This is a genomic window from Klebsiella sp. CN_Kp097 (assembly GCF_040064495.1).
Classification (GTDB): Bacteria; Pseudomonadota; Gammaproteobacteria; order Enterobacterales; family Enterobacteriaceae; genus Klebsiella; species Klebsiella aerogenes.
On sequence record NZ_JBEAIL010000005.1, the window covers coordinates 1 to 112,227 of the forward strand.

A 112,227-nucleotide genomic window follows, 5' to 3' on the forward strand; every position below is an offset into this window, starting at 1 on the left:
CAGTTGACTTTTAATCAATTGGTCGCAGGTTCGAATCCTGCACGACCCACCAATCTTTAACGGTGGTTTCTGGTAGAACGTGAAGGATAACGTTGCGATAGCAACGGCCCGTAGGGCGAGGCAAAGCCGAGTCATCCTGCACGACCCACCATCCTGAATGATTACAGCAGTAAAATCCCGCAAGGGGTCGTTAGCTCAGTTGGTAGAGCAGTTGACTTTTAATCAATTGGTCGCAGGTTCGAATCCTGCACGACCCACCATTCAACATTGAACTTTGATGTTGAACGTGAAGGATAACGTTGCGTCAGCAACGGCCCGTAGGGCGAGGCGAAGCTGAATCATCCTGCACGACTCACCAATGTAAAAAGGCGCCCTAAAGGCGCCTTTTTGCTATGCGTCATTCTCCACAATCATCTCCATGTTCGCACTACGCTTACCGTGACTCCATAGCGCACGAACCGGTAGCCCGGGAAGATGCGAGCATCGTCCCCGGGGAATACAAAATTCATCACGACATTTCGCTTGCGATCGGCTATCTTGTTTAGCATATAAAACATAGTGACCGTATTAAGGCGATACAAAGCGATATTTACGGTTTCAAAGTTAAGCCAGTAAAACGAGATTGCATGATGAGCGTAATGTTTGATCCTGAAACGGCGATTTATCCTTTCCCGCCAAAACCACAACCGTTGAACCGTGACGAAAAAGTGTTTTACCGCGAGAAAATTAAACGCCTGCTGCGTGAACGCGACGCCGTGATGGTGGCGCATTACTACACCGATCCTGAAATTCAGCAACTGGCCGAAGAGACCGGCGGCTGTATTGCCGACTCGCTGGAAATGGCGCGTTTTGGCGCGCGTCACCCGGCCTCCACGCTGCTGGTTGCCGGAGTGCGTTTTATGGGCGAAACGGCCAAAATTCTTAGTCCGGAAAAGACCATTCTGATGCCAACGCTGAATGCGGAGTGTTCTCTGGATCTCGGCTGTCCCATTGATGACTTTAACGCGTTTTGCGATGCTCATCCGGATCGCACCGTGGTGGTCTATGCCAATACGTCAGCGGCGGTAAAAGCGCGCGCCGACTGGGTAGTGACTTCCAGCATCGCCGTGGAATTGATTGAACATCTCGATAGCCTCGGACAAAAGATACTTTGGGCGCCGGACCGCCATCTTGGCCGCTATGTACAGCGCCAGACCGGGGCCGACGTGCTGTGCTGGCAGGGCGCCTGCATCGTCCATGATGAATTTAAAACCCAGGCGCTGGCGCGCATGAAGGGGCTCTACCCCGACGCGGCGATCCTGGTGCATCCGGAATCACCGCAGGCGATTGTCGACATGGCGGATGCGGTAGGATCAACCAGCCAATTAATTGCTGCGGCGAAAAGCCTGCCGCAGCGCCAGCTTATCGTGGCCACCGATCGCGGGATCTTCTATAAAATGCAGCAGGCGGTACCGGAAAAAGATCTGCTGGAAGCGCCTACGGCAGGTGAGGGCGCAACCTGTCGTAGCTGCGCCCATTGTCCGTGGATGGCGATGAACGGCCTGAAAGCGATAGCGGAAGGGTTAGAGCAGGGCGGCGTTGAACACGAAATTCACGTTGACGCCAAACTGCGTGCCGGGGCATTAATTCCGCTTAACCGTATGCTGGAATTTGCGGCTACACTACGGGGATAACTCATTACCGCGTCGCGTTACGCTTAGGGGATAAAATGGATTTTTTCAGTACGCAGAATATTTTAGTGCATATACCGATCGGCGCCGGCGGCTACGATCTGTCGTGGATTGAGGCGGTGGGGACCATCGCCGGCCTGTTATGCATCTGGCTTGCGAGCCTGGAAAAGATCAGCAACTATGCCTTCGGCCTGGTGAACGTGACGCTTTTTGCGATCATCTTCTTCCAGATCCAACTGTACGCCAGCCTGCTGCTGCAGCTGTTTTTCTTCGCGGCGAACGTTTACGGCTGGTACGCGTGGTCAAGGCAGACCAGCGATAACGAAGTGGAACTGAAAATTCGCTGGCTGCCGCTGCCAAAAGCGCTGGCCTGGCTGGCGGGCTGCGTGGTGGCTATCGGCCTGATGACGGTGTTTATTAACCCGGTGTTTGCCTTCCTGACCCGTATCGCCGTCAACCTGATGCAAATGCTCGGGCTGCAGGTGGCGATGCCGACGCTGGAACCGGATGCTTTCCCATTCTGGGATTCCTGCATGATGGTGCTGTCGATTGCCGCGATGGTATTGATGACGCGTAAATATGTTGAGAACTGGCTGCTGTGGGTGATCATCAACGTCATTAGCGTGGTGATATTCGCTCTTCAAGGAGTGTATGCGATGTCGCTGGAATATTTGCTGCTGACGTTCATTGCCCTGAACGGCAGCCGGATGTGGATAAATAGCGCGCGTGAGCGGGGTTCTCACGCGCTTTCACGTTAATGGTGATGATGATGCTCATGTCCGGAATGCGCCAGATTCAGGTGGCATTCCGGGCCGCTGCAGGGGCGGTACTCCATCTGTACCGTCACATGCTCAATTTCATATTTATGCTCAATAAAATGCTGGATGCTATCAAGTAGCGCATCGTGATCGTGTGGCGGCACGACCTGTACGTGCAGCGTCATCACCGGTTTTTCCCCCACCAGCCAGACGTGAACGTGGTGAACGTCGCGGACTTCAGGTATCGAGCGGCGTAGATCGCGGCCTAATGCTTCGACATCCAGCGAGCGCGGCGCGCCCTCCAACAACTCATTCATACTCTCCTGCAGCAGTCGCCAGGCGCTGCGCAGTACTAAACACGACACCAGCACCGAGAGGATCGGGTCAATCGGCGTCCAGCCGGTCATCAGAATGACGATAGCGGCCACGATGGCGCCGACGGAACCCAATAGATCTCCCAGCACATGCAGTGCCGCCGCGCGGACGTTAAGATTACTTTCGGCGCTGCCGCGGTGCAGGATCCAGAAGGCGAGGATATTGGCCAGCAGTCCGGCGACGGCGATAACCATCATGGTTTTTCCCGCCACCGGCTGCGGATGGTTAAAACGCTGTACCGCTTCCCAGAAGATGAAAATGGTAATGACCACCAGGGCGATGGCGTTGACGAAGGCGGCGAGAGTAGTTAAACGCAGCCAGCCAAAGGTGTGGCGGCTATTTGGCGGCCGGCTGGCGAAGCGCACCGCCAGCAGAGCGAACAGGAGGGCGGCGGAATCGGTGAGCATATGTCCGGCATCGGCGAGCAGGGCCAGGGAACCGGAAATGACGCCGCCGATGGCCTCAATAATCATAAAACCGGCGGTTACGATAAAAGCCCAAAGCAGCCGGTTGGCGTTACTGTTTTCGCCAGCAGGGGTCGGTGAATGTGCATGCGCCATGATGTCATCCCTTAATAGTTATCATTATTACACTATGACATCTTACCGAAATTCAGCGAACAAAGGGATCAAGGTGAGCATTGCCACCTCGATCCCTTATCTCACCCGTTTCAATTACTGCGAAGTGCCATCCGTTTTGCTGGCATCGTTGTTCATGCCATTGCCGCTTTCCATTTTTTTATCCGTATCCGGACAGCGTCCATCTTTGCACATGCTGTTTTTATGGACCTCGTCGCTCGACATCCCGTCATGATTCATCGTCGAACCATCAGGATGAAGCATGGTGCCGCCGGAGTTTATTTTGTCGTTATCGACATTATTTGGCGCCACGTTTTCACGGGCATCGGGCGCAACCTGTCCGGCATCAGCGGCGGAATTGGCCTGACCGTTGTTCGATTGCGCGCCGCTATCGGCGGCCAGCGCGGCGCCGCTGGCTAAGCTTAAGGTGGCGGTGAGAAGTAGGGCTGTGAGTTTATTCATATTCATCGGATACTCCTGCTTAGTCGATTTGTTAGCTAAACGCGCCAACATAGATGTGCCAGGGATCTGCGGTGCTATGGTTTAACACTCCGCCTTAGCGTGAGGATTTAAAATATAATACTGAAAATAAACATTTAATTGGATGTTGCAGTTAAAAATTGTAGTTGGCTGGCAGGATTTCGCTACTTTATGGCGTATTTTTCCCTAATTCCAGGATTATTCCATCGTCAGTGTAAAATCACGTTTACACTTTTTGACCGAAGAGATAGATTGGAAGGATTGCATTTCATTGTATAAGTATGGCAACGCCTGGAAAGAAGATGAATTATCAGAACGACGATTTACGCATTAAAGAGATCAACGAATTATTACCTCCCGTTGCGCTCCTGGAAAAATTCCCCGCTACCGAAAATGCTGCTAATACCGTTGCACATGCTCGCAAAGCGATTCACAACATCCTCAAAGGCAACGACGATCGTCTGCTGGTGGTAATTGGTCCGTGCTCTATTCACGACCCTGCCGCGGCGAAAGAGTATGCCAGCCGCCTGCTGACACTGCGTGAAGCGCTCAAAGGCGAGCTGGAAATCGTTATGCGCGTCTATTTTGAAAAACCGCGCACCACCGTCGGTTGGAAGGGGCTAATTAACGATCCGCACATGGATAACAGCTTCCGCATTAACGACGGGCTGCGTATCGCGCGTAAGCTGCTGCTGGAAATCAACGACAGCGGTTTGCCAGCGGCGGGCGAGTTCCTTGACATGATCACCCCGCAATATGTGGCGGACCTGATGAGCTGGGGGGCAATCGGCGCGCGTACCACTGAATCCCAGGTGCATCGTGAACTCTCTTCCGGCCTCTCATGCCCGGTTGGCTTCAAAAATGGCACCGATGGCACCATCAAGGTCGCTATCGATGCGATCAACGCTGCTGGCGCGCCGCACTGTTTCTTATCGGTAACGAAGTGGGGCCATTCCGCTATTGTGAACACCAGCGGCAACAGCGATTGCCATATCATTCTGCGTGGCGGTAAAGAGCCGAACTATAGCGCTCAGCACGTTGCCGAAGTGAAAGTGGGTCTGGCAAAAGCCGGTCTGCCGGCGCAAATCATGATCGACTTCAGCCACGCTAACTCCAGCAAGCAGTTTAAAAAGCAGATGGAAGTCGGCGCCGATGTGTGCCAGCAGATTGCCAGCGGTGAAAACGCGATTATGGGCGTGATGATTGAAAGCCACCTGGTGGAAGGCAATCAGAGCCTGGAAAGCGGCGAACCGCTGACCTACGGCAAGAGCGTGACCGACGCCTGCATCGGCTGGGAAGATACCGAGACCATCCTGCGCCAGCTGGCGGATGCGGTTAAAGCGCGCCGCGGCTAGCCTGTGCTTTGCCATCGCTGGCTGCCTTCGCGTTGCGCCAGCGATAGCTAAAAATAAAAAAGCGTGGAAAATTCCACGCTTTTTTGTTGTCGAAATAATTCAGTTGCTTATTACTTCGCTTTACCCTGGTTAGCGACAGCCGCGGCCTTCGCAGCGATTTCGTCAGCATTGCCCAGGTAGTAGTGTTTGATCGGCTTGAAGTTTTCATCGAACTCATACACCAGCGGTACGCCGGTCGGGATGTTCAGTTCGAGGATCTCGTCTTCGCCCATGTTGTCGAGGTATTTCACCAGCGCACGCAGGGAGTTACCGTGAGCGGCGATAATGACGCGCTCGCCGCTTTTCAGGCGCGGCAGAATGGTTTCGTTCCAGTAAGGTACGACGCGGTCAATGGTCAGCGCCAGGCTCTCGGTGGTCGGCAGTTCCGCATCGGTCAGCTTCGCGTAACGCGGATCGTGGCCCGGATAACGTTCGTCATCTTTGGTCAGTTCCGGCGGGGTGACGGCAAAGCCGCGACGCCACTGTTTAACCTGCTCGTCGCCATACTTTTCAGCGGTTTCGGCTTTGTTCAGGCCCTGCAGCGCGCCGTAGTGACGTTCGTTCAGTTTCCAGGATTTCTCAACCGGCAGCCAGGCCTGATCCAGTTCGTCCAGCACGTTCCACAGGGTGTGGATGGCACGTTTCAGCACGGAGGTATAAGCAAAATCAAAGCTGAAGCCTTCTTCCTTCAGCAGTTTACCCGCCGCTTTCGCTTCGCTAACGCCTTTTTCAGACAGGTCAACGTCGTACCAACCGGTGAAACGGTTTTCGTTGTTCCATTGGCTCTCGCCGTGACGAACTAGTACCAGCTTAGTTACAGCCATTCTCTTACTCCTCCTACACGCAACCCGACTACTGTGGTGTATGTGTTTATTGATTGATAACTATTCTCATTATATTGCCGTGATTTGCCTCACGGCAATGCTTATCCCTAACCATAGCGAAAATAGTGACGCAGTGTAAGATGCTTGTAAAACACCGGTTAGTTTTTTGTCTTTTAGCGGTGCAAATTACAGCAAAAAGGCGAAAAAAAACCCTCCGTAGGGAGGGTTATGACGTTATCCGGCGATAAACTGATATTCCGTCAGGCTAACGTATTCGGCGCCGGGCCGTAATACGCAATCTGGCTGCGGCCAGTGCGGATGATTGGGGGAGTCCGGCAGGAACTCGCTTTCCAGCGCCAGCCCTTGCCAGTCGCCGTAAGGTTGACTGCCGCGCGATGGCGTGCCGCCGAGATAGTTACCGGAATAAAACTGCAGCGCCGGGGCCGAGGTGTACACCGTCAGCTGTAGCTTTTCATCCTGCGACCAGACATGCGCCGCCGGCTGGCGGGCGTCGCCTTTGGCCTGCAGCAGAAAGGCGTGATCGTAACCTTTCACTTTTTGCTGGTCAGCATCGGCAAGAAACTCTCCAGCAAGCACCTTCGGCGCGCGGAAATCAAAGCTGGTGTACTCCACGTCGCGCAAATCGCCATACGGAATACCGTCGCTCTCCACCGGCAGATACTGGTCGGCCAGGATCTGCAGGCGGTGGTGGCGCACGTCGCCCTGCGCGCCGTCGAGGTTAAAATAGACATGGTTAGTCATATTGACCGGGCAGGGCTTATCAACGGTGGCGCGGTACTCAATGGCGATACGATTATCGTCAGTCAGGCGATAGCGCGCGGTTGCCTGAAGATGACCCGGGAAGCCCTGATCGCCATCGGCGGAGTCGAGCGCAAACAGCACCTGGCTGTCGTCGTGGCTGACAATTTGCCAGCGACGTTTGTCGAAGCCGTCCGGCCCGCCGTGGAGCTGGTGGCCGGCCTCGTTCGACGGGGTTAAGTTCACGACTTCGCCATCGAGCGTGAAGCGGCTGTTGGCGATACGGTTAGCGTAGCGGCCGACGGATGCGCCCAGAAATGCCGCCTGCTGGCGATATTGCTGCGGCGTGGCGCAGCCAAGCAACGCTTCGCGCAGGCTGCCATCGGCAAGAGGCACTTGCGCGGAGAGTAGCGTCGCGCCCCAGTCCATCACCGTTACGCTCATCCCGGCGTCATTACGCAGCGTTATCACGTTCCACGGCTGTCCGTCGGGCGCGAGTTCGTGGGTTGGCGTTAGCATTGGCCGGCTCCCTGGGATGGTTTGCAGACGTAAAACGTCTCTTTAATGCCGGTTTTCGCTTCATACTGAGCGGCTACCGCCTGCTGTACTTTTTCAACCAGTGCTTCCGGTATCAGGGCAACGATGCAGCCGCCAAAGCCGCCGCCGGTCATACGCACGCCGCCCTGGTCGCCGATAACCGCTTTGACAATCTCAACCAGCGTATCAATTTGCGGTACGGTGATTTCAAAATCATCGCGCATGGAGGCGTGAGACTCTGCCATCAGTTGGCCCATGCGCTGCAGGTCGCCGTTTGCCAGCGCGCTCGCCGCTTCGACGGTACGGGCGTTTTCGGTTAACACATGGCGCACGCGTTTTGCCACAATCGGGTCCAGCTCGTGGGCCACGGCATTAAATTGCGCAAGCTCAACGTCACGCAGAGCGGGCTGCTGGAAGAAACGCGCGCCGGTTTCACACTGTTCGCGGCGGGTGTTGTATTCGCTGCCGACCAGCGTGCGTTTAAAGTTGCTGTTGATAATCACCACCGCGACGCCTTTCGGCATTGACACCGCTTTGGTGCCAAGGGTGCGGCAGTCAATCAGCAGCGCATGATCTTTTTTACCCAGCGCCGAAATAAGCTGGTCCATAATGCCGCAATTACAGCCGACGAACTGGTTTTCCGCTTCCTGGCCGTTAAGGGCGATTTGCGCGCCGTCGAGCGGCAGATGATATAGCTGCTGGAACACGGTGCCGACGGCGACTTCCAGCGAAGCCGAGGAGCTTAAACCCGCGCCCTGCGGTACGTTGCCGCTGATGACCAGATCGGCGCCGCCGAAGTGGTTATTGCGCTTCTGCAGGTGTTTGACCACGCCGCGTACGTAGTTTGACCACTGTTGGGTATCGTGGCTAACGATAGGCGCATCGAGGGAAAACTCGTCGCGCTGATTATCGTAATCGGCGGCAATGACCCGCACGATACGGTCGGAACGCGGCGCGCAGCTGACAACGGTTTGATAGTCAATGGCGCACGGCAGCACGAAACCATCGTTGTAATCGGTATGTTCGCCAATCAGGTTGACGCGGCCCGGCGCCTGAATGACGTGACTGGCAGGGTAGCCAAACTGTTCAGCAAACAGCGCCTGGGTGTTCTCTTTCAGACTCATTATTCAACTCCTGATTCACGAAAATGGATATCGCTAACGGCACGTAACTTTTCGGCGGCTTGCTCCGCCGTGAGATCGCGCTGGGTTTCGGCTAGCATTTCGTAGCCGACCATAAATTTGCGCACCGTGGCGGAGCGCAACAGCGGCGGGTAAAAGTGAGCGTGCAGCTGCCAGTGTTGATTATCTTCATTATTAAACGGCGCGCCGTGCCAGCCCATGGAGTAGGGGAAGGAGGTCTGGAACAGGTTGTCGTAACGGCTGGTCAGCTTTTTCAGCGCCAGCGCCAGGTCGTGGCGCTGGGCTGCGGTTAAATCGGTCAGACGCTGGATGTGCGTTTTTGGCAGCAGCAGCGTCTCAAATGGCCAGGCCGCCCAATACGGGACCACGGCCAGCCAGTGTTCGGTTTCTACAACGGTACGGCTGCCGTCGGCCAGTTCGCGTTGCACATAATCCACCAGCATCGGTGAACCCTGCTCAGCGAAATATTTCTTTTGCAGACGGTCTTCACGTTCCGCCTCATTGGGCAGGAAACTGTTGGCCCATACCTGGCCGTGAGGATGCGGGTTGGAGCAGCCCATCGCCGCGCCTTTATTTTCGAAGACCTGGACCCAGGGATAACTTTTCCCAAGGTCCGCGGTCTGCTCTTGCCACGTTTTAACCACGCCTTCCAGTGCTTCAATGCTCAGTTCCGGCAGCGTTTTGCTGTGGTCTGGCGAGAAGCAGATAACCCGACTGGTGCCGCGGGCGCTTTGGCAGCGCATCAGCGGATCGTCGCTCTCCGGAGCGTCCGGCGTATCGGTCATCAATGCGGCAAAGTCGTTGGTAAACACGTAGGTGCCGGTGTAATTCGGGTTAGTGTCGCCGGTGACGCGGGTATTGCCCGGGCACAAGAAACAATCCGCATCGTGCGCGGGCAACGTTTGTTTTGCCGGCGTCTCCTGCGCCCCTTGCCAGGGGCGCTTGGCGCGATGCGGTGAAACCAGAATCCACTGCCCGGTTAACGGGTTATAACGACGGTGCGGATGGTCGACGGGGTTAAATTGCGTCATGGTATTTCCTTAGAGCCTTACCTTTAGGCTATTAGTCCGGATAACCCTGCGGATGACGGGACTGCCAGTGCCAGGTGTCCTGCGCCATTTCGTCAAGGTTGCGCGTCACGCGCCAGTTCAGCTCGCGGTCGGCTTTGGCGGCATCAGCCCAGTAGGCCGGGAGATCGCCATCGCGGCGCGGCGCGAAGTGATAATTAATCGGTTTACCGCAGGCTTTGCTGAAGGCGTTGACCACGTCCAGCACGCTGCTGCCGACGCCTGCGCCGAGGTTGTAGATATGTACGCCAGCTTTGTTCGCCAGTTTTTCCATGGCGGCGACGTGACCGTCGGCGAGGTCCATCACGTGGATGTAGTCGCGCACGCCGGTGCCGTCTTCGGTCGGATAGTCGTTACCGAATACCGCCAGTGATTCGCGACGGCCAACGGCAACCTGCGCGATATACGGCATCAGGTTGTTTGGAATGCCCTGCGGATCTTCGCCCATATCGCCTGATGGATGCGCGCCGACCGGGTTGAAGTAGCGCAGCAGCGCGATGCTCCAGTCTGGCTGGGCTTTCTGCAGGTCGGCGAGGATCTGCTCAACCATCAGTTTGCTTTTACCGTAGGGGCTTTGCGGGGTACCGGTCGGGAAGCTTTCAACATAAGGGATCTTCGGCTGGTCGCCGTAGACGGTCGCGGAGGAGCTGAAAATAAAGTTTTTAACGCCGGCTGCGCGCATAGCGGAAACTAATTTAAGTGTACCGGTGACGTTATTGTCGTAATATTCCAGCGGCTTGGCGACGGACTCGCCGACGGCTTTCAGGCCGGCAAAATGGATCACGGCTTCGATAGCGTGATCGTGCAGAATTTCCGTCATCAGCGCTTCATTACGAATATCGCCTTCGACAAAGGTGGCTTTCTTGCCGCCGAGACGTTCAATGACCGGCAATACGCTGCGTTTACTGTTGCAGAGATTGTCGAGAATAATCACATCATGTCCCTGCAGCAGCAGCTGTACGCAAGTATGACTTCCAATGTAACCGCTACCACCTGTGACCAGTACTTTCATGATTCGCTCCAATAGGCTTATCGTGTGAGAAGAAGATAGCATACCAAAGAAGGGAAAAGTGTGACACAGGCCAAAATGGTGGAATCGTTTACACTTGATGTGATATTAAGACTGATTTTAGTTAATTCTTTATAAAACAGATAATTGTGGTGATTATTGGTTATTTCTCTGAAAAAATACAGGGATCCGCAGACCCCTGTATAGCGCTATTCTGCCAGCGGACCGAGGCGGTAAGTGTAACCGTCTCCACTGCGAATGAACTCCAGACGGTGGGTAATGCAGTCAGGGGCATCTTCGGCATGATGCGATACAAACAGCAGCTGCGTGGCCCCTTCGCCAATTAAAACATCAACAAAACGACGTACCAGTTGACGATTCAGCGGATCCAGTCCCTGTAACGGTTCATCGAGTATCAGCAGGGTCGGGTGTTTGACCAGCGCGCGAACGATCAGCGCCAACCGCTGCTGCCCCCACGACAGACTATGGAACGGCGCGTCGGCGGTGCGTTTATCAATGCCGAGAATATCCAGCCAGCGCTGGACCAGCTTGTGCTGCTTATCAGAGACCGCCTGATAAATGCCTATCGAATCAAAGTAGCCGGAAAGGATCACGTTACGCACGTTAGTGCTGACACGGTATTCCAGATGCAGGCTGCTGCTGACATAGCCAATATGTTTTTTGATATCCCAGATGGTCTCGCCGCTGCCGCGACGGCGGCCAAACAACGTCAGGTCGTTGCTGTAACCCTGTGGATGGTCGCCGGTGATCAGGCTCAGCAATGTGGATTTGCCCGCGCCGTTGGGGCCGACAATCTGCCAGTGTTCGCCGGGGTTCACCGTCCAGCTTAGCTGGTTAATGATCGCTTTATCGTTATACGACACCGTGCCGTCGTTAAGGACGATAAGCGGAGCGTTCGCCGCTAAGTCGTGCCGGGCGGCGGGGGCATCCGGTTCTGGTAGCGTCATACCGGCAAGTTTTTCGCTATGCGCCAGTTGGGCAACCAGCGCCTGTTGTAATAACGCCTGTTTCTCGCCGGTTTCGCTCAGCGTGCAATCCGCCAGCACGCCGGCATATTCAATGAATTCTGGAATCTCATCGAAGCGGTTGAGTACCAGTACCAGGGTGATGCCTGCCTGATGCAGGCTGGCCAGTAGGTCGGCCAACTGTTGGCGCGAAGCGACATCCAGGCCATCAAACGGCTCGTCGAGAATCAGCAGGTCAGGGTCGCTCATCAGCGCCTGGCAGAGGAGCGTTTTGCGGGTTTCGCCCGTCGACAGATATTTAAAGCGCCGCGTCAGCAGGTGGCTAATACCAAACTGCTCCGCCAGCCGGGCACAGCGTTCCGGGTCGCGTCTTTCATCTTCGATGATTTCCGCGGTGGTGCGACCGGTATCTTCTTCGCCGGGACTGAGCATATCGGTGTTGTTACGTTGCCACTCGTCGCTGACCAGTTTCTGCAGCTGTTCGAAGGAGAGGCGAGTAGTACGCTGAAATGCGCTTTCGCGCTGCCCGTTTAACAGAGTCAGTTCACCGGCCAGCGCTCTGGCCAGCGCCGATTTACCGCTACCGTTACTGCCGACGAAAGCCCAGCTTTCGCCAGCGCGCAGCGTGAGGCGATCGATATGTAAGGTTTTTATATCGCTAAGGCGAAACGTGCCTTGCGAAATTTGCAATGATGACATTGTGTATCCCACTTTTTGCAGCGTTGTGCTTCAGGGATACGTCTTCACGGCAATAAAGTCAATGCCATTAGCATAAGGTTGCCAGAATGATGCGATCGGCATTGAAGTAGGCGATCGCCTGCGCGCCTTCCTGCAAGCCGTCGGTTTGCGCCGTTGACAGCGTGGCGCACAGGTTTTGCCCATCCGGCAACGCCATGATGACTTCGCACCGCTCCGGCCCGCGTTCAATGTGGCTGATGCGCCCGGTAAGCTGGTTGTCTGCCTGCTGCGCCACGGCGTGGTCAAGCGTGATGCCGACCCACGGCGCTTTCAGTAACACCAGCACTTCCTGGCCTTCAGTGAGCCCGAGGCGGTCGGCACTTTGAGCGGTAATGGCGACTTTAAAACGGGTCTGGCCGTCCGCCAGCAGCACGTCGACATGTTGCTGTACCTGCTGGTGGTCGCGACCGGTGATGGTGCCGAACCACTGGTTGCGGGCGCTGGTTTGTAACGAGAAGCGGGAAATCGCCGCCAGCAAGCTGTCGAGGGGCAGGGCGTCATCGTCGCTTAGTACGTCGAAGGCTTTTTGTTGAATCTGCGCCAACAGATCGTATAACTGAATCAACCGCTGTCCATAGCGGGTCAGCACCGCGCCGCCGCCGCCTTTACCGCCAGTGGCGCGGTCGACCAGCGATTGTTCGCTAAGCTGGTTCATTTCGTTGATCGCATCCCATGCGCTTTTATAGCTGATACCGGCGTTCTTCGCCCCCTGGCTAATTGAGCCAGTCCGATCAATCTGCTTGAGTAAGGCTATCCGGCGGGGATCGGCGAACAGGCGCTGTTGAAGCTTAAGCGTAAGAAGGATTTCGGCCTGCATAATCAATTCCTGACGTAAAAAGCGTATTGTGAACGATAGCGTCCATCTTGCAACAGCCATCTGCCGCAGCGGCGGTGAGGCACCGCACAAATGGGGCGTGTTTTTCCGGCTGAAATGGTTACAATGAAGTATTCGTACTATCTGGAGCCAACCATGTTAGAGCTGTTGAAAAGTCTGGTATTTGCTGTCGTCATGGTACCTGTGGTGATGGCGGTCATCCTCGGTCTGATTTACGGTCTCGGCGAAGTGTTCAACATTTTCTCCGGCGTCGGTCATAAAGACAGCAGCCAGCAAAATCACTGATTCCCCAACGCCCGGCTCGCCGGGCGTTTTCTTTTGTACCTATCCTGATTACCCCTAAATCGCGCTGGGAAATCCTGAGCATAGTCGTTATATTATTCGCTACATAACGAACACACAGGAGTTTCCAATGGCAGGTCAATGGTCGCGTTTTCTAACCGGAGCGGCTTTAACGCTCTGCGTTTCTGGTCATGCGCTGGCGCAGGACGGCAAAATTACCGTTTTTGCCGCGGCGTCGTTAACCAACGCTATGCAGGATATCGCGCAAGCCTATAAAAAAGCGCACCGTGTTGAAGTAGTCTCTTCCTTTGCTTCTTCCTCCACGCTGGCGCGCCAGATTGAAGCCGGCGCCCCCGCCGATCTGTTTATTTCTGCGGACCAGAAATGGATGGACTATGCCGTAGACAAAAAATCAATCGATACGGCTTCCCGCACCACGCTGCTGGGCAATAGCCTGGTGGTGGTGGCGCCGAAAGCCAGCGATCGCGGCGATATCGCCATTAATGATAAAACCGACTGGGTCAGCCTGCTGCAAGGCGGGCGTCTGGCGGTCGGCGATCCGGATCACGTGCCGGCGGGGATCTACGCCAAAGAAGCGCTGCAGAAACTGGGGGCCTGGGAGACGTTGTCGCCGAAGCTCGCGCCGGCAGAAGACGTGCGCGGCGCGCTGGCGCTGGTGGAGCGCAACGAAGCGTCGCTGGGCATCGTCTACGGCTCTGATGCCGTCGCCAGCAAGGGGGTTAAAGTGGTGGGCACCTTCCCGGAGGATTCGCACAAAAAAGTCGAGTATCCGCTGGCTATCGTTGATGGGCATAAAAATGCTACCGTAACCGCGTTTTACGACTACCTCAAAGGCCCGGAAGCCTCGGCTATCTTTAAACGTTACGGATTCACCACACAGCAATGATTTTAAGCGATCCCGAATGGCAGGCGGTACTGCTGAGCCTGAAAGTTTCATCCCTGGCGGTGGTTTGCAGCTTACCTTTTGGGATCTTTTTTGCCTGGCTGCTGGTGCGCCGCCATTTTCCCGGCAAAGCGTTACTCGATAGTATTATACATCTACCGCTGGTGCTGCCGCCGGTGGTAGTCGGCTATCTGCTGCTGATTTCCATGGGGCGGCGCGGCTTTATTGGCAGTTGGTTATACGACTGGTTTGGTCTGACTTTCGCCTTCAGCTGGCGGGGGGCGGTACTGGCGGCGGCGGTGATGTCATTTCCGCTGATGGTGCGGGCGATACGCCTCGCGCTTGAAGGGGTGGACGTGAAGCTTGAACAGGCGGCGCGCACCCTCGGGGCTAATCGCTGGCGGGTATTTTTCACCATCACGCTGCCGTTGACCCTGCCGGGCATTATTGTCGGTACGGTGCTGGCTTTCGCCCGTTCGCTGGGAGAGTTTGGCGCGACGATCACCTTTGTCTCAAACATTCCTGGCGAAACGCGCACCATTCCTTCCGCGATGTATACCCTGATTCAAACGCCCGGCAGCGAAGGCGCCGCCGCGCGGTTATGCATCATCTCTATTGTCCTGGCGCTGGTATCGCTGCTGGTGTCTGAATGGCTGGCGCGCCTTAGCCGTAAGCGGATGGGAAAATAACTATGCTGGAGCTCGATTTTAGCCAGACGTTGGGCAACCACTGCCTCGAAGTGCATGAAACCCTGCCCGCCAGCGGCATTACCGCTATTTTCGGCGTCTCGGGCGCGGGCAAAACCTCGCTGATTAATGCGATCAGCGGGCTGACGCAGCCGCAGCAGGGGCGAATTGTGCTCAATGGCCGGGTGCTCAATGACGCGCGACAGCGCATCTGCCTGGCGCCGGAGAAGCGGCGTATCGGTTATGTGTTTCAGGACGCGCGGCTGTTTCCGCACTATAAAGTGCGCGGCAACCTGAAATATGGGATGGCCAAAAGCATGGCCGCGCAATTTGATAAGCTGGTGGCGTTATTGGGCATTGAGCACCTGCTGGAACGGCTGCCCGGTAGTTTGTCCGGCGGGGAAAAACAGCGGGTGGCGATTGGCCGCGCCCTGTTGACCGTGCCGGAATTGCTGCTGCTGGATGAGCCGCTGGCCTCGCTGGATATTCCGCGAAAGCGCGAATTACTCCCCTATTTACAGCGGCTGGCGCGCGAGATCCATATCCCGATGCTGTATGTCAGCCACTCGCTGGATGAAATTCAGCACCTGGCCGATAACGTGCTGGTGCTGGAAGCGGGAAAAGTGAAGGCGTTTGGCGATCTCGAAACGGTGTGGAGCAGCAGCGTGATGCATCCGTGGCTGCCGCAGGAGCAGCAGAGCACGATTCTTAACGTCTCGGTGATCGCGCAGCATCCGCAATATGCAATGACCGCGCTGGCGCTGGGCGATCAGCAACTATGGGTTAATCAGCTGGCGCGGGAGCCGGGCGAAGCGGCGCGTATTCGTATTCAGGCGTCGGATGTGTCGCTGGTGCTGGAGCATCCGCGACAAACCAGTATCCGGAATATTCTGCGCGCGCAGGTCGTTAGCTGTGTGGAAACCAACGGCCAGATCGAGGTACAGCTTACGGTCAGCGGCAGAACTCTATGGGCGCGAATTAGCCCGTGGGCGCGGGATGACCTGGGTGTCAGCCCAGGCCAGTGGCTATATGCGCAAATTAAGAGCGTATCGATCGCAGCCTGATTACAGCAAGTTACGATTGATAAAGTCGGCGATGCTGGTGGTTTCGTTTTCGCCGATCACCACCTTCGCCCGCGCTTTGACTTCTTCAACCGCGTTACCCATCGCCACGCCGGTCCCGACGGCTTCCAGCATGCTGAGGTCGTTGTAGTTATCGCCAAAGGCGATAACGTCCTGCATGGATAATCCTTGCGCGGCGACCCACTGCGCCAGGCGCTTGCCTTTGCTATTGCCGGCGCGGGCAATATCCACCTGATCGTGCCACGACCATTCACATTCCAGGCCCAGCTTCTGGCCGACGGTCTGCGCGAAGGCCTGCAGTTTCGGGATATTTTCGTCGGTAAGGGCGAATTTCCAAACCGCTTGTACTTCACGCGCCGCCTGTGCCAGAGAATCCACCTGGGTGAAAACCGGGCGCTGTTCAACCGGCAGCGACTGCGCCCAGTTAGTGGTGCGGATCACATGGCCGGTCGGACGTTCATAAAGCATGGCGTCATCGACGTACATCAGACCGTGAATATCGTGTTCGGCGAGCATGTTGGTGAGGCTGAGGGCCTTATCTACCGGCATCGGATCGGCTTCGAGAACCTTTTTTGCATGATAATCATACAAATAGGTACCATTACAACAAATTGCAGGTGTATCGAGAGCCAGTGCCTGATAAAAAGGATGGATAGCGACGTGATGTCGGCCGGTTACGACGATCACCTGATATCCAGCCTCCCGGGCGCGAGCCAGCGCATCGAGCGACGCCGGAAGAATCGTTTTTTTCGAGGTCAGTAGGGTGCCGTCTAAATCGAGGGCGATCACGCGTGAGGTCATGTGTTGGTTCCGGTAAATGGTGAAAAAGGGTCTGCCATGATGGTACACGGCTTCGTCTCAGGGGCAAATTTTTCAGCATCTACCGTTAAAAGCGTCTATACCATTCATCGTTGCGCCGCGCGCCGGATGAAATGTATAACGATGTCCACGAGCAGTTTCACGAGCAGTGAGGAAAGGAGTAGTCATGAAACAAACCGTATATACCGCCAGCCCGGAGAGCCATCAGATTCACGTCTGGAGCCTCAATGCTGAGGGAAATCTGACATTGGTTCAGGTTGTTGATGCCCCGGGCCAGGTGCAGCCGATGGTGGTAAGTCCGAACAAAGAGTATCTCTATGTCGGCGTTCGTCCGGAGTTTCGCGTCCTGGCTTACCGCATTGCGCCAGATAATGGCGCGCTGACTTTCGCCGGTGAAGCTGCGCTGCCGGGGAGCCCGACGCATATCTCCACCGACCATCAGGGCCGTTTTGTTTTTAGCGCTTCCTACAATCAGGGTTGCGTGAGCGTGACGCCATTGATTGACGGCCTGCCGGGCGAAACGGTCACCGTCGTCGAGGGGCTGGAAGGCTGTCACTCGGCCAATATTTCACCGGACAACCGCACGCTATGGGTACCGGCGCTGAAGCAGGATCGTATTTGCCTGTTTAACCTGAGCGACGACGGCTATCTGGCCGCACAGGAGCCGGCGGAAGTCACTACCGTTGAAGGCGCCGGTCCGCGGCATATGGTGTTCCATCCGAACCAGCAGTATGGCTACTGTGTGAATGAACTGAACAGCTCCGTTGACGTGTGGGAGCTTAAAGATCCGCACGGGAAAATTGAGTGCGTGCAGACGCTGGATATGATGCCGCCAGATTTCACCGGCGTGCGCTGGGCTGCGGATATTCATATTACGCCGGATGGCCGTCATCTTTATGCCTGCGATCGTACCGCCAGCATTATCACCATCTTCAGCGTTTCTGAAGACGGTAGCGTACTGTCTATTGAAGGCTACCAGCCGACCGAAGCGCAGCCGCGCGGCTTTAATCTCGATCACAGCGGTAAGTATTTGATTGCCGCCGGGCAGAAATCGCATCATATCGCAGTATATGAAATTGCCGGCGAGCAGGGGCTGTTAAAAGAGAAAGGGCGTTATGCTGTTGGTCAGGGCCCTATGTGGGTAGTGGTTAACGCGCATTAATGTGCTACTGATGGAATAAAAAAACCTCGCGCCGCGAGGTTTTTTTATTCGGACTGACAGGCTTAAATATCATCCATTGTATAGCCGACGACAATTTCCAGCGTCTTGCGAATCACATCCGCGGTGACCACGTTATCGGTGGTTTCCAGGGCATTGATCAACCATAAAATCAGCGCCTTATTGCTCAGATGCCCATCTGAGCTGAGGATACTGTCGATTGCCAGCGACATTACCGCAGATTCATCGACTAATTTATCTCCGGCGCTGCGGAAATATTCTGAGAGCGCTGTATCCTGCAGTCCTGCGTAAATATCTGATTGCTGATGCATAGTCTGTCTCATCATATTCTCACTTGTTTATTAAACTTGTTCGGGGATCAGTGTATTTTTTTGCCCGTCGGTTCGACGTTACTATCCACAACAACGGCTCTGTTTTCCCACTGGCCGTTAATCTTTTTAATGACCGGCGCGTGATTACCGCGCGTCGTGAGTCTGACGCTAATTTCATCGATAACGGCAATAATTGCATTCCTTCGCTGGCGGTTCGTTTCCGCTGCCTGCATTAACCGAAGTTTGACTAGCAGCGTCGGAATATTAATTGGCCGGTTTGTTTTAAGAAGAGATAAAACTGCCTCGCCAATAATCTCATCGCTAACCCGATCTGATTGACTGCTTTTCATCATCGTCCCTCTGCATGCCTCGTTGTTCCTGTAAGCCAGGTCAGGTGCAGGCCGACAGTCAGCGTTTACTCCTGACGCTCAAACAGCAGGCCAATCAACGTTTGATAATGATTTTCTTCTTCCGGGGCTCGTGCGACGTCAAGACGGCTCAGTAACTTGGTGCAAAGCGCTTTGCGGTTTAAATGCCGCCCTTCGGTGAGAATGTCCATCACGATTTCGCCCAGCGTCTCCTGCTGAGAAGGTAACGATGCTTTGTTGAAATACTGGGCTATCGCGTTCGCTGTATCTGGAATGTAACCATTCTGCTGCATATGCGCTCCTTTAATTTCACTCATCTGTTAACTGTGAGTAAACTTATACAATAATTTCTAACTTGTACATAGCGTATTGCGCAATAAATCGTGCCTGGAGTATAGTTGATTGAAAATTATTGATAAATTTGTTGTTTTTTTATTTTGTGTAAAATTGCAATGAGGGTTTTAAGCGTGACGGATTGTACAAGATTATGCGGCATGGCGGCGTTGTGTGTTCAATTTTTGTTAATATAAATACTTGTTTCGCAAGACGTATCGAACAGTAACTGCTACTGTGAATGCTTATACCTCTCATCTGGAACCGCTATGCTCACCACCATCATTTATCGCAGCCATATCTGCGACGATGTCTCATTCAAATCGCTCGAGTCGATGGTTGCTGCGGCTAACGAGAGAAATGGTCAGGCGGATGTCACCGGTATTTTACTTTTTAACGGTACGCATTTTTTCCAACTCATTGAGGGACCGGAAGAAAACGTACAGCAAATCTATCGACATATTTGCGCCGACCCGCGTCATTACAATCTGGTGGAGCTTTTGTGCGATTACGCGCCGGCTCGCCGCTTTGGTAAGGTCGGCATGGAGCTGTTTGATTTAAGGGAACACGATCGCGACGCGGTACTACAGAACGTGCTGGATAAGGGGACGACAAAATATCAGCTGACTTACGACGACCGGGCGCTGCATTTTTTCCGTACCTTTGTCGAAGCGACGGAAAAAGAGAATTATTATGAAATTCCGGCAGCTGATAGCTGGGATTTTACTGCTGATGAGAGCACGTTTTATCCGGCCGCACCCTGTATCGACGGCGCTGAATCATGCTGTTTTGCTTTTCAGCCGGTGGTTGACCCCTTTGCCTGCGAAATAATCTCCTGGGAAGCGCTGCTGCGTACCGTTGACGGAGAACCGCCCGCAGCCTATTTTGCCGGTTTGTCAGGCGATGAGATTTACGTCGCGGATCTGCAAAGTAAACGGGTTGCGCTGGCCATTGCCGGTAAGTTAGGCCTGCGTGAACGTACGCTGACCATCAATCTACTGCCGATGACGCTGGTGAAAGTGGCGGATGCGGTGCCATTCCTGCTAACGGAAATTCAGCGCAACGATTTGATTCCGGAACAAATTATTGTTGAATTCACCGAGCGTGAAGTGATTTCGCGAATGGATGAGTTTACCGATGCCGTACGCAAATTGAAGGGGGCGGGAATACGCGTCGCTATCGATCACTTTGGTGCCGGTTTTGCCGGGCTATCGCTGCTGGCGCAATATCAACCGGATCGAATTAAAATTGACCAACAGCTGATCCGCAACATCCATCGTGACGGGCCGCGTCAGGCTATCGTGCAGGCGATTATTAAATGCTGTCACTCGCTGGAAATTGCCGTATCGGTGGTTGGCGTTGAGCAGGCGGAGGAGTGGATGTGGCTGGAGGCGGCGGGTATTTCTCATTTCCAGGGAAATCTGTTTGCCAGCCCGCGACTGGGTGGTCTGCCGGCTATCGCCTGGCCGGGGAAAATATGATCCCTCCTGGGATAGCGTAAACATACTTTCATCCTTTTTCCCGCACGCTGTGAGCTGCAACCTGATATCTTTATCTGTACAAGAAAAGAGAGTTGTACAGTATGCCTAAATTCGTTAGTTTAGGCGCTAAAGTATCAGGTTGAGATAAGGCGGCTTATGGCTTTTTACAGTATCGGTGAAGTAGCCGAGCGTTGCGGAATCAATCCGGTCACCCTTCGAGCCTGGCAGCGGCGTTACGGTTTGCTGAAACCGCAGCGTAGCGAAGGCGGGCACCGTCAGTTTGATGAAGAAGATATTCAGCGAATCGAAGAAATTAAGCGCTGGATAGAACGTGGCGTTTCAGTGGGCAAGGTGAAAGCGCTGCTGGAAGGCCAGCTACCTGCCGCCCGTGACGAATCCGCACAGTTGCAGGAAGAGATGATGAGTATCCTGCGCTATATGCAGCCGGCCAAAATCCGCGCCAAAATCACCGCATTAAGTCATCAGCATCCCGTCGACACCCTGCTTGATAGCCTGTTCGCGCCGGTGCGCCAGCGGCTGAAACTCGATCAAAACACCTCGATGGTCATCAGCAGCATGTTGGATGGCATATTGATTGATTGCGTGGCGCTGTTTTTAGCGGAATCGCGTAAAAAAAATGGCAAGGAGACGCTGCTGGTGGGGTGGGGGAATGAAGACCGCACCGGCCTATGGCTGGAAGCCTGGCGTCTTTCGCAACGCGGTTGGCATGTTAACGTGCTGGCGGAACCGTTAGAATCTCCCCGCCCGGAGCTGTTTCCTGGACAACATATTTTCGTCTGGACCGGGCGCCCCGCCTCGCCGCTGCAACTGGAGCTGCTGGGCCACTGGCAGGAACAGGGCTTTAGTATTCACTTCCACGGTAACGAATAAAAAAACCTGCCTTGCAAGTGAGGCAGGTTGCTGTTTGCTTACGTCGCGCGTGCTCACAGATGGATTTGACTCCAGGACTTAAATGTTTCGCTACGGCTGATATTAAAGAAATCGGTCCTGCCGCTGCAGCCCAGTTTTTTTATCAGATTCAAACGGATTTGATAAATTGTCTTAATATGCAAGTTTAGCGAGCGACCAATACTGGCAATGGCTTCGCCATTACTGATGAGCTGAATGACCTTCTTTTCTCGCTCGGTAAACTGTATCAGTTCGCCAGGAGAAGTATGCGATTTATAATAACGGGTCGGTTGATTGAGAAATGTTTTTAATTCAGCAGGGGTCGATCTGGCGGGGATGCGTAACATTGGCAGTTCGCTAAGGAAATTAAGATCGTTGCCTTCGGTTAATAAAATAAAAATCGTTTCCCGACGATTATATTTGTGTTGCAACACCGAGAAATAGCTATCGCTGGTGAAGAAAACATGCTTTTTGCGAAAGCAACTTTCTGGCAGCGTGCGCAGAATAAGGCTGATACCACTCATCAGAAAGTGGTTGTCAATCCACAGGTCATAGCGTTCGGAACAAATGTGCGTGTGTTTACTGAACATTTTGGTCTCCACGAAGCGGATGGACGAATTAATGACGAATACCACAGCGCAGAATATCCAGCGCCTGTAAATAGATATCAGCAAGTATTTCATTACTTTCTATTTGTAACCGTTGATTAATCTCACTAATTAATTGAAGATCGTCAACGGTTTTATTTTCCTGTAATAAGCTATTTTCTATGTTTTTCAGCAATGCGCAGTTAGCTATAAACTGCACAGGGATCGTATTTTTGATATGCATAAGCCTGAATCTCCCACGCGATAAATAAAAGCCGCTGGCGTAAACGATTTGCACATCGTTTACGCCAAAACATTGCGGACAGGCAACGGTAAAACAGGAACCACCTCAAAATAACCGCGGCGTTGGCGCAGACTGCTGACCCGAGCGCGCGCGTAAAATCGAGCTACCCGTCAACTATAGACGCTCAGAGGAAAGTTGTACAAATTTCTATGGAATAATTTGTACAAATTAGCGGTTAGTGAATGTGTTTTTAATTATGTTATTGATATATATGTTTTTTATTCTCATGTTTCTTGTACAGACAAGGCGGTAAATCTCTCTGAAAAACGACTAATGCTCTCTGCGCGGGGTTATACTTGTCTGCCAGGAAAGAGAAAAAGGAGGATATGCGATGAAACTATGGCCAATTCTGACCGGGGTTGCGGTATCGCTGGCGTTGGTCGCCTGTAAAACCCCAACGCCACCTCAAGGGGTAAAACCGATAAACCATTTTGACGCCAGCCGTTATCTGGGGCGCTGGTATGAAGTCGCGCGTCTGGAAAACCGTTTTGAACGAGGTCTGGAGCAGGTGACGGCAACCTACAGTATGCGTGACGACGGCGGCATTCGCGTACTCAATCGAGGATTTGACCCGCGCAACAAACGCTGGCGCGAGAGCGAGGGCAAAGCCTATTTTACCGGCGCTTCCACCACGGCAGCGCTGAAAGTCTCTTTCTTCGGCCCCTTCTATGGCGGGTATAACGTGATCGCGCTCGACGAGGACTACCAGTACGCGCTGGTAAGCGGTCCAAACCGCGACTATTTATGGCTGCTTTCGCGCGCCCCTGATATTCCGTCCCACATTCGACAGCAGTACCTTGCCCTGGCCGCTGAGCTCGGTTTTGCGGTTAACAAACTGGTGTGGGTGCCGCAGGCGAAGGCTTAAACTATCGCCTGCCGCAGGGTGTGCGCCGCATCGTTGAGCACGGGCGCCGGCATACGGCCGATCAGCGCAAACTGGTAGCCGCCGTGGCGCCACCAGCGCAGGTTCATGCCCTGACGCTGCTCATTTTGCGGCGGTGAGGCGGATTGCCGGGCGGCGGGTGAAATACAAAGCGCGACCGGGCCGTAACCGGTATGCAGCCAGAGGATTTGCGTGATCGAGGTACTTTCGTAGCGCAGCATACGGACCATTTTCAGCTCCGCCTCAGGCAAGGCGAGCTGGCGTCGTTCTAGCAACAGTCCTGTATCCTGCGCCGAACGACGCAGGCCACGGTCGAGCATCGCGGGTGAATTATCAACATCGGCCACGGTTTCCGCGCTATATAGCGACATGTACTGGGCTTCAAGACGGCGAATATTCTCGTCATCGTCTTCCTGCGGCTCAGGCCGCCAGAAATAACTTGCTGCGCTACCGATAACCAACAGGCCCAATGAGGCGGCAATCAGCGCGCGACGGCTGAAGCGCGCCTGATTTTGCGCTTTACTTTTCGGCCCGGTGAGGTAGGGCGCCAGTTTCGCCTGCATCCGCGCCACGGGCGCTTCATCAATCAGGGCGGCGAAAGCATGTTGATAAGGCTGATGATTATTCATTAACCTGGCGGTGCGGCTGGCGAGCTGCGGGTCGCGGGCAAAGGTTTCGCTAAAACGGCGGGCGTCCTCCGCGCACATTTCGCCATCAAGCCAGGCGACAATGGCCTCGTCCTGCCAGGGTGGGGAAAAGCGAATAGGGTTCATGAGCGTTTCTCCTGCGCCGGGGGCGAAATCGCCGGCGTTTTGGCCAGTGTTTCCCGCGCGGCAGCCAGCCGACTCATAATGGTGCCAATAGGTACCGATAGCGTCTCGGCGGCTTCCTGATAACTAAACCCCTCGACATACACCAAAAAGACGGCATTACGCTGCGCCTCGGGCAGTTGATTAACCCGCAGCATAAGTTGCCGATAGCGCCACCGCGTATCGTCCTGTTCGCCAGGCTCGGGGGCGGCCAGCTCCTCACACTCGACAAACCCCTGGCCGAGGCGAACCTGGCGGGCGCGCAGCTCTGAAATCCAGATTGAGTGCAAAATGGCGAATAGCCACCTGTCGATGCGGGTGCCGGGGGTAAACTGCGCGCTCTTTTCGAGCGCGCGAAGGCAGGTGGCCTGCACCAGCTCCTCGGCGACGTCGCGGTTGTGCGAGAGTACGAGGCCGTAGCGCCACAGGCGAGAAAGATGGGCGGCAAGTTGGCTATCAACGATACGGTTAGCGATGTTCTTATCCTTATTGATTCTGGCGAATCACGACTATCAGGATTCCGGATGTCCGTTTATTGCCGACTGAAGATCGCGGTACTCTTCGCAGCTTTGGCCGCAAATGCCGGCGATGGCCGCCAGCTGCTGTTTGGCCAAATCGGGGCGTCCTTTGACCATCCACGCCTCGCCAAGGTATTCGCGGGCTTTCGCGTAGTCCGGTTTCAGCGCCAGCGCCCGCTGATAATAGCCAATTCCTTCATCGGTTCTGCCGAGCTTACGGGTGGCGTAGCCGCGATAGTTCCACGCCTCAGGCGTATTGGCGTTGTGCAGCGTATCCAGCAGGTTAAGTGCGGCCTGATATTCGCCTTTTTTCGCCAGATGCCAGGCATAATTGGTTTTATCCTCATCGCTAAGGCTACTGGTTTTCTGTGGGACGCATTTTTGGCTCACGCTGTCGTAGGCCTGACCGCTCGGGCAATCCGGGGTTTGTTTGCTCGGGCTGTTATCGCCCATGGCCAACGCCGCCGGGGTATATAACAAAAATAGCAGCGCCGGAACGACTAAGCGCCTGATGGGAGAAATTCGTGCGTTCATGGTGGCCTCCAGGTGAGTGAGAGACGCGATAAGGCATCGCGTTGCCGGTACTGAAGAGTAAACGCGCGAGCGGGAGGATTTATTCGCCGTTGGCGAAAATTATTAATTGGCGTTGTGGCAGGAGTACACGCGGATAAGAAAAGCCCGCGCTCGGGGAGAGCGCGGGCCGATAATATTACTGTTTCGGAGCGGCAACCACAAAACTGCCTACGCCGCGGTTGTTATATTCCCACATGCGGTTGAAGCCGTTGTCGTTAAGGTTACGCTGCGGGTTGCCTTTGTCATCCTGCGCGCCAACATTACCGCTGAAGGCGCGATTAGAACCGACCGCCGCCGCCCACGGTTGAGCAATGTTGAAGCCTTCATTGATGACGCTATCGCGAATCACCACCTGGCCATTGCTGTTGCCGTCGACGTCCAGCGCGCGGCCCAGCTGCGCGACGTTATCGCCGGACGCGGTGAAGCGGCTATTGGTCGCCAGGAAGCCGTAGGTTACGCTTTTCAGCGTTGCCGGGGCGAAAACGTAGGCTTCTTTCTGCGTACGCGAGTTCACGACGCGGAAATCGGTATTATCGAATACCACCGCGCCGCGACCGGAAACGATATCCACATCGCCTTCAATATAGCTATTAGTTACCAGCGTACGGGTCTGACGGTTATCCTGCAGACGGTTCTGCACGCCGCTATTGGTCACAAAGAAGGTGTTCTGGCGGCCAAGAATGTTGACCTTGTTGATCTGCACCTGGTCGCCATCGCTGCGCAAGGCCACTGCCTGATGGGTACCGGCATCGACGCTGTCGCCGAGATTGTTGGCGATGGTCAGGTTCTGCAGCTGCAGGCCATTATTCTGCGACCAGAAGACCGCGGAACACATCACGCCGACGGTGGCGGCGGATTTGCTCTGGCAGCTGTCGAACATATACCACGCGGGCTTGCCTGGCATGTATTTGCCGCCCGGATTGACCAGATGACGCCAGCTATTGCGGTCCATTTCGGAATCAATCGCTTCGCTGATTTTGACGTCGGCAGGGTTTTCACCGGTACCATAAATCGTCAGCGCGCCCGGCGCGGCAGGCACGTAGACAGTACCCGCATATTCGCCTGGCATAACAGCGATGAACAGGCGACGGGCAGAGTGACGGGCAATCGCCGCATCGACCGCGGCCTGAATAGTCGTGTGGGTCACGCCCTGGGCACCCGCCGGGCCGACGATGAAATCAGGCTGCGCCGGCAGGCTGATAGCGGATGGCGTCCACGCGGCGGCATTCGGCGTCAGCGACTGAAAATAGGCCGCTTGAGTGAAGTTTTTCGCTTCATCGGCGCTAAGAATCGGCCGTGCGGTATTGCCCGGTGCAGTCTGCGTTGAGGGCTTTTGATCGGCAGGCGTCGAGCTACAGGCGGACAGCGTCACGCCGAAGGCCAGCGCCAGCGCCAGACGGGAAACGGAATATGTGTTCATGTTGCTCCGGGCGATAATATGCAAAGTTACATACCCTTTGTGCGTGACAGGGTATAAGTCCTTTAAAACCTGCTGTTTTATACTAACTTGAACGAAACGGGAAGATGCCAGTTCAAAAACTTCACTTCTTTACGCAACGCGAAGCGCTGATGGAACGTCTTTAGTCACAAAAAAATAACATTTACCCGCGCTTTTATTGACATTACCGGCGTTATGAAAATAAATGTCTATACAACCCATGACAAGTTGAATGCTATGACTGAAGCCACCGCTGAACTCGTTATCTGGCGAAACGTGCGTCTCGCCACTTTGAATCCTGATTCTTCTCAACCATACGGCCTGCTGGAGCGCCATGCGCTGCTGGTGCGTAACGGCCGTATCGAGGCGATCGTCGACGACGCTGACGCCCCGGTGGGGCGTCGTATCGACCTCGAAGGCCGGCTGCTGACGCCGGGTCTCATTGACTGCCACACGCACCTGATTTTTGGTGGCAGCCGGGCGCAGGAGTGGGAGCAGCGGCTGAACGGCGTGTCGTATCAAACCATCAGCGCCAACGGCGGCGGCATTAACTCCACCGTGCGCGCCACGCGCGAAAGCAGCGAAGCTGAACTACTGGCGCTGGCGCAGCCACGTCTGGAGCGCCTGCTGCGTGAAGGGGTGACAACGCTGGAGATTAAATCAGGCTACGGTCTCGATCTGCAAAACGAACGCAAAATGTTGCGGGTCGCCCGACAACTGGCTGACGACAATGGCGTGGAACTGTCGGCGACGCTGCTCTCCGCCCACGCCACGCCGCCGGAATATCATGGCGACGCCGATAGCTATATCTCGCTGGTCTGCGAGACCATACTGCCGACGCTGTGGCAAGAGGGGCTGTTTGAAAGCGTTGACGTCTTCTGTGAAAACGTCGGCTTTAGTCCACAGCAAACCGAGCGCGTATTTCAGGCCGCGCAGGCGCTGGGCATTCCGGTAAAAGGCCACGTTGAGCAGCTCTCGTCGCTGGGCGGCGCTCAACTGGTGAGCCGCTATCATGGGCTTTCCGCCGACCATATCGAGTATCTGACGGAAGAGGGCGTGGCGGCGATGCGCGAAAGCGGCACCGTGGCAGCCCTGCTCCCCGGCGCGTTCTACTTCCTTAATGAAACCCGCAAACCGCCGGTGGAACTGTTACGCAAGTACCAGGTGCCGATGGCAGTGGCGACCGATTTCAACCCGGGCACCAGCCCCTTCGCTAGCCTGCATTTGGCGATGAACATGGCCTGCGTCAAGTTTGGTTTAACCCCGGAAGAGGCCTGGGCCGGGGTAACTCGCCATGCCGCGCGGGCGCTGGGGCGACAGGAGAGTCACGGTCAGCTGGCAGCGGGATTTGTCGCAAACTTCGCTATCTGGGATGCCGAGCACCCGGTCGAGATGGTGTATGAGCCGGGGCGCGCGCCGCTCTGGGGGCGCGTGGTACGAGGAGAACTGCAATGATGCTGTGGCAAGCTACCCCCGCGAACCTTTGGCAGGGGCGTGATGATAGCGCGGAGGCGCCCAATGCGCTGCGCCTGTTCCAGACCATCGCCCGCGCGGAACGCTTCGCGCCGCAGGAGATGCCTGGCGATATCGCGCTGCTCGGCTTCGCCTGCGACGAAGGCGTACGGCGTAATAAAGGGCGCACCGGCGCCGGAGATGGCCCGGAAACGTTACGCCGGGCCTTAGCCAATATGGCCAGTCATCAGGGCCATGACCGCTGCGTGGATATGGGCACGATTAGCGTCGATGGCGAACAGTTAGAAGCCGCGCACCAGGTGCTACGCGAGGCGGTGGCCGTCTGTCAACGAGCCGGCAAACGCACTCTGGTGCTGGGCGGCGGCCACGAGACGGCCTTCGGCCACGGCGCTGGGGTACTGGACGCCTTCCCGGGCGAAAAAGTGGGCATTATTAATCTCGATGCGCATCTGGATTTACGCTTTGCCGAATGCGCCAGTTCCGGGACGCCGTTCCGCCAGCTGGCGCTGGAGTGTGAAGCGCAGCAGCGAGGTTTTCACTATACCTGCATCGGGGTTAGCCGGGCGGCGAACACCCAGGCGCTATGGGATGAAGCAGCGCGCCGCCAGGTGGCTATCGTTGAGGATCTGGAGGTGCTGGCAGCCTTCGAAACACGCGTGTTGCCGGAGCTTGAGCGCAATATCGCGCAATTCGACCGTCTGTATCTGACTATCGATCTCGACGTGCTGCCAGCGCGCGAAATGCCGGCGGTTTCCGCGCCGGCGGCGCTGGGCGTGCCGCTGGCGACCCTGCTGCGGATCGTTGAGCCGTTGTGCCGCAGCGGTAAGCTTCAGGCGGTGGATTTGGTCGAGTTTAATCCGCAATTTGACATCGACGGACAGGGCGCCCGCGCGGCGGCCCGTCTGGCATGGCAAATCGCCCATTGGTGGCGCTAGCGATCCGCGCTATTATTTTCGTTTCGCCGCTCCGCCTATTACGCATAAGGAAAGCCAGGCCATGTTTGCACAACAACCTCGTTCCGCGCCCGCGCCTTTCTATGAAAAGGTGAAGCAGGCGATCAGCGAAAAGATCCACCGCGGCGAGTGGCGCCCGCACGACCGAATTCCCTCGGAGGCTGAACTGGTCGCCCAGTTCGGCTTCAGCCGAATGACCATCAACCGCGCGCTGCGAGAGCTGACGGATGAAGGCTTGCTGGTGAGGCTACAGGGCGTCGGTACCTTCGTCGCTGAGCCGAAAGGGCAGTCGGCGCTATTTGAAGTGCGCAGCATTGCCGATGAGATTGCCTCCCGCCGTCACCAGCACCGCTGTGAGGTGCTGCTTTTAGAGGAGACCGAAGCGGATGTTATCCAGGCGGAGGCGCTCAACGTCGCCGAAGGCACGCGTATCTTTCATTCGCTGATGGTGCATTTTGAAAATGATGTCCCGGTACAAATTGAAGATCGCTGCGTCAATGCCGCGGTGGTGCCAGACTATCTATTACAGGATTACACCGCCACCACGCCGCATGATTATCTGTCGCTGATTGCGCCGTTAACCGAAGGCGAACATATCGTCGAGGCGGTGCAGGCGACGTCAGAAGAGTGCGCGCTGCTGCGCATCCTGCCGCACGATCCCTGCCTGCTTATTCGCCGCCGCACCTGGTCGACGACGCATATTGTCTCACACGCTCGCCTGCTGTTCCCCGGCGCGCGCTACCGTCTGCAGGGCCATTTCAGCTCGTAATTCTCCCTGGCGCGCGCTACCGTCTGCAGGGCCATTTCAGCTCGTAATTCTCCCTGGCGTCAGCAAAACGTGATTGCTGACGCAATATAACAAAATTGTATCATTTCTGTTAAATCCTGGCTTGCGTAGAGTTGTATAGACAAGTATATGTATCTAGGTACACAACGTTAATTGTCAGGAGAAACCCCGATGTCGCAAAGCAAATATCGCCAGCTGGACGTACGTGCCCCGAGAGGCACGACGCTGACCGCCAAGAGCTGGTTGACCGAAGCGCCGCTGCGTATGTTAATGAACAACCTCGATCCCGATGTCGCCGAAAACCCGCATGAGCTGGTGGTCTATGGCGGTATCGGTCGCGCTGCGCGCAACTGGGAATGCTATGACGCTATCGTGAAGGCGCTGAAAAACCTGGAAAGCGATGAGACCCTGCTGGTGCAGTCCGGCAAACCGGTCGGCGTATTTAAAACGCATGAAAACTCGCCGCGCGTGCTGATCGCTAACTCCAACCTGGTCCCGCACTGGGCCACCTGGGAACACTTCAACGAACTGGATGCCAAAGGGCTGGCGATGTACGGCCAGATGACTGCCGGCAGCTGGATCTACATCGGTAGCCAGGGCATCGTACAGGGCACCTACGAAACCTTCGTCGAAGCCGGTCGCCAGCACTATCAGGGCAGCCTGAAAGGTCGCTGGGTGTTAACCGCCGGTCTGGGCGGCATGGGCGGCGCACAGCCGCTGGCTGCGACGCTGGCAGGCGCCTGCTCGCTGAACATTGAATGCCAGCAGAGCCGCATCGATTTCCGTCTGCGTACCCGCTACGTGGATGAACAGGCCACTTCTCTGGATGACGCCCTGGCGCGCATCAAAAAATACACCGCCGAAGGCCGCGCTATCTCCATCGCGCTGTGCGGCAACGCCGCGGATATCGTTCCGGAACTGGTGAAACGCGGTGTACGCCCGGATATGGTCACCGATCAGACCAGCGCCCACGACCCGCTGCACGGCTATCTGCCGAAAGGCTGGAGCTGGGAGGAGTATCAGCAGAAAGCCGAATCCGATCCGCAAGGCACTATCCTGGCGGCGAAACGCTCGATGGCCGACCACGTTCAGGCGATGCTGGCCTTTAATGACATGGGCGTACCGACCTTCGACTACGGCAACAACATCCGCCAGATGGCGCAGGAAATGGGCGTCAGCAACGCCTTCGATTTCCCGGGCTTCGTGCCGGCGTATATCCGTCCGCTGTTCTGCCGCGGTATCGGCCCGTTCCGTTGGGTAGCGCTGTCCGGCGATCCGCAGGATATCTACAAAACCGACGCGAAGGTGAAAGAGATCATTAAAGATGATAAGCATCTGCACCACTGGCTGGATATGGCGCGCGAGCGCATCAGCTTCCAGGGACTGCCGGCGCGTATCTGCTGGGTAGGTCTGGAGTGGCGGCAGAAGCTGGGGCTGGCCTTTAACGAAATGGTACGTAGCGGCGAAGTCTCCGCGCCGATCGTGATTGGCCGCGATCACCTTGATTCCGGCTCCGTCTCCAGCCCGAACCGCGAAACCGAAGCCATGCGCGACGGCTCGGATGCGGTATCTGACTGGCCGTTGCTCAACGCACTGCTTAACACCGCCAGCGGCGCGACCTGGGTGTCGCTGCACCACGGCGGCGGCGTAGGCATGGGCTTCTCGCAGCACTCCGGGATGGTTATCGTCTGTGATGGTACCGATGAAGCGGCGGCGCGTATCGCTCGCGTCCTGCATAACGACCCGGCGACCGGCGTAATGCGTCATGCCGACGCGGGTTACGATATCGCCATTGAATGCGCGGTGGAACAGGGTCTGAATCTTCCGATGGTTGCGGCAACGCAGGGGAACGCTAAATGAAATCTTTAACGCTAATTCCGGGGCAACTGAGCCTGTCGCAGCTCCGCGACGTTTACAGCCACCCGCTGAACATTACCCTTGATAGCAGCGCGTTTGCGGCAATTGATGAGAGCGTGGCCTGCGTTAACGCCATCCTCGCCGAAGGGCGGACCGCCTACGGTATCAACACCGGTTTTGGCCTGCTGGCGCAGACCCGTATCTCGACGGAAGATCTGGAGAACCTGCAGCGTTCGCTGGTGCTATCCCATGCGGCAGGCGTTGGCGAGCCGCTGGACGATGACCTGGCGCGCCTGATTATGGTGCTGAAGATTAACAGCCTGTCCCGCGGTTTCTCCGGGATCCGCCTGAGCGTGATCCAGGCGCTGATTGGTCTGGTCAATGCCGGCGTGACGCCGTGGATCCCGGCGAAAGGTTCCGTCGGCGCCTCCGGCGACCTCGCGCCGCTGGCGCATATGTCGCTGACGCTGCTTGGCGAAGGCAAAGCGCGGGTACGCGGCGGCGAATGGCTGCCGGCGACGGAAGCGTTACGTCAGGCGGGGCTGGAGCCGATTACCCTGGCGGCGAAAGAAGGTCTGGCGCTGCTGAACGGCACCCAGGCGTCGACGGCCTTTGCGCTGCGCGGTCTGTTCGAAGCCGAAGATCTGTTCGCCTCCGCGGTCGTTTGCGGGGCGTTAACCACCGAAGCGGCGCTGGGTTCGCGTCGTCCGTTCGATGCGCGTATTCACGAGGTGCGCGGCCAGCGTGGTCAGATTGATGCGGCGGCGCTGTATCGCCACCTGTTGACCGATGACAGCGCGATTTCGCAGTCGCATCATAACTGCGCCAAGGTGCAGGATCCGTACTCTCTGCGCTGTCAGCCGCAGGTGATGGGCGCCTGCCTGACGCAGATCCGCCAGGCGGCGGAAGTATTGTTAGCCGAAGCGAACGCGGTCTCCGATAACCCGCTGGTCTTTGCCGCCGAAAATGACGTCATCTCCGGCGGTAACTTCCATGCCGAACCGGTAGCGATGGCGGCGGATAATATCGCACTGGCGATCGCGGAAATCGGCTCGCTCTCCGAGCGCCGCATCGCGCTGATGATGGACAGCCATATGTCGCAGCTGCCGCCGTTCCTCGTGAAAAATGGCGGCGTCAACTCCGGCTTTATGATAGCCCAGGTCACGGCGGCGGCTTTAGCCAGTGAAAACAAAGCGCTGTCGCACCCGCATAGCGTTGACAGCCTGCCCACCTCCGCGAACCAGGAAGACCACGTCTCGATGGCGCCGGCTGCCGGTCGTCGCCTGTGGGCGATGGCGGAAAACACCCGCGGGGTGCTGGCCGTTGAGTGGCTGGCGGCGGCGCAGGGGCTGGATATGCGCGAAGGGCTGACCACCAGTCCGCTGCTGGAAGAGGCGCGTCATCTGCTGCGCGAACGCGTGCCGCATTATACCCAAGACCGTTTCTTCGCTCCTGATATTGAAAATGCCACCGAGCTTTTGGCCGCACGTCACCTGACGCGTCTGCTGCCTGCCGTATTGCCTGGCCTGAATTAATCACCGTTGTTCTCTGTACCCGCGTCGGGGGGATGTCATCCCCCCGGCCGTCCTACATCGCATATTTGTCGTCATATAAAAAAACCAGGACACCTGTATATGCAACAACAACACAAACCGCATCTGCTGCGCGGGCTGAATGCCCGACACATTCGTTTTATTGCGCTCGGTTCCGCTATCGGCACCGGGCTGTTCTACGGTTCGGCCTCCGCCATTAAGGCGGCGGGTCCGGCGGTGCTGCTGGCCTATCTGATCGGCGGCGCGGCGGTCTTTATGGTCATGCGCGCGCTGGGTGAAATGGCGGTGCGCAATCCGGTTTCCGGCTCCTTCGGCAGCTACGCTCGCCAGTATCTCGGGCCGCTGGCCGGATTTATTACCGGCTGGACCTACACCTTTGAAATGGTGATCGTGGCGCTGGCCGACGTCACCGCATTCGGTATCTATATGGGGTTGTGGTACCCCGATGTGCCGCGCTGGATCTGGATCCTCAGCATCATCTTCTTTATTGGCGCGATGAACCTGTGCAACGTGCGGGTGTTCGGCGAGATGGAGTTCTGGCTGTCGCTGATTAAAGTGGTAGCGATTATCGCCATGATGGCGGCGGGCGCGGGGATTATTTTCTTTGGCTTTGGCCATAGTTTCCCGGCCACCGGGCTGGAAAATCTGTGGAGCCACGGCGGCTTTGCGCCAAATGGCTGGCAGGGGATCATCGCCTCGCTTGGCATCGTGATGTTCGCTTTCGGCGGTGTAGAGATTATCGGCGTCACGGCGGCGGAAGCGCAGAATCCGAAGAAGGTCATCCCGCAGGCCATCAACACCATTCCGCTGCGTATTATTCTGTTTTACGTCTGCACCCTGGCGGTGCTGATGGCGATCTTCCCGTGGAATAGTTTTGGCGAGCAGGGCAGTCCGTTTGTGCTGATCTTTGATGGCCTCGGGATCCCGGCGGCGGCGACTGTACTGAATATCATCGTGATTAGCGCCAGTATCTCGGCGATTAACAGCGATATTTTTGGCGCCGGGCGCATGATGTACGGTATGTCGAAAGAGGGGCTTGCGCCGAAGTGCTTCCAGCGGATCGCCAGCAACGGCGTACCCTGGATGACGGTTGTGGTGATGGGCGTGGCGCTGCTGGTGGCGGTGGTGCTTAACTATCTGATGCCGGAACAGGTCTTTGTCCTGATTGCCTCGCTGGCGGCGTTCGCCACCGTCTGGGTGTGGCTGATGATCCTGCTCTCTCATTTCTCGATGCGCCGCGGTTTGTCGGCCGAAGAGCGCAGTAAGATCGAATTCCCGATCCCCTTCTGGCCGGTTGGCCCGCTGTTGACGCTACTGTTTATGGGGCTGGTGATCGCCGTGCTGGGAATGGTGGAAGAGACGCGCGTGGCGCTGTTAGCCGGGCTGGTCTGGCTGGGGCTGCTGACGGTGGTGTGGTACGCGCGCGTGCGTAAAACCGCGCTGCAGGTGGCCACGGAACAGTAAGGTCAATCTCCCCGGTGGCGCTGCGCTTACCGGGGCTACGTTTGGACCGTAGATACTGTTATCGGTTTGCAACGGTTTTGGTCGGGGAAAACATGTGCTTTGTGTTAATTCCGACACATTGCGCTCCCGATATTTCTTCTGCGTTATGTCCTCATGGCGCAGGGAGCGCACAGGGGGCGGCCAGTCGCCGCCCCCTGTACCCCCGGGCTCTGGCCGCCAACAACGGCAGTTTCAGCAAGCATGGTGAATAAATTAAAGGCAGGCCGCACGGACCGTAGGTCGGGTAAGCGCAGCGCCACCCGACAATATACCGGTGCCGCGGGTTGCCCGGATAAGGCGCAAGCCGCTATCCGGGGGGATAATTAACTGAACAGGGCGGTGATGGAAGCGCTGGCGAGCGAATGGAAATGGACATTAAAGCCGACCATCGCGCCGCTCGCCTCGGCGTCGATATCAATCTTATCGATATCCAACGCGTGTACGGTAAAAATGTAGCGGTGGGTTTCCCCCTTCGGCGGCGCCGCGCCGCCGTAGCCGGCCTTACCAAAATCGGTGCGGGTCTGAATGGCCTCTTCTGGTAGCTCCGCCTGACCGGAACCGGCCCCCTGCGGTAAAACCCGGGTATCGGCAGGCAGGTTGGCTACCACCCAGTGCCACCAGCCGGAACCGGTCGGCGCATCCGGGTCGTAGCAGGTGACGACAAAGCTTTTGGTTCCTGCGGGAACGTCGTCCCACATCAGATGCGGCGAAAGATTATCGCCATCGTACCCCATACCGTTGAATACGTGACGATTAGGCAGCTTGCCGCCGTCTTGCAGATCGTGGCTGGTCAGTTTCATGCTTCATCCTCATTGATAATGCGCTGATTAACAAAGAAGTGTAGCTTTCCCGACGGCGCAATTCCGCTGTTTATTCGCTAAAAAATGTTTCTTCTTGTACCGCCATATTGACCGCACGGGTCAGGCGAGTCAGCTGTTGTGGGCTGATGATGTACGGTGGCATCAGATAAATCAGCCGGCCAAACGGGCGGATCCATACCCCTTGCTCAACGAAAAAGCGCTGCAGAGCGGCCATGTTCACCGGATGACGGGTTTCAACCACGCCAATCGCGCCGAGTACGCGCACGTCGGCGACCCATTCTGACTCTCGTGCCGGAGCCAGCTCGGCCTTCAGCTGGGCTTCAATCGCCGCTACCTGCTGTTGCCATTCGCCGCTCTCCAGCAGGCGCAGGCTTTCGCTTGCCACCGCGCAGGCCAGCGGATTACCCATAAAGGTGGGGCCGTGCATAAAGCAGCCGGCTTCGCCATTGCTGATGGTTTCAGCTACCGTTCGGGTAGTGATAGCGGCAGAAAGGGTCATGGTACCGCCGGTCAGCGCTTTACCCAGACACAGAATATCGGCGGAGATACCGGCATGCTCGCAGGCGAACAGTTTGCCGGTACGGCCAAAGCCGGTGGCAATCTCATCGGCGATCAGCAAAATCCCTTCCCGGTCGCACATTTTACGCACTCGCTTTAGCCACTCTGGATGGTACATGCGCATCCCGCCGGCGCCCTGGACTACCGGTTCGAGGATCACCGCGGCGATTTCGTGGCGATGCGCGGCCATCAGGCGGGCAAACGGCGCCATATCCATCTCGTCCCACTCGCCGTCGAAGCGGCTTTGCGGCGCGGGGGCAAACAGGTTATCCGGCAGGTAGCCCTGCCACAGGCTGTGCATCGAATTCTGCGGATCGCAGACCGACATCGCGCCGAAGGTGTCGCCGTGATAGCCGTTGCGGAAGGTCAGGAAACGACGGCGCGGCTGGCCTTTAGCCTGCCAATACTGCAGGGCCATTTTCATCGCCACTTCTACCGCCACCGAACCGGAATCGGCGAGGAAAACGCACTCCAGCGATTCCGGCGTCATCGCCACCAGTTGGCGACAGAGCGCCACCGCCGACGGATGGGTGATCCCGCCGAACATCACGTGCGACATCTGGTCGATCTGCGCTTTCATCGCCGCATTCAGGCGCGGGTGATTGTAGCCGTGGATCGCCGCCCACCAGGAGGACATGCCGTCAACCAGCTGTTCGCCGCCGGCGAGGGACAGCTCGCAACCGTGGGCGGAAACCACCGGGTAGACCGGCAGGGGGGAAGTCATAGAGGTGTAGGGGTGCCAGATGTGGCGCCGATCGAAAGCGAGATCGTCCAGTGTCATAAGCGACTTGTAAACCATTTTGAAAACATTTAGGTTTACGAGTATAAACCGAACCGCAAATTAACAAAACCTTTTGGAGAGGCCAATGGCTCACCACGCACGCTGGACAATGTCGCAAGTTACTGAGTTATTTAATAAACCACTCATCGATCTGCTCTTTGAAGCGCAGCAAATCCACCGCCAGCATTTTGACCCGCGTCAGGTGCAGGTCAGTACGTTGCTGTCGATTAAAACCGGCGCTTGTCCGGAAGACTGTAAATATTGCCCGCAAAGCGCACGCTACAAAACCGGTCTTGAATCCGAGCGCCTGATGGAAGTCGAGCAGGTGCTGGAATCAGCGCGTCAGGCGAAAAACGCCGGCTCGACCCGCTTCTGCATGGGCGCGGCGTGGAAGAATCCCAATGACCGCGATATGCCGTATCTGGAGCAGATGGTCAAAGGTGTGAAGGCGCTTGGGCTAGAGTCGTGCATGACGCTCGGTACCCTTACCGATAGTCAGGCACAGCGCCTGGCCGGCGCGGGGCTGGATTACTACAACCATAACCTCGACACCTCACCGGAATTTTACGGCAACATCATCACCACCCGTACCTATCAGGAACGTCTGGATACGCTGGATAAGGTACGCGATGCCGGGATTAAAGTGTGCTCCGGTGGGATCGTCGGGTTGGGGGAAACCGTGAAAGATCGCGCCGGGCTGCTGCTGCAGTTGGCTAATCTGCCAACGCCGCCGGAAAGCGTGCCAATCAATATGCTGGTGAAGGTTAAGGGTACGCCGCTGGCGGATAACGACGATGTCGACGCCTTCGATTTCATCCGCACGATCGCCATTGCGCGCATCATGATGCCAACCTCCTACGTGCGTCTCTCCGCCGGGCGCGAGCAGATGAACGAGCAGACCCAGGCGATGTGCTTTATGGCCGGGGCTAACTCGATTTTCTATGGCTGCAAGCTGCTGACGACGCCTAACCCGGAAGAAGATAAAGACCTGCAGCTGTTCCGCAAGCTGGGGATCAATCCGCAGCAGACGGCGGTGCTGGAAGGTGATAATGAGCAGCAGCAGCGCCTGGAGCAGGCCTTACTCACCCCCGACACTGAGGAATACTACAACGCGGCGGCGCTATGAGCTGGCAGCAACGAATCGATCGGGCGCTGGACGAACGGCGGGCGGCGGATGCTTTTCGCCGCCGCCTGCCGGTAAGCCACGGCGCCGGACGCTGGCTGGAGCGTGAAGGGGAGCGCTGGCTCAACTTCTCCAGTAATGACTACCTGGGCCTGAGCCAGCATGGCGCGATTATCGCCGCCTGGCAGCAAGGGGCGGAACGTTATGGCGTCGGTTCCGGCGGATCGGGCCACGTTAGCGGCTATAGTGAGGCGCATCGCGCGCTGGAAGAGGAACTTGCCGACTGGCTGGGCTATCCGCGCGCGTTGCTGTTTATCTCCGGCTTTGCCGCGAATCAGGCGTTGATTGCCGCGCTGGCGGAAAAAGACGATCGCATTGTGGCCGATCGCCTGAGCCATGCCTCCCTGCTGGAGGCGGCAAGCCTCAGCCCGGCGCAGCTGCGCCGCTTTACCCACAATGACCCGCAACAGCTTGCTCAATTGCTGGCGAAACCGCTGGACGGCCAGCAGTTAGTCGTTACCGAAGGGATTTTCAGTATGGACGGCGACAGCGCGCCGCTGGCTGACATTCAGGCGGCAGCCCGCAGCGCCGGAGCATTATTACTTGTTGATGATGCTCACGGAATCGGGGCGATTGGCGATGAAGGGCGCGGAAGCTGTCATACGCAGGCGGTTCGCCCGGAGCTGCTGGTAGTCACCTTCGGCAAGGCGTTTGGGGTAAGCGGCGCGGCGGTACTGTGCAGTGAATCGATGGCCGATTATCTGCTGCAGTTTGCCCGTCATCTCATCTACAGCACCGCGATGCCGCCGGCGCAGGCGGTAGCGCTGAGCGCGGCGTTGCGGATCATTCGTAGCGATGAGGGCCAGCAGCGGCGGGAATTCTTGAGCGCCCGCATCCGTCAGTTCCGCGCTGGAATGGGCGATGTTGCGCTGGGGCTGACCGATTCCCGGAGCGCGATTCAGCCGCTGATCGTTGGCGATAACGCGCGAGCGCTGGCCCTGGCATCCAGCCTACGCGAGGCCGGCTGTTGGGCTACCGCCATTCGTCCGCCGACGGTTCCCGCCGGCGGCGCGCGTCTGCGCCTGACTCTGACTGCCGCTCATCAGGCCGAGGACATTGCGCGTTTACTGGAGGTGCTGCATGGCCACGGTGAATAAGCAGGCTGTGGCCGCGGCGTTTGGTCGCGCGGCCAGCGGCTATACGCAACATGATGAGCTGCAGCGCCGCAGCGCTGAATTGCTGCTGCGCCAGTTGGCGAGGAGCGATTTTGCCCGAGTGCTGGACGCTGGCTGCGGGCCCGGCAGCATGAGCCGTTACTGGCGCGAAGCGGGAAGCGAAGTTACCGCGCTGGATCTCTCCGCCGGGATGCTGGCGCAGGCGCAACGCAACGGCGCCGCGCAGCATTATCTACAGGGCGATATCGAAGCGCTGCCGCTGCCGGATGCCTGCTTCGATCTGGCATGGAGTAACCTGGCGGTGCAGTGGTGTGACGAGCTAAGCGCGGCAATCGGCGAGCTGTACCGGGTGGTGCGGCCCGGCGGACGGGTGGCGTTCACCACGTTGCTCGCCGGATCGCTACCAGAGCTCAATCAAGCGTGGCGGGCGGTCGATGAACATCCCCATGCCAACCGTTTTCTCAGCGAAAAGGCGGTAAGGGCGGCGCTGAGCGGCCTGCGCGCCGAAGGCGTCGTGCATCAGATTAGCTTACCGTTCGCCGATGCGCTAAGCGCCATGCGCTCGCTAAAGGGCATTGGCGCTACCCACTTACATCAGGGGCGGGCGTCTGCGCCGCTTAGCCGCGGCAAGCTGCGCGAACTGCAGCTCGCCTGGCCGCAACAGCAGGGCCAGTGCCCGCTGACGTATCATCTTTTTACAGGAGTCATTGAACGTGACTAAACGTTTCTTCGTCACCGGAACCGATACTGAAGTCGGTAAAACCGTCGCCAGCAGCGCGCTGTTGCAGGCGGCGAATCAGCTGGGATTTAACACCGCGGGCTATAAACCGGTGGCTTCCGGGAGCGACCTGACCGCACAAGGGTTACGCAATGAAGATGCGCTGGCCCTGCAGTGTAATAGCCGGGTGGCGCTGCGCTATGAACAGGTTAACCCTTATACTTTTGCCGAGCCGACCTCGCCGCATATTATTAGCGCCGATGAAGGGCGACCGATTGCCGCGACGACGCTTTCCAGCGGTTTACGCGAACTGGAGCGCCTGGCCGACTGGGTGCTGGTGGAAGGGGCGGGCGGCTGGTTTACGCCGCTCTCGGAAACCCTGACCTTCGCCGACTGGGCGCAGCAGGAGCAATTGCCGGTGATTTTAGTGGTCGGCGTCAAACTTGGCTGTATCAATCACGCGATGCTCACTGCCCTGGCGGTACGCGAAGCCGGGCTGCCGCTCGTGGGCTGGATCGCCAACGATATCCAGCCACCGGGTAAACGCCATCGCGAATATCTGCAAACCTTAACGCGGGTATTGCCAGCGCCGCTGCTGGGGGAAATTCCCTGGCTTGCCGACGCATCGCAGCGTCAGGATCTCGCGCAGTACCTGGATCTGACCCCCCTGCAATAAACCCGCATAAACCTGCGAGACGGCTCTATTTTTTGTTGACAGGACGATGAAATGTGGTCCAGAAAACGCAAAAAATCCAGCCGTCTTTAGCTGATAAATATCAAAAAAAATTCGATAATTTTTTTTAGCCACGGGCTTTGGTCCGATGAGACTTTTCTGCCGGGTGGCAGACCTCGCGGCCTGCAGGCAGTTATCCACTATTCCTGTGGATAACCTTGTGTATTAGAGTTAGAAAACTTGCGGTAAGCTAGAGAGTACGCGGCCTGCGAGCAAATTGGCGCGAAACCCGTCTTTTGGTAAATTATGTTTTATTTCAGCAAGTTAAATAAAAGCAATGGCTGTCAGAAAAGTGTCACCGGCTGCCATAAAAGATTCATTACCTTGCTTGACAAATGTTAAATGATAAATGTTTCTGGGGATAACCACACAGGCTGGTGGATCATTCCGCAAAGCGCGCATTTTACGCCCGCAGTCGGACGACCGCGCGTCCTTTTGCCGCCATACAATAATGCGATACTGTTTTTATATCCAGTATTATTTATTGGCAAAAATGAAACTGAAGGGTAGAATTAAACACCTGCTGGTCAATCCCATCTTCAGGTCCTGAAATATGAGCAAACCATTCAAGCTGCACTCCGCATTCCGTCCTTCCGGCGATCAGCCCGAAGCCATCCGCCGTCTGGAAGAGGGGCTGGAAGATGGCCTTGCGCATCAAACCCTGCTTGGGGTAACAGGTTCGGGGAAAACCTTCACCATCGCCAACGTTATCGCTGACTTACAGCGCCCGACGATGGTGCTGGCGCCGAACAAAACCCTGGCGGCGCAGCTGTATGGCGAGATGAAAGAGTTCTTTCCCGAGAATGCGGTGGAGTATTTTGTCTCCTACTACGATTATTACCAGCCTGAAGCCTACGTACCGAGCTCGGATACCTTTATCGAAAAAGACGCCTCGGTGAACGAACACATTGAGCAGATGCGTCTGTCGGCCACCAAAGCGTTGCTCGAACGGCGCGATGTAGTGGTGGTGGCTTCGGTTTCCGCCATCTACGGTCTTGGCGACCCGGATCTGTATCTAAAGATGATGCTGCACCTGACTACCGGCATGCTGATCGACCAGCGGGCGATCCTGCGTCGGCTGGCGGAACTGCAATACACCCGCAACGATCAGGCCTTCCAGCGCGGCACTTTCCGCGTCCGCGGCGAGGTTATCGATGTCTTCCCGGCGGAATCCGATGATATCGCGCTGCGTATTGAACTGTTTGACGAAGAGGTCGAGCGGCTATCGCTGTTTGACCCGCTGACCGGCCACGTCGAATCGTCCATTCCACGCTATACCATCTATCCGAAGACCCACTACGTTACGCCGCGCGAGCGTATCGTACAGGCAATGGAAGAGATCAAAGACGAGCTGGCTGACCGCCGCAAGGTCCTGCTGGCGAACAATAAACTGCTTGAAGAGCAGCGGCTGAGCCAGCGCACTCAGTTCGACCTCGAAATGATGAACGAGCTGGGCTACTGCTCGGGGATTGAAAACTACTCGCGCTTTCTCTCCGGGCGCGGGCCGGGCGAGCCGCCGCCGACGCTGTTCGACTACCTGCCGGCGGATGGCCTGCTGGTTATCGATGAATCGCACGTGACTATCCCGCAAATCGGCGGTATGTACCGTGGCGACCGGGCGCGTAAAGAGACGCTGGTGGAATATGGCTTTCGCCTGCCGTCAGCGCTGGATAACCGGCCGATGAAGTTCGAAGAGTTTGAAGCGCTGGCACCGCAGACCATCTACGTTTCAGCGACGCCGGGTCCCTATGAGCTGGAAAAATCCGGCGATGAGGTGGTAGACCAGGTCGTTCGCCCAACGGGCCTACTGGATCCGGTTATCGAAGTGCGGCCGGTGGCGACGCAGGTCGACGATCTGTTATCAGAAATCCGTACCCGTGCGGCGATCAATGAGCGTGTACTGGTGACGACGCTGACCAAACGCATGGCGGAGGATTTAACCGAATACCTGGAAGAGCACGGTGAACGGGTGCGCTATCTGCACTCCGATATCGATACCGTCGAGCGTATGGAAATTATTCGCGATCTGCGTCTTGGCGAGTTCGACGTGCTGGTGGGGATCAACCTGCTGCGCGAAGGGCTGGATATGCCGGAAGTATCGCTGGTGGCGATACTTGATGCCGATAAAGAGGGCTTCCTGCGTTCCGAGCGCTCGCTTATCCAGACCATCGGCCGCGCGGCGCGTAACGTGAACGGTAAGGCGATTCTTTACGGTGATAAAATCACGCCATCGATGGCGAAGGCGATCGGTGAAACCGAACGCCGCCGCGAGAAGCAGCAGCGTTATAACGAAGAGCACGGTATTGTGCCGCAGGGTCTTAATAAGAAAGTGGTCGATATTCTGGCGCTGGGTCAGAACATCGCGAAGACCAAAGCCAAAGGCCGTGGCAAAGCCCGTTCTCCGGTGGAAGCCGATAGCGTCGAACTGACGCCGAAAGCGCTGCAGCAGAAGATCCACGAGCTGGAAGGGCAAATGATGCAGCATGCCCAGAACCTTGAGTTCGAAGAGGCCGCGCAGATCCGCGATCAATTGCATCAGCTACGCGAACTGTTTATTGCGGCATCATAAGGGTGATAGGGGAGCCGTGCAAAAATGACGGCAATGCGCAATTTGCAATTGCCGTCACGCTATTATCGTAGGATCTTAATGTTGGCTTAATTTTCTTCAGCGACACTATCCTCAGTTTAATGAGGATAGCGCCATGCAAAAACTGACCAACCGTGAATATCTGGCCATTGCCACCGCCTTTGTGATTGTGGTCGCCTTCTTACATCAATGGGTATTAACCTTCTGACGCGCGCTGCGCGGGAATAGCACCCAGGCGCGGACGCCAGGTCCGGGCTGGCGGTTATGTAAAAAGAATTGCGCATCGTGCAGTTGCGCGATGCGGGTGACAATGCTTAAACCGAGGCCTATTCCGCCATAGCGGCTGTCCATGCGGACAAACGCTTTACTCAACTCGCCGCTTTTGGCCTCATCAATGCCCGGCCCTTCATCTTCTACTGCCAGAATCGGCGTATTTCCCGGTTTTACCGAAATCTTAATCTTCGACCCCACGGGGCTATAGCGGTGCGCATTCTCCACCAGATTGCGTAAAATCACCCGCACCAGGGTCGCATCTCCAGAAATGAGATCCTCGCCTGCGCCGCTTTCTATCTCCAGGGTCTGTTGGCGCGCTTCGAGCATCGTTGCCAACTCATCCTGCAGAGGCTCCACCACATCTTCGTGCAAATGCACCTGCTGGTAACTCCCGGCGGAAAACGACTGCCCGACGCGCGCCAGTTGTAGCAGCTGCGAAATGCTGTTGGTCATCTGATCGAGACGTTGAATTAAGGGATCAACGCTGACGCCGTGTACCTTTGCCAGCAGCTCCAGATGCAGGCGCAGCCCGGCAAGAGGGGTACGCAGTTCGTGGGCGACGTCGGCGGTAAACAGACGCTCCCGTTCGAGCGTCAGGGTCAGCCGCGACACCAGTTGATTAATCGCCAAGGTCACTGCGGTCACTTCCGGCACCGACTCCTGCAAAATAATGGGTTGCAGATTATCCGGCGTCCGGCTTTCCAGCTCGCTTTGCAGATTTGATAGCGGACGGGTGATTTTCTTCACCGCCATCAGGCTGATATATAGCGCCAGACCGATGATCAGCAGGCTTGGCACCAGCAGGCTGGCGACCGCTTCGCGTACCTCATGTTCGACGTGCCTTTGATTGTTATGACCCTCAATGGCGCTGGCAACCAGCAGCTGGATTTGCTCTTTGCTCTCATGCCATAGCCAAAATACGCTGATCAGCTGGCAGACCACCAGAATCGCGCCGATGGTCAGCAGCAGGCGGTGGCGCATGGTCCAGGTTTCGGTCGCAAACAGTGCCATAGCGTTATTCTGACTCCGTATTATTCACCAGCATGTAGCCAAAGCCGCGGACGGTGCGGATCCGCGCTTTACCAATCTTGTCGCGCAGATTATGGATATGTACTTCGAGGGTATTGGTGGCCGGTTCGTTATCCCAGCTGTAGATATCATTGTAGAGAATTTCGCGATGTACCGGGCTGCCGGCTTTCATCATCAGGCGCGAGAGCAGAGCATACTCTTTTGGCGTCAGCTCCAGCGATTCGCCGGCCAGCCACACCTGACGACGGGTAACATTAAGGCGCAGGTTGCCGACGGTCAGCTCATTATCGCCCTGATTATTATGGCGACGCAGCAGCGCGCGAATGCGGGCGTTGAGCTCTTCAAGCGCGAAAGGTTTCACCAGGTAATCGTCAGCGCCGGTATCCAGCCCGCTGATGCGGTCGCCCACGGTATCGCGGGCGGTGAGGATTAACACCGGTTGGGTGAATTTCTCCCGGCGCATACGCGCCAGGAAATGCAGACCGTCTTCATCCGGCAGGCCCAGGTCGAGCACCACCAGACTGTAATGGTTGCTGGCTAACGACAGCGCGGCTTCATGCGCGGTGGCGACGCCATCGCAGACATAGCCTTCGCTTTGCATGGCCAGAATTAACCCTTGTAACAGGAGCGCATCGTCTTCAATGACTAAGATTTTCATCTGCCGGTCTCTCTACATGGCGTTAAAAGGTCGTCTTTTGCCTGATACTCGCGGGTGTCTACCCCGAGCAGGCCAAGCAGGGTAGAGAACAGATTATCTTGTGAATAATCGTTCGTCTTCGCCTGCTGTTGCAAACACTGGCTGGATACGCCATAGCGTTGCTGATAATCCGGCGACAACCACAGCAGCATCGGCACGTGTTTTTGCGTATCGGGCGCTATGGAGTACGGCAGGCCATGCAGATACACGCCATCTTCACCCAGCGATTCGCCGTGGTCAGACAAATACACCAGACTGGTGGTGAATCTATCTTGTTTTGATTGCAGCAATTTTATCGCTTTATCAACCACATAGTCGACGTACAAAATGGTGTTGTCGTAGGTATTGGTCAACTGTTGTTGCGTACAACTTTGGATTTCATTGGTATCGCAGGTCGGGGTGAATTTTTTGAATTCAGCCGGGTAGCGATTGTAATAGGTCGGGCCATGACTACCAATGGTGTGCAGAACGATAATGCCATCCTGCTGTAAATTATCGATATAGCTATCAAGATTATGGAACAGCACGTCATCGTAGCACTCGCCATCAATGCACTCGCCGCTGAGGTTCAGGTTGGTGACGTTCTGATGCGGTACGCGGTCACAGGCGCCTTTACAGCCGCCATCGTTGTCGTTCCATAGCACCTGAACACCGGCGCGCTGCAAAATATCCAGAACGCCTTCCTGATGGTGCGCCAGTTCTTCATCGTAATGCGCGCGCGGCATATTGGAGAACATGCAGGGGACGGAAACCGCGGTTGCGGTGCCGCAGGAGGTGGTTTTCGGGAAGTACACCACGTCGTCCTGCTTCAGGCGCGGGTTAGTTTCTCGATCGTAGCCGCCCAGCGAGAAATTCTCGGCGCGCGAGGTTTCGCCCAGCACCACGATGGTCAGATTTTTACGCGCGCCGTTATGCATCACCGCTTTCTGTTTGGCATCTTCGCCGATCTTCACCAGCGGCAGGTTATCCATCCGGTTATGCGCATACCACGAGTTCAGCGCCACAATGCTGTTGGATGGACTCAATGATTTCACCAGCTCCTTATTGTTACGGAACACCGAGGCGTAATCTTTGTAGAACAGCGCCGCCACCAGCACAATGAGCAGCGCTGAAACGGCGATATTGAGCAGGCGCATCGCTGCGCCGCGCCAGAAAGAGGCCGGTTTGCGAACTTTAATCCACCAGGCGACCAGTACCATCAATAGCCCGGAGAGACCCAGCACGATGACCATTTGCGTCGACAGCAGGGCAAAACTTTCTGCAGGCGTTGTATCGAAGATATTGGCGATCATCGAACGGTCGATCACCACGCCGAAGGTCCAGATAAAGTACTGCGCCGAGGCGCTCAGCAGAATAAACAGGCTGATGACTACCCGGTCGAGCTTTAAGAACGAGGCGAGGGTGGTGATGATGTTCATCACGCTAATTGCCACGATCGGCATGCTAAGGAAAACCAGCCAGTTATGGAGATTGTTTACCGGCAGTAGCGGGAAAACCTGGCGATAAAAGGCCAGGTTAAGAAAGATACCGATATAACAGGCAAAGAGAGTCAAATAAGCCGTGCGGCTGAGTACCGGCCGACGTAAAGAAATAAACGACATAACGAATACCCGTAGTAGGAGATGTTCGTTATGTTGACAGCGATATTTTAAGACAACCTTAAGATTTTAATCTGAGGCGTCATCTTGTTTAAAATAGTGCCGCTTAAGGATTAACCTAATGCCTGAATAGCCTGCTCCAGCGCCTGGCGTAGCAGCACGCGGTCATGACGATAGGTGACATCGCTGGCGTCCAGCGCGGTCTGAATCACCAGTCGTTCTTCCATACCCTTAACATCGGCTTTCGGCCCGACGATGGCGGCATCAATCACTTTTTTGCCGACGTAATGTTCCAGAATAGTCATTCTGTCCGCCAGCGTTAGATTGGCGGCAGGACTATGTTCCTTACCCAGGTTATCGATAAACACCATGGGCGCCGGGGTCCGCCGCAGCGCCTGGGCCATTTCGTCGAGCAGTAAAATGGGCAGCAGGCTGGTGTAGAAGCTCCCTGGCCCAATCAGGATCAGATCGGCCTCGGCGATGGCCTCAACCGCTTCGCGAGTCGCCGGAACCGGTGGGCTGAGCATCAGTTCCTGCGGGATGTGATCCAGCTGATCGATATTCACTTCGCCATACACTTCATGGCCTTCATGATCGAGCGCCACCAGATCGACCGGTTGCTCCGACATCGGAATCAGGAAAGCATCCACTTTAAGCAGGTTTCTGATCAAATTGATCGCCTCTAAAGGCCGCACACTCAGGTGATCCAGCGCCTTTAACATCAGATTTCCGAGGTTATGCCCGGAAAGCTCGCCATTGCCGCCAAAACGATATTCAAACATCGCGGAAGCGACGCTGGGTTCGGCGATTAATTGATTAATGCAGTTGCGCATATCGCCCCAGGCGATCCCCCCTTCCGAGCGGCGAATTCGCCCCGTTGATCCGCCGTTATCGGTGGTGGTCACGATGCCGGTCAGGCGTGAGCCGAGCGACGAGAGCGACGACATCACCCGCCCCAAACCGTGGCCTCCGCCAAGGGCGACGACGCGGTCCAGATCGGCGAAAGTGCGATTGCGCATACGAATTCCTTCTGTTCAATGTTCGGGTTTAGCGTCTCCGATCTACCCCTAAAAGATAATGCCCGGTTTCCGTCAAACTGACCGATATCAATGTTAAAGTGTGATTTTTGGCTATTCTGTACTGAAAATGCAAGATATTAGCGATATATAGATGATTATATAGCGAAAATGAAAATGGCGAAACCATCGTTAAAGCGCTACTATCGGCATAACCAACTAACACTCTAGCCTTAGTACCTGTGTCGCAAGATATGGTGCTCTGGCCGCGGCAGCCGCGCTGTCGCCAGGGCGTGGAAAGAAATGACCGCGCCTCCCGTACTTGGAAAGGTGTATATGGCCTCACAGCTTACTGATGCATTTGCGCGTAAGTTTTATTACTTGCGCCTGTCGATTACCGACGTGTGTAACTTTCGTTGCACCTACTGCCTGCCGGACGGCTACAAGCCTGGCGCCGTGACCAACAAGGGTTTTCTTAGCGTAGACGAAGTGCGCCGCGTGACGCGCGCTTTTTCCGCCCTTGGCACGGAAAAAGTCCGCCTCACCGGCGGCGAACCCTCGTTACGTCGCGACTTTACCGAGATTATTGCCGCCGTGCGTGAAAACAGCGCGATTCGTCAGATCGCGGTGACCACCAATGGTTATCGCCTGGCGCGTGATGTCGAACGCTGGCGCGATGCCGGGCTGACGGCGATTAACGTCAGCGTCGATAGCCTCGACGCTCGCCAGTTCCATGCCATCACCGGTCAGGATAAATTTCAGCAGGTGATGGACGGTATTGACGCCGCCTTTGCCGCCGGCTTTGAAAAGGTTAAGGTCAACACCGTGCTGATGCGTGATGTCAACCATCACCAGCTCGACACTTTCCTCGCGTGGATCAAACCTCGCCGTATTCAACTGCGTTTTATTGAGTTAATGGAAACCGGCGAGGGCAGCGACCTGTTCCGCCGTCACCACATTTCCGGTATGGTGCTGCGCGATGAACTGCTGCGCCGCGGTTGGATCCACCAGATCCGTCAACGAAGCGATGGCCCGGCACAGGTCTTTTGTCACCCGGATTACGCCGGTGAAATCGGCTTGATCATGCCGTATGAAAAAGACTTCTGCGCCACCTGTAACCGTCTTCGCGTCTCATCCGTTGGCAAACTGCACCTGTGTCTGTTCGGCGAAGGCGGCGTAGATCTGCGCGACCTGATGGCCGAGGACGAGCAGCAGGCCGAGCTGGAAGCGCGGATAGCCGAAGCCTTAACCCATAAAAAGCAGACCCATTTCCTGCATCAGGGCAACACCGGTATTACGCAGAACCTGTCGTATATTGGCGGATAATCGTTTTCGAAAGGAGCATTCAGATGAGCCAGGCTAACGCTGAGTTTATCCCGACCCGTATTGCTATTCTTACCGTTTCCAACCGCCGCGGCGAAGAGGACGATACCTCCGGCCACTGGCTGCGCGATGCGCTGCACGAAGCGGGACATACCCTCGTCGATAAGGCTATTGTGAAAGAGAACCGCTACGCGATTCGCGCCCAGGTTTCGGCGTGGATTGCCAGCGATGAGGTGCAGGTGGTGTTGATCACCGGTGGTACCGGTTTTACCGATGGCGATCAGGCGCCGGAAGCGTTGCTGCCGCTGTTTGACCGCGAGGTCGAAGGTTTTGGCGAAGTGTTCCGTATGCTCTCCTTTGAAGAGATAGGCACCTCGACGCTGCAGTCCCGCGCCGTTGCTGGCGTTGCCAACCGCACGCTGATTTTCGCGATGCCGGGCTCGACCAAGGCCTGCGCCACCGCGTGGGAAAATATTATCGCGCCACAGCTGGATGCGCGCACTCGCCCGTGCAACTTCATTCCTCATTTAAAGAAATAGTTTATGTCACAACTGACCCACATTAACGCCGCGGGCGAAGCCCACATGGTTGACGTCTCCGGCAAAGCGGAAACGGTACGCGAGGCGCGCGCTGAGGCTTACGTCGAAATGCAGGCCGCAACGCTTGCGATGATTATCGACGGCAGCCACCATAAAGGCGATGTATTCGCCACCGCGCGTATCGCCGGGATTCAGGCCGCGAAACGTACCTGGGAGCTGATCCCGCTGTGTCATCCGCTGATGCTCAGCAAAGTAGAAGTGAACCTGCAGGCGCAGCCGGAGCATAACCGCGTGCGCATTGAGTCACTCTGCCGCCTGACCGGTAAAACCGGCGTAGAAATGGAAGCGCTGACCGCGGCCTCGGTTGCCGCGCTGACCATCTACGACATGTGTAAAGCGGTACAGAAAGATATGGTCATTGGCCCGGTTCGTCTGCTGGCGAAAAGCGGCGGCAAGTCCGGCGATTTTAAGGTGGAGGAAGCCCATGATTAACGTCCTGTTTTTTGCCCAGGTGCGCGAACTGGTTGGCACCGATACCCTGACTCTCGACGCCAGCGAATTGCCGACCGTTGAAGCCGTGCGTCAGCAGCTTGCCGCGCGCGGGGACCGCTGGGCGCTGGCGCTGGAAGAAGGAAAATTGCTGGCGGCGGTCAACCAGACGCTGACCTCGTTTGACCATCCGGTCGCGAGCGGCGACGAAGTGGCGTTTTTCCCGCCGGTCACCGGGGGCTAAGATGACGCAGACTCGTATCGTGGTAAGCCCGGCGCGCTTTTGCGTCGGCGATGAGTATCCGTGGCTGGCCGAGCGCGATGAAGACGGCGCGGTGGTCACCTTCACCGGCAAAGTACGTAATCACAATCTCGGCGACAGCGTGAAAGCGCTGACGCTGGAGCACTATCCGGGCATGACCGAGAAATCGCTGTCGGAAATCGTCGAACAGGCGCGGGAACGTTGGCCGCTTGGCCGGGTGACGGTTATCCATCGCATTGGCGAAATGTGGCCGGGCGAAGAGATTGTTTTTGTTGGTGTGACCAGCGCCCACCGCGGCAGCGCCTTCGCCGCCGGCGAGTTCATCATGGATTACCTGAAAACCCGCGCGCCGTTCTGGAAACGCGAGGCGACGCCGGATGGCGAACGCTGGGTCGATGCCCGCGACAGCGATCATCAGGCGGCAGAGCGCTGGTAGTGTGATACGCTTACTGAGAGAAACTTGTTAATCAGGAGATAGTCATGGACAGATTCCCTCGTTCCGATTCCATTGTTCAGAGCCGCAGCGGCCTGCAGACCTACATGGCGCAGGTTTACGGCTGGATGACGGTCGGGTTGTTGTTAACCGCGTTTATCGCGTGGTTTGCGGCGAATACCCCGGCGGTCATGATGTTCGTCTTTTCAAGCAAAATCACTTTCTTCGGGCTGATCATCGCCCAACTGGCGCTGGTGTTTGTGCTCTCAGGGATGGTGCAGCGCTTAAGCGCGGGTATGGCGACGACGCTGTTTATGCTTTATTCGGCGTTAACAGGGCTAACGTTAGCGAGCATCTTTATTGTTTATACCTATTCGTCTATCGCCAGCACTTTTGTGGTGACCGGCGGGATGTTCGGGGCGATGAGCCTGTATGGGTACACCACTAAGCGCGATCTGAGCGGCTTCGGCAGCATGCTGTTTATGGGGCTGATTGGTATCGTGCTGGCGTCGCTGGTTAACCTGTGGCTGAAGAGCGAAGCGCTGATGTGGGCGGTAACCTACATTGGTGTGCTGGTGTTTGTTGGCCTGACCGCCTACGACACCCAGAAGCTGAAAAACATCGGCGAGCAGATTGATACCCGCGATAGCGCCACGCTGCGTAAATACTCTATTCTCGGCGCCTTAACGCTGTATCTGGACTTCATCAACCTGTTCCTGATGCTGCTGCGTATCTTCGGCAACCGCCGTTAATATCATCCCGGATAGCGGCGCGATGCGCCTTATCCGGGCTACCAAACCAGGCAATCCGCAAAAATGTCGCCCGGTAAGCGCAACCGGGCCGTTTCATCCGCGGGCCAGCTTGCGCTCGTTTTTTTGCCGCAGCTTTTTCGCCCGACTCTCCAGCACCAGATAGGCGATGGTCGCCAGCAGCAACGGCAGAAAATAGTACAGCGCGCGCCACGCCAGCAGAGCGGCAATTATCGCCCCCTTCGAAATCGACTCGCCGGAGAGCATGGCGATAAACACCGCCTCCAGCACGCCAATCCCGGCGGGAATATGAACGATAACGCCGGCGATACTGCTCACCAGCAGCACGCCCAGCACCAAAAAATAGTTAATCTCGCTGCCCAGTAGCAGCCAGATAATCGCCCCCATCACCATCCAGTTCGCCGCTGAAATCCCGATCTGTAGTAGAGCGAAACGAAAAGAGGGCAGCACCAACCGCTGTCCCTTAATCGTCATGTGGCGGCGTTTGGCGAAGGCGCAACCGAAAAGATAGATCAGGGTTAAAAGCAGCAGAACGCCGCCAATAATACGCAGCGTGGTTTGACTGATGTACCAGTGCGGCGGCAACGTCACCAGATTCGCGGTGAAAATGACGCCGCCCAGTAGAATATAGCCCAACCAGTTGGTGGTAATGCTAAGCGAGAAAATACGGGTAATAGTGCCGCCGTTCAGCCCCAGCCGCGAGTACAACCGATAGCGCATCCCGATCCCGCCGACCCAGGTGCTGAGCGTCAGGTTAAAGGCGTAGCAGATAAACGACACCAGCATCACCTGTTTTTTTGCCAGCTTGTGGCCGCACCAGGCTCGCCCGAGCAGATCGTAGCAGCCATAAATCAGGTAGCTGACGATAACCAACCCAACGGCGCTAAATAGCGCCAGACGATCGTAGCCGCGGATGACCTTCCATACATCCTGCCAGTCGACCTTTTGCGCGTAAATCACCAGCAATACGATGACGGCGATAAAAAAGAGCACGGTCAGCACTCTTTTCGTCATCCGCCAGCGGGGATGCGATTTGCTCATAGCGGATTGTCTCTGGTTTGCGTTTCTACCCGGTCCTGGGTTTCGATTTCCGGCTGCACCGGCGGGGTGACCCTGGCTAATTGCGGGGTATGCGCCGGCAGCCAACCGACCCAGGCGGGGAAGTGGCGCAGAAAGTGGAAGGCCAGCACGCTGACGCCGAGCCGCCACCAGTTGCGTTTTGGCAGCATAGACTTATCTATCTGCTGGCAATCTCTGGCGATAAGGCCGTTGAGGTTATCGCGCAGGGTCTGGTTGAACTCGCGGTCGTGGATAATCAGGTTGGCCTCCAGATTCAACGACAGGCTCAGCGGGTCGAGGTTACTGGAACCGACGGTGGCCCAGTGGTCGTCCGCCAGCGCAACCTTGCCATGCAGCGGACGGCGGCGGTATTCATACACCTGAACGCCGCCTTTAATCAGGTAGTGGTACAGCAGGTGGGCGCCAAACTTAACAATCGGAATGTCCGGCTCGCCCTGGACAATCAGCTTCACCCGTACGCCGCGCCGCGCGGCATTGCGCATCGCGTGCAGCAGACGGTAGCCGGGAAAGAAATAGGCGTTGGCGATGATGACCTCGCGGCGGGCGCTGGTCAGCATTTTCAGATAGTGACGTTCAATATCGTCACGATGTTCATGGTTATCGCGCCAGATAAACAGCGCCTGCGCTTCGCCAGGGGTTTGGTTAATTTCCGGCTGATGCCGACGGCGTCGCCACCAGCGGCGGGCTGCCTCGCTGGTGGGCAGGTTCTCCAGTTCGAATTGGAGAATATCGAGCACCACCGGCCCTTCAACCTGCACGGCATAATCCTGTTTCGCCTCCGGTCCGTAATCGCTCATGTGCTCGGCAGAGTAGTTAATGCCGCCAACAAACGCGGTTGTGTCGTCAATCACCACGATTTTTCGATGCATGCGGCGGAATAAATTGGTACGCATGCCCATGAGGCGCGGGCGCGGATCGTAGTAGCGGAAAACCACGCCAGCGGCGGTGAGTTCGCCGACAAACTCATCGCTGAGGTCCGGCGAGCCGTAGCCGTCGAGCAGCACTTCCACCTGAATACCCCGGCGGGCGGCTTTCAGTAGCACCGCATGCAGTCGCCAGCCCACCTCGTCTTCAAACCAGATAAAGGATTCAAGGATCACCTTGCGCTGCGCGCGGCCAATGGCGGCGAATAACGCCGGATAATACTGGTCGCCATTCTCCAGTAGGGTAATGCGATTGCCTTCCTGCCAGCGACATTTCACAGATGTATCTCCACGCTCAGGGGCGCATGATCGGACAGATGCCGCCAGTGTTTAAGCGCCAGCGCCTTCGGATGGCTGGCATGCGCATTCTTAACGTAAATACGATCGAGGCGCAGCAACGGGAAAGCGACCGGGAAGGTGCGTAGCGGCCGCCCGCGGGCGCGGGTAAAAATCTCCTCAAGCCCCGCCTGCGCTTTTAAAGGCTGATTAGCCTGCTGGCGCCAGTCGTTGAAGTCGCCTGCCACCACCACCGGATCGCCTGCCGGTAGCGTATTGACCCACTCCGCCAGCATCGTTAGCTGTGCCTGCCGCTGGTGCGCGCGAAGACCGAGATGCACGCAGATGACGTGGATCGTCGTGCCGCTGTGCGGAGGTACGATGCGACAGTAAAGCAGGCCGCGTTTTTCGCCATTGCCGACCGAGATATCGCGATTTTCATAATATTCAATGGGAAAGCGCGACAGTACGGCATTGCCGTGATGGCCTTCGGGGTAGACCGCGTTGCGCCCGTAGGCGTAATCGCTCCACATGGTGTCGGCAAGAAACTCGTAATGGGTGGTATCAGGCCAGTTTTCGATATGCAAAGGGTGCACTTCGTGCGCGCCCATCACTTCCTGTAGGCAAACTATGTCGGCGCTGACGCTGCGAACGGCCTCGCGCAGTTCGGGCAAAATAAAACGCCGATTAAACGCCGTAAAGCCCTTGTGGGTGTTAATTGTCAGCACGTTCACCGAAATTCGCGACGTTGGCTTAGCCATAATTCTCCAGTTAATGTCACTTTCCTGAATAAAATAGTGTAGTAGACGTCACAAAAAGATGCGGTGATACGGAATTTTCCGTAAAGTGCGGTACTCTGAGTAACAGAGAAAAATCCTTCAGGAGAGAAGCCATGAAGTGGCAACAACGTGTACGCGTCGCAACGGGTCTTAGTTGCTGGCAGATTATGTTGCATCTACTGGTCGTGGCGGTACTGGTGATGGGTTGGCTGAGCGGCGCGCTGGTGCGCGTCGGATTAGGGCTGTGCGTATTGTACGGCGTCACGCTGCTGGCGATGTTGTTTTTACAGCGTCACCATGAAGCGCGCTGGCGCGATGTCGGGGACTTCCTTGAGGAACTCACCACGACCTGGTACTTCGGCGCCGCCATGATAGTGCTCTGGTTGTTGTCGCGCGTGCTGCACAACAACCTGCTGTTGGCCCTCGCCGGGCTGGTCATACTGGCAGGCCCGGCGGTGGTATCGCTGCTGGCGAAAGATAAAAAACTAGGCAATCTTTCTTCGGAACATCGCATACGCCGCTGAGCCGGTAGTGGCCGCTATGACTAATAGCGGCCACAAACTTCCCCACACAATCTTCAGACTCGCATCCTTCAGATAAATTTGCTTGGTGATATCGGTAAAGTGCCGGATTGGGTTTATCCAGGTCAAATCCTGCAGCCACTGCGGCATGTTTTCTACCGGTGAAACGTAGCCGGATAGCAGAATCGCCGGCATCATAAAGACGAACACGCCGATAAATGCCTGCTGCTGGGTTGAACACAGCGAAGAAATCAATAAGCCAAAGCCCACCAGCGATAGACCGTAAATCAGCATGGTGAAATAGAACAGCAGCAGCGAGCCGGCAAACGGGATCTGATAAGCCCAGATACCGATCGCCAGCACGATAGTCGCCTGCATCGTGGCGACTATCAGCGCCGGAACGGCTTTGCCAACGAAGATTTGCCAGGTGGCGAGCGGTGAGACCAACAGCTGATCGAGGGTACCCTGTTCACGCTCGCGAGCCACCGACAGCGAGGTGACGATCATCACCCCGATGGTGGTGATCATGGCGATAAGCGACGGCACCACGAACCATTTATAGTCGAGATTCGGGTTGTACCAGTTGCGCACCACCAGTTCGCTGTTGTTCGGTTTCGCTTTGTCCTGCAGCAGATTCTGCTGATAGTTTTTAACAATCTGCTGTAGATAATTAGCGGCGATTTGCGCGCTGTTGGAGTTACGCCCGTCGAGCAGTAGCTGTAGCGGGGCGGTTTGATAGTTGTCGAGATTACGCGAGAAATCCGCCGGGAAGCGCACCACGAGCAGGGCTTTTTGTTCATCAATGGTCGGTTGAATCGCCTGCGGGCTTTTCAGCAGCAGGACGTGGGTAAAGGCTTTGGCGCGGGCAAAGCGCTGGGTGAGCTCCACCGCGTGGCGGCCGCTATCTTCGTTATAGATAGCGATGGTGGCGTTGGTCACCTCAAGCGTGGCGGCAAAGGGAAACAACAATACCTGAATCAGCACCGGCATGATTAAAATCATCCGCGTTTGCGGTTCGCGCAGCAGCGACTGCAGCTCTTTGCGGATTAATGTCCATAAACGATGAAACATAGAACCTTCCTCATGTCGGCCCCGGGCGACCGGAACTTACCGTAGGCCCGGTAAGCGTAGCGCCACCGGGCAACATTCGAGCGCAGGGTTAATCCAGACGCCGTTTGGTTTTCAGCCACGTCAGGCCGATAAACATCACCGCCGAAGCAATCAAAAACAGCACGTTCACCAGCAGCACCACCGGAATATTGCCCGCCAGAAACAGGCTTTGCAGGGTGTTGACGAAATAACGCGCCGGGATCACGTAGGTCACCGCGCGAATCACCGCCGGCATACTGTCTATCTGGAAAATAAACCCGGACAACATAATCGATGGTAAAAAAGCGGCGTTCAACGCGACCTGCGCAGCGTTAAACTGGTTGCGGGTAATGGTCGAGATCAGTAACCCCATTCCCAGCGTACTAAGCAAAAACAGGCTGGTGATGACAAACAGAATCAGCAGCGAGCCGCGATAGGGCACGCCGAGAATAAATACCGATACCAGCATACACAGCAACATCGCCAGCATGCCGAGGAAATAGTAGGGAATTATCTTGCACAGCAGCAGTTCGGCGCGGGTGATTTCAGTGGATAGCAGCGCTTCCATGGTGCCGCGTTCCCATTCGCGCGCTACCACCAGCGAGGTCAATATCGCGCCGACCACGGTCATGATGATGGTAATTGCGCCGGGGATAATAAAGTGCTGGCTGATGGCCGCCGGGTTAAACCAGTAGCGCATCTGCACATCGATAAGCGGTTCAAAGTTCTCACCGCGGTCTTCCGCCCGCTGCTGTTGCCAGATCTGCCAGATACCTTCGACGTACCCCTGCGCGAAGTTAGCGGTATTCGGTTCGCTACCGTCGGTAATTAACTGAATCGGCGCATTGGCGCCGGCGCGGGCCATCTGACGGTCAAAGTCGACGGGAATGACGACCATCGCGCGGATGCGCCCGGCCTGCATCAGCTCAATCAACTGCTGGCGATTATCGCTGACGGTGGCGTCGATATAGGGCGAGCCGGTCATGGTATGGACGAAATCCAGCGCCTCTTCGCTCTGCTGTTCCAGCAATACGGCGACCCGCAGTTTGCTGGAGTCGAGGTTTATGCCGTAGCCGAAGATAAACAGCAGGAGCAGGGGGATCACCACCGCAATTAGCCAACTGCTGGGATCGCGGACGATCTGTCGGGTCTCTTTGACGCACAGCGCGCGAACCCGTCGCCAGGAAAGAATGCTATTGCTCATGACCGTTTTCCTTGTCCCATTGGTTAATCAGGGTAATAAACGCCTGTTCCATAGTGGGATCCGCCTGACTGTCATTCGCCGCCTGCGCCTTCAGCGCGTTCGGCGTGCCGCTGGCGATAAGCTTGCCGTGGTAGACCAGCCCGATGCGGTCGCAGTATTCCGCCTCATCCATAAAGTGGGTAGTCACCATCACCGTGACCCCTTTATCGACCATGCTGTTGATATGCAGCCAGAATTCGCGGCGGGTGAGCGGGTCGACACCGGAGGTGGGTTCATCGAGAAACAGAATGTCGGGTTCATGCATCAGCGAGCAGGCCAGCGCCAGCCGCTGCTTGTAGCCGAGCGGTAGCTCGTCGGCGGCGTGGCCGGCGATACTTTTCAGGCCGAAGGCATCGCTCATGCGCGCGATTTTTTCATTTTGCGCCCGGCCGCGTAGACCGTAAACGCCGGAGAAAAAACGCAGGTTCTGCTCGACGCTGAGGTTGCCGTACAGTGAGAATTTTTGCGCCATATAGCCTAAATGCTGGCGCGCTTTACCGGAGCTGACCTTGAGATCCATCCCCAGCACCAGCGCTTTTCCGTCGGTCGGCACCAGCAGGCCGCACATCATTTTGAAGGTCGTGGATTTGCCGGCGCCGTTAGGGCCAAGCAGGCCGAAAATCTCACCGCGCTTAACCTGGAAATCGACGTGGTCGGTGGCGGCGAAATCACCAAACTTTTTCGTTAACGACCGTGCTTCAATGACCGTTTCGTCTTTGTTGCCGTCCACGTGATGAATAATCTCTCCTAACGGCGACTCGGCGGTTCCGGCGCCGCCTAACAGGTCGATAAAGGCGTCTTCAAAACGCGGCGCAGTTTCGGCCACCTGTAGCGGCGGCATGTTGCCGTTTTGCTGAACCTCATCAATGCGGGCTGCCTTTTTCAGGATCAAACGCACCGATTTGCCCTGAATCACGCCATCGCTAATTTGCGGCAGTTTCAGCGCCCGCTGCAACAGGCGGCGGTTGTTTTCCTGCGGGCTGGATACCAGAAAGCTGCGCCCGGCCATGGTTTGCGTCAGCGCCTTCGGTTCGCCCTGGTAAAGCAATTTACCTTCGTTCATCAGCAGCACATCGCGGCACTGCTCGGCTTCATCGAGATAAGAGGTGCTCCACAAAATTAGCATGCCGTCGCCGGCCAGTTCGTGCACCATCTGCCATAGCTCGCGGCGCGAGATAGGGTCGACTCCGACGCCGGGCTCATCTAACAACAGCACTTTAGGATCGCCCACCAATGTACAGGCGAGCCCCAGCTTTTGTTTCATGCCGCCGGAGAGTTTGCCGGCTAATCGCCCGGTGAAAGGGCCAAGAGATGTGAATTCCAGCAGGCGCTCGAATATTTTCTTGCGCGCCTCGCCGGTAACGCTGCGCAGATCGGCGTACAGGTTCAGGTTTTCCATCACCGTCAGATCTTCATACAGGCCGAATTTCTGCGGCATATAGCCGAGCGCCGCGTGCAGCGCGCCGTCGTCCTTCAGCGGATCGAAGCCGATTACGCTGGCGCTGCCCTCATCAGGCTTAAGTAAACCGGCCAGCATTCGCATCAGCGTCGTTTTACCTGCGCCATCTGGGCCGACGAGCCCTGTGACGTAGCCTGAGTGAATCGTACAGTTCAGCGGCGCGACCGCCGGTCTATCCATGCCAGGAAAACGACGGCTCAGGCCATTAAAGGTAATGACGTCCTTACTCATGCCCGTTTCCGTTGCTGAAGGAGACGGTCACCGGCATGCCCTGACGCAGCGAGGCGTCGGCGTCGTTCACCACGATGCGCAGGCGGTAGACGAGATCGGTGCGCAAATCCGGTGTTTCCACGGTCTTTGGCGTGAATTCGGCGCTGGGGGAGACAAAGCCGATTTTACCGTGATAGGGCTTGTTCGGCCGGCTATCGGTATACAGCAGTACTTCGCGCCCCGGCTGCGCCTGGCCGAGATTTTTCTCGTCAACGTAGGCGCGTACCCAAACCGGATGGGTTAATGACAGCGTCAGCACCGTGCCGCCGGCGTTTAACATGGTGCCGGGCTCTACGGCGCGGGTCATCAAGGTGCCGTCGGACGGCGCGGTCAGTACGGTATCATGCAGGTCCAGTTTGGCTTGCGCCAGGGCCGCCTGCGCCTGTTCAAGGCTGGCTTTGGCCTGGGCAATTTCCTGCGGGCGGTTACCGGCGCGATATTGACGCAGTTTATCCTGCGCCGATTTTAAGGTCGCCTGCGCCTGATCGCGTGAAGAACGGGCGTTTTCGAGGTCGTTGGCGGAAATCGCGCTGCTGGCGCGCAGGCCGAGCTGACGTTGATAAAAATTCTGCGCATAGACCCAGGCGGCCTGCGCCTGGTTCACCGCGGCCGCCGCCTGCGCAATCTCTTCGGCACGGTAACCCGCCATCATCAAATCGTACTGAGCCTGGGCGGTGGAGACGTTGGCCTGCGCCTGTTGCAGCGCGTTTTCATATGGCGCGCGGTCAAGTTCGCCGAGGGTTTGCCCACGGCGAATTTCATCGCCTTCATCGACGTTCAGGGTTGCCAGCCGCCCGCCGACGCGGAAGCTCATATTCACAGTGCGAATATCGACATTGCCGTAGAGAGTGAGATCTTTTGCCTGGCTGCTTTGATACCACCACCAGCCGCCGCCGAGCGCGGCGAGCACGATGACGACCAATAGAACGACGACGGGTTTTTTCATGATCCCAGGCTCCTTTGCGCTAACCCTTGCAGAATGAAATCGATATGACAGGTGATCACCTGAAAAATTTGTTCAGCCTTTTGTTGATCGAACTGCGCCCAGCCGGTACGCAGTAAAATGGTTTCCCGCCCGAGCCGGAAGGCCAGCACCTCGCCAAGTAGGGCGTGGGTGTGCAGAATCATCTGCGTATCGTTGGCATCGCGCCCGGTCCAGGCGGCGATAAGCCGGGTCAAATAGCTATGTAGCGGGGCGATAACCTGCTGGTGGATTAGCTGGTAAGCCGCGGTAGGGGAGAGCTGCTCGCGAGAGATAAACTTGCTGAGGTTGACCGTGTCGTCCTGGGTCAGCAGCAGACTCATATCGCGGCAGCTGCGCAGGATCAATTCCCGCAGCGCCGGTTTGTCAGGTTTCGTCTGGGCGAGCAGGGCTTCGGCCGCCTCGGCATGCGGGCGGAAATTCTCGCCGATACAGTCGGCGATCCACTGCGCGCAGGCGAGATACAGGTCGTCTTTCGAACCGAAATAATAGGTGATAGCGGCGATATTTTGCCCGGCCTGCGCGGCGATATCGCGGGTCGTCGCATGGAGGCCATATTCGCCGAATTGCGCGATGGCGGCGGCGATAAGCTGGCTTTTGGCTTGTTCGCCTTTACTGGTCACGGAGGTACTGTTCATCGCACTCTAAAAAATTAATCAATCGATTGATTAAGAATAGGGGCGATTCGCTGAACTGTCCACCATGGTGAAGACGAAAAATTACCCGGCGCAAGCGAGCATTATTTTGCTGGTAATTCCTGCGGGGATATTTTATGCGGTTCGTCACAAAATCTGCTAAACTGCGCCCCTTCATGGCATTGTGGTTTTTGCCATCTCTATCGCAATAATCTCCCTGAAAACTACGCCCTTAAACGGGCCGGGGCGGTTCGGAGTTGTTATGTCTTTTGATTCCCTTGGCCTGAATCCCGATATCCTGCGCGCCGTCGCCGAGCAGGGCTACGTTGAGCCGACCCCTATCCAGCAGCAGGCGATCCCGGCAGTACTGCAGGGCCGCGATCTGATGGCCAGCGCCCAGACCGGGACCGGCAAGACCGCCGGTTTTACGCTGCCGCTGCTGCAGCGCCTGACCCAGGAGCAGCCGCACGCGAAGGGGCGCCGTCCGGTGCGCGCCCTGATCCTGACGCCGACCCGCGAACTGGCGGCGCAGGTGGGTGAGAATGTCCGCGACTACAGCAAATATCTCAATATCCGCTCGCTGGTGGTTTTCGGCGGCGTGAGCATCAACCCGCAGATGATGAAGCTGCGCGGCGGCGTCGATATCCTCGTCGCCACCCCAGGCCGTCTGCTGGATCTTGAACATCAGAACGCGGTCAGCCTGGATAAAGTCGAAGTGCTGGTACTGGATGAAGCCGACCGCATGCTGGATATGGGCTTTATCCACGACATCCGCCGCGTGCTGGCTAAACTGCCGCCGCGTCGTCAAAACCTGCTGTTCTCCGCCACCTTCTCTGATGAGATCAAGGCGCTGGCGGAAAAACTGCTGCATAACCCGCTGGAAGTCGAAGTGGCGCGCCGCAACACCGCCTCTGAGCAGATCACCCAGCACGTTCACTTTGTGGATAAGAAACGTAAGCGTGAACTGCTCTCGCAGCTGATTGGCGAAGGCAATTGGCAGCAGGTGCTGGTCTTTACCCGTACCAAGCACGGTGCCAACCATCTGGCGGAGCAGCTGAATAAAGACGGTATCCGTAGCGCCGCCATCCACGGCAATAAGAGCCAGGGTGCGCGTACCCGCGCGCTGGCTGACTTTAAATCCGGCGGTATTCGTGTGCTGGTCGCCACCGACATCGCCGCGCGCGGGCTCGACATCGAAGAGCTGCCGCACGTGGTCAACTATGAGCTGCCGAACGTGCCGGAAGATTACGTACACCGGATTGGCCGTACCGGCCGCGCGGCGGCGACCGGCGAAGCGCTGTCGCTGGTCTGCGTGGACGAGCATAAGCTGCTGCGTGATATCGAGCGTCTGCTGAAAAAAGAGATCCCGCGTATTGCTATTGCCGGTTATGAGCCGGATCCGTCGATTAAAGCGGAGCCAATTCAAAACGGTCGTCAGCAGCGTGGCGGCGGCCGCGGTCAGGGGCAGGGACAGGGACGCGGCGGTCAGAGCCAGGGCCGTAGCCAACAGGCGCCGCGCCGTCAGGATGGCGAAGCGCCGAAAGCGCGTACCCAGGACGGTAAACCACCGCGTCGTCGTCGCCCGCGTAAACCTGCCGGCGAATAAGACGCTGTTGCCTGGGACGATAAAGCGCTCAGGCAGCACCCCGGCCCGTCTCTCCGCGTGCGCGGCGGCGGGCCGTTTTTTTTTGCCGTTCATTGCGTTTTTTATCGAGCGCGATTCCACCCTCTACAGAAAGCAATACCTCCTGGCCGGCAAAAATGGCACAATAGTGGCTGTTTATACAGTATTCAGGTTTTCTCATGGCTTTGACCGCTGCGCTTAAAGCGCAAATCGCCGCCTGGTATAAGGCGCTTCAGGAACAGATCCCGGACTTTATCCCCCGAGCCCCGCAGCGGCAGATGATCGCCGATGTGGCGAAAACGCTCGCCGGGGAAGAGGGGCGGCATCTGGCTATCGAAGCGCCGACCGGCGTCGGCAAAACGCTGTCATATCTGATCCCCGGCATCGCCATTGCCCGTGAGGAACAAAAAACGCTGGTGGTCAGTACCGCCAACGTCGCGCTGCAGGATCAAATCTACAGTAAAGACCTGCCGCTGCTGCGCAAGATTATTCCCGACCTGCGCTTTACCGCCGCCTTTGGCCGTGGTCGCTACGTTTGTCCGCGTAATCTGGCGGCGCTGGCCAGTACCGAGGCGACGCAGCAGGATCTGCTGGCGTTCCTCGATGACGATCTGACGCCAAAAAACCAGGCCGAACAAAAGCTCTGCGCGACGCTGAAAACCGATCTCGACGGCTATAAATGGGACGGCCTGCGCGATCATACCGACAAGCCCATTGATGACGCCCTGTGGGGGCGGCTAAGCACCGATAAAGCCAGCTGTCTTAACCGCAACTGCCACTACTACCGCGAATGCCCATTCTTCGTCGCCCGGCGCGAAATCCAGGAAGCGGAAGTGGTGGTGGCCAACCATGCGTTGGTGATGGCGGCCATGGAGAGCGAAGCGGTGCTGCCAGAGCCGAAAAACCTGCTGCTGGTGCTCGACGAAGGCCACCATCTGCCGGACGTCGCCCGCGACGCCTTAGAGATGAGCGCGGAGATAACCGCGCCATGGTACCGGCTGCAGTTGGATCTGTTCAGCAAATTGGTGGCGACCTGCATGGAGCAATTCCGTCCGAAGACCACGCCGCCGTTGGCCAATCCGGAACGGTTAAATGAACACTGCGAAGAGCTGTATGAGCTTATCGCCTCGCTCAATAATATTCTCAATCTCTATATGCCTGCCGCCCAGGAGGCGGAGCATCGCTTCCCGATGGGCGAACTGCCGCAGGAAGTGATGGAGATTTGCCAGCGGCTGGCCAAGCTCACCGAAATGCTGCGCGGGCTGGCGGAGCTGTTTCTCAACGATCTTAGCGAAAAGACCGGCAGTCACGACGTGGTGCGCCTGCATCGTATCCTGCTGCAGATGAACCGGGCCCTTGGCATGTTCGAAAGTCAGAGCAAGCTGTGGCGGCTGGCCTCAATGGCGCAGTCTTCCGGCGCGCCGGTGACCAAGTGGGCCACCCGCGAGATTCGCGATGGCCAGATCCATGTCTGGTTCCACTGCGTGGGAATCCGCGTCAGCGATCAGCTCGAACGTCTGCTGTGGCGCAGCGTGCCGCATATTGTCGTCACCTCGGCGACGCTGCGTTCGTTGAATAGCTTCTCGCGCCTGCAGGAGATGAGCGGCCTGAAAGAGAAAGCGGGCGATCGTTTCGTGGCGCTGGACTCGCCGTTCAATCACGTCGAGCAGGGAAAAATCATTATTCCGCAAATGCGCTATGAGCCGCTTATTGATAATGAAGAGCAGCACATCGCCGAAATGGCGGCTTTTTTCCGTGAGCAGGTCGAGAGCAAAAAGCATCTTGGTATGCTGGTGCTGTTCGCCAGCGGGCGGGCCATGAATCGCTTTCTGGAACATGTTACCGATCTGCGCCTGATGCTGCTGGTGCAGGGCGACCAGCCGCGCTATCGACTGGTCGAGCTGCATCGTAAACGCGTTGAAGGCGGCGAGCGCAGCGTGTTGGTTGGCCTGCAATCTTTTGCCGAAGGGCTGGATTTAAAAGGCGAGCTGTTAAGCCAGGTGCATATCCATAAAATCGCCTTCCCGCCGATCGACAGCCCGGTGGTGATCACCGAAGGCGAGTGGTTGAAAAGCCTCAACCGCTATCCCTTTGAGGTGCAAAGCCTGCCGAGCGCCTCATTCAACCTGATTCAACAGGTCGGGCGCCTGATCCGTAGCCATCAGTGCTGGGGCGAAGTCATTATTTACGATAAGCGCCTGCTGACTAAAAATTACGGCGCGCGATTGTTAAATGCGTTACCGGTATTTCCCATAGAGCAGCCGGGCGTTCCCGAGGTTATAGTAAAAAGCAAAGCAAAACAGACGCGTCGCCGACGCCGCTAAGCGCATAAGCGGTGCGGTCGGCGGAGCCTACCGCTGGAGGGAGCAAGTCGATGGATTACACCAAAATCATCAAAGAAGTCGGGCGCGGCAAAAATCACGCTCGCGACCTGGATTTAGTCACGGCCCGTGCGCTGTATACGCGGATGTTAAACGGCGAAGTGGACGATCTGGAACTGGGCGCTATTCTCATTGCGCTGCGCATCAAGGGCGAAGGCGAAGCCGAAATGCAGGGCTTTTATGAGGCGATGCAGCTACAGACCATCCGCCTGACGCCGCCGGTAGCGAAACCGATGCCGATTGTTATCCCCAGCTATAACGGCGCGCGCAAACAGGCCAACCTGACGCCGCTGCTGGCGGTACTGCTGCATAAACTCGGTTTCCCGGTGGTGGTTCATGGCGTCAGTCATGATCCAACCCGCGTCCTGACCGAGACCATTTTTGCGCTGATGGGGATCCCGGCCACCACCCACGCGGGTCAGGCCCAGGCGCGTCTCGACAGCCATGAGCCGGTCTATATCCCGGTCGGGGCGCTGTGCCCGCCGCTGGAAAAGCAGCTGGCATTGCGTTGGCGGATGGGGGTGCGCAACAGCGCGCATACGCTGGCCAAGCTGGCGACGCCGTTCGCTGAAGATGCCGCGCTGCGGCTGTCGAGCGTGTCGCATCCGGAATATGTCGGCAAGGTCGCGGCGTTCTTTACGCAGATCGGTGGCCGGGCGCTGCTGATGCACGGTACCGAAGGTGAAGTCTATGCCAACCCGCAGCGCTGCCCGCAAATTAACCTGATTGATGCGGCGGGAACCAGAGTGTTGCATGAGCGGGCCGACGAGAGTGTGCAGGAAAAAGTGGCATTGCCGGAATCCAAAGATCCTGAAATTACCGCGCGCTGGATTGAGCGCTGCGTGAGCGGTAGCGAGCCGGTTCCGCAGTCGCTGAAAATTCAGCTTGCCTGCTGCCTGGTCGCCACCGGCCAGGCGACTTCGCTCGCTAATGGCCTGGCGCAGGTTGCCGAACGCTGGTAAACGGACAAAAAAAAGCCCGTCCGGTGGCTCGGACGGGCAAACAAGGGTATTTAAAAGGTCTTTTCAGGGTTAATTCAGTGGCATTTCAGAGTATTGCTGCGATTATTTGTAGATAACCGCGGTACCGCTAACTTTGTTGTTGGTGTTAGCGGAGGTGATGCTGTAGCCGGTTGCGCCAGCGGCATCGGCTTTAGCAGCCAGTTTGGCTTCCAGACCATCCAGTGTTGTTGCGCCTTCAGCGGAAACAACGCCGATTTTATTCATGCTTTCTGCCTGGGCTGGGGTTACCGGCTGAGCGGCGAATGCGCCGAAAGACAGAGCGGAAAGGGCGATAGCAGCGGCAGCGTATTTGATGTTTTTCATAATTAATCTCTCGCAGTGTGTTCTGTAGGGGGACGATGTTCCGTCGATGTGATAAGTATCACGTTTTTTGTCGCGAGATAAAATCGAAGGAAATTCACAGTCTTCATCGAATTTTTTGAATGAATAATAATTTATTGATTATTAATAAATTATTTTACGCTATTGCTGCGCTAGAAGGACAAACTAGTTGCCATGGCAACTAAAGGCACATTTTGCCACTTTTTTCGCCAAAAAACGTGCGTGAAAAGATAGCGCAATCAGCGGTAATGAACGGTAAAGGAAGGTCAGCGAAGCTGGCTGTCTTTGGAACCGCGACGATTATATCCTGAATATGTATTGTTATGTAAATCTTTATCCTGCTGGCACTTCACGCAGTATCTGACCCCGGCGAGCGCCTTGCGCCGCGCTTCCGGAATAGGCTCTCCGCATTCTTCACAAAATTTGTTGCTCTCTCCGCCAGGAAGCTCGCTGCGGGCGCGGGCGACGGCATCGTTTACCGTGCTGTCAATTTGATCCTGGACGGCTCCATCGTTTGCCCAACCTGATGCCATGATGCGATCCTCGTGTTTGCAATCTATAAACAGTATAGAAAATATGGGGGCGAAAAATGCGCAGCCAAGTCCAGGGAGGCGGGATTTCCGGCTGCGTATTCCCGACGAGGGCAGAAGGATTATTTATAAATTATCGCGCTGCCGGCTAATTTGTTGCCGCCGCCAGCGGCGTTTATTCGCCAGGCAATCGCCCCCTGCTGGTGGGCTTTTTGCGCCAGTTGCGCCTGTAAATCGTCGAGGGTGCTGGCGCCGGAGGCGGAAACTGAGCCGGACGGGCGCAGCGGGCCAACGGCCACGGCAGCGGTCTCGGGGTTGGTGGCCTGTGTGGGTGAGGAGAGAAGAGCAAGGGCGATAAAAGCGGGGGCGAGCAGAAAGGTTCTCATGGCTATATCCTCATTAACAGCATGGGACATACCTTAAGTTTAGGTCGTGATGAGCAGAACCACCGGATAAATAATAATGGGCAAACAAGCACTTTACGCGCTTATTGCCGCCGGGCATTCGCCCGCGGCGGCATGTATTATCCTTGCTACGCTAAAGTTAACGAGCGTCCGGGCGGATCATATCGAAGCGCTGGCTTTCATCAATGCTGTAGTAGGCCGTCGGCCCGCCGGCGCGTAAAATCGGCTGCGCTTTCGCGGTTTGATAAATCCCGTCTTCCAGCAGCGACTCATCGATATGCACGGCGACCACTTCACCGAGCACCAGCCAGCTATCGATGGCTTCACCGCTGGCGCGCGTTAACTGAATACACTGCGACAGGCGACATTCGAAGTTGACCGGGCTTTCCGCCACGCGCGGGGCGCGGACGATCCGGCTCGGCGCGGCGGTCAATCCGGCGCGCAGGAATTCATCTTCATGACGTGCAATAGTGGCGGAAGTTTCATTCATCGCTTCGGCGAGTGGCCGGGTAGCCAGATTCCAGACAAATTCTTTTGTTTCAACAATGTTCTGCACGCTGTCTTTCCAGCCGCCGCTGGCGAAACCGATGATCGGTGGCCGATAGTTAAAGCAGTTGAAGAAGCTGTAGGGGGCGAGATTACGTTGCCCTGCGCTATCGAGCGAAGCGATCCAGCCGATGGGGCGCGGCCCGACGATGGCATTCAGCGGGTCGTGCGGCAGGCCGTGGCCTTCGGCAGGTTGATAGAAGTACATAGAGCACCAGAAAGCGAAATAAGAAGATATCCAGACTCCCTTATTTACCGCGCCGCCGTCAACGGGTATCTTACGCGGCTGTTGAAAGGAGATTGCCATGAAAGCCGAAAAGCCGGGGTTGCACCCGCGTAACCGTCATCACCAACGCTATGATTTGCCAGCGCTGTGCCAGACTCATCCCGAGCTGCAAAGCTATATCACCCTGAATCCGGTAGGTGAGCAAACCATTGATTTTGCTAATCCACTGGCGGTGAAGGCGCTGAATAAGGCGCTGCTGGCGCACTTTTACGCGGTAAAACACTGGGATATTCCTGACGGCTTCTTGTGCCCGCCGGTGCCGGGACGCGCGGACTATATCCACCATCTGGCCGACCTGCTGGCGCAGGATAGCGGCGAGATCCCGAAAAATGCCACCATTCTCGATATTGGTACCGGCGCGAACTGCATCTATCCGCTGATTGGCGCACATGAATACGGCTGGCGCTTTACCGGTAGCGAAGTCAACCCGCAGGCCTTTGCCAGCGCCCAGGCGATTATCAACGGCAACCCAGGGCTGACGCGACAAATTCGTCTGCGTCGTCAGAAAGAGGGCCAGGCAATCTTTACCGGCATCATTCATAAGAATGAAACCTATGATGCGACCCTCTGCAACCCGCCGTTCCACGATTCCGCCGCCAGCGCGCGTGCCGGTGGAGAGCGTAAACGCCGTAATCTGGGGCTGGGGGAAGATAGCGTACTGAACTTCGGCGGCCAGCAGCAGGAACTGTGGTGTGAAGGCGGCGAAGTGGCCTTTATTTCGCAGATGATCCGCGAAAGCCAGCAGTTCGGCCGCCAGGTTAAATGGTTTACCTCGCTGGTCTCCCGCGGCGACAATCTGCCGCCGCTGTATCGCCTGCTGACCGAAGTCGGCGCGGTGAAAGTGGTGAAAAAAGAGATGGCGCAGGGGCAGAAACAGAGCCGCTTTATCGCCTGGAGCTTTATGGACGACGCAAAGCGCCGCCGTCCATTTTAAGTCTCTGCCGCCGGGGTTACGTTGCCCGGCGGCGGCAATACCTGCCAGGTTTGTACCGGCGCACGCACGCCGGCGCGATCGAAATGCTGCTTCACCTGGGTATCGAGGGCAAAGCGTACCGCCCACTGCTTCAGCGGCTGCGTCGTAAAGCTGACGCGTAACGTAAACGCGGTATTGCTTAGTCCTACCAGCCCGGCGAACGATGGTTCGCCAATAATCAGCCCGCGGATCTCCTCCTGCGCCATCAGATCGTCGACCGCCGCCTTCAGCGCCTGATTGGCTTTATCCAAATCCTCCTGCCTGTCGACATCATAGTTGGCGACCACCGAACCGATCCCGCGCACAAAGTTGGCGAAGGTGGTTATCGAAGACCAGGGAATAATATGGTACGCCCCGGTATCCTGGCGCACGCCCACCGAGCGGATCGACATCCGTTCCACCGTGCCGGTTAATGGCCCGATGGTCACCAGATCGCCGGTGTTCATCCCGTTTTCAAACTGGATAAAGATGCCGGTAATAATATCTTTGACCAGCGTTTGGGCGCCGAAAGAGATAGCCAATCCTAATGCCCCGGCGCCCGCCAGCAGCGGCGCGATGTTCACCCCCACTTCCGACAATAAGATCATTATCGTAATAGTGGTAATGACCACCGCCAGCGCGTTGCGAAACAGCGTCAGCAGCGTTCTGGCGCGAGCGCTGGGCAGCGGGCGTCCATGAATGTCCGATGACAGGCGGTTCTCAATAAGGCTTGCCAGCAGGGTCCAGCCGACGGCGGAGAAGAACAGGATCAGCGCGATACGAATCAGGACATCCACCGTTTTCTGCCCGGCATCATTGTGAAGCCATTGCTGAAAATCAAATAGACCCCAGGCGCTCAGCAACAGCATCACCGCCACGCATACCGTAAGGATCCGCGCGGCTTTCAGCGAGGCGGAGATCCAGCCGTTGAGCCGTTTTTGCAGCTCCGGGTAGTGGCGTTGGGTTTCTGGCGACAGGGTGATGGTTTTGGCTATCCAGCGTGACAAAATACCGGATACCAGCGCCGCGGCGCCGACGATAGCGAGGCTGCGCAGCGTCGCGCCCATCATAAATTTGAGGCTGTTGCCGGGGTCAAAGAGCGAAAAGAAGAACAGCACGATAAAGTAAGCGCAGGCCAGCCAGTGCCAGACCAGAGCAAAAGCGCGAATAAACAAGCTGAAGAACGGCAGCGAGCGGTCGGCAAGATGGATAAGCCCCTGAGTGATGGCGCGTTTGTTGTGGAAAATCAGATACAACGCCCACACCGTAATGCACAACATTATGATGACGTTGGCCAGCGCGCCAATCTGCACGTTAACCTGGTTGGAGATAATCGGTACCGCCACGATCAGCCCGTAACCAATCAGGCTACTCAGGGCGCTGAGGCGTAAGTTCCAGTAGATTGCGTGTTCGTCGCTGATATTGAAGGGGCGTAAATCGGCAATCCGCGGGCAAAAAATCAATCGCAGAATGGCTTTAAAAAACTCGATCAGCGCGAAGGCGTTAAGAAACAGGCTTTGTTGAAAAGCAATGGTGCGGTTGCCGCCGTTTAAACGATCGCTTAACAGCTGGCCGATAAACAGCGTTAGCGCCAGCAAAAGCAGGTCAATGATAAAAGCGCCAGCAATGGTTGCCGGTAACTGGAGCCAGTTATTGCGCTCACGGTTTTTGTGCCTTCCCCAATGGCCCATTTTGCGGTACAGCGGCAGCGCCGCCAGGCGTACTAACCACCAGAAGGCAAATACCAGCCCGGCCAGCAGCAGGAAGTCGCCAGCGGCATTGCGAAAAGCATCGGCATGGAAAGGCTTATGCGGCGAGCCGGTGATATTGCGCCATAGCTGCGAAAACCGTGACGACAGGCGCTCGCTATACTGGCGGCTAATTTCCGTCACGCTTTCAAGAACGGTTTGCTCGTCTTTGACTTCTGGCGGGGTCAGCGTGGGGGCGGCGGCAGAGGGCTGGGTAGCGGCGGCTTTGCGCAGCTCATCGATTAACTCCTGCCGCGAGTCTGGATTATCCAGCACGTCAGCTAATGCCGCCCAGGCGGCTTTTTTTTGTTCGAGGTCAGGCTCGCTGGCTGTGCTTTTGTCGGTTGTCGCCGCCGGAATGCCGGGCAATGACGCCGCCGACAGCGGTGAAATCCACAGCGCAGCGAGCAACAGTAGGATCCACGGCATGGGCGCCTCCATTGCATCTCAAACTGCTAAGTATAGAAGGGGTCAGAGGAGAAGGAGCGGTGGGATGAATCTGGAAAGCGGCTCTCCCCTTACCGGGGAGAGCCGGGCGCATCAGGCTACGTGCTGTAAAAACTCGCGCAGACGCGGGCTTGGCGGGTTCTTCACCAGAACCTGCGGGTCGCCGTCTTCGGCGATGCGGCCTTTATCGATGAAGATCAGCCGTGATGCCACTTTTTCAGCAAAGCCGATTTCGTGGGTTACGATGACCATCGTCATGCCTTCCTCGGCCAGGTCCTGCATGACTTTCAGCACTTCATGGCGTAGTTCCGGGTCAAGTGCCGAAGTCGGCTCATCAAACAGCATCATTTTCGGTTTCACCGCCAGCGCGCGGGCAATAGCGACGCGCTGCTGCTGGCCGCCGGAGAGTTCGGATGGATAGTGGTGCGCGCGTTCCGCAAGACCCACCTTCGCCAGCAGCTCTTTCGCCAGCGTTTCCGCCGCCGCTTTCGACGCGCCGCGCACGCGCTGCGGGCCGAACATCACGTTCTCCAGCGCCGTCAGGTGCGGGAACAGATAGAACTGCTGGAATACCATTCCGGCTTCCTGGCGAATTAAGCGCTCGTCAACTTTCGGGTCGTTCACCTTCAGGCCATCGACGATAAGATCGCCGCTGGTGATCTCTTCCAGTTTATTGATGCAGCGCAGCAGCGTGGATTTACCGGAGCCGGACGGCCCGATGATCACGACCACTTCGCCTTTATTGATCTTCAGATCGATATCGTGCAGCACTTTAGTCGGGCCAAAGTGTTTGGAAACGTTTTTAAATTCAATCACAGGATTTTCATCCTTCTTTCAAGACGACGCAGAATGAAGCTCAACACCAGGGTGATGATCAGATAAATGACGGCAACGGCGCTCCAGATTTCCAGCGCGCGGAAGTTACCGGCAATAATTTCCTGGCCCTGGCGGGTCAGTTCGGCGACGCCGATAACGATAAACAGCGACGTATCTTTGATACTGATAATCCATTGGTTACCGAGCGGCGGCAGCATACGGCGCAGCGCCAGCGGCAGGATCACGTGGCGGATGGTCTCGCGGCGGGAGAGCCCCAGCGCCAGACCCGCTTCGCGGAAACCTTTATGGATGGACAGCACCGCGCCGCGGGTGATTTCCGCGATATAGGCCCCGGAGTTGATCATGATGGTCACCACCGCGGCGGTGAACGGGTCGATGCGTAAGTCGCTAAACGCCATCGGCAGCGCGAAGTAAATGAACATCACCTGCACCACAATAGGCGTGCCGCGGATGATTTCAATAAATACCAGCGCGATGTGGTTGGCTATCCAGCCGCCGAAACAGCGGGCGAAACCGGCCACCAGACCGATGATAAGGCCGCCAACCAGGCCGAGGACCGAAATCCACAGCGTCATTTTGGCGCCTTCCAGCAAAATAGGAATGGCGGGCCAGATGGCACTCCAGTCAAACTGCATAATGTGTTCCTGTTACTGTTACCGTGTCGAAAGCAGAGAAAGCCTCTGCGAATACGGCGCCGGGCAAAGAGACCCTGGCGCCGTGGAGCCCGCGGCGGATTGGCCGCGGGAAGTCGTCCTGATTATTATTTTGGTTCAGTACCGAACCATTTTTTGTAAATTTCGTTGTAGGTGCCGTTTTCACGCAGCGTTTTCAGCGCGCCGTTCACTTTTTCGCGCAGTTCGTCGCTGCCTTTCGGGAAGGCGATACCGTAGCTTTGCGCTTCCAGCGATTCGCCTACCGCTTTGAACTTGCCCTGACCGGCAGTTTTAATGAAGTACAGGATGTTTGGCGTGTCGTGCAGTACCGCGTCAGCGCGGCCGGTGCCCAGTTCCATATAAGCGTTATCAATGTTCGGGAACTGGCGCAGATCTTTGGTTTTGATGTTGGCTTTCGCATAATCAACGGAGCCGGTGCCGCTCTTCACGGCGACCACTTTGCCGTTCAGATCTTTCACATCTTTAATGTCATTGTTTTTCGCGTTCACCATCACCAGCAGGCCGCTTTTGTAGTAGCCGTCGGAGAAGTCGATTGCTTTTTTACGCTCGTCGGTGATGGTGATCCCCGCCAGCGCCAGATCGATGTTTTTGGTCTGCAGCGCGGGAATGATGCCGCTGAAGTCCATTGGTTTCAGGGTGTAGTCCAGTTTCAGCTCTTTAGCGACCGCGGCCCACAGGTCAATATCGAAGCCGACGTATTTATCACCTTGCTTAAATTCAAACGGAACAAACGCCGTATCGGTGGCGACTACCAGTTTTTTATCTGCGGCGTGAGACGAAACCGCAAAAGCCAGGGTCAGTGCAGCCAGTGACACTTTTAATACAGACTTCATAGTATTTCCTTTTTTATCCACGGGACGAGCCCCTGCGAGAACGTGTAGCCTAATGAAAAAATCGTGCCAGTTTTACAAGCTATTGTTTTTCAACAGGAGCTTTCATATTGCTTGCACAATTTCGGTTACTCGATACAGCAAACGCACCGTGACGGGGCATCATTTTGGTGCAATATAAACGTAGCGAATAACCAGAGCATTTTTAACGCAAACCCTGATGGGAAAACAATCTTGCTGTAACGATTGTGTGAGGTGATTATTACAATTGTTTTACTTTAGTACGTATTGTGTACATACATATGCACCAAAAGAGGGCGAGCTAAGCGATTGCGGGGGGTAGCGTGGGAGAAAAGGAAAAAGCCGCCAGCGGGCGCTGACGGCGGTAGACGTTTATTCGATATTCGCTTCGATGAACCACAGGAATTTATCCAGGTCGCGGGAAGCCGCGGTAAAGATATCGGCGGTGTCTTCATCTTTCGCTTCGCTGATCGCTTTACGCACATCATTGGCCACGATGGCGTAACGGTCCGCCAGCTCTTTCAGGTGTTCCTGAACGGAGTGAATATCCAGCGGGTAGCTTTTCAGCGGGCTTTTGCTGTTGATGACCTGAGTGGTGCCCAGTGCGACGCCGCCCAGTTGAACGGCACGTTCAGCCATCGTATCAAGGTGATCGGTGAGCGCAGTGCGGAAACCATCCAGCATTTCATGGACAGCAATAAAGTTGGCACCGCGCATATTCCAGTGGGCCTGCTTGGTGATCAGAGACAGGTCGATGAACTGGATCACCTGGCGATTCAGCAGCTCAATAGTCGCTTTCTTCTCATTGTCTGCCACATCGTTACGGGTGTAGAGCAGGTTAGACGCTTTAGTTTTAACCAGTTTTGCGGTACTCATAGTTTCATATCCTCTTGATATTGATACTCGTCATACTTCAAATTTGAATTATGTAGAGCGTTTGTCCCAAATGACTTCGGGACTAATTATAGCAAGGGATATCGGGTATGAGGCATCGGCTGTCCATATCAGTTTGATAGCACAGAGTTGTTGGCTATTTAAAAAAACATTTTAATTCAATTTGTTAGCATGAGACGGCTGGCCCGATACCGTCACGGGCCAGTGCGGTAACAAAATCTTAATTTATATCGACTTTCTCGATTTTGCTTTGCCGCTGCATGGTCAGCGTGGAACCCATTGAGGCAACGATAATGGCCCCTAATGCCAGAGTTTGCGTCAGGGTTAGCGTCTCGCCGAGGAACACCATTCCCGACAGCGCCGCCAGAGCCGGCTCCATGCTCATCAGCGTGCCGAAGGTACGGGTGGGCATCCGGGTCAGGGCGATCATTTCCAGCGAATAGGGTAGGGCGGTGGAGAGAATGGCGATGCCAAGCCCCAGCGGCAGCAACGACCATTGCAGCAGCGTATCGCTGGCCTGGACGACGCCGATGGGCACAAAAATTACCGCCGCGATGAGCGAGCCCATGGCCACCGTCGCCGGGCCATGTTCTTCACCCGCGCGCTGGCCGGTAAGAATATAGACCGCCCAGAATGCGCCGGCGCCGAGCGCGAACAGCGCGCCGACTAAATCCACTTTCCCTACGTTTTGCCCAAGCGGCAGCAGGAACCACAGCCCGAGCACCGCCAGCGCCACCCAGACGAAATCAAGCGGGCGGCGTGAACCGAAGAGCGCCACCGCCAGCGGCCCGGTGAACTCCAGCGCGACCGCGACGCCAAGCGGGATCCGCTGAAGCGATAAATAGAAGAGATAGTTCATCGCCCCTAGCGCCACGCCGTAAAAGAACAGCGGTAGCCGCTGCTGCGGGGCAAAGCGCAGTCGCCACGGCTTAAAAATAACGACTAAAATTAAAGTGCCGAGCGTCAGGCGTAGAGCGGTGACTCCCGGTGCGCCAATCAACGGGAAGAGCGATTTCGCCAGAGATGCGCCGCTCTGAATGGAGACCATGGCGATCAAAATAACCAGTATCGGCAACCACGCCGGAACTTTACGGGACGAGCCGGGCATCCTTTCTCCTGTCAGGGTTTGTCAAAAGAGGTAAAGGTTCCAGTGTACTGGAATAACCGCTTAACGGTTTAGCGATTGTTGAAAAAAGAGGGTGGAAAAACAGTACAATGGCGTAAAATGCGTAGGGGAATGCCTTCGCGACTAAGAATAATCTGGATGCACAGCGCTTACGGCTGGTAAACGTTAAGCACTTTTTGCGCGAAAAGTGTTTGATTTCCAGATTGTTACGAAATCGTGGAAACTTTTGCTTACATGAAAAAGTATGTTAGACAATGTAAAGTCAAAAGAGTTTCCCAAAAGTTTTTGATATATTTAAGACTTAGGACTTATTAGAAACACATTTGAGGTGGTTATGAATAAAATTGCACGTCTTTCAGCACTGGCCGTTGTTCTGGCTGCATCCGTAGGTACTACTGCTTTCGCTGCAACTTCTACCGTTACCGGTGGTTACGCTCAGAGCGACATGCAGGGTAAAGCTAACAAAGCAGGCGGTTTCAACCTTAAGTACCGTTACGAGCAAGATAACAACCCGCTGGGCGTTATCGGTTCCTTCACCTACACCGAAAAAGACAACACCAGCAACGGTACTTACAACAAAGGTCAGTACTACGGCATCACCGCTGGTCCGGCTTACCGTCTGAACGACTGGGCGAGCATCTACGGCGTAATCGGTGTTGGCTACGGTAAGTTCCAGAACAACAACTTCCCGAACCACAAATCCGACATGAGCGACTACGGTTTCTCTTACGGCGCTGGTATGCAGTTCAACCCGATCGAAAACGTTGCCCTGGACTTCTCCTACGAGCAGTCTCGCATTCGTAACGTTGACGTCGGCACCTGGATTGCTGGCGTAGGTTACCGCTTCTAATCACTTCGGTGATATAAAAAATCCGCCTCAAGGGGCGGATTTTTTTTGCCTGTGATTCGGCGATACCGTTTAGTTGACGGTAAACTCGTCGCTGCCCAGATGGTTGTAGTCCACCTTCTGTAACTGGAAATTGGTGATATACACCGGTCCGGCTTTCTGTTCCGAGATAAAGCGATAGCGTGGGGTAATTTCCTGTGCGCTGATGCCGGTCCACTGCGAGAAGAAGCTGAGGAAATCATTCGCCGAGCGGCGGGCTTTAATCATCTTATGCGCTTTATCGTCGCTGGAGAGCACCATAAACGGTACCTGGAAGTTCTGCTGATATTTGTCATCATGGGCGAGATACTGCACCGCCTTACCGCGTTCTTTAAATGCCAGACCGTGATCGGAAAAATAGGTGAGCGAGAAAGAGCTGCCGGAATTCTGTAGCTGGCCGTAGAGTTTCGCCAACAGCGCGTCGGTTTGCGTCACGCTGTAGAGATAGCATGAGGTCTCCTTTGACTGCACAAAGGTGGTGTACTTGCCTTTGGTACGATCGCAGGCCTGCGGGTGCGAGCCCATAATATGCAATACGATCAACTGCGGCTGGCTGCGCTCGACTGATAAGACCTGCTCGGTCAGTTTCAGCAGCTGCTCATCCTGCGTATTTTTATTGGCTTCAAAATCACCGTTTTTCAGGAACTGCACCTCATCGGCACGTTTGGCGATGCTGGCGATAGCGGTGTCGTATTCACCAATTTGTCCCTGATTGGAGAACCACCAGGTCTGGAAGCCCGCGCGGTTGGCGAGGGTGACGAAGTTGTCCTGATACTGGGGTTTACCGTCAACCACCCGGTTGAGGGTCAGGCCAAGCGATTTCTGCGTGGAGCCGCTGGCGGCCACGTAGTTTTTAAACAGATAGCCGTTGACCGAGCTGGCGAACGGCGTGTTGTCCCAGTGGCCGCCGAACGCGCCAAGCGCATCGCGGCGCGCGCTCTCGCCAATCACCACGACATAGAGATGGTACTTCGGCTTCACCGCCAGCACGTGCCAGCTATCTTTCATATTAGCCAACTGCGCCATCCGCGCCTGTTCATCCAGCACTTCGTTGTTATTAACGATCACGTCTTTTACGAAGCGCACGGCGGGATAACCGCTATCAATGACTTTAAAGACGCCGCCCCAGGCCAGATTCTGCACAGGTTGCAGGAAGAAGATACCGATGCTAAACAGCAGCCCCAGATATTCCACTTTGCCAAGGCGCGCGGGCGGCTGCGGTTTGCGCCGTACGGCAATGACGCCGAGAGCGAAGATGAATACCGCCAGCAAATAGTTGTACCACGGGAAAATAGTGAGAATTTCCGTCGACTCTTCAACATTCGTGGCGTGCAGCGCCAGCAACGTATTGAAGTTTGGCGCGCCGTACGCCTGGCCGAAGGGATAGTACATCGCGGCCAGCAGGGAATAGAGGCCAACTACCCCTTTTTGTACCCGCGGAAAGGTGCGCCAAAGCAGATGGAGTACGCAGGTAAACGCAACGGTATAGAGCAAGCTAAATTCATACCCAAGCGCCAGATTAATCAACAGCGACTGTAAAAAGTAGAATCCTGTCCACGGGTTCAGGGCCAGTCTGCGGGCGGCCAGCGTTTCTTTCAGAGTGACATTCATAATTCGTAATCAACAAGACGCCATGTTCGTCCCCTGGCATCAAGGGGGTAAAACCTGCTGGACAGTGCGTGAAGAGGGTCTCTGCGAGCCGCAGTAGTGGCAGGGCTGACAAACGATAGGGCCTGCGAATGGTAAGGTCAACTGTTCATAACAGATTGTTTTGCGAGAAAGCTTACAAAACTTGAAAAAAGCGCTGAAGGGCGAGACAACCGGGTAGGTTAACGGGGAAAAATGACAAAAAAATGAAGCGGCGTACCGCGACGCCGCGTTAGTGGTTAGGTTTATCCTGCTGCGGTTTGCCGTTGATCATGTCGCACAGCATGCCGATCAGCATTAAGCGTACTTTAAAGGGTGAATGGCTAAACACGTTTAAGCACCTCTTGAATTCGTTCATGGTTATTCCTCCTGCGTTTTCGCGCCGTCAAATCCGTGATGGCTGTTTGCATTACATACAGATATAGCACAGGCTATATTTTATAGCTATGGCTAAAATGTTATTTTTTTGTGCTCCGGGCGCAATCCATTACAATGTGGATCCTTTTATATGATGCTTGACGCGTCACACCAACGAGGAAGCACAATGAACCGTCGCGCAGGTAAGCCCATAACTAAAAAAGTGACGCAGCTGGTTAATGTCGAAGAACACGTAGAGGGGTTTCGTCAGGTGCGTGAAGCGCATCGTCGCGAGCTGATTGATGACTATGTGGAGCTTATCTCCGATCTGATCAACGAAGTGGGCGAAGCGCGCCAGGTGGATATGGCTGCGCGTCTTGGCGTTTCGCAACCGACGGTGGCGAAAATGCTTAAGCGTCTGGCGAGCGTCGGCTTGATCGAACAGATCCCCTGGCGCGGGATCTTCTTAACCCCGGAAGGGGAAAAGCTGGCCCATGAAAGCCGCGAGCGTCATCAGATAGTGGAAAACTTTCTGCTGGCGATTGGCGTGAGTCCGGAGATTGCCCGCCGCGACGCCGAGGGAATGGAACACCACGTTAGCGAAGAGACGCTGGCGCAATTTAAGCTGTTTACCCAGAGATTACACGCAGAATGAATCTCCCCCTTGTGCAGTCGCTCGCTCGCGACCGTTTCCTGCATCTTTTGTTACTTATCGCCGTTATCCTTAGCCTGTTTGTTCCTTTCGCGCCTCAGCGCTGGGGGCAGGCTATCGACTGGCACACGATCATCACCCTTAGTGGGCTAATGCTGCTGACCAAAGGGATTGAACTGAGCGGTTATTTTGATGTGCTGGGGCGCAAAATGGCGCGCCGTTTCGTCACCGAACGCCAACTGGCCATCTTCATGGTGCTGGCTGCCGCGCTGCTTTCCACTTTTTTGACCAACGACGTCGCGCTGTTCATTGTCGTTCCCCTCACGTTAACACTGAAAAAATGGTGCGCCATCCCGGTGAACCGGCTGATTATTTTTGAAGCACTGGCGGTTAACGCCGGCTCTTTATTAACGCCCATCGGCAATCCGCAGAATATTTTACTGTGGGGCCGCTCCGGGCTATCGTTTCTTGCCTTTATCGGCCAGATGCTGCCGCTGGCGGCGGCGATGATGATCACGCTATTGGTGCTGTGTTGGTTCTGTTTCCCCGCCGCTCGGCTCAATTATCAAAGTAGCGACAAAGCGCCGGAGTGGCGGCCGAGGCTGGTGTGGAGCTGCCTCGCTTTCTACCTTATCTTTCTGGCGGCGCTGGAGATGAAGCAGGAACTCTGGGGACTGTCGCTCATTGCCGTCGGGTTCCTGCTGCTGGCGCGAGCGGTGATTATCAACGTCGACTGGTCGCTGCTGCTGGTGTTTATGGCGATGTTTATCGACGTTCATCTGCTGACGCAGCTGCCGGTGCTGCAGCAGTGGCTGAACGACGTCGGCCAGCTCTCGCATGGCGGGCTATGGCTGACGGCAATTGGCCTGTCGCAGTTTATCAGCAACGTGCCGTCGACTATTTTGCTGCTCAATTACGTGCCGCCAACGATGCTGTTAGCCTGGGCGGTGAACGTCGGCGGCTTTGGACTGCTGCCCGGATCGCTGGCGAACCTGATTGCGCTGCGGATGGCCGGCGACCGCCGGATCTGGTGGCGTTTTCATCTTTATTCCATTCCGCTGCTGATCTGGGCGGCGCTCACTGGTTACGCCATGCTCGCGCTGTGGCGCTGATTTTCAGAGGTTTGGGCAAGAAACGGGCAGGAACACCCCATTCGCGATGACGACGCTCGGGCTATAACTATCTGGCTGACGTTAATCATCCGAATGAGGAGACTGCTATGCGTTATCAAAAACTGGGAAATACCGGCCTGTTTGTCTCTGAGCTGTGCCTTGGCACCATGACCTTCGGCGGCGAAGAGGGGATGTGGGGAAAAATCGGCCAGCTGCGCCAGGCGGAAGCCGAACAGCTGGTGGGCAGCGCGCTGGATGCGGGCATCAACTTCATCGATACCGCCAACGTTTATTCAGAAGGACGCTCGGAGGAGATCACCGGCCAGGCGTTAAAGAATCTGAAGATACCGCGTGAAAACGTGGTGGTGGCGACCAAAGTGTTCGGCGAAACCGGCACCGCTGGGGTGAACTCGCGCGGCAGCTCACGCTACCACATTATGGGCAGCGTGAAAGAGAGCCTGCGCCGCCTGCAGCTCGATCATATCGATCTCTATCAATTACACGGTTTCGATCCGGCGACGCCTATTGAAGAGACGCTGTCGGCGCTCGACACCCTGGTGCAGCAGGGGCATGTGCGCTATATCGGCGTTTCTAACTGGGCGGCATGGCAAATCGCCAAAGCGCTGGGCATCGCGGAACGCCTCGGGCTCTCGCGCTTTGCTTCTCTGCAGGCTTACTACACGATTGCCGGGCGTGACCTGGAACGCGAACTGGTGCCGATGATGCAAAGCGAAGGTCTCGGCCTGATGGTCTGGAGCCCGCTAGCGGGCGGTCTGCTGAGCGGTAAATATCGCCGCGATGGTCAGGCGGAAGCTGGCGGTCGTCGACTGGAGTTCGATTTCCCTCCGGTGAATAAAGATCGCGCCTTTGACTGCATTGATGTTATGCAGGTGATAGCCGAAGCGAAAGGGGTCTCGGTGGCGCAGATTGCGCTGGCGTGGTTACTGCATCAGCCGGCGGTCACCAGCGTTATTATTGGCGCCAAACGGGCCGAGCAGTTGCAGGATAACATTGCCGCCACCGCTATTCGCCTGAGTGAAGATGAGCTGCGCCAGCTTGACGCGGTCAGCGCGCTGCCGCACGAGTATCCGGGTTGGATGCTGGAGCGCCAGGGGGAATATCGCCGTAAGCAGCTTGACGCGCAGTAACGCTGTTTTTTCGTGCTTATAAAGATCGCCGCTTGCGGCGATCTTTTTTGTTTGTATGGCTCACAGAAAACGATCCTGCTTTTGCTTCGGCGGTAGTTTTTTTGTATATGACTAGTCATAATATTTAAATGACTAGTCATATACAGAGGCGAACCATGAAAGACAAACTACCGGCCAATTTTTTATGGGGTAATTCGGTCTCCAGCATGCAGACCGAAGGGGCGTGGAATGAGGGGGGGAAGGGGATGTCGGTGTACGATATCCGTGAGCCGTCGGAGTTCGCCTCGGACTGGAAGGTAGCGACCGACTCCTACCATCGCTTCCGCGAAGATTTTGATTTAATGCAGGATCTGGGCATGAACTGCTATCGCTTCCAGATAGCCTGGAGCCGCGTCTGTCCGCAGGGAGATGGCGAGTTTAATGAAGAGGGGATTGCGTTCTACCATCAGTTTATTGATGAGCTCATTGCCCGCGGTATTGAACCGATGATCTGCCTCTATCACTTCGATATGCCCTTGTCGCTGGCGGAGCGCTATAACGGTTTTACCGATCGCCGGGTAATGGACGCTTTTATCCGCTATGGCCAGAAGATGATCGACTGCTATGGCGATAAGGTGAAGTACTGGCTGACCTTCAACGAACAGAATCTTTACCATTCGCCGGAGGCTTTTCTGATCACCGGCTATCTGCGTGGCGATAAAACGTTGCGCGAACTCTACCAGATCCAGCACCACGTGATGATGGCGCACGTCCATCTCACCGACTATCTGCATCAGGCCAAACCGCAGTGTCTGATGGGCGGAATGCTGGCCCATGCGCTGGTCTATCCGGCAACCTGTAAGCCGCGCGATATTCTGTGCGCCCAGCAACTGGACGAGTTTTTAAATCAGAACCTGCTGCGCGCGTACGCGGGCGAGGGCTATAGTCCGGAAGTGATGCATTTTGTCGCCCGTGAAGGTTTTGACGATATCTATCGTCCTGAAGATATCGCGTTGATGGCAAGGGTGAAGGTCGACTATCTGGCATTCAGCTACTACGCCAGCCGCACGCTCAATAGCGACGCGATTCCGCCAGGTACGGCGGTGAACAACTATATGTTGTTCGGTAATCAGGACAATCCATACCTGAAAGCGACGGAATGGAACTGGCAGATCGATCCGCTGGGATTCCGCACGATCATTACCCGCTATTACAACGACTGGCGGCTGCCGGTCTTCCCAATTGAAAACGGGATTGGGGTGATCGAATCCTGGGACGGCGAAAATCAGGTCGCCGATGATTACCGCATTGCCTACCACCGTGACCACATTAACGCCATGAAAGCGGCAATGTTTGAAGACGGGGCGCAGGTGATAGGCTATCTCGGCTGGGGATTAATCGATATCCTTAGCTCGCAGGGCGACATGCGTAAACGCTACGGCGTGGTGTACGTCAATCGTGAAAACCACGATCTCAAGGATCTTAAGCGGGTACCGAAGAAAAGCTACGCGTGGTTGAAGCGGGTTATCCACAGTAATGGCGAAGAGATGTAACGGCGAGCGGGCGGTGTATGCTGCCCCCCAGTCGCTCACAAAATAGTAAAGGATCGGAGAATGACGGCGAAGTATCTTAATATCGCGCGGGAAATAAAAAAGCGGATCATTAGCCAGCAGTATCCTGCCAGCGCGCCGTTACCTGACCAGTTTGCGCTGGCGGCAGAGTTCAATACCAGCCGGATGACGATCCAGCAGGCAATGCGTCAGCTGATTGTCGAGGGGCTTATCTACACCCGCAAAGGGCAGGGTACCTTTGTGCGGAAAAATTTCCTCCAGCTATCGCAGTGGGAACTGCCCGGCAGCGACTATTTCGGCGCCACCAAAACCTGGGAGCATCTCGGCGAGGTGCAAAGCGAAGTCGTGCGCTTTGAACTGCGTTTTCCCAGCGAGAAGGAACAGAGTTCGCTGCTGATCGACGCCGATGCGCCGGTGTATGACTTTGTCCGCCTGCGGTTGCTTAACGGCGAGCCGATTTCGCTGGATTTAACGGTAATGCCGGTGGCGCTGGTGCCGGGGCTCAATAAAAGCCATCTACAAAGCTCGGTGTTTCGTTACGTGCAGGAGACGCTGGGGCTGAAGCTGATGGGGTCTTATCGGGTGGTACGGGCGATGAAGCCGGATGAGCTGGATAAATTACATCTTAACTGCGAGCCGACCGACCCGGTGCTGGAGGTTGAGCAGGTTATCTATCTGGAAGACGGTACGCCGCTGGAGTACGCGCACTGTCACTACCGCTACGATCATGGCGGGGTCATTCTGGTCAATAACGGCTAACCGGGAGCGCTCCCTGCTGGCGCAGCGCTTAGCAGATGCAGATAAAAAAACGGCGGGCACCAGGCCCGCCGTTTTCATGTGCTAGCTGAACTTAGTTCAGGCGCACCGGCATCCCTGAACGGTTCTGGATCGCCTGATCCATTACGCTCTGGTCAACGTCAGGCTGGCTGGTCACCGACTGCACGGCCTGAGTCAGGCTGATAGGCACGATTTCGCCGCCTTTGAACTGCGCTTCGGTGGTCGACAGCGGGTTGTGTACTTCGACGTAGCGGCTGCCATCCGGTTCGGTGGTGGCTTTTACCGGCTCATCGATAAACTGCACGCGGGTGCCGACCGGCACGTTCTCAAACAGGAATTTGATGTCTTCGTTACGCAGACGCACGCAGCCGTGGCTCACGCGCAGGCCGATACCAAAGTTGGCGTTGGTACCGTGGATGGCGTACAGACGACCGATATACAGCGCGTACAGGCCCATCGGGTTATCCGGGCCTGCTGGTACGACTGCCGGCAGCGGGTTACCTTCCGCGGCGTATTCGGCGTGCATTTTCGCCGTCGGGGTCCAGGTCGGGCCCGCTTTCTTACGCTCAACTTTGGTCGTCCAGTTGATCGGCGTATCTTTACCCAACTGGCCGATACCGATCGGCAGTACGATCACGGTATTGGTGCCTTTCGGGTAGTAGTACAGACGCATCTCGGCGCTGTTGATGACGATGCCTTCATGCACGGTGTCCGGCAGAATCAGCTGTTGCGGAATATTCAGCACGGTACCGCCTTTTGGCAGGTAGGTATCCACGCCCGGGTTCGCTTCCAACATGTTGGACAGACCCATCTGATATTTGGCAGCGAAATATTCCAACGGCTGTTTATTATCGTCTGGAATAGTGATGACCTGGTTCTGGCCAATCAGACGGCTGCCGTCGGTTGGCAGAGGATAGGTAACAGCTGAAGCTGTGTTGCAAAAGCCCACGATGGCGAAGGCTGCCGCTAAGAGTGTCGATAATTTCATATTCTTCATGTCGTGCGCGGTGTCAACGCCACACGGGCCTTGTTAGATATTCAGATAGTAGATGGGAGCGCATTATATGTGCTTTCCGATAAACAGGTAAATCAGATGTGTACGAAATCACAATTTTTTCCTGTTGCTACTAGTGTAGTGCGCAACGCGCCGCTTTCACGGCGAATCGTCTGGTTAATGAAACGTGGATTAATCTTCCAGCAGCCGTGACTGCAACGCTTCGCGCGCCTGTGGCGTCAGGCGGTATTCCTGTTCCAGCCAGCGGTCGACATGACCGTAACGCTGTTCAATGCTGGACAACGCGGTCGCCAGATATGACTCCTGAACGGTCATGATGGCGGCGAGATTTTTACGCCCGTGCTCATTAAGGCCTTCGCCGAAGGTGTCGAGCAGGAATCCTTCGACCTGCGCCAGCATCCCCTGGGTCAGCAGATACTCTTCCATGACCGTATTGCTATCACAGCCGAGCGCGAACAGCGTCAGGGCGCAGCCGACGCCGGTGCGGTCTTTACCGACGGCGCAGTGCTGCAGCAGGGCGCCGTCAAAAGGCTCCATTAGCCATTGCGTCAACTGGCGATAGGCGGCGTTATTAAACGGTAACTGGCGGTAGAGCTGTAGCATAAACTGCTCGCCGTCCATGGTGTTGAGGGTCGCGGCGTTAAACTCGGTGACTTTCGCATTGACGCTGCTGGAAAGCGGATTGGCCGGGGCGTTGAGGTAAAAGGCTTCGCTATTCAGCCGATCGGGGCTGCGATTGACCTCTGTCGGATCGCGATAATCCAGCACCCGGCTCAGCGGAATGGCGCTGAGATGATTGAGATCCTCCGGCGTCATGTTGTGCAGCGAGCCTGAGCGCAGCAGTTTGCCTGAACGTACGCGCCGGCCGTCGGCCGCGCGTTGACCGCCGAGGTCGCGAAAGTTGATGCCGCCTTGAAGCGAGATAAATGCAGGATGGCTGGTGCGGGTGGTCATAAATTCCCTCTGAATTGCGGATAATTATTATGTCTTAGCAATCGGTCATTTTGCGGTAAAACCCTGACCATAGCATAGTTATTGGCGGGCTTTTTACCGCAAGCCGTGAAAAGTGAACCATTTGCTGGCATAATGTCTGGTTCATCACATCCCTAATTCTCTATTTTCAGGATATCCTCGTGCTAGTATCCAGCAACGTCACCATGCAGTTTGGCAGTAAGCCGCTGTTTGAAAACATCTCCGTCAAATTTGGCGGCGGCAACCGCTACGGCCTGATTGGCGCCAACGGCAGCGGCAAATCTACGTTTATGAAGATCCTCGGCGGCGATCTTGAGCCGACGCTGGGCAACGTGTCTCTCGATCCGAACGAGCGCATCGGTAAGCTGCGCCAGGATCAGTTCGCCTTCGAAGAGTTCACCGTGCTGGATACGGTTATCATGGGCCACGGCGAGCTGTGGGAAGTGAAGCAAGAGCGCGATCGCATCTACGCGCTGCCTGAAATGAGCGAGGAAGACGGCTATAAAGTGGCCGACCTGGAAGTAAAATACGGCGAGATGGACGGCTATTCCGCCGAAGCGCGCGCCGGTGAACTGCTGCTCGGCGTCGGTATTCCGGTGGAGCAACATTACGGCCCGATGAGCGAAGTCGCGCCGGGCTGGAAACTGCGTGTCCTGCTGGCGCAGGCGCTGTTCTCCAATCCGGATATCCTGCTGCTCGATGAACCGACGAACAACCTCGACATCGATACTATTCGCTGGCTGGAGCAGGTGCTGAACGAACGCGACAGCACCATGATCATCATTTCGCACGACCGTCACTTCCTGAACATGGTCTGTACTCATATGGCGGATCTCGATTACGGCGAACTGCGCGTGTATCCGGGTAATTATGACGAATATATGACCGCGGCGACCCAGGCGCGTGAGCGTCTGCTGGCTGATAACGCCAAGAAGAAAGCGCAAATTGCCGACCTGCAGGCCTTTGTTAGCCGCTTTAGCGCCAACGCTTCAAAATCGCGTCAGGCGACCTCTCGCGCCCGTCAGATAGATAAAATTAAGCTGGATGAGGTGAAAGCCTCCAGCCGCCAGAACCCGTTCATTCGCTTCGAACAGGATAAGAAACTATTCCGTAACGCGCTGGAAGTGGAAGCGCTGGCGAAAGGCTTTGATAACGGCCCGCTGTTCAAAGGGGTTAATCTGCTGCTGGAAGTTGGCGAAAAGCTGGCGGTACTGGGGACCAACGGCGTCGGTAAATCAACGATGCTGAAAACCCTGGTCGGCGAACTGGAAGCGGATAACGGTACCGTCAAGTGGTCGGAAAACGCCCGTATCGGCTACTACGCTCAGGATCATGCCGAAGATTTCGAGAACGACCTGACGGTCTTTGACTGGATGAGCCAGTGGAAACAGGAAGGCGATGACGAGCAGGCGGTACGCAGTATCCTCGGTCGTCTGTTGTTTAGCCAGGACGATATCAAAAAGCCGGCGAAAGTCCTCTCCGGTGGCGAGAAAGGTCGCATGCTGTTCGGTAAGCTGATGATGCAGAAACCGAACATCCTGGTGATGGATGAACCGACTAACCACCTGGATATGGAATCGATCGAATCGCTGAACATGGCGCTGGAGATGTATCAGGGCACCCTGATTTTCGTTTCTCACGACCGTGAGTTCGTGAGTTCGCTGGCGACTCGCGTACTGGAGATTACCCCAGAACGCGTAATCGATTTCAGCGGCAACTACGAAGATTACCTGCGCAGTAAAGGTATCGAGTAATCCCTCTCCGTTACCCGGGTAGCGGCTACACCTTACCCGGGTAATCCGAGGTGCCGTTTTTTGTCGGGTGGCGGCTAACGCCTTACCCGACCTACGGTCCTTACGACCTGCCTTTAATGTCTTCACCGCGCTCCCTGTGCCATGAGAGCCATAACGCAGAAGACATTTCGGGATCGCAATAGGCTCTGAATTAATACAAAAGAACTGTTTTTCCCGGACCAAACCCGCTGCCAACCGATAGCAGTATCTACCCGCGGTGCCGTTTTTTGTCGGGTGCGGCTGCGCCTTACCCGACCTACCCCGGCATGTGATCTGTAGGCCCGCGCAAGTGCAGCGCTGCCGGGCAATAACCGCGGGTAAAGAACCGATTTTGCGCCGGATGGCGGCTGCGCCTTATCCGGCCTACGGTCCGTGCCATTGTGAGCTTAAGGTCTCTATCTTGTACCTATGGCTTCTGAAACTGTCCGTTGCCCGGGCGACCAAACCGCACAGTGTTGTAGCCCCGGTAAGCGGTAGCGCCACCGGGGATTTCTGGACCACCAATACCGGCATTTTCAGCCGGCCTATGGTCAGAGCCTCCACTCTGTTCCTTCGACGCCATTCACCAGCAGTTGGCGTTTTTCTCCCGCCGGTAATGACAGCTTCAGCGCTTTCCACGCTGGGCGATAGTTGCCGCGAGCGTCGAGCTTCAGGTTTATGCTGTTGGCGCTGCAGGTCATTTCCCACTCCAGCCATAGCGCATCACCCTCTTTATAGCCCCAGCTTTCGCCGTCGTCTTCAAACAGCAAACCGCGGGTTGAGCCGGTACCTTTCAGTGGGAACAACTGCAGTTCGCGACGATCGTCTTTTTGCGCATCGACGTGGCTGATACGTTCACTGAGCGGCAGACCGGCGCCGGCGCGGACCAGCAGCGGCAGTTTTTCCAGCGGTGCGTCCAGCGTCACCCACTGACCACCGGCGAACCACTGGTGGTTGTAAAAATCGTACCAGCCGTCCTGATTATCGGGCAGCCACAGCTGGCGCTGACGGGCGCCAGGCTCCACCACGCTTGCCACCAGCAGATCGCGCCCCAGCATGAAGTCATCACACTCGGCGAAGGTCTGGGTATCGTGCTGGTGGTCGAGGAAGGTCGGGCGCAGCATGGGTTCGTCATCGGCATGCGCCTGCCATAACAGGGTGTACAAATAGGGCAGCAGACGGTAGCGCAGCTCGATGGCAGAGCGGATCGCCGGGGTGATTTCCGGGTACATCCAGGGTTCATTGACCGTCTGGTCGTCATTCCACGAGTGAATGGTAAAGCGCGGATGCATCACGCCGTTTTGCACCCAGCGAACGAACAGTTCTGGCTCGGGTTTATCGCCGGAGAATCCGCCGACGTCATGGCCGACGTTAAACAAGCCGGAAAGACTCATCCCTAATCCCATACGGGTGTTATAGCGTAGCGTATCCCAGTTGGTGCGGTTATCGCCGCTCCAGGTTTGCACGTAGCGCTGCATCCCGGCGCAGCCGGAGCGGGAGATCAGATACGGGCGCTTTTGCGGCGCAAAGCGCTGCTGGGCTTCCAGCGAGGCGCGCATCATCAATAATGGCATCACCGGACGAATATGCTTAATGGCGATTTCGCGGCCAAAGCCGTAGCAGCGCGCCTCGCCGTCCCATACCTCATATTCGTTATTATCGTTCCAGGTCGAATCGATACCCATCTCCAGTAGCTGGGTGGTCACGCCTTCCTGCCACCAGGTCACGGTGTGCGGGTTGGTGAAGTCGAGATGCGAACCTTCATCGTCCCAGAAGCTGGAGCGCTCCGGCGCATCGGTTTGCGAATCGCGAATGAAAAGGCCGCGTTCCGCCACTTCGCCATAGCGTGGGTGATCCTGCAGCAGACACGGTTTGATATTGGCAGCCAGTTTCAGCCCGGCATCGTGGAACGACTGGCTCATCACTTTTGGCTGCGGCACCTTGTCGTAGTTCCAGTTAAAGACGTAGCGTTTGCCGTTGATTGAGGTATAGCCGGAAGAGAGCTGGAACGAATCACAGGGGATTGCATGCTGCTCGCACAGGCGGATAAAGTTCATCAGCTGATTTTGCGCATCCGGCGCGTCGGTATAGTGCATCGTCGAGCCGCTATAGCCGAGGCTCCATTTCGGCCCAAACAGCGTTTTACCGGTCAGACGGACAAACGCTTTGGTCACATCCAGCACCTGCTTACCGGTAAACAGATAATAATCAATGTCGCCGGCCTCCGCCTGCCAGCGGCGATAGGCGGTGTGGTAGTTGTCGATTTCATTGCCCAGATCCAGCCAGCAACTGCTCAGGTTGTCATAAAACAGGCCGTAGCTGATATCGCTGCGCTGCGTGATGGTAAACGGAATATGTTTATACAGCGGGTCGGTGCTGACGGCGTTGTAGCCCATGGCATCGAGGTTACGCATTTCGTAGCGTTTGCCGTTACGCTGCAGGTCACCGGCTTTTTCACCCAGCCCGTAGAAACGTTCATCTTTGCGGCGGCTAAGATAATGGGCGACGCCATCCCCGTGGGCGTTTGCCAGATAGGCGCTGGTTGGGCGGTCATTGGCGAGCGTCTGCCACTCACCGGCCTCGTCGCGATAGCTCCACTCCAGCCAAAGCGGCTGATGGACGGTAACGCGCAGCTGGCGGGTGGCGATGGTCAGCGTGTCATCCGCTTCGCTCATCTGCCAGGCCGGGAGGCTAAAACCGCTGAGGTCATCCCGCGCACGGCCTTCCCACGGCACATCCTGCTGCGGGGCGATACTCCAGGTGCGATCCAGCGCCAGTTGGCCCTGGCGCTTCAGCAGGACGCGGAATAAATTCTCTTCCAGCACGTACAGACACAAAGTGTGCTGACCATCAACGGTCAATTCAACGTGATGCTCCAGCTGTTGGTGCAAACTCCAGTGTTTCAACGTCTTCATATTTTACATCCACTCTCAGGCGCGCTTGGCGCGACGTTCAGCAATAAATGCCACCAGGAAAACGGCGCCAATCAGGTCAAAGAAACCCATGGCGATAAACAGCGGGTTGAAGCCAATTTTGTCGGCGGTCACCCCGATTAATAATGAGAACAGGAAGCTGGCGATCCACGCCGCGGAGCCGCGCATACCGTTGACCGTCGCCATTTGTCCCTTGTCGAAAGACTCCACCACCAGCGCGCTGAGCATGCAGGAGATGATCTGATGGCCGAAACCGCCAATGGAGATCAGGATGATGGTGATATAGGGATCGCGGGTAATGGCCACCAGGGCCAGCGAGAGCATCAGAAACGCGCCGGTCACGGAACTGGCGATGACCGAATTGACTCGCGTACAGCCGAACCAACGGACGTACAGGCGGGTGAGATAGCCGCTGACCACGCTGCCAAGGTCGGCGGCGAGGAACGGCAGCCAGGCGAACATCGCTATCTGCTTAAGATCCATACCGTGCTCTTTCGCCAGGTACAGCGGCACCCAGAAGCTCAGCACCGCCCAGGCGGGCTCGGCCATAAAAGCGGGGATGGCGATACCGTAGAAACGTTTGTTCTTCGAGACGGTTTTTAGCGCGGTAAAAAAGGGCTGCTTCACCGGCGGCGCTTCGTTGTCCTGCTTGATGTACTCCAGCTCGCTTTGGCTGAGATTCGGGTGCTTTTCCGGGCTCTGATAGAACGCCCACCACAGCACGACCCACAGCAGCGCCAGCACGCCGGTAAACATAAACGCGCCCTGCCAGCCGAAGGAGGCGTGGGCGAAGTAGATGATAGGTGGCGCCAGCATTGCGCCGATAGAAAAGCCGACGCCAGCCCAGCCGGCGGCGATCGGCCGTTCGGATTTCGGGAACCACTCGCCGATGGTTTTAGCGTTAGCCGGGGTGGCGGCCGCCTCCGCGCCGCCCATAAAGAAGCGTAAAATAGCCAGATGCAGCCAGCTGCCTGCTCCGGCGTGCGCGATACAGGCTACCGCCCACAAGGTGGCGCAAACCATAAAGCCCAGCTTGAGCCCGATGACGTCGATAAGCCAGCCGCACAGCGGTTGGAAGATGGTATAAGCCAGCTGAAATGCGCCGACGATCCACGAATATTGCTCGGTGGTAATACCGAGAGTGGCTTTCAGTTCCGGGGCGATAATCCCCAGCGAGTTACGTGTGATGTAGTTGACGGTGACGCCAAGTAAAAACAGCACCAGCACCCACCAGCGCAGGTTTTTCACCACCCGGCGCGTTTTGCTGACTGCCATATCATTGTTGAGGCCTTGACTCATAGAACTCTCCACAAGACGTTGTAGGGGGAAATGACGCTTCAGCCGCTGAGTCGTCACGTAATAGTTCTAACCATTTGAATTATTTGTTTTTATTTCAATATCTATTGGTATAACTAGTATGGAAGATATTGGACCAATTCAAAATAAGGGAGAAAGTCGGCGGGCAGTAGCGCTATTTATGCAAAATTTTTCATGAGATGACGTAGTTCTCATAATTTGCCGGAGTATTTGCTTGTTGGTCAGGGTTTGGCGAATATGAAAATTCTTTCATTTTTGAATTGGAGCTGGATCACAGAATGGATAAAAAGCTGCGAGTCGCCGAAATTGCCGCCCGCACCGGGCTGTCAGCCAGTACGGTTTCGCGCGTCTTAGCCGGAAAAGCGAATACCAGCGAAAAGGCCCGTCAGGCGGTATTGGCCTGCGCCCGCGAGCTGGGGGTGATGCAGGGATTGGCCGCCGGGCGGCTACTGCTCAACAACCTGCTGATTTTTGCTCCGCAACGGGCCTTCGACGAACGTTCAGATATTTTCTACTACCGCGTCATCCAGAGTATTAATAACGCGCTGGCGCCGCATGAAGTACGTCTGCGCTATTGCGCGCTGGAAGAAAACGACAGCGACGCCAATCTGTTTCTGGCCCGCATGAACGAGACCGACACCCAGGCGGCGGTATTGCTGGGTATTGACGATCGGCATATCCACGCGCTGGCGGCGGATCTTGGCAAACCTTGCGTATTAATTAACTGCCGGGATGAAGGGATGCGGCTTCCTTCTATTGCGCCTGACCATCGGCTGATTGGCCAGTGCGCCGCTCGTTATCTGTTTGATATGGGCCATCAGGCGGTAATGAACGTGATGTGCTTGCGCCGCTATACCATGGAGCTACGGCTGGTGGGTATCAAGGAGGCGTGGCGCGCGCGCAACCTGCGATTTACCGGTAGCCGTGACCTGATTAGCGTCGCCAACTTTAGCGCCAGAGAAACGGAAGAGCAGGTCGGTGCCTGGCTCGACGCTTTACAGGGGCGCCCGATGCCGACGGCGTTTCTGGTGGGCGGCGATTTTATGGCCGCCGGTACCGTCAGCGCGCTGCAAAAACGAGGCCTGCGGGTGCCGCAGGATGTCTCGGTGATGAGTATCGACGGTTTTAATCTGGCGGCGATTCAGGACGTGCCGCTGACGGCGATTCATGTGCCGCGGGATGAGCTCGGCAGCGAGGCGGTGCATCTTCTCCAGCAGCGTCTGCTGCGCCCGGAAGCGCCACACGGTTCGCTACTACTGCACGGCGCCCTGGTGGTACGCGATTCGGTGCGGCGGATCCGGCCAGGCAAGAGCCATACCGCCGTAGAACAGCAAGGTCTGTATGATGATTAGATCTTCATGCCCAATGCGCGTTTGCCGTGATCGTTAAGATCGGCAACGGTGAAGCGCGCCTGCCAGTCGCATTCATAATCCTCGCGCGGGAAATCCCCCGGCGAGGCGCCTTTTTCCAGCGCGATTTTTACCTTCTGCGCATAGGCGAGGTTTTTCTCGCACATCGGCGCGGCCGGGATGTACATGACGTTGCCCCAGCCCTGTTGATTTTCCACCGGCGCGACCGAGTGAATGACATCGCAGTGCCACCAGACGGAATCACCGGCATTCAGCGCGGGAATCGAGCTTAGCGCTTTGATGAGCAATGGATGCCATTGCTCAGAGATCGGCAGTACCTTGCCCGGCGCGACGCCGCATAGTTCATCTTCTGGCACATCATCCAGCAGCGGACGCAGCAGAACGTAAGCCATCGCCTCCGGGATCGGCACCACGTGCAGCAGCCCTTGACCGGGGATCATGTCCGACAGCGCTGTCCAACCCTGGAAAGTGCGGAAGACCGAACATTTGGTGGTGTTATCGACGGTGTATTCTTCCACTTCGGTACGATGCGCCGCGTCCCACGGATCGTAGGCGTCGATATTGCCATTAAAGACGTTGGCGAAAACCTGCTGATAAGCGGGAAGCAACCAGCGCTCCAGCGCCCCGGAATCGGTATGCGCGCCCAGCCCCTTTGACGTGGTTCCCGGCGGGCGGCGGCGGATGCGGTCAGGGTAAATCACGCTGACATCCGGATCGAACCAGCGTTTGCCGTCCTGCTCAAAGCGCCACAGGCGGTTAAGGAAGGATTGTACCGCCGCCATTTCATCGCTTTGGCGCGCCTGCATTTGCGAGGGCGACCAGTAGATCGGATAGATCTCCGGGCGCGAAGCCTCCAGCGAGCCGAAGAAGCTGTCGCCGGGCCCTTTGTAAACGTCGTCGAAATGGTTCAGGTCCAGGTATTCCAGCATCGCGTTATCCCAGGCCAGCGCCTGTTCGCGCGGGTAGTGGCCTTTGATAACCGCGCAACCGCGGCGCTTAATCGCCTCGCGCTGCGCATCGCTCACTTTACCCTGGGCGATATCGCTAAACGGGATCGTCGGCCAGACCTCCTGGCCCGCGGCTTTCAGGGCATTAATCTCGTCCAGGCGCTCGCTGATGCGCGCCGAGAGTTTATCGAACACTGCCTGAACATCGCCGATTTGCGCGCGTAGGGCCTGTTTCATCTGGCGAATCGCCGCTTTATGGTCGGCAGGTAATGTTTCGTGGGTAGGGAGAGCAGCCATAATTACCTCGCTGTATCTTTCATTCGAAAGTATTAAATCTTACAAACGTTAATTTAAGTTAAATTAGAGTTAATGCAAGTTTAAAATTATGCAGCGGCGCACAAAATGGAAAAGCCGGGGCGGATACCCCGGCACAGGATCAGTCGTTGAAAGGGGAGGTCTTATCGAGAACGGCCTGAATCACCTTCAACGCGCCGTCGTGGTTATTGTCATCGGTGGTGAAACCGGCGATGGCTTTGATGCTGTCGGCAGCGTTGGCCATAGCAAAAGCATATTTCACCAGTTTTAACATTTCGGCGTCATTGCCGCTGTCGCCAATTGCTACGCATTGCTGCGGCGAAAGGTTCCAGCGTTTGAGCAGGCGGCTGATGCCGTTGGCTTTATGCAGGCCGGGGATAATCAAATCGACAAAGCCAAAGCCGCTGGTGACCGGCTTCATGATCCCATCCAGCGAGACGTGCAATTTATCGATAAGCTGTGGGATATCGCTATCAGGCAGGTTGAGGGAGAATTTGAATAGCGTATCGTCGATGCGATGGTAATCGCTTACCCGCTGCAGACGATGGTAGTGCTTCGACATCAGCTCAACAAAGGCGTCCGGGGCTTTATCACTCACGTATGCGCTTTGCAGGCCGCAGGCGACAAAGTTGAGCTGCGGATCTTTCAGCAGTTCGCCAATCACCACCTGTGATTCGTGACGGGTCAGTTCGCCGTGGAACACCTGTTTGCCATGCTCGTAAACCAGAGCGCCGTTTTCTGCGACGAACGAAATCTGCTCGCGGATTTCCGGGAAAAATGAGATCAGCTGATAGTACTGGTTACCGCTGGCGACAACAAATTCAATACCTTGCTGTTTAAGCTGCGCAAACTGCGCGAGGAAACGCGGGCGGTCATACTGCTTGGCGTCATTGAGAAAAGTTCCGTCCATATCGGTGACGATAACTTTAACGGTCATAAGAGGTGCTCCTGGCTTAACTTCGACCAGTAACATTCTAATTACAATGTGATGGGGAGCACAAATTTATTTCGAATGAAAGTTTATCCAATTATCAACGGGTACAGAAGATGTCACCCGGCTCAGCGCAGCGCCGGCCGGGTATTTTCCTTACAGCGTATGCTCGGTACGGGCGATAATATCGTCCTGAGTATCCGGCGACAGGGCGGTGAAGAACGCCGAGTATCCGGCGACGCGGACCACTAAATCGCGGTACTGGTCAGGGTGTTTCTTGGCTTCCAGCAGCGTTTCGCGTGACACGATGTTGTACTGAATATGCCAGCCTTTGTGCACTTCAAAGAAAGTACGCAGCAGCACCATCAGCTTTTGCTTATCAGACTCGTTCTCCAGCGTGGAAGGATTCAGCTTCTGGTTGAGCAGCACGCCGCCGAGGATCGCGCCGGTCGGCAGTTTGCCTACCGAACTGATAACCGCCGTTGGCCCCAGGTGATCGGTACCGGAGGCCGGGCTGGCCCCTTCCGCCAGCGGCGCGTGCGCTTTGCGGCCATCCGGCGTCGCCATGGTCTGCGCGCCGAACGGGACGTTCGCGGAAATAGACGACGTACCAGCATAATAGTTACCGCCAATCGGGCCGCGGCCGTAACGCGGGTTATGGTACTGCTTCAGCTCGTCGATATAGGTCTGATAGGCGCGGGCCAGCAGAATGTCGACGCTGTCGTCATCGTTGCCGTACTTCGGCGCGCCGTTGATTAACCGCTGACGTAACTGTTCGTGGGTCAGGCCGGCAAAATCTTCCGCCAGCGCTTTCGCCAGCTCCTGCTGGCCGATGACGCCCTGATCGAAGACCAGTTTTTTCACCGCCGCCAGGCTGTTGCCGAGGTTGGCAATCCCGACCTGCAGACCAGAAACCCAGTCATACTTCGCGCCGCCTTGCTTGATACTCTTCGCCCGTTCGATGCAGTCATCAACTAACGCTGAGCAGAGAATATCGTGGACGTTCTCTTCCAGCATGGTATCGACAACGTACTCAATCTCGATGGATTTACGGGTGTAGTAGCGGATCTGAGTATCCCAGTCTTCCAGTACCTGGTCGAAGTTAGTGAAGTTACCTTTCGACAGCGCATGTTGTTGGGCAAGGAACACCTGGCCGCTGGTGGCATCGCGGCCGCCTTCCAGCGTCGCCAGCATCACCCGCGCGAAGTTAATAAAGCTCATGCCGGTGCAGCGATAGCCCCATTTGCCGCCAACCGCGGTTTCGATACAACCGATAGCGGCGTAATCGTAGGCGTCCTGCGGCTCAATCCCTAGCTTGATAAATTCCGGAATGACGATTTCATCATTGTTAAACGCCGGCATGCCGAAACCGCAGCGGATCACCTGCACGCAGGCGTCGAGGAAGTCGTTGCTCATCCCGGCGTGGTAACGCACGCTGAGGTTCGGCTGGGTCGAGCGCAGGCGGCCGCAGGATTCGAGGATCGCGTACGACAGCGGGTTGACGGCGTCCTGCGGTTGGCCGTCGACCAGATTTTGCCCGCCGATGGTGACGTTCTGGTACAGCGGGCTACCGGCGGAAGCTTTGGAATGCGAGCCGGAGCGAATTTTGTTGACCTCCAGCAGCTTCAGCCAGCAGCAATGCAGCAGCTCAATGGCCTGTTCGCGATCCAACGATTGCTGCAGTTCAACGTCGCGGCGGTAGTATGGATAGAGGTACTGGTCCATGCGGCCAAAAGAGACCGAGTGGCCGTTGGATTCAATCTGCAGGATCAACTGAATAAAGTAGCAGAGCTGCAGCGCCTGCCAGAAGGTTTTCGGCGGCTGGTGGGCGATAATTTCACAGTTTTCGGCGATCGCCAGCAGCTCGTCGCGGCGCAGTTCGCGCGGCTCCTGCGCCGCCATGTCGCGCGCCAGCGTAGCGAAGCGTTTGCAGTGTTCGCTCACTGCCGCGAGAACGATATCGATCGCCTTCAGGAACTGTTCGCCGTGCAGATCTTCCAGCACCGTCAGATTAATGCGTGAGCGGCGCTCAGCGACTTTCGCGCGCATGCCGTCGAGCCCTTTTTCCAGCAGCAGCGGGTAGTTGACCGCCAGGTGGGCGTCGCCGGAAGTCATGTTACCTTCGGCTTTGATAATGCCGGTGGCGAGCAGCGCTTTTTGTTCATCGGTAAACATGCCGTAGCAGCGGTCCTGAACGGTCTGCCCGCGCCACCATGGGCACACTTCATGTAAGACACGCTTATTCTCTTCACTGACCGAGAAGCCGGCGCCCGGACGGTCGGCGAGATCGTCGATCTCTTTCTCAATCCAGCTGACGGTATATTCCGGGAAAATCGGCGCGGCGCGAACTTCGCTGGCCTGGTTGCCGACGATCAGCTCATCGTGCTTGATCCAGATAGTGCGTTCCGCCAGGTGATGGGCCAGCGCCAGCGCGCGACGTACCGGGATCGGTTTATCGAGATGTTGCTGATAGGCGGCGGTATAGTGTTGGGCGCGCTCGGTACAAACCGGCGGCTTAACGATATGCACCAGCGCCATTTTATGCGCCTGAATGCGGGCGCTCAGAGTATCCAGTTTTAAGGTGGTCATAAGTTATCCTCGTAGGGTCGCCGTTAAACCTTTGCTTTGCGCGTACTGCTGTGCAAAGGCCAGCAGCTCGGGAGCGGCCAGCGGTTTGTCCGGTGCGGTATAGGGCTGACTGAGTAGTTGGTATTTATTCATTCCCAGCGTGTGGTACGGCAGGAAATGGATTTCGCTGACCTGAAGACGGTCAGCGGCAAAATCGGTAATCGCGGTAATATCGGCTTCGCTGGCGTTAAATCCCTGAATTAATGGGACGCGGATAATGATTTTTTTCCCGGCCTGCGCCAGGCGCTGCAGGTTATCCAGCACCCGGCGGGCGCTGCCGTCGGTCCACTGCTGGAAAACGGCCTCGTCAACGTGCTTCAGGTCGGCCAGAAACAGATCGACAAACGGTAAAGAGGGTTCAATGTACTTCCACGGTACGTGCAGGCAGGTTTCCACGGCGGTGTGAATGCCCGCCTGATGGCTGGCTTCGAACAGCGCCTGCGCCAGCGCCGGGTTCATAAAGGGCTCGCCGCCGGAAAGAGTAATGCCTCCGCCGCTGCGATCGTAAAACGGTTTATCGCGCAGCACCGTCGCCATAATTTCCGTCACGCTTTTTTCCTCGCCGCAGACCGTCAGCGCGGTTGTGGGGCAGCAGTGGCGTAGCGCGGCAATGTGGCTGTCGTTGACGTTTTGCCGATGGATGATCAGGCCATCCAGAGTACGGGTAATCACCTCCGGTGCCGCCTGCTGGCAAAGCTCGCAGCCGTCAAGACACAGCCGCGCGTCATACAGCAGGTCTTCGCTGCGGGCGCGGCTTTCCGGGTTCTGACACCAACGGCAGCCCAGCGAACAGCCTTTAAGGAATACGACGGTACGGATCCCCGGGCCGTCATGGGTGGAGTAGCGCTGGATGTTGAAGATCATGATTTACCCTCTTATTTGCATATGAAGATTAAATAACTTTCGAATGAAAGTTATATTGATGCAAATCAACAATCAGAGTGGGTAGTAGAGATGGGGAGAAAAAGAACGGCGTGGTTCACAAAATAACCGGCGACCTGCCTCGCCGGCGGCTGGAATTAGCGTGAACCGCACACCTCGCACTGCGGGTGGCGCATCAGCTTCATTTCGCGAAACTGGCAGGTCATCGCGTCATACATCACGATTTTGCCCCTTGCAGGGGCGCCGTAACCGGTCAGCAGTTTAATCGCCTCCATGGCCTGCAGTGAACCGATAGTGCCGACCAGCGGCGCCATCACCCCGGCTTCGACGCAGGTGAGGGCGTTTTCGCCGAACAGGCGGCTCAGGCAGCGATAGCAGGGCTCGCCGTCCTGATAGGTAAAGACGCTGATTTGCCCTTCCATACGAATCGCCGCGCCGGAGACCAGCGGGGTTTTGTGCTGGAAGCAGCCGGCGTTAAGCTGATTGCGAACAGCAACGTTGTCGGTACAGTCCAGCACCAGATGGTGCTCAGCAATCTGCGTTGCCAGCGCCGCGTCATCCAGCATTGCATCGATGGTGACCAGCCGGACGTGCGGGTTAATGCGCGCCAGCGCATCGCGGGCAGAATCGACCTTCGGCTGGCCGATGGTCGCGTCGCTGTGCAGCGTCTGGCGTTGTAGATTGGATAATGAAACGGTATCGAAATCCAGCAGGGTGAGCTGACCCACCCCGGCTGCCGCCAGGTATTGAGCGGCGGCGCAGCCGAGCCCGCCGAGGCCGACGACCAGTACGCGAGCGGCTTTTAAGCGCTCCTGACCGTCGAAATCAAACCCTCGCAGTACGATCTGCCGGTTATAGCGCAGCATCTCCTCGTCGCTCAGCTCAACGGCCATTACAGCCCCCCAAACAGATGATTAAAGGGCTCGACTTCGACCCATTCGCCCGCTTCGACGTTGCCGCGTTCGCGCTCCAGTACGATAAAGCAGTTACCGAGGCTGAATGAGCTGAAAATGTGCGAGCCCTGATGGCCGGTGGTGCTCACCACTAGTTCGCCTTCCGGATTGCGCTGCAGCACGCCGCGCTGGAAGTCGAGGCGGCCCGGCGATTTTTTCAGCCGACTGGCGGCGCGCACGCGCAGACGCATCGGCTGGGTTTGACCGCGGTTGCCGGAGAGCTTGGCCAGCAGCGGCTGTACCAGTTGATAGAAGGTTAAGGTGGCGGAAACCGGATTGCCCGGCAGGCCGCAGAACCAGCTGTTGCTGAGCTTGCCGAAGGCGAACGGTTTACCCGGCTTAATCGCCAGCTTCCAGAAGCCGATCTCGCCCAGTTCTTCGAGGATAGTTTTGGTGTAATCGGCTTCGCCCACGGAGACGCCGCCTGAGCTTATTACCACATCGGCCTGCTGGTCGGCGGCGATAAAGGCGTCGCGCAGCTTTGCCGGATCGTCAGGAATAATGCCGAGGTTGATCACCTCGCAGCCCAGCTGTTCGAGCATCAGATGTACCGCCTGGCGGTTAGTATCATAAATCTGGCCGTCGCCGAGCGGTTGGCCCGGCAACTGGAGTTCATCCCCGGTCGAGAAGACCGCGACGCGCACTTTACGGACTACCTCGACGTCGGCAATGCCCAGCGATGCCAGCACCGGCAGCTCGGCTACGGTGAGACGCGTACCCGCCGGGAATACTACCGCACCGTTGGCGATATCTTCCCCGCGCCGGCGAATATTTTGCCCGGCTTTTACCGGCGCGATGAAGCGCACGCCGGCGTCGCTTTGTTCCGTTTCTTCCTGCATCACCACGGCGTCGCAGCCTTCCGGCACCGGCGCGCCGGTCATGATGCGGATACAGGTGCCCGCCGGCCAGGCGTCGTGGAACGGTTGGCCAGCAAAGGCCTTACCGGCAACCGGCAGCGCCGCGCCGTCGGTGAGGTCGGCCAGGCGCACGGCATAGCCGTCCATCGCCGAGTTATCAAAACCGGGTACGTCCAGCGGCGAAACGACATCATGGGCGGTCACGCGCGAAAAGGCCTGCAGCAGCGGCAGGGTTTCCGTGGCCTGCAGCGGCGAAATACGGTCGAGCATCTGAGTCAGGGCTGTGTCGAGCGGCATCAGTCCGGCGGTAAAATCCATGGGTTACTCCTGCTGGCAAAACGTCGAAAACGCCTATTATGGCAGAAAAGCGCCGGCGACTGTATGCCACTGCGGTACGAGGCTTTACATCACCGGATGCTCTTTCTATATTCAAAAAACGTATAAAAAGTTAGTCAGTATAATGATATCTATACAGTTTATGGCAAAGGAAAGATTGAATGGGTAAGGCGGTAATAGCAATCCACGGCGGCGCCGGCGCGATTAGCCGCGCGCAGATGACTCAGGCGCGCGAACGCGAGTATGTGGCCGCGCTGTCGGCCATCGTCGATAGTGGACAAAAAATGTTGGCAGCAGGCGCCAGCGCGCTGGATGCAGTGACCGAAGCGGTACGCCTGCTGGAAGAGTGCCCGCTATTTAACGCCGGAATAGGTTCCGTGTTTACCCACGATCAAACTCACGAACTGGATGCCTGCGTGATGGATGGCTATAGCCTGCAGGCCGGCGCGGTGGCTGGCGTAAAGCATCTGCGTAACCCGGTGCTGGCGGCGCGTCTGGTGCTGGAAGAAAGTCCGCACGTGCTGCTTATCGGCGAAGGGGCGGAAAAATTTGCCTCCTCGCGCGGGATGGCGCTGGTTGAAAACGAGTTATTTTCCACTACCGAGCGGCTTCTGCAGTTACAGCAGGCGAAAGAGGGCGGCGAGATTATTCTCGACCATCATGCTGCGCCACTCGATGAACGCCACAAAATGGGTACCGTCGGCGCGGTGGCGCTGGATCTGGCCGGTAATCTGGCGGCAGCGACCTCCACCGGCGGAATGACCAATAAACTGCCCGGACGCGTCGGCGACAGCCCAGTGCCGGGCGCGGGCTGCTATGCCAATAATGCCAGCGTCGCGGTCTCCTGCACCGGCACCGGCGAAGTCTTCATGCGCACGCTCGCCGCTTACGACATTTCAGCGTTGATGGAGTACGGCAATCTCAGCCTGTTTGAGGCCTGCGAGCGGGTGGTGCAGGAAAAACTGCCGGCGCTGGGCGGCAGCGGGGGCCTTATCGCCATCGACCGCGAGGGGAATGTGGTGCTGCCGTTCAACAGTGAGGGGATGTACCGGGCGTGGTGTTATGCGGGCGATACGCCGACGATTGGAATTTATCGCGAATAAAAGGAGAAGCGAGTTTGCCGCAAAGTCATGAAATTGATGAAGAAGATGTGCTGGTGGTACGCGATCTTAACGTCGCCTTTAGCCAGCAGCGGCAGCGCGTTTCTGCGGTGCGTAACCTGTCATTTAGCCTCCGCCGCGGCGAGACGCTGGCGATTGTCGGCGAGTCCGGCTCCGGAAAATCGGTGACCGCCCTGGCGCTGATGCGCCTGCTCGACGAGGCGGTCAGCGAAGTCAGCAGCGAGGCGTTGCTGCTGCGCCGACGTAACCGTCAGGTGATTGATATTAATGCTCAAACGTCGGGGCAGATGCGTCAGGTTCGCGGCGCGGACGTGGCGATGATTTTTCAGGAGCCGATGACCTCGCTGAACCCGGTATTCACCATCGGCGAACAAATTGCCGAGTCTATTCGGCTACATCAGGGACTGCGCCATGACGAGGCGCTGCGGGAAGCGAAAAAGATGCTCGAACGGGTGCGTATTCCGGAGGCGGCAGCGATGCTTTCACGCTATCCGCATCAGCTTTCCGGCGGCATGCGCCAGCGGGTGATGATCGCCATGGCGTTATCGTGTCGCCCGGCGGTACTGGTTGCCGATGAACCCACCACCGCGCTGGACGTCACGATTCAGGCGCAGATCCTACAGCTTATCGCCGCGCTGCAAAAAGAGATGGCGATGGGGGTGATGTTTATCACTCACGATATGGGCGTGGTGGCGGAAATCGCCGATCGCGTGCTGGTGATGTACCGCGGCGAAGCGGTAGAAAGCGGGCGCGTCGAGGATATTTTTCGCGCCCCGCAGCATCCTTATACCCGGGCGCTACTGGCGGCGGTGCCGAAGCTCGGCTCGATGCGCGGCAGCGATTTGCCGCGACGCTTCCCGCTGCTCAACGACGGTGTGACCCAGCAGCCGGAACAGAATACCGTGGTAGCCGGTAAACCGATTTTGCAGGTACGCGACCTGGTCGCGCGTTTTCCGATCCGCGGCGGTATTCTCAACCGCGTCACCCGCGAAGTGCATGCGGTGGAAAAAGTGACTTTCGACCTGTGGCCGGGCGAAACGCTGTCGCTGGTCGGCGAATCCGGCTGCGGTAAATCGACCACCGGGCGGGCGCTGCTGCGGCTGGTGGAAGCGCAAGGCGGCAGCATCACCTTTAACGGCCAGCGTATTGATGCGCTGTCCGGCGGCAAGCTACAGACGCTGCGCCGCGATATTCAGTTTATTTTTCAGGATCCTTACGCTTCGCTCGACCCGCGGCAGACGGTCGGTTATTCCATTATGGAGCCGCTGCGCGTGCATGGTCTGCTGGAAGGGGATGCGGCTCGCGAACGCGTCGCCTGGCTGTTGCAGCGCGTGGGGCTGGAGGCGGAACACGCGTGGCGTTATCCGCATGAGTTTTCCGGCGGTCAGCGGCAGCGTATCTGTATCGCCCGCGCGCTGGCACTCAATCCGAAAGTGGTGATCGCCGATGAGTCGGTGTCGGCGCTGGACGTGTCTATTCGCGCGCAGATTATTAATCTGCTGCTCGATTTACAGCGTGAAATGGGCATCGCATTTCTGTTTATTTCCCATGACATGGCGGTGGTGGAGCGCATCAGCCACCGCGTAGCGGTGATGTATCGCGGGCGGATCGTGGAGATTGGCCCGCGTCGCGCCGTGTTTGAGAACCCGCAGCATCCTTACACCCGTAAACTGATGGCGGCGGTGCCGGTCGCCGATCCGGCGCATCGTCAACCGCAGCGCGTATTACTCTCTGACGAGCTGCCGGGGAATATCTATAAACCGGGAGAAGAAATCGACAGCGCGCCGTTACAGCTGGTAGCGCCGGGGCATTATGTCGCCCGCGAGCCCGCAGATGTACTGAGCCGATAACAACCTAACGCACTCTTGCAGGAGCATAACAACATGACTCAACCTGTTACACGCAAATGGCTACTGGCGCTTGGCATCGCCTCGGCGCTGGCGGCGACGCCGGCCTTCGCCGCGAAAGATGTGGTAGTGGCGGTCGGTTCCAACTTCACGACCCTTGATCCCTATGACGCGAACGATACGTTATCGCAGGCGGTGGCGAAGTCGTTTTATCAAGGCCTGTTCGGCCTTGATAAAGAGATGAAACTGCAAAACGTATTGGCGGAAAGTTATACCGTTTCGGCGGATGGTCTGGTGTATACCATCAAGCTGCGCAGCGGGGTGAAATTCCAGGATGGCACCGATTTTAACGCCGAAGCGGTGAAAGCGAATCTCGACCGCGCCAGCAATCCGGATAACCATCTCAAACGTTATAACCTGTACAAGAATATCGCCAGCACCGAGGCGGTGGATCCGACGACGGTCAAAATCACGCTCAAACAGCCGTTCTCGGCGTTTATCAATATTCTTGCCCATCCGGCGACGGCGATGATTTCGCCGGCGGCGCTGAAAAAATATGGCAAGGAGATCGGCTTCCACCCGGTAGGTACCGGGCCGTATAAGCTCGATACCTGGAACCAGACCGATTTCGTCAAAGTCAGCAAGTTTGACGGTTACTGGCAGCCGGGGCTGCCGAAGCTGGATTCCATTACCTGGCGCCCGGTGGTCGATAACAACACCCGTGCGGCGATGCTGCAGACCGGCGAGGCGCAGTTCGCCTTCCCGATCCCTTACGAGCAGGCGCCGCTGCTGGCGAAAAACAGCAAGCTGGAGCTGGTGGCCAGCCCGTCGATTATGCAGCGCTATATCAGCATGAACGTAACGCAGAAGCCGTTCGATAATCCGAAGGTGCGGGAAGCCATTAACTATGCGATTAACCGTCAGGCGCTGGTCAAGGTCGCGTTTGCCGGATACGCCACCCCGGCGACCGGCGTCGTACCGCCTTCTATTGCTTACGCCCAAACCTACAGCGCATGGCCTTACGACCCGGCGAAAGCCCGTCAGTTGCTGAAAGAAGCCGGTTTCCCTAACGGCTTTAGCACCACGCTGTGGTCATCGCATAATCACAGCACCGCGCAGAAGGTGCTGCAGTTTACCCAGCAGCAGCTGGCGCAGGTGGGTATAAAAGCGCAAGTGACGGCGATGGATGCCGGACAGCGTGCGGCGCAGGTTGAAGGCAAGGGGCAGAAAGAGAGCGGGGTGCGGATGTTCTACACCGGCTGGTCAGCGTCGACTGGCGAAGCCGACTGGGCGCTGTCGCCGCTATTCGCCTCACAAAACTGGCCGCCGACCCTGTTTAACACCGCGTTTTACAGTAACCCGCAGGTCGATAAAGATCTGAGCGAGGCGCTGAAAACGACCGATGCGCAACAGAAGACCACACTCTATAAAGATGCGCAGGACATTATCTGGAAAGAGTCGCCGTGGGTGCCGCTGGTGGTGGAAAAGCTGGTATCGGCGCATAGCAAAAACCTGACCGGGTTTTATATTCAACCGGATACCGGTTTTAGCTTCGAGCAGGCGGATCTGACGCAGTGATAGTGCTTATGCTCACGCGTTCCCTCTGCCGAAATGGGAGGGGGCGATGCTGAATTACGTTCTGAAGCGCCTGCTGGGGCTCATTCCGACGCTGTTTATCGTCGCCGTTCTGGTGTTCCTGTTTGTACATATGCTGCCGGGCGATCCGGCGCGGCTGATCGCCGGGCCGGAAGCCGATGCGCAGGTGGTGGCGATGGTTCGCCAACAGCTGGGGCTCGATCAGCCGTTGCACGTGCAGTTCTGGCACTACATCACCAATGTATTGCAGGGTGATTTCGGTATCTCGATGGCTTCGCGCCGCCCGGTGACCAGCGAAATCGCCAGCCGCTTTATGCCGACGCTATGGTTAACGCTTGCCAGTATGAGCTGGGCGGTGCTGTTCGGCATGGCGGCGGGCATCGCCGCGGCGGTGTGGCGCAATCGCTGGCCGGATCGGTTGGGGATGGCGCTGGCGGTAACCGGTATCTCCTTCCCGGCGTTCGCCCTCGGCATGCTGCTGATGCAGGTTTTTTCCGTCGAGCTGGGCTGGCTGCCGACGGTCGGCGCCGACAGCTGGCGGCACTATATTCTGCCGTCGTTGACCCTTGGCGCCGCGGTGGCATCGGTGATGGCGCGCTTCACCCGCGCGTCGTTCGTCGACGTGCTGCATGAGGATTACATGCGTACCGCGCGGGCTAAAGGGGTGAGCGAAACGCTGGTGGTGTTGAAGCATGGTCTGCGCAACGCGATGATCCCGGTAGTGACCATGATGGGTCTGCAGTTCGGTTTTCTGCTCGGCGGCTCCATTGTGGTGGAGAAGGTCTTCAACTGGCCGGGGCTTGGCCGGTTGCTGGTCGATTCCGTGGAGATGCGCGACTACCCGGTGATCCAGGCGGAAGTGCTGCTGTTTTCGCTGGAGTTCATTCTTATCAACTTAGTGGTGGACGTGTTGTATGCCGCCATTAACCCGGCTATCAGGTACAAGTAAGGTGCGATTGCTCAACTGGAGAAGGGAAGCGGTTATCAACGCCATGCCGGGCGTTAAGCCCGGGCAGATCCGCACGCCGTGGCATGAATTCTGGCGGCGTTTTCGTCGCCAGCCGGTGGCGATGGCGGCGGGCCTATTTGTGCTGCTGCTGATTATCGTCGCGATTATCGCGCCGTGGATAGCGCCGTATGACGCGGAAAACTATTTTGATTACGACCGGCTCAATGAAGGGCCGTCAATGGTGCATTGGTTCGGCGTTGATTCGCTGGGGCGCGATATCTTCAGCCGTGTGCTGGTCGGCGCGCAAATTTCGCTGGCCGCAGGGGTTCTGGCGGTACTAATTGGCGCGCTAATTGGCACCGTGCTCGGCCTGCTGGCCGGTTACTACGAAGGCTGGTGGGACCGCATCACCATGCGTATCTGCGACGTGCTGTTTGCCTTCCCCGGCATTCTGCTGGCGATTGCGGTAGTGGCGGTGATGGGCAGCGGGATGGCCAACGTGATTATCGCGGTGGCGATATTCTCAATTCCGGCGTTCGCCCGCTTGGTGCGCGGCAATACGTTGGTGCTGAAGCAGCAGACGTTTATTGAGTCGGCGCGCAGTATCGGCGCCAGCGATACGACCATTCTGTTCAACCATATTTTGCCCGGTACGGTATCGTCGATAGTGGTTTATTTTACCATGCGCATCGGCGTGTCGATTATCTCCGCCGCCAGCCTGTCGTTCCTCGGCCTTGGCGCCCAGCCGCCGACGCCGGAGTGGGGGGCGATGCTGAACGAAGCGCGCGCGGATATGGTGATGGCGCCGCATGTGGCGTTATTCCCGGCGATCGCCATTTTCCTGACGGTGCTGGCGTTTAATCTGTTGGGCGACGGCCTGCGCGATGCGCTGGATCCGAAGATAAAGGGGTAGGGGACGAGCACGACGGTAGCAAAGTTGGTAGATACTGTTATCGGCTTGCAGCTGTTTCGCTCCAGGACAAAGGGTTGTCCTGTGCTGTTTCCGAGAACATTGCGCTCCCGATATTTCTTCTGCGTTATGGCTCTCATGGCGCAGGGAGCGCACAGAGGGCGGCCAGTCGCCGCCGCCCTCTGTACTCCCGGGCTCTGGCCGCCAAAATCGCCACTTCGTGGTACCTTCGACTTATCCCGGCAGGCTTCGGGTCGGGCCGAGGCAGCGTCCTTGCAAAACACGGCCCTCAGCCCGCATCCATGCGGGCTGCCCCGACCTTCCGGGAACGTCTCAGCGATTTTGAGGCCACCAACGGCGGCAGTTTCAGCAGCCATGGGGAAAGAGGTAGCCCGGATAAGGCGTAAGCCGCTATCCGGGAAGCGGGATTAGACCCGGGAACCCCACAGGTCATATTCGTCGGCGTGTTCGACTTTTACCCGCAGCACGTCGCCCGGTTTAACGTTGGTTTCACCGTTCAGATAGACCGCGCCGTCGATTTCCGGGGCATCGGCCATGCTGCGGCCAATCGCGCCTTCTTCATCGACTTCATCGACCAGTACCATAATTTCGCGGCCCACTTTCTCCTGCAGACGCTCGGCGGAAATCTGCTGTTGCAGCTGCATAAAGCGGTTCCAGCGCTCCTCTTTCACCTCTTCCGGGACCTGATCCGCCAGTTCGTTGGCGGTGGCGCCCTCAACCGGGCTGTACTTGAAGCAGCCAACGCGGTCCAGACGCGCTTCTTTCAGGAAATCGAGCAGCATCTGGAAATCTTCTTCCGTTTCGCCCGGGAAACCGACGATAAAGGTGGAACGCAGGGTCAGATCCGGGCAGATCTCGCGCCACTGTTTAATACGCGCCAGCTGACGGTCTGCTGAACCCGGGCGCTTCATCAGTTTCAGAATGCGCGGGCTGGCGTGCTGCAGCGGAATATCGAGATACGGCAGGATCTTGCCTTCCGCCATCAGCGGGATCACATCGTCAACGTGCGGATACGGGTAGACGTAGTGCAGACGCACCCAAATGCCGAGCTTCGCAAGCTCTTCACACAGGCTGACCATACTGGTTTTCACCGGCATACCGTTGTGGAAACCGGTGCGGTGCTTGACGTCAACGCCATAGGCGGAGGTGTCCTGCGAAATCACCAGTAGCTCTTTCACCCCGGCATCGGCCAGGCGTTTGGCTTCCGCCAGCACTTCGCCAATCGGGCGGCTCACCAGATCGCCGCGCATTGACGGGATGATGCAGAAGGTGCAGCGATGGTTGCAGCCTTCAGAAATTTTTAAGTACGCGTAGTGACGCGGCGTCAGCTTGACGCCCTGTTCCGGCACCAGGCTGAGGAACGGGTTGTGCTTCGGTTTTGGCGCATAGTGGTGGACGTGCTCCAGCACCTGCTCGTAGCTATGCGGCCCGGTAATTTCCAGCACCTTTGGATGCACTTCGCGGATTTGATCTTCTTTCGCGCCGAGGCAGCCGGTAACGATCACTTTGCCGTTTTCTTTTAAGGCTTCGCCGATCGCTTCAAGCGACTCCTGCACGGCGCTATCGATAAAGCCGCAGGTGTTGACGATAACCATATCGGCGTTGTCGTAGCTGGGAACCACATCATACCCTTCGGTACGCAGTTCGGTGAGGATACGTTCTGAGTCTACCAGGTTTTTCGGGCAGCCCAGGGAGACGAAGCCGATTTTCGGCTGGTGCGTGACATTGCTCATAGCTTAAAAAATGTTCATTTATTGGAATGGTCAGGGCAGGAATTCTACAGATCTTTGCGAAAAAGAGTATAGCCAGACGGCGATGAATGATGAAAAAGCGTTAGCGCAGCGGAGGCGTTTAAGCCGCGTTGTTGGCCGCCCAGGTTGTAACATTGTAAATAATGTTAATTGCTGTGTGATTATTGACCTCGCTCATGATTCCGCGCAAAAAATGACCATACTATGATTATGGTAATGGACGACAGAGGAGGACCGTGATGAGCGTTGACAGACGTTACACTAACCTTTTGAATAAGCTGATTAATGCCAATATCGATTTGGCGGCTTATCTCCAGCTTCGTAAAGCGAAAGGCTATATGTCAGTCAGCGAAAATGACCATCTGCGTGATAACTTGTTTGAGCTATGCCATGAACTGCGCGTACACGCGCCGCGTTTGCAGCACGCCATCGCGCCGGAAGAGATGGAAGCCTTCCGCCTTGCCGGCGAATCCGTCGCTTCGGCGGCGGTTTGCCTGATGAGCGGGCATCATGATTGCCCGGCTTATATTGCCGTTAACGTAGAGAAGCTAGAACGCTGTCTGTCGGGGTTGACGATGAATATTCACATTCTGAATAACTCAGCGCCAATGACCCACGCCTGAATCCAGGGGGAGGTGACTCCCCCTGTTAAAGTTTATGTAAAAATCCCTGCCTGACCGCCCACGCTGGCTACCCTTATCAGCAATGCTGACGAAAGGAGTGCGCCATGCGCCGATATCTCAAAATAACACTTATGACTGTGCTGCTGCCCATGGCGGCGATGGCCGCGCCGCGCGTTGAGGTGCTGCAGGATAACCTCGACCACCCCTGGTCACTGGCATTCCTGCCGGACAATGAAGGCGTGCTGATTACCCTGCGCGGCGGCGAACTTAAACGCTGGCAGCTCGATCAAGGATTATCGGCGCCCATTCGCGGCGTGCCGAAGGTGTGGGCCAACGGCCAGGGCGGCCTGCTGGATGTGGTTCTGGCGCCGGATTTTGCTCAGTCGCGCCGGGTATGGCTGAGCTATGCCGAAGCGGGCGATGACGGCAAAGCGGGGACGGCGGTGGGGTACGGCCGCCTCAGCGCCGACCTGCAAAACCTGGAAGATTTTAAAACCGTTTTCCGCCAGCAGCCGAAGCTCTCCACTGGCAATCATTTCGGCGGGCGGATGGTTTTCGATGGCAAAGGTCATCTGTTTATCGGTTTAGGCGAAAATAATCAGCGCCCGACGGCCCAGGATCTCGATAAGCTGCAGGGAAAAGTGGTACGCCTGACCGAACAGGGGGAAATCCCCAAAGATAATCCTTTCGTCGGCCGTACTGGCATCAGACCAGAAATTTGGGCTTATGGCATTCGCAACCCGCAGGGGATGGCGATGAATCCGTGGAGCGATACGCTGTGGCTGAACGAACATGGCCCGCGCGGCGGCGATGAGATCAATATTCCCCGGGCCGGGAAAAACTACGGCTGGCCGCTGGCGACGCACGGCATTAACTATAGCGGTCAACCTATCCCGGAAGCTAAAGGAAAGAGCGCACCGAATACCGAGGCGCCGCTGCATGTCTGGCCCGTCTCCCCGGCGTTGAGCGGTATGGCGTTTTACAACGCGTCAACTTTCCCGCAGTGGCGACATAAGTTGTTTATCGGCGCGCTGAAGGATGAGTCCTTGATTGTGCTCTCGGTGGACGGCAATACCCTCAGCGAGGAGACGCGGCTATTAAAAGATCGCGGCAAACGCATTCGCGATGTGCGCGTCGGGCCCGACGGTTATCTTTATCTGTTAACCGACGAGCCCGACGGTGAACTGCTCAAGGTCAGCCCGGAGTAATGACCTCAGGTGACCGGGATCATGACGACGTCGCGGAAGGCCTGGCGCTGCTGGATTTGCTGATACCAGCGCTGCAGATGGGGCCGCGGCTGCCAGCTGTCGAGGATGGAAAGCAGGTTATAAACGAACGGCGCCACCGCCACATCGCCAAGGCCGAACTCATCGCCAGAAAGCCAGGCATGCTTCGCCAGTTCATCGTCGAGCATGGCGAACAGCCCTTCACAGGCGTTAATACCCGCCTCAATGGCCGCCGGATCGCGCTGGTCCGGCGGCGTTCTGACCAGCCCCATTAATACCGGACGGTGCGCCGGGGACAGCGTAGCGTTGGCCCAGTCCATCCATTTTTCACCCTGCGCGCGCTGCACAGGCGACTCCACCCACAGACGGTTTTGCCCGTACTGCGCGGCAAGATAACGAATAATGGCGTTGGATTCCCACAGCACCAGCCCATTGGCATCGTCTTTGAGTAGCGGCACCAGGCCGTTCGGGTTCATCGCCAGATACTCCGGGTCGTGATTGAGACCATACTCCAGCCCCGCCAGAATCTGCTGATAAGGAAGATCCAGCTCAGCCAGCACCCAGCGTACTTTCTTCACGTTGGTCGAGTTATTTCTGCCCCATAACGTAATCATATCCGCTCCTGCATGTTATTTAATCGCCGTTGCAACATGGTGAGCAATCATGTTGGAATAAAGTTAATATTAAGGCAATCACGATCAAAAAAATTGCCTTGTTTTCAGCAGGCAGCGTCGTTATTGCGTAAACTTTAAAAACTTTACCAACTCGCTGTTTCTTTAAGGTCATTTGTACGCTTTACTCACCGCCTTGTGCTGTGCGGCAAGAGTGTTGCGGCATATTTTGTTTGGAAAGGATACTTGGGTGGCTCTTATGACGCATGATGCTTTTTCCCTTCGCGGCCTCGCGGCAGGCTGCGCGCTTTTACTTCTCGTGGCCCCTGCAGTGCAGGCGGCGGATCAACTTCCTGATGCGCCATCGATTGATGCGCGAGCCTGGATCCTGATGGACTATGCCAGCGGCAAAGTGCTGAGTGAAGGCAATGCCGACGAGAAACTCGACCCGGCCAGCCTGACCAAAATCATGACCAGCTACGTGGTAGGCCAGGCGCTGAAAGCAGGCAAAATCAAACTGACCGATACGGTCACCGTCGGCCGCGATGCGTGGGCCACCGGTAACCCGGCGCTGCGCGGCTCCTCGGTGATGTTCCTGAAGCCAGGCATGCAGGTATCGGTTGAAGACCTCAATAAGGGCGTGAT

General features: G+C 56.6%; 107 protein-coding genes, 1 tRNA gene, 1 other RNA gene and 1 riboswitch (1 of these 110 only partly in view). Of the genes, 51 read left to right on the forward strand and 58 right to left on the reverse strand.

Translation table 11 applies throughout. From position 1 onward, the window contains the following. Together ABLV07_RS06725 and ABLV07_RS06730 are read left to right on the forward strand one after the other, a co-directional pair. Positions 1–151: non-coding RNA, RtT sRNA (locus tag ABLV07_RS06725), on the forward strand; the annotation flags it as partial. A gap of 33 nt (positions 152–184) precedes the next feature. Continuing rightward, positions 185–260 (forward strand) — tRNA-Lys (locus ABLV07_RS06730). Between the two features lie 150 nt (positions 261–410). Here ABLV07_RS06730 and ABLV07_RS06735 read toward each other — a convergent pair. Beyond that, entirely contained in the window at positions 411–548 is a 138-nt protein-coding gene (locus ABLV07_RS06735; protein WP_306305877.1) for a hypothetical protein, read from the reverse strand. An 81-nt stretch (positions 549–629) separates the two neighbouring features. Here ABLV07_RS06735 and nadA point away from each other — a divergent pair, with 81 nt between their 5' ends. Together nadA and pnuC are read left to right on the forward strand one after the other, a co-directional pair. Further along, positions 630–1,673, forward strand: a complete 1,044-nt coding sequence (gene nadA / locus ABLV07_RS06740) for a quinolinate synthase NadA (RefSeq protein ID WP_015704773.1) — start codon at positions 630–632, stop codon at positions 1,671–1,673. Between the two features lie 35 nt (positions 1,674–1,708). Further along, positions 1,709–2,428, forward strand: coding sequence for a nicotinamide riboside transporter PnuC (pnuC, locus tag ABLV07_RS06745; RefSeq protein ID WP_045360047.1), 720 nt, complete (start codon positions 1,709–1,711; stop codon positions 2,426–2,428). Here the strand turns inward: pnuC and zitB are convergent. After that, positions 2,425–3,363 carry a CDF family zinc transporter ZitB gene (gene zitB / locus ABLV07_RS06750; RefSeq protein ID WP_015367655.1) on the reverse strand — a complete coding sequence of 313 codons (939 nt, stop codon included), beginning with the start codon at positions 3,361–3,363 and terminating at the stop codon, positions 2,425–2,427. The genes pnuC and zitB overlap by 4 nt on opposite strands. Before the next feature lie 114 nt (positions 3,364–3,477). Continuing rightward, positions 3,478–3,849, reverse strand: coding sequence for a YbgS-like family protein (locus ABLV07_RS06755; protein WP_015367654.1), 372 nt, complete (start codon positions 3,847–3,849; stop codon positions 3,478–3,480). 314 nt (positions 3,850–4,163) lie between these two features. On the opposite strand from ABLV07_RS06755, the gene aroG reads away from it, so the two are divergent. After that, positions 4,164–5,216 (forward strand): 3-deoxy-7-phosphoheptulonate synthase AroG, encoded by a 1,053-nt coding sequence (aroG, locus tag ABLV07_RS06760; RefSeq protein WP_045386614.1) that lies wholly within the window; start codon positions 4,164–4,166, stop codon positions 5,214–5,216. A gap of 110 nt (positions 5,217–5,326) precedes the next feature. Here the strand turns inward: aroG and gpmA are convergent, their stop codons facing one another. The 7 genes from gpmA to modE all read right to left on the reverse strand — a co-directional run bounded on the left by gpmA (position 5,327) and on the right by modE (position 13,134). Continuing rightward, positions 5,327–6,079: a 2,3-diphosphoglycerate-dependent phosphoglycerate mutase gene (gpmA, locus tag ABLV07_RS06765; protein ID WP_015367652.1), complete on the reverse strand. Its 753-nt coding sequence runs from the start codon at positions 6,077–6,079 to the stop codon at positions 5,327–5,329. Positions 6,080–6,313: 234 nt separating this feature from the next. After that, on the reverse strand, positions 6,314–7,357 hold the full coding sequence (gene galM / locus ABLV07_RS06770) for a galactose-1-epimerase (protein WP_032707639.1): 1,044 nt from the start codon (positions 7,355–7,357) through the stop codon (positions 6,314–6,316). Continuing rightward, positions 7,351–8,499 (reverse strand): galactokinase, encoded by a 1,149-nt coding sequence (gene galK, locus ABLV07_RS06775; protein ID WP_015367650.1) that lies wholly within the window; start codon positions 8,497–8,499, stop codon positions 7,351–7,353. Before galK ends, galM begins: the two co-directional genes overlap by 7 nt. Next, positions 8,499–9,548, reverse strand: coding sequence for a galactose-1-phosphate uridylyltransferase (gene galT / locus ABLV07_RS06780; protein ID WP_015367649.1), 1,050 nt, complete (start codon positions 9,546–9,548; stop codon positions 8,499–8,501). Before galT ends, galK begins: the two co-directional genes overlap by 1 nt. Before the next feature lie 31 nt (positions 9,549–9,579). Continuing rightward, a complete protein-coding gene (gene galE, locus ABLV07_RS06785) occupies positions 9,580–10,596 on the reverse strand; it encodes a UDP-glucose 4-epimerase GalE (RefSeq protein WP_015367648.1) in 1,017 nt (338 codons plus the stop codon). Between the two features lie 206 nt (positions 10,597–10,802). After that, on the reverse strand, positions 10,803–12,278 hold the full coding sequence (modF, locus tag ABLV07_RS06790) for a molybdate ABC transporter ATP-binding protein ModF (protein ID WP_047055649.1): 1,476 nt from the start codon (positions 12,276–12,278) through the stop codon (positions 10,803–10,805). A 67-nt stretch (positions 12,279–12,345) separates the two neighbouring features. Continuing rightward, the gene (gene modE, locus ABLV07_RS06795; RefSeq protein ID WP_032712906.1) at positions 12,346–13,134 is read right to left on the reverse strand and encodes a molybdenum-dependent transcriptional regulator; all 789 of its coding nucleotides are present in this window, start codon (positions 13,132–13,134) and stop codon (positions 12,346–12,348) included. A gap of 153 nt (positions 13,135–13,287) precedes the next feature. Here modE and ABLV07_RS06800 point away from each other — a divergent pair, with 153 nt between their 5' ends. From ABLV07_RS06800 to modC, 4 genes are all read left to right on the forward strand, one after another. Beyond that, the gene (locus ABLV07_RS06800; RefSeq protein WP_015367645.1) at positions 13,288–13,437 is read left to right on the forward strand and encodes an AcrZ family multidrug efflux pump-associated protein; all 150 of its coding nucleotides are present in this window, start codon (positions 13,288–13,290) and stop codon (positions 13,435–13,437) included. Positions 13,438–13,564: 127 nt separating this feature from the next. Next, the gene (gene modA / locus ABLV07_RS06805; RefSeq protein WP_348853480.1) at positions 13,565–14,341 is read left to right on the forward strand and encodes a molybdate ABC transporter substrate-binding protein; all 777 of its coding nucleotides are present in this window, start codon (positions 13,565–13,567) and stop codon (positions 14,339–14,341) included. Further along, positions 14,338–15,027 (forward strand): molybdate ABC transporter permease subunit, encoded by a 690-nt coding sequence (gene modB / locus ABLV07_RS06810; protein WP_015367643.1) that lies wholly within the window; start codon positions 14,338–14,340, stop codon positions 15,025–15,027. Before modA ends, modB begins: the two co-directional genes overlap by 4 nt. 2 nt (positions 15,028–15,029) lie before the next feature. Next, on the forward strand, positions 15,030–16,088 hold the full coding sequence (modC, locus tag ABLV07_RS06815; RefSeq protein ID WP_126027587.1) for a molybdenum ABC transporter ATP-binding protein ModC: 1,059 nt from the start codon (positions 15,030–15,032) through the stop codon (positions 16,086–16,088). On the opposite strand, the gene ABLV07_RS06820 is transcribed toward modC, so the two are convergent. After that, positions 16,089–16,907 carry a pyridoxal phosphatase gene (locus ABLV07_RS06820; protein ID WP_032705589.1) on the reverse strand — a complete coding sequence of 273 codons (819 nt, stop codon included), beginning with the start codon at positions 16,905–16,907 and terminating at the stop codon, positions 16,089–16,091. A 184-nt stretch (positions 16,908–17,091) separates the two neighbouring features. Between ABLV07_RS06820 and pgl the strand changes: the two genes are divergently transcribed. Next, positions 17,092–18,087: a 6-phosphogluconolactonase gene (gene pgl, locus ABLV07_RS06825; protein WP_015367640.1), complete on the forward strand. Its 996-nt coding sequence runs from the start codon at positions 17,092–17,094 to the stop codon at positions 18,085–18,087. A 62-nt stretch (positions 18,088–18,149) separates the two neighbouring features. On the opposite strand, the gene ABLV07_RS06830 is transcribed toward pgl, so the two are convergent. From ABLV07_RS06830 to ycgZ, 3 genes are all read right to left on the reverse strand, one after another. Continuing rightward, positions 18,150–18,416, reverse strand: coding sequence for a biofilm development regulator YmgB/AriR family protein (locus ABLV07_RS06830; RefSeq protein WP_015367639.1), 267 nt, complete (start codon positions 18,414–18,416; stop codon positions 18,150–18,152). Between the two features lie 47 nt (positions 18,417–18,463). Then, positions 18,464–18,766: a hypothetical protein gene (locus ABLV07_RS06835; protein ID WP_026612370.1), complete on the reverse strand. Its 303-nt coding sequence runs from the start codon at positions 18,764–18,766 to the stop codon at positions 18,464–18,466. Between the two features lie 65 nt (positions 18,767–18,831). Next, positions 18,832–19,077 (reverse strand): regulatory protein YcgZ, encoded by a 246-nt coding sequence (gene ycgZ, locus ABLV07_RS06840; RefSeq protein ID WP_015367637.1) that lies wholly within the window; start codon positions 19,075–19,077, stop codon positions 18,832–18,834. 309 nt (positions 19,078–19,386) lie between these two features. Between ycgZ and ABLV07_RS06845 the strand changes: the two genes are divergently transcribed. After that, positions 19,387–20,598 carry a diguanylate phosphodiesterase gene (locus ABLV07_RS06845; RefSeq protein WP_020079328.1) on the forward strand — a complete coding sequence of 404 codons (1,212 nt, stop codon included), beginning with the start codon at positions 19,387–19,389 and terminating at the stop codon, positions 20,596–20,598. 156 nt (positions 20,599–20,754) lie between these two features. Beyond that, the gene (locus ABLV07_RS06850; protein WP_015704784.1) at positions 20,755–21,489 is read left to right on the forward strand and encodes a MerR family transcriptional regulator; all 735 of its coding nucleotides are present in this window, start codon (positions 20,755–20,757) and stop codon (positions 21,487–21,489) included. Between the two features lie 53 nt (positions 21,490–21,542). On the opposite strand, the gene ABLV07_RS06855 is transcribed toward ABLV07_RS06850, so the two are convergent. Continuing rightward, entirely contained in the window at positions 21,543–22,097 is a 555-nt protein-coding gene (locus ABLV07_RS06855; RefSeq protein ID WP_015367634.1) for a helix-turn-helix transcriptional regulator, read from the reverse strand. Between the two features lie 28 nt (positions 22,098–22,125). After that, a complete protein-coding gene (locus ABLV07_RS06860; protein ID WP_015367633.1) occupies positions 22,126–22,338 on the reverse strand; it encodes a hypothetical protein in 213 nt (70 codons plus the stop codon). A 391-nt stretch (positions 22,339–22,729) separates the two neighbouring features. Between ABLV07_RS06860 and blc the strand changes: the two genes are divergently transcribed. After that, the gene (gene blc / locus ABLV07_RS06865; protein ID WP_015367631.1) at positions 22,730–23,263 is read left to right on the forward strand and encodes an outer membrane lipoprotein Blc; all 534 of its coding nucleotides are present in this window, start codon (positions 22,730–22,732) and stop codon (positions 23,261–23,263) included. Here the strand turns inward: blc and ABLV07_RS06870 are convergent. The 4 genes from ABLV07_RS06870 to ABLV07_RS06885 all read right to left on the reverse strand — a co-directional run bounded on the left by ABLV07_RS06870 (position 23,260) and on the right by ABLV07_RS06885 (position 26,601). Next, positions 23,260–24,054, reverse strand: a complete 795-nt coding sequence (locus ABLV07_RS06870) for a membrane protein (protein WP_015704786.1) — start codon at positions 24,052–24,054, stop codon at positions 23,260–23,262. The genes blc and ABLV07_RS06870 overlap by 4 nt on opposite strands. After that, positions 24,051–24,584: a sigma-70 family RNA polymerase sigma factor gene (locus ABLV07_RS06875; RefSeq protein ID WP_047075772.1), complete on the reverse strand. Its 534-nt coding sequence runs from the start codon at positions 24,582–24,584 to the stop codon at positions 24,051–24,053. Before ABLV07_RS06875 ends, ABLV07_RS06870 begins: the two co-directional genes overlap by 4 nt. Before the next feature lie 18 nt (positions 24,585–24,602). Next, a complete protein-coding gene (locus tag ABLV07_RS06880; RefSeq protein ID WP_015367628.1) occupies positions 24,603–25,142 on the reverse strand; it encodes a tetratricopeptide repeat protein in 540 nt (179 codons plus the stop codon). A 175-nt stretch (positions 25,143–25,317) separates the two neighbouring features. Next, positions 25,318–26,601 (reverse strand): putative acyl-CoA thioester hydrolase, encoded by a 1,284-nt coding sequence (locus ABLV07_RS06885; RefSeq protein WP_015704788.1) that lies wholly within the window; start codon positions 26,599–26,601, stop codon positions 25,318–25,320. Positions 26,602–26,814: 213 nt separating this feature from the next. Between ABLV07_RS06885 and hutI the strand changes: the two genes are divergently transcribed. From hutI to ABLV07_RS06915, 6 genes are all read left to right on the forward strand, one after another. After that, positions 26,815–28,074 carry an imidazolonepropionase gene (gene hutI, locus ABLV07_RS06890; RefSeq protein WP_162184285.1) on the forward strand — a complete coding sequence of 420 codons (1,260 nt, stop codon included), beginning with the start codon at positions 26,815–26,817 and terminating at the stop codon, positions 28,072–28,074. Continuing rightward, a complete protein-coding gene (gene hutG, locus ABLV07_RS06895) occupies positions 28,071–29,027 on the forward strand; it encodes a formimidoylglutamase (RefSeq protein WP_042895638.1) in 957 nt (318 codons plus the stop codon). Before hutI ends, hutG begins: the two co-directional genes overlap by 4 nt. A 61-nt stretch (positions 29,028–29,088) precedes the next feature. Further along, positions 29,089–29,814 (forward strand): histidine utilization repressor, encoded by a 726-nt coding sequence (locus ABLV07_RS06900; protein ID WP_015704791.1) that lies wholly within the window; start codon positions 29,089–29,091, stop codon positions 29,812–29,814. A 189-nt stretch (positions 29,815–30,003) separates the two neighbouring features. Continuing rightward, complete coding sequence (hutU, locus tag ABLV07_RS06905; protein WP_126027589.1) at positions 30,004–31,692, forward strand: urocanate hydratase; 1,689 nt, start codon at positions 30,004–30,006, stop codon at positions 31,690–31,692. Continuing rightward, positions 31,689–33,224, forward strand: coding sequence for a histidine ammonia-lyase (gene hutH / locus ABLV07_RS06910; protein WP_015367622.1), 1,536 nt, complete (start codon positions 31,689–31,691; stop codon positions 33,222–33,224). The genes hutU and hutH overlap by 4 nt, the downstream gene beginning before the upstream one ends. A gap of 99 nt (positions 33,225–33,323) precedes the next feature. Beyond that, positions 33,324–34,706 (forward strand): amino acid permease, encoded by a 1,383-nt coding sequence (locus ABLV07_RS06915; RefSeq protein ID WP_015367620.1) that lies wholly within the window; start codon positions 33,324–33,326, stop codon positions 34,704–34,706. A gap of 362 nt (positions 34,707–35,068) precedes the next feature. Here the strand turns inward: ABLV07_RS06915 and ABLV07_RS06920 are convergent, their stop codons facing one another. Both ABLV07_RS06920 and bioA read right to left on the reverse strand, forming a co-directional pair. Continuing rightward, positions 35,069–35,545 carry a kinase inhibitor gene (locus tag ABLV07_RS06920; RefSeq protein WP_015367619.1) on the reverse strand — a complete coding sequence of 159 codons (477 nt, stop codon included), beginning with the start codon at positions 35,543–35,545 and terminating at the stop codon, positions 35,069–35,071. Between the two features lie 70 nt (positions 35,546–35,615). Next, complete coding sequence (bioA, locus tag ABLV07_RS06925; protein WP_032712951.1) at positions 35,616–36,905, reverse strand: adenosylmethionine--8-amino-7-oxononanoate transaminase; 1,290 nt, start codon at positions 36,903–36,905, stop codon at positions 35,616–35,618. 85 nt (positions 36,906–36,990) lie between these two features. Between bioA and bioB the strand changes: the two genes are divergently transcribed. The 5 genes from bioB (at position 36,991) to uvrB (ending at position 43,223) form a co-directional block, all read left to right on the forward strand. Continuing rightward, positions 36,991–38,031: a biotin synthase BioB gene (gene bioB, locus ABLV07_RS06930; protein ID WP_008805734.1), complete on the forward strand. Its 1,041-nt coding sequence runs from the start codon at positions 36,991–36,993 to the stop codon at positions 38,029–38,031. Then, a complete protein-coding gene (bioF, locus tag ABLV07_RS06935; protein ID WP_032712918.1) occupies positions 38,028–39,185 on the forward strand; it encodes an 8-amino-7-oxononanoate synthase in 1,158 nt (385 codons plus the stop codon). Before bioB ends, bioF begins: the two co-directional genes overlap by 4 nt. Continuing rightward, positions 39,169–39,924, forward strand: coding sequence for a malonyl-ACP O-methyltransferase BioC (gene bioC, locus ABLV07_RS06940; RefSeq protein ID WP_032712952.1), 756 nt, complete (start codon positions 39,169–39,171; stop codon positions 39,922–39,924). Before bioF ends, bioC begins: the two co-directional genes overlap by 17 nt. Continuing rightward, positions 39,917–40,597, forward strand: coding sequence for a dethiobiotin synthase (gene bioD / locus ABLV07_RS06945; RefSeq protein ID WP_032712919.1), 681 nt, complete (start codon positions 39,917–39,919; stop codon positions 40,595–40,597). The genes bioC and bioD overlap by 8 nt, the downstream gene beginning before the upstream one ends. Positions 40,598–41,207: 610 nt before the next feature. Continuing rightward, positions 41,208–43,223 carry an excinuclease ABC subunit UvrB gene (gene uvrB / locus ABLV07_RS06950; protein ID WP_015367612.1) on the forward strand — a complete coding sequence of 672 codons (2,016 nt, stop codon included), beginning with the start codon at positions 41,208–41,210 and terminating at the stop codon, positions 43,221–43,223. 204 nt (positions 43,224–43,427) lie between these two features. Here uvrB and pmrB read toward each other — a convergent pair whose 3' ends face one another. The 4 genes from pmrB to yvcK all read right to left on the reverse strand — a co-directional run bounded on the left by pmrB (position 43,428) and on the right by yvcK (position 47,857). After that, on the reverse strand, positions 43,428–44,525 hold the full coding sequence (gene pmrB, locus ABLV07_RS06955) for a two-component system sensor histidine kinase PmrB (RefSeq protein ID WP_042895160.1): 1,098 nt from the start codon (positions 44,523–44,525) through the stop codon (positions 43,428–43,430). Positions 44,526–44,529: 4 nt separating this feature from the next. Beyond that, a complete protein-coding gene (gene pmrA, locus ABLV07_RS06960) occupies positions 44,530–45,201 on the reverse strand; it encodes a two-component system response regulator PmrA (RefSeq protein ID WP_032705592.1) in 672 nt (223 codons plus the stop codon). Beyond that, a complete protein-coding gene (gene eptA / locus ABLV07_RS06965; protein WP_015704802.1) occupies positions 45,198–46,841 on the reverse strand; it encodes a phosphoethanolamine transferase EptA in 1,644 nt (547 codons plus the stop codon). Before eptA ends, pmrA begins: the two co-directional genes overlap by 4 nt. Positions 46,842–46,951: 110 nt before the next feature. After that, a complete protein-coding gene (yvcK, locus tag ABLV07_RS06970; protein WP_015704803.1) occupies positions 46,952–47,857 on the reverse strand; it encodes a uridine diphosphate-N-acetylglucosamine-binding protein YvcK in 906 nt (301 codons plus the stop codon). A gap of 208 nt (positions 47,858–48,065) precedes the next feature. Next, positions 48,066–48,203, forward strand: a riboswitch (molybdenum cofactor riboswitch). On the opposite strand from yvcK, the gene moaA reads away from it, so the two are divergent. The 6 genes from moaA (at position 48,191) to ABLV07_RS07000 (ending at position 51,652) form a co-directional block, all read left to right on the forward strand. Continuing rightward, positions 48,191–49,180, forward strand: coding sequence for a GTP 3',8-cyclase MoaA (gene moaA / locus ABLV07_RS06975; protein ID WP_059304916.1), 990 nt, complete (start codon positions 48,191–48,193; stop codon positions 49,178–49,180). It overlaps the preceding riboswitch by 13 nt. A 23-nt stretch (positions 49,181–49,203) precedes the next feature. After that, positions 49,204–49,716, forward strand: a complete 513-nt coding sequence (moaB, locus tag ABLV07_RS06980; RefSeq protein WP_020079310.1) for a molybdenum cofactor biosynthesis protein B — start codon at positions 49,204–49,206, stop codon at positions 49,714–49,716. A 3-nt stretch (positions 49,717–49,719) separates the two neighbouring features. Then, a complete protein-coding gene (moaC, locus tag ABLV07_RS06985) occupies positions 49,720–50,208 on the forward strand; it encodes a cyclic pyranopterin monophosphate synthase MoaC (protein ID WP_015367605.1) in 489 nt (162 codons plus the stop codon). Next, entirely contained in the window at positions 50,201–50,449 is a 249-nt protein-coding gene (gene moaD, locus ABLV07_RS06990; RefSeq protein WP_015367604.1) for a molybdopterin synthase sulfur carrier subunit, read from the forward strand. Before moaC ends, moaD begins: the two co-directional genes overlap by 8 nt. A gap of 1 nt (position 50,450) precedes the next feature. Continuing rightward, a complete protein-coding gene (gene moaE / locus ABLV07_RS06995; protein ID WP_045386643.1) occupies positions 50,451–50,903 on the forward strand; it encodes a molybdopterin synthase catalytic subunit MoaE in 453 nt (150 codons plus the stop codon). 44 nt (positions 50,904–50,947) lie between these two features. Then, complete coding sequence (locus tag ABLV07_RS07000) at positions 50,948–51,652, forward strand: Bax inhibitor-1/YccA family protein (protein ID WP_015367602.1); 705 nt, start codon at positions 50,948–50,950, stop codon at positions 51,650–51,652. Positions 51,653–51,745: 93 nt separating this feature from the next. Here ABLV07_RS07000 and ABLV07_RS07005 read toward each other — a convergent pair whose 3' ends face one another. From ABLV07_RS07005 to ABLV07_RS07015, 3 genes are read right to left on the reverse strand one after another with little or no spacing between them, the layout of a single operon-like run. Next, entirely contained in the window at positions 51,746–52,711 is a 966-nt protein-coding gene (locus ABLV07_RS07005; RefSeq protein WP_348853477.1) for a lysylphosphatidylglycerol synthase domain-containing protein, read from the reverse strand. Beyond that, positions 52,708–53,952 carry a cardiolipin synthase ClsB gene (gene clsB / locus ABLV07_RS07010; RefSeq protein WP_042895146.1) on the reverse strand — a complete coding sequence of 415 codons (1,245 nt, stop codon included), beginning with the start codon at positions 53,950–53,952 and terminating at the stop codon, positions 52,708–52,710. Before clsB ends, ABLV07_RS07005 begins: the two co-directional genes overlap by 4 nt. Then, positions 53,949–54,710 carry an endonuclease/exonuclease/phosphatase family protein gene (locus tag ABLV07_RS07015; RefSeq protein WP_042895144.1) on the reverse strand — a complete coding sequence of 254 codons (762 nt, stop codon included), beginning with the start codon at positions 54,708–54,710 and terminating at the stop codon, positions 53,949–53,951. The genes clsB and ABLV07_RS07015 overlap by 4 nt, the downstream gene beginning before the upstream one ends. A gap of 131 nt (positions 54,711–54,841) precedes the next feature. Here ABLV07_RS07015 and ABLV07_RS07020 point away from each other — a divergent pair, with 131 nt between their 5' ends. Beyond that, a complete protein-coding gene (locus tag ABLV07_RS07020) occupies positions 54,842–55,252 on the forward strand; it encodes a YbhQ family protein (RefSeq protein ID WP_032712926.1) in 411 nt (136 codons plus the stop codon). On the opposite strand, the gene ABLV07_RS07025 is transcribed toward ABLV07_RS07020, so the two are convergent. The 5 genes from ABLV07_RS07025 to cecR all read right to left on the reverse strand — a co-directional run bounded on the left by ABLV07_RS07025 (position 55,214) and on the right by cecR (position 60,930). Beyond that, entirely contained in the window at positions 55,214–56,320 is a 1,107-nt protein-coding gene (locus ABLV07_RS07025; RefSeq protein ID WP_047041829.1) for an ABC transporter permease, read from the reverse strand. The genes ABLV07_RS07020 and ABLV07_RS07025 overlap by 39 nt on opposite strands. A gap of 88 nt (positions 56,321–56,408) precedes the next feature. Then, a complete protein-coding gene (locus tag ABLV07_RS07030) occupies positions 56,409–57,542 on the reverse strand; it encodes an ABC transporter permease (RefSeq protein ID WP_230250522.1) in 1,134 nt (377 codons plus the stop codon). Next, the gene (locus ABLV07_RS07035; protein ID WP_348853475.1) at positions 57,532–59,271 is read right to left on the reverse strand and encodes an ATP-binding cassette domain-containing protein; all 1,740 of its coding nucleotides are present in this window, start codon (positions 59,269–59,271) and stop codon (positions 57,532–57,534) included. The genes ABLV07_RS07030 and ABLV07_RS07035 overlap by 11 nt, the downstream gene beginning before the upstream one ends. Next, positions 59,264–60,256 (reverse strand): secretion protein HlyD, encoded by a 993-nt coding sequence (gene hlyD / locus ABLV07_RS07040; protein ID WP_072382610.1) that lies wholly within the window; start codon positions 60,254–60,256, stop codon positions 59,264–59,266. The genes ABLV07_RS07035 and hlyD overlap by 8 nt, the downstream gene beginning before the upstream one ends. After that, positions 60,253–60,930 (reverse strand): transcriptional regulator CecR, encoded by a 678-nt coding sequence (gene cecR / locus ABLV07_RS07045; protein WP_015704813.1) that lies wholly within the window; start codon positions 60,928–60,930, stop codon positions 60,253–60,255. Before cecR ends, hlyD begins: the two co-directional genes overlap by 4 nt. A 259-nt stretch (positions 60,931–61,189) precedes the next feature. Between cecR and rhlE the strand changes: the two genes are divergently transcribed. From rhlE to ybiB, 3 genes are all read left to right on the forward strand, one after another. After that, a complete protein-coding gene (rhlE, locus tag ABLV07_RS07050; protein WP_045360014.1) occupies positions 61,190–62,533 on the forward strand; it encodes an ATP-dependent RNA helicase RhlE in 1,344 nt (447 codons plus the stop codon). A 197-nt stretch (positions 62,534–62,730) separates the two neighbouring features. Beyond that, positions 62,731–64,875, forward strand: a complete 2,145-nt coding sequence (dinG, locus tag ABLV07_RS07055) for an ATP-dependent DNA helicase DinG (protein ID WP_015367590.1) — start codon at positions 62,731–62,733, stop codon at positions 64,873–64,875. A gap of 50 nt (positions 64,876–64,925) precedes the next feature. Continuing rightward, positions 64,926–65,894, forward strand: coding sequence for a DNA-binding protein YbiB (gene ybiB, locus ABLV07_RS07060; RefSeq protein WP_047037191.1), 969 nt, complete (start codon positions 64,926–64,928; stop codon positions 65,892–65,894). 102 nt (positions 65,895–65,996) lie between these two features. Here the strand turns inward: ybiB and ybiJ are convergent, their stop codons facing one another. The 4 genes from ybiJ to ABLV07_RS07080 all read right to left on the reverse strand — a co-directional run bounded on the left by ybiJ (position 65,997) and on the right by ABLV07_RS07080 (position 67,963). After that, positions 65,997–66,257 carry a DUF1471 family protein YbiJ gene (ybiJ, locus tag ABLV07_RS07065; protein WP_015367588.1) on the reverse strand — a complete coding sequence of 87 codons (261 nt, stop codon included), beginning with the start codon at positions 66,255–66,257 and terminating at the stop codon, positions 65,997–65,999. 284 nt (positions 66,258–66,541) lie between these two features. Continuing rightward, positions 66,542–66,808, reverse strand: coding sequence for a DksA/TraR family C4-type zinc finger protein (locus ABLV07_RS07070; protein ID WP_015367587.1), 267 nt, complete (start codon positions 66,806–66,808; stop codon positions 66,542–66,544). Positions 66,809–66,927: 119 nt separating this feature from the next. Next, positions 66,928–67,191, reverse strand: coding sequence for a YdgH/BhsA/McbA-like domain containing protein (locus ABLV07_RS07075; RefSeq protein ID WP_348853474.1), 264 nt, complete (start codon positions 67,189–67,191; stop codon positions 66,928–66,930). 157 nt (positions 67,192–67,348) lie between these two features. Then, positions 67,349–67,963, reverse strand: coding sequence for a flavin reductase family protein (locus tag ABLV07_RS07080; RefSeq protein WP_045360008.1), 615 nt, complete (start codon positions 67,961–67,963; stop codon positions 67,349–67,351). A gap of 97 nt (positions 67,964–68,060) precedes the next feature. Here ABLV07_RS07080 and rlmF point away from each other — a divergent pair, with 97 nt between their 5' ends. After that, on the forward strand, positions 68,061–68,975 hold the full coding sequence (rlmF, locus tag ABLV07_RS07085; protein WP_045360006.1) for a 23S rRNA (adenine(1618)-N(6))-methyltransferase RlmF: 915 nt from the start codon (positions 68,061–68,063) through the stop codon (positions 68,973–68,975). Here the strand turns inward: rlmF and ybiO are convergent. The 6 genes from ybiO to rhtA form a co-directional block, all read right to left on the reverse strand. Continuing rightward, a complete protein-coding gene (gene ybiO, locus ABLV07_RS07090; RefSeq protein WP_032714127.1) occupies positions 68,972–71,170 on the reverse strand; it encodes a mechanosensitive channel protein in 2,199 nt (732 codons plus the stop codon). The genes rlmF and ybiO overlap by 4 nt on opposite strands. Positions 71,171–71,281: 111 nt before the next feature. Continuing rightward, a complete protein-coding gene (glnQ, locus tag ABLV07_RS07095; protein ID WP_015367582.1) occupies positions 71,282–72,004 on the reverse strand; it encodes a glutamine ABC transporter ATP-binding protein GlnQ in 723 nt (240 codons plus the stop codon). After that, positions 72,001–72,660: a glutamine ABC transporter permease GlnP gene (glnP, locus tag ABLV07_RS07100; protein ID WP_015367581.1), complete on the reverse strand. Its 660-nt coding sequence runs from the start codon at positions 72,658–72,660 to the stop codon at positions 72,001–72,003. Before glnP ends, glnQ begins: the two co-directional genes overlap by 4 nt. 125 nt (positions 72,661–72,785) lie before the next feature. Continuing rightward, the gene (gene glnH, locus ABLV07_RS07105) at positions 72,786–73,532 is read right to left on the reverse strand and encodes a glutamine ABC transporter substrate-binding protein GlnH (protein ID WP_015367580.1); all 747 of its coding nucleotides are present in this window, start codon (positions 73,530–73,532) and stop codon (positions 72,786–72,788) included. Positions 73,533–73,922: 390 nt separating this feature from the next. Next, positions 73,923–74,426 (reverse strand): DNA starvation/stationary phase protection protein Dps, encoded by a 504-nt coding sequence (gene dps / locus ABLV07_RS07110; RefSeq protein WP_015704821.1) that lies wholly within the window; start codon positions 74,424–74,426, stop codon positions 73,923–73,925. A gap of 238 nt (positions 74,427–74,664) precedes the next feature. Further along, positions 74,665–75,552 (reverse strand): threonine/homoserine exporter RhtA, encoded by an 888-nt coding sequence (rhtA, locus tag ABLV07_RS07115; RefSeq protein WP_348853472.1) that lies wholly within the window; start codon positions 75,550–75,552, stop codon positions 74,665–74,667. A gap of 352 nt (positions 75,553–75,904) precedes the next feature. Here rhtA and ompX point away from each other — a divergent pair, with 352 nt between their 5' ends. Next, a complete protein-coding gene (gene ompX, locus ABLV07_RS07120; protein ID WP_015704823.1) occupies positions 75,905–76,420 on the forward strand; it encodes an outer membrane protein OmpX in 516 nt (171 codons plus the stop codon). 69 nt (positions 76,421–76,489) lie between these two features. On the opposite strand, the gene ABLV07_RS07125 is transcribed toward ompX, so the two are convergent. Both ABLV07_RS07125 and mntS read right to left on the reverse strand, forming a co-directional pair. After that, positions 76,490–78,067: a phosphoethanolamine transferase gene (locus ABLV07_RS07125; RefSeq protein ID WP_032707650.1), complete on the reverse strand. Its 1,578-nt coding sequence runs from the start codon at positions 78,065–78,067 to the stop codon at positions 76,490–76,492. 268 nt (positions 78,068–78,335) lie between these two features. After that, positions 78,336–78,461: a manganase accumulation protein MntS gene (gene mntS, locus ABLV07_RS07130; protein WP_015367575.1), complete on the reverse strand. Its 126-nt coding sequence runs from the start codon at positions 78,459–78,461 to the stop codon at positions 78,336–78,338. 186 nt (positions 78,462–78,647) lie between these two features. Here mntS and mntR point away from each other — a divergent pair, with 186 nt between their 5' ends. From mntR to ABLV07_RS07155, 5 genes are all read left to right on the forward strand, one after another. Continuing rightward, positions 78,648–79,115, forward strand: a complete 468-nt coding sequence (mntR, locus tag ABLV07_RS07135; RefSeq protein WP_015367574.1) for a manganese-binding transcriptional regulator MntR — start codon at positions 78,648–78,650, stop codon at positions 79,113–79,115. Next, a complete protein-coding gene (locus ABLV07_RS07140) occupies positions 79,112–80,224 on the forward strand; it encodes an anion transporter (protein WP_045364606.1) in 1,113 nt (370 codons plus the stop codon). Before mntR ends, ABLV07_RS07140 begins: the two co-directional genes overlap by 4 nt. 107 nt (positions 80,225–80,331) lie before the next feature. Further along, entirely contained in the window at positions 80,332–81,372 is a 1,041-nt protein-coding gene (locus ABLV07_RS07145) for an aldo/keto reductase (protein WP_063444817.1), read from the forward strand. A gap of 155 nt (positions 81,373–81,527) precedes the next feature. After that, positions 81,528–82,904 (forward strand): glycoside hydrolase family 1 protein, encoded by a 1,377-nt coding sequence (locus tag ABLV07_RS07150; RefSeq protein WP_015704827.1) that lies wholly within the window; start codon positions 81,528–81,530, stop codon positions 82,902–82,904. A 60-nt stretch (positions 82,905–82,964) separates the two neighbouring features. Next, the gene (locus tag ABLV07_RS07155) at positions 82,965–83,681 is read left to right on the forward strand and encodes a GntR family transcriptional regulator (protein WP_020079300.1); all 717 of its coding nucleotides are present in this window, start codon (positions 82,965–82,967) and stop codon (positions 83,679–83,681) included. A 91-nt stretch (positions 83,682–83,772) separates the two neighbouring features. On the opposite strand, the gene ldtB is transcribed toward ABLV07_RS07155, so the two are convergent. Together ldtB and ABLV07_RS07165 are read right to left on the reverse strand one after the other, a co-directional pair. Next, positions 83,773–84,687, reverse strand: a complete 915-nt coding sequence (gene ldtB / locus ABLV07_RS07160) for a L,D-transpeptidase (protein WP_015367569.1) — start codon at positions 84,685–84,687, stop codon at positions 83,773–83,775. Between the two features lie 198 nt (positions 84,688–84,885). Beyond that, positions 84,886–85,668, reverse strand: coding sequence for a tyrosine-protein phosphatase (locus ABLV07_RS07165; protein ID WP_015704829.1), 783 nt, complete (start codon positions 85,666–85,668; stop codon positions 84,886–84,888). Between the two features lie 179 nt (positions 85,669–85,847). Between ABLV07_RS07165 and ABLV07_RS07170 the strand changes: the two genes are divergently transcribed. Then, positions 85,848–87,440: an ABC-F family ATPase gene (locus tag ABLV07_RS07170; RefSeq protein ID WP_015367567.1), complete on the forward strand. Its 1,593-nt coding sequence runs from the start codon at positions 85,848–85,850 to the stop codon at positions 87,438–87,440. A 569-nt stretch (positions 87,441–88,009) separates the two neighbouring features. On the opposite strand, the gene ABLV07_RS07175 is transcribed toward ABLV07_RS07170, so the two are convergent. After that, positions 88,010–90,373, reverse strand: a complete 2,364-nt coding sequence (locus ABLV07_RS07175; RefSeq protein ID WP_086630851.1) for a glycoside hydrolase family 31 protein — start codon at positions 90,371–90,373, stop codon at positions 88,010–88,012. 15 nt (positions 90,374–90,388) lie between these two features. Continuing rightward, positions 90,389–91,690, reverse strand: coding sequence for an MFS transporter (locus tag ABLV07_RS07180; protein ID WP_015704831.1), 1,302 nt, complete (start codon positions 91,688–91,690; stop codon positions 90,389–90,391). Positions 91,691–91,986: 296 nt separating this feature from the next. Here ABLV07_RS07180 and ABLV07_RS07185 point away from each other — a divergent pair, with 296 nt between their 5' ends. Continuing rightward, positions 91,987–93,060 (forward strand): LacI family DNA-binding transcriptional regulator, encoded by a 1,074-nt coding sequence (locus ABLV07_RS07185; RefSeq protein ID WP_020079297.1) that lies wholly within the window; start codon positions 91,987–91,989, stop codon positions 93,058–93,060. Here ABLV07_RS07185 and ABLV07_RS07190 read toward each other — a convergent pair. The 6 genes from ABLV07_RS07190 to moeA all read right to left on the reverse strand — a co-directional run bounded on the left by ABLV07_RS07190 (position 93,057) and on the right by moeA (position 100,909). Then, entirely contained in the window at positions 93,057–94,322 is a 1,266-nt protein-coding gene (locus tag ABLV07_RS07190) for a DUF1479 domain-containing protein (protein ID WP_015704832.1), read from the reverse strand. The two genes, ABLV07_RS07185 and ABLV07_RS07190, sit on opposite strands and share 4 nt — an antisense overlap. Before the next feature lie 139 nt (positions 94,323–94,461). Further along, complete coding sequence (locus tag ABLV07_RS07195) at positions 94,462–95,277, reverse strand: Cof-type HAD-IIB family hydrolase (RefSeq protein ID WP_015367562.1); 816 nt, start codon at positions 95,275–95,277, stop codon at positions 94,462–94,464. Positions 95,278–95,427: 150 nt separating this feature from the next. Further along, complete coding sequence (locus tag ABLV07_RS07200) at positions 95,428–97,860, reverse strand: formate C-acetyltransferase/glycerol dehydratase family glycyl radical enzyme (protein ID WP_100279973.1); 2,433 nt, start codon at positions 97,858–97,860, stop codon at positions 95,428–95,430. 3 nt (positions 97,861–97,863) lie between these two features. Next, entirely contained in the window at positions 97,864–98,763 is a 900-nt protein-coding gene (locus ABLV07_RS07205; protein ID WP_042895107.1) for a glycyl-radical enzyme activating protein, read from the reverse strand. Positions 98,764–98,918: 155 nt separating this feature from the next. Next, on the reverse strand, positions 98,919–99,674 hold the full coding sequence (gene moeB, locus ABLV07_RS07210) for a molybdopterin-synthase adenylyltransferase MoeB (protein WP_047058318.1): 756 nt from the start codon (positions 99,672–99,674) through the stop codon (positions 98,919–98,921). After that, positions 99,674–100,909 (reverse strand): molybdopterin molybdotransferase MoeA, encoded by a 1,236-nt coding sequence (gene moeA, locus ABLV07_RS07215; protein ID WP_086630853.1) that lies wholly within the window; start codon positions 100,907–100,909, stop codon positions 99,674–99,676. Before moeA ends, moeB begins: the two co-directional genes overlap by 1 nt. Positions 100,910–101,088: 179 nt before the next feature. Between moeA and iaaA the strand changes: the two genes are divergently transcribed. Genes iaaA through gsiD form a run of 5 tightly spaced genes read left to right on the forward strand, consistent with a single transcriptional unit; the run spans position 101,089 to position 107,353 of the window. Continuing rightward, positions 101,089–102,030, forward strand: a complete 942-nt coding sequence (iaaA, locus tag ABLV07_RS07220; RefSeq protein ID WP_086630854.1) for a beta-aspartyl-peptidase — start codon at positions 101,089–101,091, stop codon at positions 102,028–102,030. Positions 102,031–102,044: 14 nt separating this feature from the next. Continuing rightward, positions 102,045–103,898 (forward strand): glutathione ABC transporter ATP-binding protein GsiA, encoded by a 1,854-nt coding sequence (gene gsiA / locus ABLV07_RS07225; protein WP_126027593.1) that lies wholly within the window; start codon positions 102,045–102,047, stop codon positions 103,896–103,898. Positions 103,899–103,931: 33 nt separating this feature from the next. Next, positions 103,932–105,473 (forward strand): glutathione ABC transporter substrate-binding protein GsiB, encoded by a 1,542-nt coding sequence (gene gsiB, locus ABLV07_RS07230; RefSeq protein ID WP_348853469.1) that lies wholly within the window; start codon positions 103,932–103,934, stop codon positions 105,471–105,473. A gap of 46 nt (positions 105,474–105,519) precedes the next feature. After that, positions 105,520–106,440 (forward strand): glutathione ABC transporter permease GsiC, encoded by a 921-nt coding sequence (gsiC, locus tag ABLV07_RS07235; RefSeq protein WP_020079290.1) that lies wholly within the window; start codon positions 105,520–105,522, stop codon positions 106,438–106,440. A 1-nt stretch (position 106,441) separates the two neighbouring features. Continuing rightward, positions 106,442–107,353: a glutathione ABC transporter permease GsiD gene (gene gsiD, locus ABLV07_RS07240; protein WP_015367553.1), complete on the forward strand. Its 912-nt coding sequence runs from the start codon at positions 106,442–106,444 to the stop codon at positions 107,351–107,353. Between the two features lie 425 nt (positions 107,354–107,778). Here the strand turns inward: gsiD and rimO are convergent, their stop codons facing one another. Continuing rightward, positions 107,779–109,104 carry a 30S ribosomal protein S12 methylthiotransferase RimO gene (gene rimO, locus ABLV07_RS07245; protein WP_015704839.1) on the reverse strand — a complete coding sequence of 442 codons (1,326 nt, stop codon included), beginning with the start codon at positions 109,102–109,104 and terminating at the stop codon, positions 107,779–107,781. Positions 109,105–109,361: 257 nt separating this feature from the next. Here rimO and bssR point away from each other — a divergent pair, with 257 nt between their 5' ends. After that, positions 109,362–109,745 carry a biofilm formation regulator BssR gene (gene bssR, locus ABLV07_RS07250; protein ID WP_015367550.1) on the forward strand — a complete coding sequence of 128 codons (384 nt, stop codon included), beginning with the start codon at positions 109,362–109,364 and terminating at the stop codon, positions 109,743–109,745. Positions 109,746–109,849: 104 nt separating this feature from the next. After that, on the forward strand, positions 109,850–110,953 hold the full coding sequence (locus ABLV07_RS07255; RefSeq protein ID WP_015704840.1) for a PQQ-dependent sugar dehydrogenase: 1,104 nt from the start codon (positions 109,850–109,852) through the stop codon (positions 110,951–110,953). Positions 110,954–110,958: 5 nt separating this feature from the next. Here the strand turns inward: ABLV07_RS07255 and ABLV07_RS07260 are convergent, their stop codons facing one another. Next, the gene (locus tag ABLV07_RS07260) at positions 110,959–111,585 is read right to left on the reverse strand and encodes a glutathione S-transferase family protein (protein ID WP_045364583.1); all 627 of its coding nucleotides are present in this window, start codon (positions 111,583–111,585) and stop codon (positions 110,959–110,961) included. Positions 111,586–111,841: 256 nt separating this feature from the next. Here ABLV07_RS07260 and dacC point away from each other — a divergent pair, with 256 nt between their 5' ends. After that, a protein-coding gene (gene dacC, locus ABLV07_RS07265) for a serine-type D-Ala-D-Ala carboxypeptidase (RefSeq protein ID WP_032705602.1) crosses the window boundary here: on the forward strand, positions 111,842–112,227 show its 5' end (the start). Its footprint extends 817 nt past the window's final position; the window shows 386 of its 1,203 coding nt (coding positions 1–386); it begins with the start codon at positions 111,842–111,844; the stop codon falls past the right edge of the window.

What these genes read in the sequence shown, in the direction of transcription:
- ABLV07_RS06735 (WP_306305877.1), bottom strand. Translation starts at nt 548, where the DNA reads ATGCTAAACAAGATAGCCGATCGCAAGCGAAATGTCGTGATGAATTTT.
- nadA (WP_015704773.1), top strand. Translation starts at nt 630, where the DNA reads ATGAGCGTAATGTTTGATCCTGAAACGGCGATTTATCCTTTCCCGCCA.
- pnuC (WP_045360047.1), top strand. Translation starts at nt 1,709, where the DNA reads ATGGATTTTTTCAGTACGCAGAATATTTTAGTGCATATACCGATCGGC.
- zitB (WP_015367655.1), bottom strand. Translation starts at nt 3,363, where the DNA reads ATGGCGCATGCACATTCACCGACCCCTGCTGGCGAAAACAGTAACGCC.
- ABLV07_RS06755 (WP_015367654.1), bottom strand. Translation starts at nt 3,849, where the DNA reads ATGAATATGAATAAACTCACAGCCCTACTTCTCACCGCCACCTTAAGC.
- aroG (WP_045386614.1), top strand. Translation starts at nt 4,164, where the DNA reads ATGAATTATCAGAACGACGATTTACGCATTAAAGAGATCAACGAATTA.
- gpmA (WP_015367652.1), bottom strand. Translation starts at nt 6,079, where the DNA reads ATGGCTGTAACTAAGCTGGTACTAGTTCGTCACGGCGAGAGCCAATGG.
- galM (WP_032707639.1), bottom strand. Translation starts at nt 7,357, where the DNA reads ATGCTAACGCCAACCCACGAACTCGCGCCCGACGGACAGCCGTGGAAC.
- galK (WP_015367650.1), bottom strand. Translation starts at nt 8,499, where the DNA reads ATGAGTCTGAAAGAGAACACCCAGGCGCTGTTTGCTGAACAGTTTGGC.
- galT (WP_015367649.1), bottom strand. Translation starts at nt 9,548, where the DNA reads ATGACGCAATTTAACCCCGTCGACCATCCGCACCGTCGTTATAACCCG.
- galE (WP_015367648.1), bottom strand. Translation starts at nt 10,596, where the DNA reads ATGAAAGTACTGGTCACAGGTGGTAGCGGTTACATTGGAAGTCATACT.
- modF (WP_047055649.1), bottom strand. Translation starts at nt 12,278, where the DNA reads ATGTCATCATTGCAAATTTCGCAAGGCACGTTTCGCCTTAGCGATATA.
- modE (WP_032712906.1), bottom strand. Translation starts at nt 13,134, where the DNA reads ATGCAGGCCGAAATCCTTCTTACGCTTAAGCTTCAACAGCGCCTGTTC.
- ABLV07_RS06800 (WP_015367645.1), top strand. Translation starts at nt 13,288, where the DNA reads ATGTTAGAGCTGTTGAAAAGTCTGGTATTTGCTGTCGTCATGGTACCT.
- modA (WP_348853480.1), top strand. Translation starts at nt 13,565, where the DNA reads ATGGCAGGTCAATGGTCGCGTTTTCTAACCGGAGCGGCTTTAACGCTC.
- modB (WP_015367643.1), top strand. Translation starts at nt 14,338, where the DNA reads ATGATTTTAAGCGATCCCGAATGGCAGGCGGTACTGCTGAGCCTGAAA.
- modC (WP_126027587.1), top strand. Translation starts at nt 15,030, where the DNA reads ATGCTGGAGCTCGATTTTAGCCAGACGTTGGGCAACCACTGCCTCGAA.
- ABLV07_RS06820 (WP_032705589.1), bottom strand. Translation starts at nt 16,907, where the DNA reads ATGACCTCACGCGTGATCGCCCTCGATTTAGACGGCACCCTACTGACC.
- pgl (WP_015367640.1), top strand. Translation starts at nt 17,092, where the DNA reads ATGAAACAAACCGTATATACCGCCAGCCCGGAGAGCCATCAGATTCAC.
- ABLV07_RS06830 (WP_015367639.1), bottom strand. Translation starts at nt 18,416, where the DNA reads ATGCATCAGCAATCAGATATTTACGCAGGACTGCAGGATACAGCGCTC.
- ABLV07_RS06835 (WP_026612370.1), bottom strand. Translation starts at nt 18,766, where the DNA reads ATGAAAAGCAGTCAATCAGATCGGGTTAGCGATGAGATTATTGGCGAG.
- ycgZ (WP_015367637.1), bottom strand. Translation starts at nt 19,077, where the DNA reads ATGCAGCAGAATGGTTACATTCCAGATACAGCGAACGCGATAGCCCAG.
- ABLV07_RS06845 (WP_020079328.1), top strand. Translation starts at nt 19,387, where the DNA reads ATGCTCACCACCATCATTTATCGCAGCCATATCTGCGACGATGTCTCA.
- ABLV07_RS06850 (WP_015704784.1), top strand. Translation starts at nt 20,755, where the DNA reads ATGGCTTTTTACAGTATCGGTGAAGTAGCCGAGCGTTGCGGAATCAAT.
- ABLV07_RS06855 (WP_015367634.1), bottom strand. Translation starts at nt 22,097, where the DNA reads ATGTTCAGTAAACACACGCACATTTGTTCCGAACGCTATGACCTGTGG.
- ABLV07_RS06860 (WP_015367633.1), bottom strand. Translation starts at nt 22,338, where the DNA reads ATGCATATCAAAAATACGATCCCTGTGCAGTTTATAGCTAACTGCGCA.
- blc (WP_015367631.1), top strand. Translation starts at nt 22,730, where the DNA reads ATGAAACTATGGCCAATTCTGACCGGGGTTGCGGTATCGCTGGCGTTG.
- ABLV07_RS06870 (WP_015704786.1), bottom strand. Translation starts at nt 24,054, where the DNA reads ATGAACCCTATTCGCTTTTCCCCACCCTGGCAGGACGAGGCCATTGTC.
- ABLV07_RS06880 (WP_015367628.1), bottom strand. Translation starts at nt 25,142, where the DNA reads ATGAACGCACGAATTTCTCCCATCAGGCGCTTAGTCGTTCCGGCGCTG.
- ABLV07_RS06885 (WP_015704788.1), bottom strand. Translation starts at nt 26,601, where the DNA reads ATGAACACATATTCCGTTTCCCGTCTGGCGCTGGCGCTGGCCTTCGGC.
- hutI (WP_162184285.1), top strand. Translation starts at nt 26,815, where the DNA reads ATGAAAATAAATGTCTATACAACCCATGACAAGTTGAATGCTATGACT.
- hutG (WP_042895638.1), top strand. Translation starts at nt 28,071, where the DNA reads ATGATGCTGTGGCAAGCTACCCCCGCGAACCTTTGGCAGGGGCGTGAT.
- ABLV07_RS06900 (WP_015704791.1), top strand. Translation starts at nt 29,089, where the DNA reads ATGTTTGCACAACAACCTCGTTCCGCGCCCGCGCCTTTCTATGAAAAG.
- hutU (WP_126027589.1), top strand. Translation starts at nt 30,004, where the DNA reads ATGTCGCAAAGCAAATATCGCCAGCTGGACGTACGTGCCCCGAGAGGC.
- hutH (WP_015367622.1), top strand. Translation starts at nt 31,689, where the DNA reads ATGAAATCTTTAACGCTAATTCCGGGGCAACTGAGCCTGTCGCAGCTC.
- ABLV07_RS06915 (WP_015367620.1), top strand. Translation starts at nt 33,324, where the DNA reads ATGCAACAACAACACAAACCGCATCTGCTGCGCGGGCTGAATGCCCGA.
- ABLV07_RS06920 (WP_015367619.1), bottom strand. Translation starts at nt 35,545, where the DNA reads ATGAAACTGACCAGCCACGATCTGCAAGACGGCGGCAAGCTGCCTAAT.
- bioA (WP_032712951.1), bottom strand. Translation starts at nt 36,905, where the DNA reads ATGACACTGGACGATCTCGCTTTCGATCGGCGCCACATCTGGCACCCC.
- bioB (WP_008805734.1), top strand. Translation starts at nt 36,991, where the DNA reads ATGGCTCACCACGCACGCTGGACAATGTCGCAAGTTACTGAGTTATTT.
- bioF (WP_032712918.1), top strand. Translation starts at nt 38,028, where the DNA reads ATGAGCTGGCAGCAACGAATCGATCGGGCGCTGGACGAACGGCGGGCG.
- bioC (WP_032712952.1), top strand. Translation starts at nt 39,169, where the DNA reads ATGGCCACGGTGAATAAGCAGGCTGTGGCCGCGGCGTTTGGTCGCGCG.
- uvrB (WP_015367612.1), top strand. Translation starts at nt 41,208, where the DNA reads ATGAGCAAACCATTCAAGCTGCACTCCGCATTCCGTCCTTCCGGCGAT.
- pmrB (WP_042895160.1), bottom strand. Translation starts at nt 44,525, where the DNA reads ATGGCACTGTTTGCGACCGAAACCTGGACCATGCGCCACCGCCTGCTG.
- pmrA (WP_032705592.1), bottom strand. Translation starts at nt 45,201, where the DNA reads ATGAAAATCTTAGTCATTGAAGACGATGCGCTCCTGTTACAAGGGTTA.
- eptA (WP_015704802.1), bottom strand. Translation starts at nt 46,841, where the DNA reads ATGTCGTTTATTTCTTTACGTCGGCCGGTACTCAGCCGCACGGCTTAT.
- yvcK (WP_015704803.1), bottom strand. Translation starts at nt 47,857, where the DNA reads ATGCGCAATCGCACTTTCGCCGATCTGGACCGCGTCGTCGCCCTTGGC.
- moaA (WP_059304916.1), top strand. Translation starts at nt 48,191, where the DNA reads ATGGCCTCACAGCTTACTGATGCATTTGCGCGTAAGTTTTATTACTTG.
- moaB (WP_020079310.1), top strand. Translation starts at nt 49,204, where the DNA reads ATGAGCCAGGCTAACGCTGAGTTTATCCCGACCCGTATTGCTATTCTT.
- moaC (WP_015367605.1), top strand. Translation starts at nt 49,720, where the DNA reads ATGTCACAACTGACCCACATTAACGCCGCGGGCGAAGCCCACATGGTT.
- moaD (WP_015367604.1), top strand. Translation starts at nt 50,201, where the DNA reads ATGATTAACGTCCTGTTTTTTGCCCAGGTGCGCGAACTGGTTGGCACC.
- moaE (WP_045386643.1), top strand. Translation starts at nt 50,451, where the DNA reads ATGACGCAGACTCGTATCGTGGTAAGCCCGGCGCGCTTTTGCGTCGGC.
- ABLV07_RS07000 (WP_015367602.1), top strand. Translation starts at nt 50,948, where the DNA reads ATGGACAGATTCCCTCGTTCCGATTCCATTGTTCAGAGCCGCAGCGGC.
- ABLV07_RS07005 (WP_348853477.1), bottom strand. Translation starts at nt 52,711, where the DNA reads ATGAGCAAATCGCATCCCCGCTGGCGGATGACGAAAAGAGTGCTGACC.
- ABLV07_RS07015 (WP_042895144.1), bottom strand. Translation starts at nt 54,710, where the DNA reads ATGGCTAAGCCAACGTCGCGAATTTCGGTGAACGTGCTGACAATTAAC.
- ABLV07_RS07020 (WP_032712926.1), top strand. Translation starts at nt 54,842, where the DNA reads ATGAAGTGGCAACAACGTGTACGCGTCGCAACGGGTCTTAGTTGCTGG.
- ABLV07_RS07025 (WP_047041829.1), bottom strand. Translation starts at nt 56,320, where the DNA reads ATGTTTCATCGTTTATGGACATTAATCCGCAAAGAGCTGCAGTCGCTG.
- ABLV07_RS07030 (WP_230250522.1), bottom strand. Translation starts at nt 57,542, where the DNA reads ATGAGCAATAGCATTCTTTCCTGGCGACGGGTTCGCGCGCTGTGCGTC.
- ABLV07_RS07035 (WP_348853475.1), bottom strand. Translation starts at nt 59,271, where the DNA reads ATGAGTAAGGACGTCATTACCTTTAATGGCCTGAGCCGTCGTTTTCCT.
- hlyD (WP_072382610.1), bottom strand. Translation starts at nt 60,256, where the DNA reads ATGAAAAAACCCGTCGTCGTTCTATTGGTCGTCATCGTGCTCGCCGCG.
- cecR (WP_015704813.1), bottom strand. Translation starts at nt 60,930, where the DNA reads ATGAACAGTACCTCCGTGACCAGTAAAGGCGAACAAGCCAAAAGCCAG.
- rhlE (WP_045360014.1), top strand. Translation starts at nt 61,190, where the DNA reads ATGTCTTTTGATTCCCTTGGCCTGAATCCCGATATCCTGCGCGCCGTC.
- dinG (WP_015367590.1), top strand. Translation starts at nt 62,731, where the DNA reads ATGGCTTTGACCGCTGCGCTTAAAGCGCAAATCGCCGCCTGGTATAAG.
- ybiB (WP_047037191.1), top strand. Translation starts at nt 64,926, where the DNA reads ATGGATTACACCAAAATCATCAAAGAAGTCGGGCGCGGCAAAAATCAC.
- ybiJ (WP_015367588.1), bottom strand. Translation starts at nt 66,257, where the DNA reads ATGAAAAACATCAAATACGCTGCCGCTGCTATCGCCCTTTCCGCTCTG.
- ABLV07_RS07070 (WP_015367587.1), bottom strand. Translation starts at nt 66,808, where the DNA reads ATGGCATCAGGTTGGGCAAACGATGGAGCCGTCCAGGATCAAATTGAC.
- ABLV07_RS07075 (WP_348853474.1), bottom strand. Translation starts at nt 67,191, where the DNA reads ATGAGAACCTTTCTGCTCGCCCCCGCTTTTATCGCCCTTGCTCTTCTC.
- ABLV07_RS07080 (WP_045360008.1), bottom strand. Translation starts at nt 67,963, where the DNA reads ATGTACTTCTATCAACCTGCCGAAGGCCACGGCCTGCCGCACGACCCG.
- rlmF (WP_045360006.1), top strand. Translation starts at nt 68,061, where the DNA reads ATGAAAGCCGAAAAGCCGGGGTTGCACCCGCGTAACCGTCATCACCAA.
- ybiO (WP_032714127.1), bottom strand. Translation starts at nt 71,170, where the DNA reads ATGCCGTGGATCCTACTGTTGCTCGCTGCGCTGTGGATTTCACCGCTG.
- glnP (WP_015367581.1), bottom strand. Translation starts at nt 72,660, where the DNA reads ATGCAGTTTGACTGGAGTGCCATCTGGCCCGCCATTCCTATTTTGCTG.
- glnH (WP_015367580.1), bottom strand. Translation starts at nt 73,532, where the DNA reads ATGAAGTCTGTATTAAAAGTGTCACTGGCTGCACTGACCCTGGCTTTT.
- dps (WP_015704821.1), bottom strand. Translation starts at nt 74,426, where the DNA reads ATGAGTACCGCAAAACTGGTTAAAACTAAAGCGTCTAACCTGCTCTAC.
- rhtA (WP_348853472.1), bottom strand. Translation starts at nt 75,552, where the DNA reads ATGCCCGGCTCGTCCCGTAAAGTTCCGGCGTGGTTGCCGATACTGGTT.
- ompX (WP_015704823.1), top strand. Translation starts at nt 75,905, where the DNA reads ATGAATAAAATTGCACGTCTTTCAGCACTGGCCGTTGTTCTGGCTGCA.
- ABLV07_RS07125 (WP_032707650.1), bottom strand. Translation starts at nt 78,067, where the DNA reads ATGAATGTCACTCTGAAAGAAACGCTGGCCGCCCGCAGACTGGCCCTG.
- mntS (WP_015367575.1), bottom strand. Translation starts at nt 78,461, where the DNA reads ATGAACGAATTCAAGAGGTGCTTAAACGTGTTTAGCCATTCACCCTTT.
- mntR (WP_015367574.1), top strand. Translation starts at nt 78,648, where the DNA reads ATGAACCGTCGCGCAGGTAAGCCCATAACTAAAAAAGTGACGCAGCTG.
- ABLV07_RS07140 (WP_045364606.1), top strand. Translation starts at nt 79,112, where the DNA reads ATGAATCTCCCCCTTGTGCAGTCGCTCGCTCGCGACCGTTTCCTGCAT.
- ABLV07_RS07145 (WP_063444817.1), top strand. Translation starts at nt 80,332, where the DNA reads ATGCGTTATCAAAAACTGGGAAATACCGGCCTGTTTGTCTCTGAGCTG.
- ABLV07_RS07150 (WP_015704827.1), top strand. Translation starts at nt 81,528, where the DNA reads ATGAAAGACAAACTACCGGCCAATTTTTTATGGGGTAATTCGGTCTCC.
- ABLV07_RS07155 (WP_020079300.1), top strand. Translation starts at nt 82,965, where the DNA reads ATGACGGCGAAGTATCTTAATATCGCGCGGGAAATAAAAAAGCGGATC.
- ldtB (WP_015367569.1), bottom strand. Translation starts at nt 84,687, where the DNA reads ATGAAATTATCGACACTCTTAGCGGCAGCCTTCGCCATCGTGGGCTTT.
- ABLV07_RS07165 (WP_015704829.1), bottom strand. Translation starts at nt 85,668, where the DNA reads ATGACCACCCGCACCAGCCATCCTGCATTTATCTCGCTTCAAGGCGGC.
- ABLV07_RS07175 (WP_086630851.1), bottom strand. Translation starts at nt 90,373, where the DNA reads ATGAAGACGTTGAAACACTGGAGTTTGCACCAACAGCTGGAGCATCAC.
- ABLV07_RS07180 (WP_015704831.1), bottom strand. Translation starts at nt 91,690, where the DNA reads ATGAGTCAAGGCCTCAACAATGATATGGCAGTCAGCAAAACGCGCCGG.
- ABLV07_RS07185 (WP_020079297.1), top strand. Translation starts at nt 91,987, where the DNA reads ATGGATAAAAAGCTGCGAGTCGCCGAAATTGCCGCCCGCACCGGGCTG.
- ABLV07_RS07190 (WP_015704832.1), bottom strand. Translation starts at nt 94,322, where the DNA reads ATGGCTGCTCTCCCTACCCACGAAACATTACCTGCCGACCATAAAGCG.
- ABLV07_RS07195 (WP_015367562.1), bottom strand. Translation starts at nt 95,277, where the DNA reads ATGACCGTTAAAGTTATCGTCACCGATATGGACGGAACTTTTCTCAAT.
- ABLV07_RS07200 (WP_100279973.1), bottom strand. Translation starts at nt 97,860, where the DNA reads ATGACCACCTTAAAACTGGATACTCTGAGCGCCCGCATTCAGGCGCAT.
- ABLV07_RS07205 (WP_042895107.1), bottom strand. Translation starts at nt 98,763, where the DNA reads ATGATCTTCAACATCCAGCGCTACTCCACCCATGACGGCCCGGGGATC.
- moeB (WP_047058318.1), bottom strand. Translation starts at nt 99,674, where the DNA reads ATGGCCGTTGAGCTGAGCGACGAGGAGATGCTGCGCTATAACCGGCAG.
- moeA (WP_086630853.1), bottom strand. Translation starts at nt 100,909, where the DNA reads ATGGATTTTACCGCCGGACTGATGCCGCTCGACACAGCCCTGACTCAG.
- iaaA (WP_086630854.1), top strand. Translation starts at nt 101,089, where the DNA reads ATGGGTAAGGCGGTAATAGCAATCCACGGCGGCGCCGGCGCGATTAGC.
- gsiB (WP_348853469.1), top strand. Translation starts at nt 103,932, where the DNA reads ATGACTCAACCTGTTACACGCAAATGGCTACTGGCGCTTGGCATCGCC.
- gsiC (WP_020079290.1), top strand. Translation starts at nt 105,520, where the DNA reads ATGCTGAATTACGTTCTGAAGCGCCTGCTGGGGCTCATTCCGACGCTG.
- rimO (WP_015704839.1), bottom strand. Translation starts at nt 109,104, where the DNA reads ATGAGCAATGTCACGCACCAGCCGAAAATCGGCTTCGTCTCCCTGGGC.
- bssR (WP_015367550.1), top strand. Translation starts at nt 109,362, where the DNA reads ATGAGCGTTGACAGACGTTACACTAACCTTTTGAATAAGCTGATTAAT.
- ABLV07_RS07255 (WP_015704840.1), top strand. Translation starts at nt 109,850, where the DNA reads ATGCGCCGATATCTCAAAATAACACTTATGACTGTGCTGCTGCCCATG.
- ABLV07_RS07260 (WP_045364583.1), bottom strand. Translation starts at nt 111,585, where the DNA reads ATGATTACGTTATGGGGCAGAAATAACTCGACCAACGTGAAGAAAGTA.